General features: G+C 66.9%; 126 protein-coding genes and 1 other RNA gene (2 of these 127 only partly in view). 66 read left to right on the top strand and 61 right to left on the bottom strand.

Translation table 11 applies throughout. The features are described from left to right. Positions 1-804, bottom strand: partial view of an adenylosuccinate lyase gene (gene purB, locus DM818_RS10735; protein ID WP_075936736.1) — the 5' portion only. It extends 576 nt beyond the left edge of the window; only the first 804 of its 1380 coding nucleotides appear in the window; its start codon is at positions 802-804; the stop codon falls past the left edge of the window. A 168-nt stretch (positions 805-972) separates the two neighbouring features. Here purB and purH point away from each other — a divergent pair, with 168 nt between their 5' ends. The 3 genes from purH to folP all read left to right on the top strand — a co-directional run bounded on the left by purH (position 973) and on the right by folP (position 5675). Continuing rightward, entirely contained in the window at positions 973-2550 is a 1578-nt protein-coding gene (gene purH, locus DM818_RS10740) for a bifunctional phosphoribosylaminoimidazolecarboxamide formyltransferase/IMP cyclohydrolase (protein ID WP_075936735.1), read from the top strand. A gap of 32 nt (positions 2551-2582) precedes the next feature. Continuing rightward, positions 2583-2903, top strand: coding sequence for a hypothetical protein (locus DM818_RS10745; RefSeq protein WP_075936734.1), 321 nt, complete (start codon positions 2583-2585; stop codon positions 2901-2903). 375 nt (positions 2904-3278) lie between these two features. Continuing rightward, positions 3279-5675 (top strand): dihydropteroate synthase, encoded by a 2397-nt coding sequence (gene folP, locus DM818_RS10750; RefSeq protein WP_075936733.1) that lies wholly within the window; start codon positions 3279-3281, stop codon positions 5673-5675. Here folP and DM818_RS10755 read toward each other — a convergent pair. Together DM818_RS10755 and DM818_RS10760 are read right to left on the bottom strand one after the other, a co-directional pair. Beyond that, the gene (locus DM818_RS10755) at positions 5663-5962 is read right to left on the bottom strand and encodes a hypothetical protein (protein WP_075936732.1); all 300 of its coding nucleotides are present in this window, start codon (positions 5960-5962) and stop codon (positions 5663-5665) included. The two genes, folP and DM818_RS10755, sit on opposite strands and share 13 nt — an antisense overlap. Positions 5963-5992: 30 nt before the next feature. Then, positions 5993-7240, bottom strand: a complete 1248-nt coding sequence (locus DM818_RS10760) for an NAD(P)/FAD-dependent oxidoreductase (RefSeq protein WP_075936731.1) — start codon at positions 7238-7240, stop codon at positions 5993-5995. Positions 7241-7325: 85 nt separating this feature from the next. On the opposite strand from DM818_RS10760, the gene cynS reads away from it, so the two are divergent. Continuing rightward, positions 7326-7775 (top strand): cyanase, encoded by a 450-nt coding sequence (gene cynS / locus DM818_RS10765; RefSeq protein ID WP_123124217.1) that lies wholly within the window; start codon positions 7326-7328, stop codon positions 7773-7775. On the opposite strand, the gene DM818_RS10770 is transcribed toward cynS, so the two are convergent. Beyond that, positions 7776-8828: a glycosyltransferase gene (locus tag DM818_RS10770; protein ID WP_123124216.1), complete on the bottom strand. Its 1053-nt coding sequence runs from the start codon at positions 8826-8828 to the stop codon at positions 7776-7778. It lies immediately after the preceding gene. Between the two features lie 84 nt (positions 8829-8912). On the opposite strand from DM818_RS10770, the gene DM818_RS10775 reads away from it, so the two are divergent. After that, a complete protein-coding gene (locus DM818_RS10775; protein ID WP_123124215.1) occupies positions 8913-10250 on the top strand; it encodes a DEAD/DEAH box helicase family protein in 1338 nt (445 codons plus the stop codon). Continuing rightward, positions 10250-11755 (top strand): DUF790 family protein, encoded by a 1506-nt coding sequence (locus DM818_RS10780; protein ID WP_123124214.1) that lies wholly within the window; start codon positions 10250-10252, stop codon positions 11753-11755. The genes DM818_RS10775 and DM818_RS10780 overlap by 1 nt, the downstream gene beginning before the upstream one ends. On the opposite strand, the gene DM818_RS10785 is transcribed toward DM818_RS10780, so the two are convergent. The 5 genes from DM818_RS10785 to DM818_RS10805 are packed head-to-tail and all read right to left on the bottom strand — an operon-like array spanning position 11752 to position 14802. Next, positions 11752-12246: a hypothetical protein gene (locus DM818_RS10785; RefSeq protein WP_075936726.1), complete on the bottom strand. Its 495-nt coding sequence runs from the start codon at positions 12244-12246 to the stop codon at positions 11752-11754. The two genes, DM818_RS10780 and DM818_RS10785, sit on opposite strands and share 4 nt — an antisense overlap. Before the next feature lie 37 nt (positions 12247-12283). Further along, positions 12284-12790, bottom strand: a complete 507-nt coding sequence (locus DM818_RS10790) for a DUF7122 family protein (RefSeq protein ID WP_123124213.1) — start codon at positions 12788-12790, stop codon at positions 12284-12286. Beyond that, positions 12787-13698: an RsmB/NOP family class I SAM-dependent RNA methyltransferase gene (locus DM818_RS10795; protein ID WP_075936724.1), complete on the bottom strand. Its 912-nt coding sequence runs from the start codon at positions 13696-13698 to the stop codon at positions 12787-12789. Before DM818_RS10795 ends, DM818_RS10790 begins: the two co-directional genes overlap by 4 nt. A gap of 45 nt (positions 13699-13743) precedes the next feature. Continuing rightward, positions 13744-14505: an MBL fold metallo-hydrolase gene (locus DM818_RS10800; RefSeq protein WP_075936723.1), complete on the bottom strand. Its 762-nt coding sequence runs from the start codon at positions 14503-14505 to the stop codon at positions 13744-13746. A 24-nt stretch (positions 14506-14529) separates the two neighbouring features. Continuing rightward, positions 14530-14802: a MarR family transcriptional regulator gene (locus DM818_RS10805; protein ID WP_075936722.1), complete on the bottom strand. Its 273-nt coding sequence runs from the start codon at positions 14800-14802 to the stop codon at positions 14530-14532. A gap of 165 nt (positions 14803-14967) precedes the next feature. On the opposite strand from DM818_RS10805, the gene DM818_RS10810 reads away from it, so the two are divergent. The 4 genes from DM818_RS10810 (at position 14968) to DM818_RS10825 (ending at position 16907) form a co-directional block, all read left to right on the top strand. Next, positions 14968-15369 carry a pyridoxamine 5'-phosphate oxidase family protein gene (locus tag DM818_RS10810; RefSeq protein ID WP_123124212.1) on the top strand — a complete coding sequence of 134 codons (402 nt, stop codon included), beginning with the start codon at positions 14968-14970 and terminating at the stop codon, positions 15367-15369. A gap of 38 nt (positions 15370-15407) precedes the next feature. Continuing rightward, a complete protein-coding gene (locus tag DM818_RS10815) occupies positions 15408-16052 on the top strand; it encodes a YkgJ family cysteine cluster protein (RefSeq protein ID WP_123124211.1) in 645 nt (214 codons plus the stop codon). A gap of 38 nt (positions 16053-16090) precedes the next feature. Further along, positions 16091-16498, top strand: a complete 408-nt coding sequence (locus DM818_RS10820) for a TRAM domain-containing protein (RefSeq protein ID WP_075936719.1) — start codon at positions 16091-16093, stop codon at positions 16496-16498. A 163-nt stretch (positions 16499-16661) separates the two neighbouring features. After that, on the top strand, positions 16662-16907 hold the full coding sequence (locus DM818_RS10825) for a DUF7123 family protein (RefSeq protein WP_123124210.1): 246 nt from the start codon (positions 16662-16664) through the stop codon (positions 16905-16907). On the opposite strand, the gene DM818_RS10830 is transcribed toward DM818_RS10825, so the two are convergent. The 7 genes from DM818_RS10830 to mfnA form a co-directional block, all read right to left on the bottom strand. After that, entirely contained in the window at positions 16897-17514 is a 618-nt protein-coding gene (locus DM818_RS10830; protein WP_123124209.1) for a winged helix-turn-helix transcriptional regulator, read from the bottom strand. The genes DM818_RS10825 and DM818_RS10830 overlap by 11 nt on opposite strands. A 37-nt stretch (positions 17515-17551) precedes the next feature. Then, positions 17552-18715: an SPFH domain-containing protein gene (locus tag DM818_RS10835; protein ID WP_075936716.1), complete on the bottom strand. Its 1164-nt coding sequence runs from the start codon at positions 18713-18715 to the stop codon at positions 17552-17554. 50 nt (positions 18716-18765) lie between these two features. Beyond that, positions 18766-19395, bottom strand: coding sequence for an NfeD family protein (locus DM818_RS10840; protein ID WP_075936715.1), 630 nt, complete (start codon positions 19393-19395; stop codon positions 18766-18768). A 37-nt stretch (positions 19396-19432) separates the two neighbouring features. Then, on the bottom strand, positions 19433-19666 hold the full coding sequence (locus DM818_RS10845) for a DUF7312 domain-containing protein (RefSeq protein ID WP_075936714.1): 234 nt from the start codon (positions 19664-19666) through the stop codon (positions 19433-19435). Positions 19667-19703: 37 nt separating this feature from the next. Beyond that, positions 19704-21821, bottom strand: a complete 2118-nt coding sequence (metG, locus tag DM818_RS10850; RefSeq protein WP_153952618.1) for a methionine--tRNA ligase — start codon at positions 21819-21821, stop codon at positions 19704-19706. 89 nt (positions 21822-21910) lie between these two features. Next, positions 21911-22453 (bottom strand): YqaA family protein, encoded by a 543-nt coding sequence (locus DM818_RS10855; RefSeq protein ID WP_123124208.1) that lies wholly within the window; start codon positions 22451-22453, stop codon positions 21911-21913. A gap of 41 nt (positions 22454-22494) precedes the next feature. Beyond that, complete coding sequence (mfnA, locus tag DM818_RS10860) at positions 22495-23553, bottom strand: tyrosine decarboxylase MfnA (protein WP_123124207.1); 1059 nt, start codon at positions 23551-23553, stop codon at positions 22495-22497. A gap of 90 nt (positions 23554-23643) precedes the next feature. Here mfnA and DM818_RS10865 point away from each other — a divergent pair, with 90 nt between their 5' ends. Further along, on the top strand, positions 23644-24411 hold the full coding sequence (locus DM818_RS10865; protein WP_075936710.1) for an enoyl-CoA hydratase/isomerase family protein: 768 nt from the start codon (positions 23644-23646) through the stop codon (positions 24409-24411). Here the strand turns inward: DM818_RS10865 and DM818_RS10870 are convergent, their stop codons facing one another. Together DM818_RS10870 and DM818_RS10875 are read right to left on the bottom strand one after the other, a co-directional pair. Next, on the bottom strand, positions 24412-25707 hold the full coding sequence (locus DM818_RS10870) for an MFS transporter (protein WP_075936709.1): 1296 nt from the start codon (positions 25705-25707) through the stop codon (positions 24412-24414). Positions 25708-25733: 26 nt separating this feature from the next. Continuing rightward, positions 25734-26780 carry a hypothetical protein gene (locus tag DM818_RS10875; RefSeq protein WP_123124206.1) on the bottom strand — a complete coding sequence of 349 codons (1047 nt, stop codon included), beginning with the start codon at positions 26778-26780 and terminating at the stop codon, positions 25734-25736. A gap of 97 nt (positions 26781-26877) precedes the next feature. Here DM818_RS10875 and DM818_RS10880 point away from each other — a divergent pair, with 97 nt between their 5' ends. Together DM818_RS10880 and DM818_RS10885 are read left to right on the top strand one after the other, a co-directional pair. Further along, positions 26878-27207, top strand: coding sequence for a transcription factor S (locus DM818_RS10880; protein WP_075936707.1), 330 nt, complete (start codon positions 26878-26880; stop codon positions 27205-27207). A gap of 40 nt (positions 27208-27247) precedes the next feature. Continuing rightward, the gene (locus tag DM818_RS10885) at positions 27248-27784 is read left to right on the top strand and encodes a hypothetical protein (RefSeq protein WP_075936706.1); all 537 of its coding nucleotides are present in this window, start codon (positions 27248-27250) and stop codon (positions 27782-27784) included. Here the strand turns inward: DM818_RS10885 and DM818_RS10890 are convergent. The 8 genes from DM818_RS10890 to dapA all read right to left on the bottom strand — a co-directional run bounded on the left by DM818_RS10890 (position 27777) and on the right by dapA (position 34402). Further along, positions 27777-28502: a methyltransferase domain-containing protein gene (locus tag DM818_RS10890; RefSeq protein ID WP_075936705.1), complete on the bottom strand. Its 726-nt coding sequence runs from the start codon at positions 28500-28502 to the stop codon at positions 27777-27779. The two genes, DM818_RS10885 and DM818_RS10890, sit on opposite strands and share 8 nt — an antisense overlap. Beyond that, entirely contained in the window at positions 28499-28912 is a 414-nt protein-coding gene (locus DM818_RS10895; protein ID WP_123124205.1) for a nascent polypeptide-associated complex protein, read from the bottom strand. The genes DM818_RS10890 and DM818_RS10895 overlap by 4 nt, the downstream gene beginning before the upstream one ends. 151 nt (positions 28913-29063) lie before the next feature. Further along, the gene (locus tag DM818_RS10900; protein WP_123124204.1) at positions 29064-29570 is read right to left on the bottom strand and encodes a PUA domain-containing protein; all 507 of its coding nucleotides are present in this window, start codon (positions 29568-29570) and stop codon (positions 29064-29066) included. A gap of 39 nt (positions 29571-29609) precedes the next feature. Then, positions 29610-30692, bottom strand: coding sequence for an endonuclease/exonuclease/phosphatase family protein (locus DM818_RS10905; RefSeq protein WP_123124203.1), 1083 nt, complete (start codon positions 30690-30692; stop codon positions 29610-29612). Positions 30693-30733: 41 nt separating this feature from the next. Continuing rightward, on the bottom strand, positions 30734-31954 hold the full coding sequence (gene lysA / locus DM818_RS10910; protein ID WP_075936701.1) for a diaminopimelate decarboxylase: 1221 nt from the start codon (positions 31952-31954) through the stop codon (positions 30734-30736). After that, positions 31951-32784, bottom strand: a complete 834-nt coding sequence (locus DM818_RS10915; RefSeq protein WP_075936700.1) for a 2,3,4,5-tetrahydropyridine-2,6-dicarboxylate N-succinyltransferase — start codon at positions 32782-32784, stop codon at positions 31951-31953. Before DM818_RS10915 ends, lysA begins: the two co-directional genes overlap by 4 nt. Next, positions 32781-33515 (bottom strand): 4-hydroxy-tetrahydrodipicolinate reductase, encoded by a 735-nt coding sequence (gene dapB, locus DM818_RS10920; protein WP_075936699.1) that lies wholly within the window; start codon positions 33513-33515, stop codon positions 32781-32783. Before dapB ends, DM818_RS10915 begins: the two co-directional genes overlap by 4 nt. After that, entirely contained in the window at positions 33512-34402 is an 891-nt protein-coding gene (gene dapA / locus DM818_RS10925; RefSeq protein ID WP_075936698.1) for a 4-hydroxy-tetrahydrodipicolinate synthase, read from the bottom strand. The genes dapB and dapA overlap by 4 nt, the downstream gene beginning before the upstream one ends. A gap of 250 nt (positions 34403-34652) precedes the next feature. On the opposite strand from dapA, the gene DM818_RS10930 reads away from it, so the two are divergent. After that, positions 34653-36491, top strand: a complete 1839-nt coding sequence (locus DM818_RS10930) for a flippase-like domain-containing protein (RefSeq protein ID WP_075936697.1) — start codon at positions 34653-34655, stop codon at positions 36489-36491. Here the strand turns inward: DM818_RS10930 and DM818_RS10935 are convergent. Then, on the bottom strand, positions 36475-36981 hold the full coding sequence (locus DM818_RS10935; RefSeq protein ID WP_075936696.1) for a DUF84 family protein: 507 nt from the start codon (positions 36979-36981) through the stop codon (positions 36475-36477). The genes DM818_RS10930 and DM818_RS10935 overlap by 17 nt on opposite strands. Positions 36982-37200: 219 nt before the next feature. Here DM818_RS10935 and DM818_RS10940 point away from each other — a divergent pair, with 219 nt between their 5' ends. Next, a complete protein-coding gene (locus tag DM818_RS10940; RefSeq protein ID WP_123124202.1) occupies positions 37201-38163 on the top strand; it encodes a transcription initiation factor IIB in 963 nt (320 codons plus the stop codon). A 76-nt stretch (positions 38164-38239) separates the two neighbouring features. Here DM818_RS10940 and DM818_RS10945 read toward each other — a convergent pair whose 3' ends face one another. Continuing rightward, on the bottom strand, positions 38240-39430 hold the full coding sequence (locus tag DM818_RS10945) for a threonine synthase (RefSeq protein ID WP_123124201.1): 1191 nt from the start codon (positions 39428-39430) through the stop codon (positions 38240-38242). An 81-nt stretch (positions 39431-39511) separates the two neighbouring features. On the opposite strand from DM818_RS10945, the gene DM818_RS10950 reads away from it, so the two are divergent. From DM818_RS10950 to carB, 6 genes are all read left to right on the top strand, one after another. After that, on the top strand, positions 39512-40768 hold the full coding sequence (locus DM818_RS10950; protein ID WP_123124200.1) for an NAD(P)/FAD-dependent oxidoreductase: 1257 nt from the start codon (positions 39512-39514) through the stop codon (positions 40766-40768). Positions 40769-40820: 52 nt separating this feature from the next. Then, positions 40821-41240 (top strand): DUF7124 domain-containing protein, encoded by a 420-nt coding sequence (locus DM818_RS10955; RefSeq protein WP_075936692.1) that lies wholly within the window; start codon positions 40821-40823, stop codon positions 41238-41240. Continuing rightward, a complete protein-coding gene (locus DM818_RS10960; protein WP_123124199.1) occupies positions 41241-42071 on the top strand; it encodes a hypothetical protein in 831 nt (276 codons plus the stop codon). A 37-nt stretch (positions 42072-42108) separates the two neighbouring features. Then, entirely contained in the window at positions 42109-42639 is a 531-nt protein-coding gene (locus DM818_RS10965) for a DUF5815 family protein (RefSeq protein ID WP_123124198.1), read from the top strand. Between the two features lie 110 nt (positions 42640-42749). Beyond that, a complete protein-coding gene (locus tag DM818_RS10970; protein ID WP_075936689.1) occupies positions 42750-42977 on the top strand; it encodes a hypothetical protein in 228 nt (75 codons plus the stop codon). 130 nt (positions 42978-43107) lie between these two features. Continuing rightward, the gene (carB, locus tag DM818_RS10975; RefSeq protein ID WP_153952620.1) at positions 43108-46398 is read left to right on the top strand and encodes a carbamoyl-phosphate synthase large subunit; all 3291 of its coding nucleotides are present in this window, start codon (positions 43108-43110) and stop codon (positions 46396-46398) included. 20 nt (positions 46399-46418) lie between these two features. On the opposite strand, the gene DM818_RS10980 is transcribed toward carB, so the two are convergent. Together DM818_RS10980 and DM818_RS10985 are read right to left on the bottom strand one after the other, a co-directional pair. Then, the gene (locus DM818_RS10980; RefSeq protein ID WP_075936687.1) at positions 46419-47117 is read right to left on the bottom strand and encodes a DUF7345 domain-containing protein; all 699 of its coding nucleotides are present in this window, start codon (positions 47115-47117) and stop codon (positions 46419-46421) included. After that, positions 47114-48958 carry a hypothetical protein gene (locus tag DM818_RS10985; protein WP_075936686.1) on the bottom strand — a complete coding sequence of 615 codons (1845 nt, stop codon included), beginning with the start codon at positions 48956-48958 and terminating at the stop codon, positions 47114-47116. The genes DM818_RS10980 and DM818_RS10985 overlap by 4 nt, the downstream gene beginning before the upstream one ends. Before the next feature lie 194 nt (positions 48959-49152). Here DM818_RS10985 and DM818_RS10990 point away from each other — a divergent pair, with 194 nt between their 5' ends. After that, a complete protein-coding gene (locus DM818_RS10990; RefSeq protein WP_123124197.1) occupies positions 49153-50178 on the top strand; it encodes a helix-turn-helix transcriptional regulator in 1026 nt (341 codons plus the stop codon). Position 50179: 1 nt separating this feature from the next. Here DM818_RS10990 and carA read toward each other — a convergent pair whose 3' ends face one another. Beyond that, a complete protein-coding gene (gene carA, locus DM818_RS10995) occupies positions 50180-51238 on the bottom strand; it encodes a glutamine-hydrolyzing carbamoyl-phosphate synthase small subunit (RefSeq protein WP_123124196.1) in 1059 nt (352 codons plus the stop codon). Positions 51239-51339: 101 nt separating this feature from the next. Between carA and DM818_RS11000 the strand changes: the two genes are divergently transcribed. The 4 genes from DM818_RS11000 to DM818_RS11015 are packed head-to-tail and all read left to right on the top strand — an operon-like array spanning position 51340 to position 54143. Further along, positions 51340-51753, top strand: coding sequence for an Lrp/AsnC family transcriptional regulator (locus DM818_RS11000; protein ID WP_075936683.1), 414 nt, complete (start codon positions 51340-51342; stop codon positions 51751-51753). Positions 51754-51791: 38 nt separating this feature from the next. Continuing rightward, the gene (locus DM818_RS11005; protein ID WP_123124195.1) at positions 51792-52745 is read left to right on the top strand and encodes an ATP-binding cassette domain-containing protein; all 954 of its coding nucleotides are present in this window, start codon (positions 51792-51794) and stop codon (positions 52743-52745) included. After that, positions 52742-53512, top strand: a complete 771-nt coding sequence (locus DM818_RS11010) for an ABC transporter permease (RefSeq protein WP_075936681.1) — start codon at positions 52742-52744, stop codon at positions 53510-53512. Before DM818_RS11005 ends, DM818_RS11010 begins: the two co-directional genes overlap by 4 nt. A gap of 52 nt (positions 53513-53564) precedes the next feature. Continuing rightward, positions 53565-54143, top strand: coding sequence for an NUDIX hydrolase (locus tag DM818_RS11015; protein ID WP_123124194.1), 579 nt, complete (start codon positions 53565-53567; stop codon positions 54141-54143). Here the strand turns inward: DM818_RS11015 and DM818_RS11020 are convergent. Continuing rightward, positions 54140-55051, bottom strand: a complete 912-nt coding sequence (locus DM818_RS11020; protein WP_075936679.1) for an alpha/beta fold hydrolase — start codon at positions 55049-55051, stop codon at positions 54140-54142. The two genes, DM818_RS11015 and DM818_RS11020, sit on opposite strands and share 4 nt — an antisense overlap. A gap of 42 nt (positions 55052-55093) precedes the next feature. Further along, entirely contained in the window at positions 55094-55435 is a 342-nt protein-coding gene (locus DM818_RS11025; RefSeq protein ID WP_075936678.1) for a DUF5798 family protein, read from the bottom strand. Between the two features lie 82 nt (positions 55436-55517). Here DM818_RS11025 and DM818_RS11030 point away from each other — a divergent pair, with 82 nt between their 5' ends. Beyond that, positions 55518-55952: a DUF7548 family protein gene (locus DM818_RS11030; RefSeq protein ID WP_075936677.1), complete on the top strand. Its 435-nt coding sequence runs from the start codon at positions 55518-55520 to the stop codon at positions 55950-55952. 25 nt (positions 55953-55977) lie between these two features. Here DM818_RS11030 and ffs read toward each other — a convergent pair. The 4 genes from ffs to DM818_RS11050 all read right to left on the bottom strand — a co-directional run bounded on the left by ffs (position 55978) and on the right by DM818_RS11050 (position 57823). Then, positions 55978-56291: signal recognition particle sRNA (ffs, locus tag DM818_RS11035), an RNA gene on the bottom strand. Between the two features lie 40 nt (positions 56292-56331). Then, positions 56332-57258 (bottom strand): mechanosensitive ion channel family protein, encoded by a 927-nt coding sequence (locus DM818_RS11040; protein WP_075936676.1) that lies wholly within the window; start codon positions 57256-57258, stop codon positions 56332-56334. Beyond that, the gene (locus tag DM818_RS11045; protein ID WP_123124193.1) at positions 57258-57500 is read right to left on the bottom strand and encodes a YhbY family RNA-binding protein; all 243 of its coding nucleotides are present in this window, start codon (positions 57498-57500) and stop codon (positions 57258-57260) included. The genes DM818_RS11040 and DM818_RS11045 overlap by 1 nt, the downstream gene beginning before the upstream one ends. 44 nt (positions 57501-57544) lie before the next feature. Next, positions 57545-57823, bottom strand: coding sequence for a ribonuclease P protein component 4 (locus DM818_RS11050; protein WP_123124614.1), 279 nt, complete (start codon positions 57821-57823; stop codon positions 57545-57547). Positions 57824-57909: 86 nt separating this feature from the next. On the opposite strand from DM818_RS11050, the gene DM818_RS11055 reads away from it, so the two are divergent. Then, positions 57910-58923 (top strand): glycosyltransferase family 4 protein, encoded by a 1014-nt coding sequence (locus DM818_RS11055; RefSeq protein ID WP_123124613.1) that lies wholly within the window; start codon positions 57910-57912, stop codon positions 58921-58923. Then, positions 58920-60032, top strand: coding sequence for a glycosyltransferase (locus DM818_RS11060; RefSeq protein ID WP_123124192.1), 1113 nt, complete (start codon positions 58920-58922; stop codon positions 60030-60032). The genes DM818_RS11055 and DM818_RS11060 overlap by 4 nt, the downstream gene beginning before the upstream one ends. Here DM818_RS11060 and DM818_RS11065 read toward each other — a convergent pair whose 3' ends face one another. Genes DM818_RS11065 through DM818_RS11075 form a run of 3 tightly spaced genes read right to left on the bottom strand, consistent with a single transcriptional unit; the run spans position 60033 to position 62194 of the window. Beyond that, positions 60033-60461 carry a hypothetical protein gene (locus tag DM818_RS11065; RefSeq protein ID WP_075936673.1) on the bottom strand — a complete coding sequence of 143 codons (429 nt, stop codon included), beginning with the start codon at positions 60459-60461 and terminating at the stop codon, positions 60033-60035. A 46-nt stretch (positions 60462-60507) separates the two neighbouring features. Beyond that, positions 60508-61230: a DUF2797 domain-containing protein gene (locus DM818_RS11070; RefSeq protein WP_123124191.1), complete on the bottom strand. Its 723-nt coding sequence runs from the start codon at positions 61228-61230 to the stop codon at positions 60508-60510. 40 nt (positions 61231-61270) lie between these two features. Then, the gene (locus DM818_RS11075) at positions 61271-62194 is read right to left on the bottom strand and encodes an NAD-dependent epimerase/dehydratase family protein (protein ID WP_123124190.1); all 924 of its coding nucleotides are present in this window, start codon (positions 62192-62194) and stop codon (positions 61271-61273) included. Positions 62195-62264: 70 nt separating this feature from the next. On the opposite strand from DM818_RS11075, the gene DM818_RS11080 reads away from it, so the two are divergent. The 8 genes from DM818_RS11080 to DM818_RS11115 all read left to right on the top strand — a co-directional run bounded on the left by DM818_RS11080 (position 62265) and on the right by DM818_RS11115 (position 68325). Then, a complete protein-coding gene (locus tag DM818_RS11080; RefSeq protein WP_075936670.1) occupies positions 62265-62801 on the top strand; it encodes a tRNA (cytidine(56)-2'-O)-methyltransferase in 537 nt (178 codons plus the stop codon). A 160-nt stretch (positions 62802-62961) separates the two neighbouring features. Further along, a complete protein-coding gene (locus tag DM818_RS11085; protein WP_075936669.1) occupies positions 62962-63498 on the top strand; it encodes a transcription factor in 537 nt (178 codons plus the stop codon). Next, positions 63498-64175 (top strand): DUF2110 family protein, encoded by a 678-nt coding sequence (locus tag DM818_RS11090; protein ID WP_075936668.1) that lies wholly within the window; start codon positions 63498-63500, stop codon positions 64173-64175. The genes DM818_RS11085 and DM818_RS11090 overlap by 1 nt, the downstream gene beginning before the upstream one ends. Further along, positions 64172-65023 (top strand): DUF5803 family protein, encoded by an 852-nt coding sequence (locus tag DM818_RS11095; protein ID WP_075936667.1) that lies wholly within the window; start codon positions 64172-64174, stop codon positions 65021-65023. Before DM818_RS11090 ends, DM818_RS11095 begins: the two co-directional genes overlap by 4 nt. A 38-nt stretch (positions 65024-65061) precedes the next feature. Continuing rightward, on the top strand, positions 65062-65745 hold the full coding sequence (locus DM818_RS11100; RefSeq protein ID WP_075936666.1) for a competence/damage-inducible protein A: 684 nt from the start codon (positions 65062-65064) through the stop codon (positions 65743-65745). 238 nt (positions 65746-65983) lie between these two features. Then, complete coding sequence (locus DM818_RS11105) at positions 65984-67126, top strand: acyl-CoA dehydrogenase family protein (protein WP_075938399.1); 1143 nt, start codon at positions 65984-65986, stop codon at positions 67124-67126. A 39-nt stretch (positions 67127-67165) separates the two neighbouring features. Then, positions 67166-67849 carry an endonuclease III gene (nth, locus tag DM818_RS11110; protein ID WP_075936665.1) on the top strand — a complete coding sequence of 228 codons (684 nt, stop codon included), beginning with the start codon at positions 67166-67168 and terminating at the stop codon, positions 67847-67849. Continuing rightward, positions 67846-68325 carry an NUDIX domain-containing protein gene (locus DM818_RS11115; protein WP_158601434.1) on the top strand — a complete coding sequence of 160 codons (480 nt, stop codon included), beginning with the start codon at positions 67846-67848 and terminating at the stop codon, positions 68323-68325. Before nth ends, DM818_RS11115 begins: the two co-directional genes overlap by 4 nt. On the opposite strand, the gene DM818_RS11120 is transcribed toward DM818_RS11115, so the two are convergent. Then, the gene (locus DM818_RS11120; RefSeq protein ID WP_075936663.1) at positions 68297-68794 is read right to left on the bottom strand and encodes a DUF7321 family protein; all 498 of its coding nucleotides are present in this window, start codon (positions 68792-68794) and stop codon (positions 68297-68299) included. The genes DM818_RS11115 and DM818_RS11120 overlap by 29 nt on opposite strands. An 85-nt stretch (positions 68795-68879) precedes the next feature. Between DM818_RS11120 and DM818_RS11125 the strand changes: the two genes are divergently transcribed. From DM818_RS11125 to DM818_RS11170, 10 genes are all read left to right on the top strand, one after another. Further along, on the top strand, positions 68880-69761 hold the full coding sequence (locus tag DM818_RS11125) for a DUF7319 domain-containing protein (protein WP_153952621.1): 882 nt from the start codon (positions 68880-68882) through the stop codon (positions 69759-69761). 80 nt (positions 69762-69841) lie between these two features. Further along, positions 69842-70462 (top strand): halocyanin domain-containing protein, encoded by a 621-nt coding sequence (locus tag DM818_RS11130; RefSeq protein WP_123124188.1) that lies wholly within the window; start codon positions 69842-69844, stop codon positions 70460-70462. 2 nt (positions 70463-70464) lie between these two features. Continuing rightward, complete coding sequence (locus tag DM818_RS11135; protein WP_075936660.1) at positions 70465-70854, top strand: DUF7318 family protein; 390 nt, start codon at positions 70465-70467, stop codon at positions 70852-70854. Position 70855: 1 nt separating this feature from the next. Continuing rightward, positions 70856-71692: a cytochrome B gene (locus DM818_RS11140; protein WP_075936659.1), complete on the top strand. Its 837-nt coding sequence runs from the start codon at positions 70856-70858 to the stop codon at positions 71690-71692. 44 nt (positions 71693-71736) lie between these two features. Next, entirely contained in the window at positions 71737-72540 is an 804-nt protein-coding gene (locus DM818_RS11145; RefSeq protein WP_075936658.1) for a cytochrome b, read from the top strand. Between the two features lies 1 nt (position 72541). Beyond that, on the top strand, positions 72542-73303 hold the full coding sequence (locus tag DM818_RS11150; RefSeq protein ID WP_075936657.1) for a cytochrome bc complex cytochrome b subunit: 762 nt from the start codon (positions 72542-72544) through the stop codon (positions 73301-73303). 36 nt (positions 73304-73339) lie between these two features. Continuing rightward, positions 73340-73690 (top strand): DUF7315 family membrane protein, encoded by a 351-nt coding sequence (locus DM818_RS11155; protein WP_075936656.1) that lies wholly within the window; start codon positions 73340-73342, stop codon positions 73688-73690. Positions 73691-73693: 3 nt separating this feature from the next. Continuing rightward, on the top strand, positions 73694-73972 hold the full coding sequence (locus DM818_RS11160; RefSeq protein WP_075936655.1) for a DUF7314 family protein: 279 nt from the start codon (positions 73694-73696) through the stop codon (positions 73970-73972). Between the two features lie 46 nt (positions 73973-74018). After that, positions 74019-74747: an NAD(+)/NADH kinase gene (locus DM818_RS11165; RefSeq protein ID WP_075936654.1), complete on the top strand. Its 729-nt coding sequence runs from the start codon at positions 74019-74021 to the stop codon at positions 74745-74747. 50 nt (positions 74748-74797) lie between these two features. Then, positions 74798-75256, top strand: coding sequence for a DUF7313 family protein (locus tag DM818_RS11170; protein ID WP_075936653.1), 459 nt, complete (start codon positions 74798-74800; stop codon positions 75254-75256). Positions 75257-75299: 43 nt separating this feature from the next. On the opposite strand, the gene DM818_RS11175 is transcribed toward DM818_RS11170, so the two are convergent. Continuing rightward, positions 75300-76610, bottom strand: a complete 1311-nt coding sequence (locus DM818_RS11175; protein WP_123124186.1) for a M28 family peptidase — start codon at positions 76608-76610, stop codon at positions 75300-75302. 85 nt (positions 76611-76695) lie between these two features. Between DM818_RS11175 and DM818_RS11180 the strand changes: the two genes are divergently transcribed. Then, positions 76696-77757, top strand: coding sequence for a M42 family metallopeptidase (locus tag DM818_RS11180; RefSeq protein WP_075936651.1), 1062 nt, complete (start codon positions 76696-76698; stop codon positions 77755-77757). 52 nt (positions 77758-77809) lie between these two features. Then, a complete protein-coding gene (locus tag DM818_RS11185; protein ID WP_075936650.1) occupies positions 77810-78406 on the top strand; it encodes a plastocyanin/azurin family copper-binding protein in 597 nt (198 codons plus the stop codon). Here the strand turns inward: DM818_RS11185 and DM818_RS11190 are convergent, their stop codons facing one another. Then, positions 78407-78931 carry an SRPBCC family protein gene (locus tag DM818_RS11190; RefSeq protein ID WP_075936649.1) on the bottom strand — a complete coding sequence of 175 codons (525 nt, stop codon included), beginning with the start codon at positions 78929-78931 and terminating at the stop codon, positions 78407-78409. An 84-nt stretch (positions 78932-79015) separates the two neighbouring features. Between DM818_RS11190 and DM818_RS11195 the strand changes: the two genes are divergently transcribed. Both DM818_RS11195 and coaBC read left to right on the top strand, forming a co-directional pair. Further along, a complete protein-coding gene (locus tag DM818_RS11195; protein ID WP_075936648.1) occupies positions 79016-79765 on the top strand; it encodes an NAD(P)/FAD-dependent oxidoreductase in 750 nt (249 codons plus the stop codon). Between the two features lie 25 nt (positions 79766-79790). Beyond that, positions 79791-80951, top strand: coding sequence for a bifunctional phosphopantothenoylcysteine decarboxylase/phosphopantothenate--cysteine ligase CoaBC (gene coaBC, locus DM818_RS11200; protein ID WP_075936647.1), 1161 nt, complete (start codon positions 79791-79793; stop codon positions 80949-80951). On the opposite strand, the gene DM818_RS11205 is transcribed toward coaBC, so the two are convergent. From DM818_RS11205 to DM818_RS11245, 9 genes are read right to left on the bottom strand one after another with little or no spacing between them, the layout of a single operon-like run. Continuing rightward, positions 80952-82730: a Na(+)/H(+) antiporter subunit D gene (locus tag DM818_RS11205; protein WP_075936646.1), complete on the bottom strand. Its 1779-nt coding sequence runs from the start codon at positions 82728-82730 to the stop codon at positions 80952-80954. Continuing rightward, positions 82730-84397 (bottom strand): proton-conducting transporter transmembrane domain-containing protein, encoded by a 1668-nt coding sequence (locus tag DM818_RS11210; RefSeq protein ID WP_075936645.1) that lies wholly within the window; start codon positions 84395-84397, stop codon positions 82730-82732. Before DM818_RS11210 ends, DM818_RS11205 begins: the two co-directional genes overlap by 1 nt. Then, positions 84394-85890 (bottom strand): monovalent cation/H+ antiporter subunit D family protein, encoded by a 1497-nt coding sequence (locus DM818_RS11215; RefSeq protein ID WP_123124184.1) that lies wholly within the window; start codon positions 85888-85890, stop codon positions 84394-84396. The genes DM818_RS11210 and DM818_RS11215 overlap by 4 nt, the downstream gene beginning before the upstream one ends. Then, the gene (locus DM818_RS11220) at positions 85883-86245 is read right to left on the bottom strand and encodes a cation:proton antiporter subunit C (protein WP_075936643.1); all 363 of its coding nucleotides are present in this window, start codon (positions 86243-86245) and stop codon (positions 85883-85885) included. The genes DM818_RS11215 and DM818_RS11220 overlap by 8 nt, the downstream gene beginning before the upstream one ends. Then, complete coding sequence (locus DM818_RS11225; RefSeq protein ID WP_075936642.1) at positions 86242-86709, bottom strand: MnhB domain-containing protein; 468 nt, start codon at positions 86707-86709, stop codon at positions 86242-86244. Before DM818_RS11225 ends, DM818_RS11220 begins: the two co-directional genes overlap by 4 nt. Further along, positions 86706-87242, bottom strand: a complete 537-nt coding sequence (locus DM818_RS11230; RefSeq protein ID WP_075936641.1) for a DUF4040 domain-containing protein — start codon at positions 87240-87242, stop codon at positions 86706-86708. The genes DM818_RS11225 and DM818_RS11230 overlap by 4 nt, the downstream gene beginning before the upstream one ends. Continuing rightward, positions 87239-87559 carry a monovalent cation/H(+) antiporter subunit G gene (mnhG, locus tag DM818_RS11235; protein WP_075936640.1) on the bottom strand — a complete coding sequence of 107 codons (321 nt, stop codon included), beginning with the start codon at positions 87557-87559 and terminating at the stop codon, positions 87239-87241. Before mnhG ends, DM818_RS11230 begins: the two co-directional genes overlap by 4 nt. Beyond that, on the bottom strand, positions 87556-87831 hold the full coding sequence (locus DM818_RS11240) for a cation:proton antiporter (RefSeq protein WP_075936639.1): 276 nt from the start codon (positions 87829-87831) through the stop codon (positions 87556-87558). Before DM818_RS11240 ends, mnhG begins: the two co-directional genes overlap by 4 nt. Next, positions 87828-88913, bottom strand: a complete 1086-nt coding sequence (locus tag DM818_RS11245) for a monovalent cation/H+ antiporter subunit E (RefSeq protein ID WP_235907926.1) — start codon at positions 88911-88913, stop codon at positions 87828-87830. The genes DM818_RS11240 and DM818_RS11245 overlap by 4 nt, the downstream gene beginning before the upstream one ends. A gap of 245 nt (positions 88914-89158) precedes the next feature. Between DM818_RS11245 and hpt the strand changes: the two genes are divergently transcribed. Continuing rightward, complete coding sequence (hpt, locus tag DM818_RS11250; RefSeq protein ID WP_123124183.1) at positions 89159-89728, top strand: hypoxanthine/guanine phosphoribosyltransferase; 570 nt, start codon at positions 89159-89161, stop codon at positions 89726-89728. 78 nt (positions 89729-89806) lie between these two features. On the opposite strand, the gene DM818_RS11255 is transcribed toward hpt, so the two are convergent. Further along, the gene (locus DM818_RS11255) at positions 89807-91051 is read right to left on the bottom strand and encodes an NAD(P)/FAD-dependent oxidoreductase (RefSeq protein ID WP_123124182.1); all 1245 of its coding nucleotides are present in this window, start codon (positions 91049-91051) and stop codon (positions 89807-89809) included. A 107-nt stretch (positions 91052-91158) separates the two neighbouring features. On the opposite strand from DM818_RS11255, the gene DM818_RS11260 reads away from it, so the two are divergent. Beyond that, positions 91159-91758, top strand: coding sequence for a DUF6149 family protein (locus DM818_RS11260; protein WP_123124181.1), 600 nt, complete (start codon positions 91159-91161; stop codon positions 91756-91758). 6 nt (positions 91759-91764) lie between these two features. Here the strand turns inward: DM818_RS11260 and DM818_RS11265 are convergent, their stop codons facing one another. Further along, complete coding sequence (locus DM818_RS11265; protein WP_123124612.1) at positions 91765-93072, bottom strand: NAD(P)/FAD-dependent oxidoreductase; 1308 nt, start codon at positions 93070-93072, stop codon at positions 91765-91767. Between the two features lie 94 nt (positions 93073-93166). Between DM818_RS11265 and DM818_RS11270 the strand changes: the two genes are divergently transcribed. The 5 genes from DM818_RS11270 (at position 93167) to DM818_RS11290 (ending at position 98491) form a co-directional block, all read left to right on the top strand. Next, a complete protein-coding gene (locus DM818_RS11270) occupies positions 93167-93772 on the top strand; it encodes a DUF2150 family protein (protein WP_075936633.1) in 606 nt (201 codons plus the stop codon). A gap of 72 nt (positions 93773-93844) precedes the next feature. Further along, on the top strand, positions 93845-95680 hold the full coding sequence (locus DM818_RS11275; RefSeq protein WP_143823785.1) for a hypothetical protein: 1836 nt from the start codon (positions 93845-93847) through the stop codon (positions 95678-95680). Between the two features lie 198 nt (positions 95681-95878). Further along, a complete protein-coding gene (locus DM818_RS11280) occupies positions 95879-96811 on the top strand; it encodes a type IV pilin (RefSeq protein WP_148040774.1) in 933 nt (310 codons plus the stop codon). A 67-nt stretch (positions 96812-96878) separates the two neighbouring features. Beyond that, a complete protein-coding gene (gene hmgB, locus DM818_RS11285; protein WP_075936631.1) occupies positions 96879-98216 on the top strand; it encodes a hydroxymethylglutaryl-CoA synthase in 1338 nt (445 codons plus the stop codon). Between the two features lie 41 nt (positions 98217-98257). Beyond that, entirely contained in the window at positions 98258-98491 is a 234-nt protein-coding gene (locus tag DM818_RS11290) for a DUF7385 family protein (protein WP_075936630.1), read from the top strand. On the opposite strand, the gene DM818_RS11295 is transcribed toward DM818_RS11290, so the two are convergent. Then, complete coding sequence (locus DM818_RS11295) at positions 98488-99195, bottom strand: helix-turn-helix domain-containing protein (protein ID WP_075936629.1); 708 nt, start codon at positions 99193-99195, stop codon at positions 98488-98490. The genes DM818_RS11290 and DM818_RS11295 overlap by 4 nt on opposite strands. Before the next feature lie 51 nt (positions 99196-99246). On the opposite strand from DM818_RS11295, the gene DM818_RS11300 reads away from it, so the two are divergent. From DM818_RS11300 to DM818_RS11310, 3 genes are read left to right on the top strand one after another with little or no spacing between them, the layout of a single operon-like run. Further along, entirely contained in the window at positions 99247-99870 is a 624-nt protein-coding gene (locus tag DM818_RS11300) for a hypothetical protein (protein WP_153952623.1), read from the top strand. After that, a complete protein-coding gene (locus tag DM818_RS11305; RefSeq protein WP_075936627.1) occupies positions 99870-100517 on the top strand; it encodes a metal-dependent hydrolase in 648 nt (215 codons plus the stop codon). The genes DM818_RS11300 and DM818_RS11305 overlap by 1 nt, the downstream gene beginning before the upstream one ends. A 12-nt stretch (positions 100518-100529) precedes the next feature. Next, complete coding sequence (locus DM818_RS11310) at positions 100530-101006, top strand: GNAT family N-acetyltransferase (protein WP_123124177.1); 477 nt, start codon at positions 100530-100532, stop codon at positions 101004-101006. Here the strand turns inward: DM818_RS11310 and DM818_RS11315 are convergent. The 5 genes from DM818_RS11315 to DM818_RS11335 form a co-directional block, all read right to left on the bottom strand. Next, positions 101003-101326 carry a transcription factor S gene (locus tag DM818_RS11315; protein WP_123124176.1) on the bottom strand — a complete coding sequence of 108 codons (324 nt, stop codon included), beginning with the start codon at positions 101324-101326 and terminating at the stop codon, positions 101003-101005. The two genes, DM818_RS11310 and DM818_RS11315, sit on opposite strands and share 4 nt — an antisense overlap. A gap of 42 nt (positions 101327-101368) precedes the next feature. Continuing rightward, positions 101369-101890 (bottom strand): hypothetical protein, encoded by a 522-nt coding sequence (locus tag DM818_RS11320; protein WP_123124175.1) that lies wholly within the window; start codon positions 101888-101890, stop codon positions 101369-101371. Beyond that, positions 101887-102576 carry a hypothetical protein gene (locus DM818_RS11325; RefSeq protein WP_123124174.1) on the bottom strand — a complete coding sequence of 230 codons (690 nt, stop codon included), beginning with the start codon at positions 102574-102576 and terminating at the stop codon, positions 101887-101889. Before DM818_RS11325 ends, DM818_RS11320 begins: the two co-directional genes overlap by 4 nt. A gap of 63 nt (positions 102577-102639) precedes the next feature. Then, positions 102640-103476, bottom strand: coding sequence for an RAD55 family ATPase (locus tag DM818_RS11330; protein WP_123124173.1), 837 nt, complete (start codon positions 103474-103476; stop codon positions 102640-102642). 40 nt (positions 103477-103516) lie between these two features. Next, entirely contained in the window at positions 103517-104479 is a 963-nt protein-coding gene (locus DM818_RS11335; RefSeq protein WP_123124172.1) for a beta-ribofuranosylaminobenzene 5'-phosphate synthase family protein, read from the bottom strand. Positions 104480-104576: 97 nt separating this feature from the next. Between DM818_RS11335 and DM818_RS11340 the strand changes: the two genes are divergently transcribed. Genes DM818_RS11340 through DM818_RS11355 form a run of 4 tightly spaced genes read left to right on the top strand, consistent with a single transcriptional unit; the run spans position 104577 to position 106817 of the window. Then, positions 104577-105056 carry an Rpp14/Pop5 family protein gene (locus tag DM818_RS11340; RefSeq protein WP_123124171.1) on the top strand — a complete coding sequence of 160 codons (480 nt, stop codon included), beginning with the start codon at positions 104577-104579 and terminating at the stop codon, positions 105054-105056. A 2-nt stretch (positions 105057-105058) separates the two neighbouring features. Beyond that, complete coding sequence (gene psmA, locus DM818_RS11345; RefSeq protein ID WP_075936619.1) at positions 105059-105808, top strand: archaeal proteasome endopeptidase complex subunit alpha; 750 nt, start codon at positions 105059-105061, stop codon at positions 105806-105808. Between the two features lie 42 nt (positions 105809-105850). Further along, positions 105851-106018: a hypothetical protein gene (locus DM818_RS11350; protein ID WP_153952624.1), complete on the top strand. Its 168-nt coding sequence runs from the start codon at positions 105851-105853 to the stop codon at positions 106016-106018. A 58-nt stretch (positions 106019-106076) separates the two neighbouring features. Next, positions 106077-106817, top strand: coding sequence for a ribosome assembly factor SBDS (locus DM818_RS11355; protein ID WP_075936618.1), 741 nt, complete (start codon positions 106077-106079; stop codon positions 106815-106817). On the opposite strand, the gene DM818_RS11360 is transcribed toward DM818_RS11355, so the two are convergent. After that, positions 106818-107135, bottom strand: a complete 318-nt coding sequence (locus DM818_RS11360; protein ID WP_123124170.1) for an FUN14 domain-containing protein — start codon at positions 107133-107135, stop codon at positions 106818-106820. A gap of 86 nt (positions 107136-107221) precedes the next feature. On the opposite strand from DM818_RS11360, the gene hflX reads away from it, so the two are divergent. Next, positions 107222-108291, top strand: partial view of a GTPase HflX gene (gene hflX / locus DM818_RS11365; RefSeq protein ID WP_075936616.1) — the 5' portion only. 238 nt of this gene lie beyond the right edge of the window; only the first 1070 of its 1308 coding nucleotides appear in the window; its start codon is at positions 107222-107224; its stop codon lies beyond the right edge, outside the window.

The raw sequence follows: 108291 nt of genomic DNA on the forward strand, positions 1-108291 counted from the left end.
GTTGTTCGCGTTCCGAAGCGCGTCGAAGACGGACTGGAGGTCATCACAGGGGTTCACCTGCGTGGAGAGCGCCCGGTGGGAGAGCCCGAGCGAGGCGACGAACGACTCGGAAAACGCCGGCCAGTCGATATCGGGGTAGGCGACCTGGTGGGCGGCGTACGTCCCCGACGCGCCGGCGAGCTTTCCCGTGAGGTTCGCGGCGGCGCGGTCGAGTTCGGCAATCGAGCGCCCGAGTCTGGCGGCGTAGACGGCGAGTTCCTTCCCGAACGTCGTCGGCGTCGCGGGCTGGCCGTGGGTGTGAGCCAACATCGCCACGTCGCGATTCGCCCGTGCCATCTCGGTCAGCGTGTCGCGAAGCTCCCGGAGCTTCGGGGCGAGCACGTCCTCGACTGCCGGCTTCACGAGCAGTCGCTGAGCGAGGTTGTTCACGTCCTCGCTGGTCAGTCCGAAGTGGATGAACGGGTGGGCGGACTCCGGGGCGTGCTCGCGGACGAAGTACTCGACTGCCTTCACGTCGTGGTTGGTCGCCGAGTACCCCTTCCATCCCTCCGTCTCCAACTGCTTGACGACCGCGGCGTCGTCCTCGTCGAACGACTCGTAGCAGTCGCGGAGGCGGTCGCGCTCCTCGTCCGTGAGGTCGAACTCCTCGACGGTGTCGGCGAGCGCCGCGAGATACTCGACCTCGACGCGGACGCGGGCGCGGATGAGCGCCTGCTCGCTCGCGTAGGGGACCAACGGCTCCGTGTAGCGGGCGTACCGACCATCGAGCGGCGAGACGGCGGCGAGCGACGAACGACCTGTCATGGTTCGCGCTCCAGACGGCGCGGGCAAAGGCGTGTCGGTTGCGTGATGCACGGCCGTGTTGACTCGTCTGTCGATTGGCGGCTCAACGCCGCGGTACTGTGCACGAACGCGGATAGCGACCGGCTCGGGACCGCAACGTCTTTGCGTCGTCCGTCACCGACTCCGGGTATGAACGTCGCAGGCATGCTGTCGAACCGCGGGCGGAACCTCCTCCACATCGCCGACACCGTCACCGAGGTCGACTTCTCCGTCGTCGTGAGCAACGACGCCGACGCGCCGGGACTCGACGGCGCGAGCGAGCGCTCGATTCCGACCGAGGTCGTCGAACGCGGCGCGGACGAATCACGCGAGGCGCACGAACGCCGGGTGCTCGACGCGCTCGACGGCTACGAGTTCGACTTGCTGCTCCTCGACGGCTACATGCGCGTGCTCACCGAGTCGTTCCTCGATTCGGTCCCGACGACGCTGAACGTCCACCCGAGTCTGCTCCCCGCCTTCGACGGCTTCGACGCCCACGAGCAGGTGCTCGATTCGGGCGTCCGGATGACCGGCTGTACGGTCCACGTCGTCGACGAGACGGTCGACGGCGGGCCGATCGTCACCCAGGAGCCGATACCGGTCTTCGAGGACGACGACGAGGACAGTCTGAAAACGCGCGTCCTCTACGAGGGCGAGTTCAAGGCGTATCCCCGCGTCGTCCGGTGGTTCGCGAACGACCGCGTCACCGTTGAAGACGGCGATGTGACGGTTGAGGGCGACGACGGCGGGGAGTTTCCCGAACGCCGGGTCGTCGCCGAGGAGTTCGCCGCCGACCTCCGCTACGGCGAGAACCCACATCAGGACGCCGCGCTGTACGCCGACCGCGCTGTCGAGGAGGCGAACGTCGTCACCGCGCCACAGCTGAACGAGGGTGCGAAGGCGCTGTCGTACAACAACTACAACGACGCCGACGCCGCCCTCGGACTAATCAAGGAGTTCGACGAACCGGCGGCCGCGGTCATCAAACACACCAATCCGGCCGGGTGTGCGACGGCCGACACGCTCGCGGAGGCGTACGCCGACGCGCTCGCGACCGACCCGATGAGCGCCTTCGGCGGTATCGTCGCCCTGAATCGTGAGTGTGACGCCGCGACCGCAGAGCAGGTCGTCGACTCGTTCAAGGAGGTCGTCGTCGCGCCCCGCTACACCGACGCCGCCCTCGACGTGCTCTTCGAGAAGGACAATCTCCGCGTGCTCGCCGTCGGCGACCTCGACCGCGAGGGAACCGGCCCCTCGCTCACCGAGAAGCCGCTCGTCGGTGGCCGACTCGTACAGGAGCGCGACACGTGGGCTCCCGAGCGCGAGGACTTGGAGTTCGTCACCGAACGCGAGCCGACCGACGAGGAGGTCGAGACGATGCTGTTCGCGTGGCGCGTGCTCAAACACGTCAAGTCGAACGGTATCCTGTTTGCCGACGGCACCGAGACGGTCGGCGTCGGGATGGGACAGGTGTCGCGCGTCGACGCGGTCCGACTCGCCGGCATGAAGGCCGACGAACACGCCGAAGGGAAAGGCTCCGAGGGTGCGGTGATGGCGTCTGACGCGTTCTTCCCGTTCCCGGACGGCATCGAGGAGGCTGCCGATGCAGGCATTGAGGCGGTCATCCAGCCCGGCGGCTCAGTCAACGATGAAGACGTTATCGAGGCCGCCAACGAACACGGGATGGCGATGGCGTTCACCGGCAACCGAACCTTCCGTCACCAGTAGCACTTTTTGTCGGCTCGCGCCTTCCGTCGGGTATGGCAGTACTCGACGACCGACGGCTGTGGTGGCTCTCGGGCGCACTCCTGTTCGTGTTACTCTCCGGCCTGAGCGTGATTGCCGTCGGTCTGCTCCGACTCGTGGGGACGTTCACCGGCGACCCGACGCCCGGAACGCTGTTTGCCGTCGTCGTGCCGTATCTCGTCGGATTGTTCGTGCTCGCCGTCGTCGGGACAGCGATGCTCGCGTGGTTGGTGCTTCTGCTCGCTCGCCACGCCAGCGACGAGTTCGAGTCCCGGCGACTCCGGGAGGTGTCAGAGCGTGCAGCGGAGAATGCAGTCGTGAAGCTGCTCCGGTGAGGCTGGGTTTGGCTTTGGATACTGTCTCTGGTCTCTTCTTCTGGGTTGCTCGGACCACGCTACTGCACGACCCTGATTTACCAAGCAACTGAGGCGGTGGCCTGACGCACCGCGCCCGTGGCGCGTGTGCGTCGTGGGGAACGGTTGGTGCGGTCCGTCCTCCCCTCGTGGCGCGACTCGACCGCTGCGGTCGCGGTGCGGTTTCCCCGAGGCCAAGCCATCGGAGTGGTCGCGGTGCTGTCGGAGTCGAACTCATCAGCGCGGTGCTGTCGAAACCGAAGCCAAACGCGCACAGCCTCACTGCCACACGAAAACAATCTAGACACAGATGCCCGTCTCCGACACGCCTAAACACGCGCCCGAACGACCACAGGTATGCAGTATCACGAGGCGGCGACGTGGCTGTTCGACCTCCGGCGACACTCCCCGCGCACGGGCGTCGAACACACGCGTCACCTCCTCGATTCGCTCGACTCGCCCGACGAGAGCTACGCAGTCGTCCAAATCGCCGGCTCGAACGGCAAAGGCTCGACGGCCGCTCTCTTGGACCGCGTGCTCAGAGAGGCCGGTCTCGACGTGGGACTGTACACCTCGCCACACCTCTCGGACGTGCGCGAACGCGTGCAGGTGAACGGCCGAAAGATGCCGAAACGCGCGCTCGCCGAGTACGTCGAGACGGTCGAACCGTACGTGAGGAATCGCGGCGCTGCCGGCGAGTCGCCGACCTTCTTCGAGACCGTCACCGGCATGGCGCTGTGGGAGTTCGACAGACAGGACGTTGACGTGGCGATCCTCGAAGTCGGTATCGGCGGGAAACACGACGCCACCTCCGCGACGAGTTCCGTCGCCAGCGCGGTCACGAGCGTCACGCTCGAACACGCCGACCTGCTCGGGGGGACGGAGGCGGAAATCGCCCGCGACAAGGCCCACGTCGCGACGGACCGCCCGCTCGTCACCGCAACCACGGGCGAGGCGTTCGACGCGGTCCGCGACCACACCGACGGGAACGTGCTCACGGTCGGCGGGGACGGACGCGACGTAACTACGCGCTACGAGGGTCGCGTCGGCATCGAGAGCGACATCTCACTCGCCGGTCCGGACTGGGCGGTCGAGACGCGACTCGCGATGCTCGGGGCACACCAGGCCGAGAACGCGGGCGTCGCGGCCGCACTCGCCAGACAGGTCGGCGACGAACTCGACACGGACGTGTCGACCGACGACCTCGCGCGGGGACTCCGGAGCGCCCACTGGCCCGGTCGCTTCGAGGTGATGAGCCGCGAGCCGCTGGTCGTGCTCGACGGCGCACACAACCCCGGCAGCTGCGAGACGCTCACCGACACGCTCGGTGAGTTCGACTACGACGACTGCCATCTCGTCGTCGGCGCGATGAGCGACAAGGACCACGCCGGGATGGCCGCCGCGCTCCCCGAGACCGACGCGGTGTACACCTGCCGGCCCGACTTCGCGCGCGCCGAACGGCCGGAGGTGTTGGCCGAATCGTTCCACGACGCGACGGCGTTCGACACCGTCGGCGCGGCCGTCGAGGCGGCGCTCGGTGCCGCCGGCCCGTCGGATGCGGTCGTGGTCTGCGGCTCGCTGTTCGTCGTCTCCGAGGCGCGAGACCGCTGGACTGCGACGGCGACGCCGAAGCGCATCCGTGACGCCGACGACGCCCGCGCGGCCCTCGATGGGGCGGACGTGCCAGCGTCCGAACAGCAGCCGGCCGAGCTGGTCCACGAGACCCGGACCCTGACCGTCCGGCCCGCGCAGGCGCGGCGACTCGACACCGCGATGGCGGCCGTGGGCGGGAGCTGTTCCGTCTCGGGACTCGACGCGCAGGCCCGCGAGCCGGTTTCGGTCGTCCTGTCGGGGACGACCGCGGAGTTCGACGCGCTCGATGCGCGACTGCGAGAGACCGACCCCGTGCTCGCCGACCGCGTGGCCGACGACGCCGCGACCGATGTCGACTACCCCTGGACCGACCGCACCGCAGTCATGGGCATTCTGAACGTGACGCCCGACTCATTCCACGACGGCGGCGAGTACAACGCCGTCGACGCCGCGGTCGAGCGCGCCGAGGAAATCGTCGCCGAGGGCGCGGACATCATCGACGTGGGCGGCGAATCCACGCGCCCGGGCGCAGAGCCGGTTCCCGTCGACGAGGAAATCGACCGCCTCGTTCCGGTCATCGAAGAAATTCGCGACCTCGATGCGCTCATCTCCGTGGACACGCGGCGGGCCGAGACCGCACGCGCGACCCTCGATGCCGGCGCGGACATCATCAACGACGTGTCCGGACTGGCGGACCCGGGGATGCGCTTCGTCGCCGCCGAGTACGACGTCCCCGTCGTCGTGATGCACTCCATCAACGCCCCCGTCGACCCCGACGTGACCGTCGAGTACGACGACGTGGTGAGTGACACGATCGCCCAGCTCCGCGAGCGCATCCTGCTCGCCGAGCGCGCCGGTCTTGCTCGCGAGCAGATTATCGTCGACCCCGGCATCGGGTTCGGCAAGTCGGCGACAGAGAGCTTCGAACTGTTAGACCGCACGGGTGAGTTCGCCGCGCTCGGCTGTCCGGTCCTCGTGGGCCACTCCCACAAGTCGCTGTTCGAGCGCGTCGACCACGCGGCCGAGGACCGCTACGAGGCGACCGTCGCCGGCAGCGCCATCGCGGCCGACCGCGGGGCCGATATCGTCCGCGTGCACGACGTGGCGGGAAACGTCGCCGCCGTCCGCGTCGCGGAAGAGACCCGCACTCAGGGCTCCTGAATCGTCCACTCGTCGGTCGCGACCGCTGATTCGAGCGGACTGCCGTCTTCCTCCGCCATGTTCGTGAGCGCAATCTGGACCGCGCGCCGCGGGGCGAACACGCGATTCGTGAGCTCCGCGGTCGTGACGTGGACCGTGCCGCCGCCTTCCTCCTGCAGGACGCGCGCGAGTTCCTGCTGGAGTGCGCTACAGGTGTCGAGATAGCTGTCGCGTGCCGTCGCTGGGTCGTCGGTGTCGAACGCGTCCATCAGCGTCTCGGGGTCGATTTCGGGCGGAATAGCTCCCATACGCGTCCGTCGGCCCCCGCGGAGAAAAGCTTAGACGCCCAGCAGATACCCCCGGAGCCACACCTGCCAGTAGAGGCGCGGAATCGCCTCCACGTCTGCCAGCCACCCCACGCGCGACTCCACGGCCGGGAACATCGCGCCGTCGTAGTCGTACCCTGCGAGAATCGCCTTTCCTTCCTGTGTGAGCAGGGGACAGGCCGCGAACCCGTCGTAGTGCGACTCGTACGCGCGCCCCGCCGCGTCGGCGGTGAGGTTGTCCGCGAGCGCGGCGGCCTGCTTGCGCGCGGCGGCGGCCGTCTTCGAGGTCGGTGCGTCGGTGCAGTCGCCGAGCGCGTACACCCGGTCGTGCGTGCGGTGGCGCATCGTCTCGCGGTCGACGGCGACGTACCCCTCCTCGCTCGCTGCGGTCAGGGGCGACTCGTCGGTCAGGACGGTCGGACACCGCTGTGGCGAGACGGGGAGATAGAGGTCGTACGCGAGCGTTCGGCCGTCCTCGCTCTCGATTCGCCGGTCGGCCACCTCGTCGACGACGAAGCCACCCTCGTACCGTACGCCCCGCGCAGCGAACACGTCGGCGAGTTCGGCGTCGTAGCGTGCCTTCTTCCCGGTCCCGAAGACGTGGTCGTCCGGACCGGCGAGGGTCACGTCACACGGGACACCGTGGTCGGCGAGATAATCCTCGGCGAGCAGGGCGGCCTTCGCCGGCGCGCCGCCACAGGAGACGCTCCCCTCGGGTTCGGTGACGACGACCCGGAGCGGACGCGTTGTCGTCGGTGTCGGGAGCGTCGGCTCGGTTCCCGTCGTCGCGACCCCGCCGTCGGCCGCGACCGGCGGCTCCGCGTCGGCTCCGTTCGCCCTCTCGACCAACGCGTCGAGCGTCTCGCCGAGTGCGCGTGCCCCCTCGGGCCGGTAGAACGGGTAGACGTGTGGCTCGCCCGCCCACGGGCCGGCGACGGTCTCGTGGCCGAGCGCGACGACGAGCCGGTCGTACTCGATGTACCCGCCCTCCGTCGCGACCGTCCGTTCGTCTGGGTCGATACCCGTCACGGTCGCCTCGCAAAACCGCACGTCGGCACGCAGGTACTCGCGCACGTCGCGGGTGTGGGCGTCGATGTCGGCGTGGCCGAACGGGTGGAGATAGAAGGCCGGCTGGTAGCGGTGGGTCGGCGTCCGGTCGAGGACGACCACCTCGGCCAGCCCGCCGAGTTCGCGGTCCAGTCGGTTCGCGACCATCGTCCCGCCGGCTCCGCCGCCGAGGACGATGACACGCTCAGTCATGTAAAGAGATACGTGTCTTTCGCCGGAAAAGGTGGTGGCGAACATCTCCACCGGCTTTCATGCCCGTACCGGCCGAACGACGCGTATGCTCTCGCGAGCCGACGCCACGGCACGACTGACGGAGGCAAAACACGAACAGGGGCTCGATTTCGTCGACCTCGCGGACGCAATCGACCGCGACGAGGTGTGGACGGCCTCGCTCGTCTTCGGCGACGTGAGCGCGAGCGAGACGGAGGCCCGCGAGCTGTGTGCGCGACTCGGTATCGAGGACGAGGCGGTCGTCGATGCGCTCCAGCGGGAACCGTACAAGGGCGACGAGGAGGCGACGATTCCCTCGGACCCGATGTTGTACCGGCTCTACGAGATTCCACAGGTGTACGGCGACGCCATCAAGGCCTGCGTCCACGAGGAGTTCGGCGACGGCATCATGTCGGCCATCGACTTCGAGTGTCACGTCGACAGAATCGACCACGACGACGGCGACCGCGTCCGAATCACGTACGAAGGGAAGTTCCTCCCGTACAAGAAGTGGTGACTACCGGCCAGCGCCGAGGTCGCGATACAGCGCGAGCAGTGATTCGAGCACCGCCTCGCGGTCGAACTCGCGGAAGTCGTCGTCGATGGTCCGGTGGTCGAGTTCGCGCGACGCCTGAATCGCGTCGGCGATCTCCTCGGAGGTGGTGACTCGGAAGCCGCGGGGTCGCCGCTCTACGAGTTCGTGGGCGGCCGAGTCGCTCTGATACTCCACGACACCGGTACAGCCACAGGCGAGTGCCCACATGAGTTCGGTGGCGAATGATTCTCGGCGAGCTGTGTGGACGAAGGTGTGGGCGTTCCGGTAGTGGGCGATGCGCTCCTCGCGCGGGACGTCGCCGACGAACTCGACGCGGTCGCCGATTCGGAGGTCGGCGGCCGTCTGCTCGAACTCCTCGCGGGCCGGACCGTCGCCGATAATCGTCGCGGACCAGTCCTCGCGTCTGAGTTCGGCCAAGCCGAGAAACAGCGACTCCAGATTCGCGTCCGAATCGAGCCGGCGGCCCGCGACGATGTGCTCTTCGCCGGCCGGCTCGACGGCCTCGATGGCATCGAACTCCAGGAACTCGGGCAGGATCGTAAGGAAATCGCCCCCGATGCCGTCCTCGCGCAGGCCGGATTCGACGTACTCGGAGGGGACGACCGTGTGACTCGGGGCGCGCCGGGCCGGGCCGAGAAGCCGGGAGTCGAACTGCTCGTCGCCGTACCAGTCACAGACGAGCGGGGCACGCGAGAGCGTCGCTCCGACCTTGGCCGCGAGCAGCACCTCGGGCGGTGCGGGCGTGGCGTGAATCACGTCCGGACGGAACCGCGCCAACTGGAACGGGAGGCGGGCGACCGAGGAGAGCACGTCGGGGGCGATGTCGATGCGGCGGTGTCTGAGGTCGTCGTCGATTCGCCACGGGCCGGCGTCGGGCCCGTACCACCACTGCGTACAGAAGACGGTCACGTCGTGGCCACGCCGGGAGAGCGCCCGCGCCAGCGACTCCGTGCGCTCGACGCCGGCCCTGGCTGTCCGGTGTGTGGTCTCGAAGGCGACGACGGCAATCCGCATTACCTCTGGTTCCCGCCGGCGGGGATAAAAAACCTCTCAGCCCGACGCGGCGGATTTTTACCTGCAAGCGTCGACCTTCCGACGATGGTGTCGCTCACGTACGACGAGGGGACGATACGCGTCGACGGCGAGGTGTCCGTCCCGCTGCCGGGCGTCGAGCGCGACCCCCGCTCGGAGTCGGGTCGTGCGCCCGCCTACCGGTACGCCCAGCTCCGGGACGCGCTCCGCCCGCTCGCGACGGACGTGCGCGACGACGTACTCGACCTCGCCGACGTGTCCGACCTCCACTCGTCGTACGACCTCCGCGACTACCAGCGGGACGCGCTGGAGGCGTGGGAAGACCACGACCGCCGCGGCGTGCTCGAACTCCCGACCGGGAGCGGGAAGACGGTCATCGCCATCGGCGCAATCGAGCGGCTCGCGACGCCGACGCTGGTCGTCGTGCCGACTATCGACCTGCTGAATCAGTGGCGCGGCGAACTCGAAGCCGAGTTCGACGTACCGGTCGGGCAACTGGGCGGCGGTGAACAGCGCGTCGAACCGCTCACCGTGGCGACCTACGACTCGGCGTATCTCCGCGCCGACGAACTCGGCGACCAGTTCGGCCTGCTCGTCTTCGACGAGGTCCACCACCTCGGCGGGGAGGGCTACCGCGACATCGCGCGACTGATGGCCGCCCCCGCCCGCCTCGGCTTGACCGCCACCTTCGAGCGCCCCGACGGCGCACACGAGGCCATCGAGGAACTGGTCGGCCCGAAGGTGTACGACCTCGACGTGGACGACCTCGCGGGCGACCACCTCGCTCCATACGACATCAAGCGCATCGAGGTGTCGCTCGACCCGGCGGAACGCGAACGCTACGACGAGGCACAGGGCACCTTCACCGACTACCTCCGCGAGTCCGACATCCAGCTTCGGTCGGGGAGCGATTACCAGGAACTCGTCAAGCGGTCGGGCACCGACCCGAAGGCGCGGGAAGCCCTTCTAGCAAAACAGCGCGCGCGCGAAATCGTCGCCAACGCCGACCGCAAAGTCGAGACGCTTTCGGACATCTTCGAGCGCCACGCCGATGATAGAATCATCGTCTTCACCGCGTACACGGACCTCGTCTACCGGCTCTCCGAGCGGTTTCTCCTGCCGGCGATTACGAACGAAACTGGTACGCCAGAGCGCAGACAGATTCTCGACCGCTTTCGCGAAGGCGACTACTCTCGCGTCGTGACGGCGAACGTGCTCGATGAGGGCGTCGACGTACCTGACGCGAACGTCGCAGTGGTGCTCTCGGGGTCGGGGAGCCAACGGGAGTTCACCCAACGGTTGGGTCGCGTGCTCCGGCCGAAGGAGGACGGCGGCCGCGCCTTGCTGTATGAGGTTGTGAGCGAAGAGACGAGCGAGGAACGCGTGGCGGCACGGAGGCGCTAATGCTGACGAAGGACCTGCTTCGCGTCTCGCGGCGGGGTGGCGGCTACTACCCGCAGTTCGTCGGTGAGGACGCCGCGGCGCGTGACCTCGCGGCCTGCGTGCTCGGGGTGTATCAGGGCCACGTCGGGGAGACGCGCGGCGACCTCGATTCGGCGCTCGCCGACCTCGAAGCGGAGTTCGAGTTCAAACTCGTGCGCGGGTTCGCCAAGCTACTCGACCGGGAGGCCACTTTCGAGACGCGCGCGCCACTCGATCCCGAGCGCACCCGGCGTATCGTCTTCGAGTGCGCCGAGTCGGTGGGCGTCGCTACCGACGCCGACCGACGGGAGGCGCTCTCACGCGCGGCCGAACGGATGCGCGTCTCGACCGACGACATCGAGCAGTCGCTGTACGCCGACCGCGAGGTGGCACAGGTGCTCTGTGCGTTCGATTCGCGGTGGACGCCCGAGACGCTGTGTGAACAGTACGACCTCTCGCTCGCCCAGACCGCGCTGTTCGACGCGACCGAGGTGCGCGTTCGGTCGTCGGACCCGGCGACGCTCGTCTCGACGGTGAAGCGGCTTCGCCTGCTGTACGAGATTCGCCGCACGGACGAGGGTCGAGAGGTCGTCGTCACCGGACCGGACGCGCTGTTCACGCGGTCGCGCCGCTACGGGACCCGGTTCGCGCGCCTGCTCCGAACGGTCGCGGGCGCGAGCGAGTGGACGCTGGAGGCGACTATCGACGACCGCAACGCCGAGCGCACGCTCCGGCTGGACGAGTCGGACGTGTCTGTCCCCGGCGTCGAGCCGGTGACCGAGATGACCTTCGACTCGGGCGTCGAGGCCGACTTCGCGGCCCGGTTCCAGTCGCTCGACTTGGACTGGTCGCTGGTGCGTGAACCCGAGCCGCTCGCCGCCGGCGAACACGTCGTCATTCCGGATTTCGCCTTCGACTGGAACCACGGCGAGTTCCGCGTCTTCTTGGAGGTGATGGGCTTCTGGACGCCCGAGTACGTGGAGAAGAAGCTCTCCCGCTTTGGCGACCTCGAAGACGTGGCCTTCCTCGTCGCCGTCGACGAATCGCTCGGCGTCGGCGAGGCGGTCGAGGCGCTGACCGACGGCGCGATACCCTACTCGGGGACGGTCCGGGTGAAGGACGCGGTCGACGCGCTGCGCGAGTACGAGACCGACCTGCTCGCCGAGGCGCGCGACGCGCTCCCCGACGAACTGCGGCCCGACGACGACGTGATTTCGCTCGCCGACCTCGCCGACGCGCACGGCGTGAGCGAGCAGGCGCTCGACTCGGTGGCGTTCCCCGACCACGATGTCGTGGGACGCACCCTCGTCCGGCCGACCGTGCTCGAGACCGTCGCGGAGACCATCGAGGCCGGGCAGTCGCTCGACGCCGCGGAGTCGACGCTGGCCGAGCACGGTCTCTCGGACACGAGCGCCGTCCTCTCGCGGCTCGGCTACCGCGTCGAGTGGGAGGGGCTGGGCGGCGGCGTCCTCAGAGCAAAATCCTAGATCTCCTCGACGCTCGGGTCGCCGCCGGTCTTGCGGATGCGGTACTCCGTGCCGTCTGGGTACAGGAGTTCGACGCCGAACAGCTCCGGCCCCGGATGCGGGACCTGCACCGCGGTCTGTGCGTCGACGGCCGGCGCGCGCCCCTCGGGACAGTCGAGGGTTCGCGGCGTGGTCGTGTACGTGAGTTCGTAGGTGGTCCGGTCGAGCTGTTCGAGCGTCGCGTCCGTGACGCGGGCGCGGTTCTCGCTCACGGGTATCGCCCCATCGATGGAGACGTAACTGCCTTCGGTGTCGTTGTTGATCGTCACCATCGGCGCGTCCGTATCCGCGGGCAGACAGGTGGCGTTGCCACCCTCGAAGTAGGTGACTGCGGGTGTCGCTTCCGCCCGCTGGTCGAAGGTGCCGGTCGAGTCGAGATAGACGCCCGCGCCGATGCCGCCGACGAGCAACAGCACGGAGGCCGCCGTCACTGCGAGGAACTGCCGGTCCATACGCCCACGTCGTGGGCCACCCGTATCAGTATGCGGACTACAGGTCGCGCTGGCGACCCTTCGGTATCTGCGAGCGCAGTTCGCCGTACAGATACAGTCCCGTGCCGATCGGCTCCGGCTCGACGCCGATGTCGTGGGTGACGACCAGATACCCCCAGTCCCCCTCCCAGCGGTCGATGTCCTGGTCGTGGCCCGCGAGGAAGGCCGTCGCCTCCGGGTCGTCGAGGTGGATGACGCAGTCGGTCGCCAGTCCGCCGAAGCGCTGGGCCGCGTTCGTCGTCGGCTTCCAGTGTTCGTGGTCGGTCCGGAGCACCGACATGCCGAGTCCCTGAATCCGGGCGGGGGAGGGCACCTCGCCGTGGAACGCCCAAATCTTCCCGGAGCCGCGCTCCCAGAAGGAGTAGTCGTCCCACGTCGCGGTCGGGATGCCGTAGCGGTCTTGCCAGAAGTCGACGACTGCCTCGCGGGTCGGGCGACCCTCGACCTCGCGGTCGGACTCGGTCGCGGGGAGCCGGCCGAACTGGTGGCCGTCGTTGTCTCTCATGCGTGCACCTCCAGCTTCGCACAGAAGAATCCGCCCGTGTCGTTCAGGTGCGGGTAGACGCGCTTGGCCTGCTGCACTGAGGGGTCGAACTCCTCTCCGTCCCACTCGGTCACGCCGGGGCGCGTCTCCAGCGGGAGGTCGTAGTCGACGAGGGACACGTCGTGCTCGCCGAGCACGTGGTCGAGGACGGCCTCGTTCTCCTCGGGCGCGAAGGTACACGTCGAGTAGACGACCGTGCCGCCGGGTTCGGTCACCTCGATGGACCGGGAGAGCACGCCCTTCTGGATGCCCGCGATGCCGTGGACGTGGTCCAAGGTCCATTCGTCGAAGGTGTCGGGGTTCTTCCGAACGGTGCCCTCACACGAGCAGGGAACGTCCGCGAGCACGCGGTCGAACCGCTCGCCGCCGAAGGGCTTGAGCGAGAAGTTCCGGGCGTCGGATTTCGTGACGGCGACGTTCGTCAGCCCGCAGCGCTCGGTGTTCGACCGGAGCGCCGACAGCCGCCCGAGATTCGAGTCGTTGGCGACGAGCAGGCCGGTGTCGTTCATCAGCGCGGAGAGGTGTGTGGTCTTCGAGCCAGGTGCAGCACACGGGTCGAGCACGCGCTCGCCGGGCTGTGGGTCACAGACGAGCCCGGGAATCGCGGACACCTCCTCCTGTCCATAGAGCCAGCCGTGGACGTACGGCCACGTGTTGCCGGGCTTTTCGAGGTCCAGTCGCAGGAGGTCCTCGTACCAGTCGGCCTGTTCGTAGGCGATGTCGGCGTCGTCGAGCGCCGCCGTCGCCCGGTCGGTCGTCGTCTTGACGGTGTTCACCCGGACGACCTGCGGGAGCGGCTCCGCGCAGGTGGCCCGGAACTGCTCGTAGTCGTCGATGAGCGGCTCGTAGCGGGCGAGCGGGTCGTCCATGTCTCACGGAGCGACCCCGGAGGCTTGGGGATTTCGAGTCCCGACTCAGACCGGCCGGACCTGCTCGCCGTCCCACCGGAGCCGCCCCTCGACGGCCAGCTTCTCGACGTGGGCCTCGACGGTCGCCACCGCGAGCTCGCGAACCGCGGAGATATCCTTCGTGTACGCGCCGTCGGTCACGGCATCGAGGGTGTCGGCTCCGTCGGCGACCACGTCGAGAATCCGGCGCTCGCGCTTGCGCCGGTGTGCGATGAGTCGCTCGCAGGCGTCTCTCGCGTCCTCGATAATCGGTCCGTGACCCGGGTAGATACGGTCGGGTGCGCGCGCCCAGACCCGGCGTAGGGAGGTGACGTACGCGCGCATGTCCCCCTCGGGTGCGGCGACGGCGACGGACCCTTCGCCGATGGCGAGGTCGCCGGCAATCAGCCCCTCGGGCGTCGCGAACGCGACGTGTTCGGGGGCGTGGCCGGGCGTGTCGACGACGCGCACGCCGGCGATAGTCGTTCCTTCACGGTAGGTTCGGTCGGGGTCGACGCCGGTCGCCGCCCGGAACTCGGCGACGCGGCCGGCGCGACAGGCGACGGTCGCGTCGTGCTCGCGGGCGTAGTGGGCGATACCGCCCGCGTGGTCCGAGTGGTGGTGCGTCGCGAGGACGTAGTCGAGCCCGCGGTCGGCGACGAGACTGTCGAGTTCGGGGTGGCGCTCGGGCGGGTCGACGAGGACCGTCGACTCGCCGGCGAGCAGATAGGCGTTGACGGAGCCGGTCGGGACGTTCGGGAACGTCACCGGGACGCGGTGGACGTGCACGGTTCCCGAACGCGGCGCGTCGACTTAGTTGGCGAGGAAGTAGACCTGTTTGCGGGCGTCGTGGAAGCTGTAGCGCGAGCCGACGAGGCCCTCCTCCTCCAGGCGGTTCAGGGCGTAGCGGACGGTGCGGTCGGGCAGCAGCGATTCCTCGGCGAGCTGGCCCTGCGAGAGCGGGCTCTCGTCGTCCAGCACCTTCGCGACGAGCTTTGCGCTCGGCGGGAGTTCACGCAGGGTCTCGCGGAACTCGGGGTCGGACAGTGGGTTCTCTTCGACGGACTTCTCGGTTAGTGCGCTCATACCATCCGCTGCCTGTGGACGGTGGTAAGTGTTCCCTATATTCAGGTCATAACACTCGAAACACCACCAAGTGTATAATTACCCCTTATACATAGCGCGCTGTCATATCTTGCCAGCACCGAAACTGTGTGCAATATTTACGTACGACGGCGTCGTCGGGCGTGCATGGCGACGATTCCACCCGCGTTCCACGACTTATTCGAGAAACAGACCTTCGCGCACATCTCGACGCTGCTGCCCGACGGTGCGCCACAGACCACGCCCGTCTGGGTGGACTACGACGCCGACGCGAACGAGGTGCTCGTCAACACGGCCCGCGGCCGTCGCAAGGAGAAGAACATCCGGAAAGACTCACGTGTCGCCGTCAGTATGACCGACCCCGAGGACGGCTACCGGTATCTCGCCGTGCGCGGGACGGCGGAACTCACGACCGACGGCGCGGTCGCACACATCGATAAGCTCGCGGCCCGCTACATGGGCGTCGACGAGTATCCACACCACGGCGAGGAGGACGGCGAGCGCGTGCTCGTCCGCATCTCGCCCGACTCGGTCACCCACACCGGCTGAGCGGAATCTTTCTCCCCGCGCGGGCCAAACGGCCGGCTATGGACTCACTCGAAACCGAACTCGCCCGCGCCCGCGAACTTGACACCGCGAGTCTCGCCGACGCAATCGAATCAATCGGCTTCGAGTGTACCCACTGTGGAGCCTGCTGTACGGCCGAACCCGACGACGACCACACCGCCACCGTGTTCCCCGACGAGGTGCGCGAGCTCACCGACGACGAGTGGCGCGACGTGGCCCGCCCGATGCCGTACGGGCTCGAAGACGGGCCGGACGGCCCGGAGGGGGAGACGTTCGAGTGGGCGCTCCAGACGGACGCCTGCGGCGACTGTGTCTTCTACGACGGCGACGACTCCGGCGGCTGTACCGTCCACGACGACCGGCCGCTCATCTGTCACACGTACCCCTTCTCCGTCGCGTTGGGTGGAACCTCACAGCCGATGGGCGAGGCCGTCGACTCGGAAGGGATGGTCCGCGCCCACGAGTGTGAGGGGCTCGGGCGCGACATCTCCCGATCCGAGGCCGAGGAGCTGGCCGCCGCGCTCAAGGAGCGTGCCGTGCGCGAACTGGAGGAGGCAATCGGCGTGCGCGACAACTACGAGCCGGTCGTGACCGCGACCGGTGAGGTGGTCGTTCACGACTCCGAGGGACCGAAGCGGCCCGACGGCACTCCCGTGGGACAGTGAAAGACCTTTAAACTCCCCGGGAGATGTATCGCGCGTCTATGGAGATCTCCGAGAAACTCCTCTGTCTGTTCAGCGCCGATGTCGAGAGCGACGACGACCGGTACGTGGTCGAGGTGCCGCGCCGCGAACTCGACACCGGTGAAATCGAGGAGGGTGAGACGTACCGCGTCGCCCTCATCGCTGCCGGCGAGGACGACGCCGCAAGCGTCGAGAGCGACCGCGCCGAGACCGCCGGCGAGACCGCGAGCGGCGAGCCGCGCCCGCCCGTCGAGCCGGGCGAGATTCGCTACGTCGAAGTCGAGGATATCGGCAAACAGGGAGACGGCATCGCCCGCGTCGAGCGCGGCTACGTCATCATCGTCCCGGACACCGACATCGGCGAGCGCGTCAAGATAGAGGTGACGGAAGTGAAGTCCAACTTCGCGGTCGGCGAGGTCATCGAGTAACCACACGCGTTCGGTCACCGATTTCTCTCCTCTACCAGCGACGCGGCTCACTCCCCTGTCATCCACCCTCGTGGTCGTCTCCCGGCACGCGAAACCGACAGACAGCGCCGGATTTAACACGGTGTACCAAACGGCATTTTATACGGTAGCGGTATACTGAGGTATGAGCGCGACAGCCGCCCCGGCGACCACGACCGACCTGAGCGAGAAACAACAGCGAATCCTCGCGTATCTGCGTGAGGCGGCCGCCACGGAGACCTACTTCAAATCGCGCGCCATCGGCGAGGAACTCGGCCTGTCGGCGAAGGAGGTCGGCACCAACATGGGTGCCATCTGCGAGGGCGACTTCGACATCGACGTGGAGAAGTGGGGGTACTCGTCGGGAACGACCTGGATGGTCACGACGTAGGGTCGTACGAGAGGAGGTCGCTCGCGTCGGCCGCGAAGGCGACCGCCTCCGGTCCGAAGGAGTCCGCGTACCGGACCACGAGCACGAGCAGTCGCTCGGGGGCGACGAGCGCGTAGCCGTCCTCGCGCGAGAGCAGGCCCGCCGATTCGAGTTCGCCGACGTACCGGCTCACGGTCGGGCGCGAGACGCCCAACTCCGCCGCGAGGTCTCCGCCCGTCGCGTCGGGATTCGACAACAGCGCGAGCACGAGCTTTCTGGCCGTCTCGCGCCGCAGGTAGCCGAGGGCGCGCTTTTCGAACGCCGAGAAGCGGCCGCTCGGGAAGTAGCGCCGGTAGTCGCCGTCCTTCTCCGACTCGACGCTCCCGTCGGATTCGAGCCGGCGGAGGTGGTGTTGTGCCTCGCCGGTGCCGAGCTTGAGGTCGTCGCGCAGCTTCGAGAAGTGTGCGCCTGGGGTGGTGGCGAGATAGCCGACGATGGCCTCACGACGGTCCGAGCGGTCCTGCCCGTCGTCGTCGTTGTCGCCGGCAAAGCGGGCGAACGGCGACACAGCGCCGATTGCGCCGAACCGCTTCAGCGTCGCCCGCTTGCTCTCGTCCACCTCGTCCATACTCCGCGTGAGTCAGTGACGGATAAAACGGCTTCGGCTACTCCTGTTCCGTCTCCGCGTCGCCCATCGCTTCGCGCATCTCTTCTTTGGTCTCGGCGTCCATATCCGAGTCCATCTCCGCAATCACGTCGTTGGCGTTCTTGATATCTGCCTCGTCGGCGCCGGCCTTGATAGCCTCCGCCTCGGCTTCCATCTGTTGGACATCCATCTCGGCGTCCTCGTCGATGCGACCGAGGATCTCCTCGATGTCGTCGAGTCCGAGCATCTCGCGGGTCTCCTCGTCGAAGTCCATCGAGTCGAGCACGCTCTCGGACTGTTGGACGTCCGAGCCGGTCATGTGCTTGCCGTAGCGACCGACGAGCGACGTGAGCTCCTGTGGGAGCACGAACGTCGTGGACTCGCTGGTCCCCATCTCGGCGAGCGTCTCCATTCCCTTGTCGATGACGGCACGCTCGCCCATCGACTCGGCGGATTTCGCGCGCAGCACGGTCGAAATCGCGTCACCCTGTGCTTCCAGAATCTGGCTCTGCTTTTCACCCTGTGCGCGGATGATGTTCGACTGCTTTTCACCCTCTGCCTCCTCGACGGCCGAGCGTCGCTCACCCTGTGCCTCCAGAATCATGGCACGGCGGCGGCGCTCCGCGGAGGTCTGTTGCTCCATCGCCTGCTGCACGTCTTTGCTCGGGTTCACCTCACGCACCTCGACGGACTCGACGCGGACGCCCCACTCGTCGGTCGGCTCGTCGAGGTCCTTCCGGATGCGCGCGTTGATCTCCTGGCGCTTGTTGAGCGTGTCGTCGAGTTCCATGTCGCCGATGACGGCACGCAGCGTCGTCTGTGCGAGATTCGAGACGGCCCGCTCGTAGTCGTCGACCTCGAGGAACGCCTTCTTCGCGTCCATCACCTTGATGTAGACGACGGCGTCGGCCGTCACCGGAGAGTTGTCCCGGGTGATGGCCTCCTGTCGAGGCACGTCGAGCGTCTGTGTTCGCATGTCGAACGCGTACGTCGCGGAGACGAACGGCACGACGAGATTGAAGCCGGGTTCGAGCAGCTTCTGGAACTCACCGAACCGGGTGAGGGCTTTCTTCTCGTACGCCTGTACGATGACGACCGAGGACGCTACCGTGATGATGGCGAGCGAGAGGAGGACCAGCGCGACGATCGGCCCGGCAAATCCCGCTTGGAGTGCTGTCAGCATGACTTAGTCTTAGGCCAAACAGCGCATAAGGATTCCCCCGCCAGCGGCGTTCAGGCCGACTCCGGTTCCCGGTCGGATTCCGACCCACCGTCGGCGTCCGCGTCACCGTCGGACTCTGAGACGCGGTTCGTCTCGGCGTCGCCGGTCGCGCCCGCCGCTCGATCCTGCTCGCGTGCCTCTCGGAGCGCGCGGTCGATGTCGTCCTCGTTGGCCGGCGCGACGGTGACGACGTTTCCGCCGCCGGGGTCCATCACGACGACTTCGGTGCCGACCTCGATATCCCGGTCCATCGCCCGCGCCCGGTAGTAGGGGTTGAAGCCGCCGTCGTCGAGCTTGACCTCGCCGCCGTCGCTCGTCACCCGTTCCGTCACCGTTCCGGTGTTTCCACGCAGCGAGGAGGAGTCGGTTGTCTTGCTCCCGGACCCGCCGGTGCCGATGCCCAGCCGTCGGTAGCCGGCGAGCGTCGCGCCGCTCGCCAGCAGAAAGACGAGCGTCATCAGGAGGATAATCGCCACCCCGCCGATGAGCGGACTCAACAGGACGCCGACGAGTCCGGCCACCGTCAGCCCCGAGCCCAGCACGATGAAGTTGGCACCCGGCGCGAGCGCCTCCGCCAACATCAGCCCCGCCCCCGCCAACAGCAACACCATCGACAGGGGAAGCCCGAAGATATCGACCATGGGGCCGATAGGCTCCCCGGTCGCGTAAGCGTTCGCCTCAGAGCACGCCGCTCGCGAGCCGCACCAACACCAGTGTCGCGAACAGCGCACCGAGCAGGACGAAGGCCGCGTGCTCGGGAGAGATGTCGCCGGGCGTTATCGGGTCACGCTCGTCGCCTCCGACGAACGACTCGCCCTCCGTGGCGACGTTCAACGCCCCGGCGTCGTCTTCCTCCTCCTCTTCGTCCCACACGCCGGGCGGGTCGTCCCACTCGCGCTCGTCGTCGGTCATACCCGGAGTACTGCCCTCGATAAGAAAAGTGCGCGGGCTATCGGACGCGCGTGCCGACGACGCTGTCGCCGTGCGTCGTCAGCAGGTCGGCCTGCTCGCCGGCCGCGAGCACCATCCCGTTCGACTCGACGCCGAACAGCTCCGCCGGCTCCATGTTCGCGACGACGACGACCTTCGTTCCGGGCAGTGTATCGAGGTCGTGGAGCTGTTTGATACCCGCGACAATCTGTCGGACCTCGTGGCCGATGTCCACCTCCAGCTTCGCGAGGTCGTCGGCCCCCTCGATGCCGTCCGCGGTCTGAATCTCGCCGACCCGGAGGTCGAGGTCCTGGAACTCCTCGAAGCCGATGGTGTCCTCGACGATCGGTTCGAGGTCGACGGACTCGGCCTCGCTCGCCTCGTCGTCCGTCTCCTCGCTCTCTTCGCTCTCCTCGCCCGCGTCCTCGACGCGCGATTCGAGGTCGGCGTTGAGTTCCGCGACGGTGTCGTCTTCGATTTGCTCGAACAGCTCCGTCGGCTCACCGAACTCTGCCGGCGGGGCTTCGAGCGCGTCCGAGAGCACGGCGTCGTGGACGCTGCCGTCCTCGCCCAGCTGTGCCCACAGCTCCTCTGCCTTCCCCGGGAGGACCGGCTCCATGAGCACGGCCGTCGCCTTCACGAGCTGGACGCAGTCGCGGATGACCTGCGCCGCGCGCTCGGGGTCCTCGTCGGTGAGCTTCCACGGCTCGTTGCGCTGGATGTACTCGTTGCCGAAGCGCGCGAGGTCGATGGGAGCCTCCCCGAGCCCGCGCACGGAGTAGTCGTTGACGGCCTCGTGGACGGCACCGATTGCCCCGTCGATGTGTTCGCGCACGTCCTCGCTCACGTCGGCGTCGGGCGTACCGTCGAAGTTGCGCTCGGCGAACAGCAGCGACCGGTAGGCGAAGTTGCCGAGCACGCCCACGAGGTCGTTGTTCGTCCGCTCTTGCAGCGCGTCCCACGAGAAGTTCACGTCGGCGGTGAACTCCGAGCCGGTGATAATCTGATACCGGAACAGGTCGGGGTCGAGTCCCGTCTCGAGGTAGTCGTCGGCCCACACCGCGCGGTTCCGGCTCGTCGAGAAGGCCTTCCCCGCGAGGTTGACGAACCCGCAGGCCATCACGGCGCGGGGTTCGTTGTAGCCCGCTCCCCGGAGCATCGCCGGCCAGAACACGGTGTGGTGTTGGATGATGTCCTGCCCGATGATGTGGATGAGGTCACCGCCGTCGTCGCTCCATTCGTCCTCCCACTGCGCGCCGGGGCGCGTCTCGCCGTCGAACTGCCACGCCGCCTCCCAGTCGAAGTCGGATTTCTCGCTGTACTGCTTCGTCGCAGAGACGTACTCGATGGGCGCGTCGACCCACACGTAGAGCACGAGGTCGTCTTCCCCCTCCCCGGGGTAGTCGATTCCCCAGTCCATGTCGCGGGTGATACAGAGGTCTTCGAGTTCGCCCTCGACCCACTCGCGGGGCTGATTCTGGGCGTTGTCGGTCCCTTCGAGCCGGTCGAGGAACCCCGACAGATACTCCTGGAAGTCGCCGAGTCGGAGGAACTTGTGCTCGCGGGTGCGGTACTCCGCGGGGTTTCCGGTCAGCGTGGAGACGGGGTCCTCGATTTCGCCGGGTTCGAGGTGGCGCTGGCAGCCGTCGTCACACTCGTCGCCGCGGGCCGTCTCCCCGCAGTAGGGGCAGGTCCCTTCGACGTAGCGGTCGGGGAGGGGTTGGTCCTCGTCGGCGTCCCACGCCACCTGAATCTCCCGCTCGAAGATGTGGTCGTTGTCCAGCCACGACTCGACGAACGACTGGGTGAGCTCGGTGTTGGTCGCGTCGTGGGTGTCGCCGTAGTGGTCGAACTCGACGTTGAACTGCGGGAACGTCGCCTCGTACTGGTCGTGGTACTCGTAGGCGTACGACTCGGGGTCGACGCCGGCCTCGGCGGCGTTGACGGCAATCGGCGTCCCGTGCATGTCGGAGCCGGAGACGAACGCCGTCTCCTGGCCGAGACTGTCGAGCGCACGGGCGAGGGCGTCACCGCTCACGTACGTGCGCAGGTGGCCGACGTGGAGGTCACCGTTGGCGTACGGCAGCCCGCAGGTGACCACCGCCGGCTCGTCGGTGGGATACTCGTCGCGTGTCATACTTTTGCTAACCTCGTGAGCGACCTAAACCCCGCCGATTCGGGACTGAGCCGCGGCTGCCGCCGGGGGAGTCCCGCGAGCGAGTCGCCTCACAACACCGAGGTGAGAGTATCGAAGAAGGCAATCCAGACGAGCAGTCGGCCGACGCTGCCGACGAAGGTGGCGGCGGCGAACTTCGCGTAGTTCTCCTCCAAGACCGTAAACGCGTAGATGGAGATGGTGTCGGGGAAGAACGGAATCGAGAGGGCGAAGGCGAGCCCGATGTAGCCGTACTCCTGTGCGACTTCGACGGTCTTGCGTTCAGACCACGCGACCACGTCGATCGGAGAGCGCCGGAGCGCGCGAATCACGGGACCGGACTCCTTGACGCCGTGGCCGACCCGGAAGGCGAACACCGAGCCGGCGGCCTTCCCCAGCCCCGAGACGAGGATGAGAATCGTCAACTCGACGGCCGGCGGCAGCCCGAGGTTCGGCGTCGCGAAGAGGACGATTTCGCTCGGCAGCGGGAGGACGACGGCGATGAGAAACGAGTAGACGGCCACGGCGAGCAGCGAGAGGAGCCCGCTCGACGACTCGACGAACTCGACGAGCGGCGAGAAGTCGAAACCGAGAACCAGTGGGACCAGTGACACATCGAATCCCTCGTCGGGGACCCGCCTAAGCGTATCGCTCTCTATCGGAGGTTGTCGAGGTCGGCGAGGAACGCACGCAGCGTCTCGCGCGTGACGTGCGGCTGCATGACGAACCGGGCTTCACCCTGTTCGGTGCGCGAGAGCCGCCAGCCCGCCTCGCGAACCGCGTCGATCGTCTCGGTGCCGATGTCGGCCGCGACCAGCGGGAGCGTCGGCGAGACGACATCGGCCCCTCGCGAACGCAGTTCGGCCGCGAGCCACTCGGCGTTCGCCTGTGATGTCTCGTACTGCTCGCGGTAGCCTTCGGGCCACAGCGCGTCGAGCGCCGCGGCCGCGCTCGCCACGCCCGCCCCCGAGCGTGTCCCCGTCAGGGTAATCTGGCTCGTGGACTCGAGATACGGCGTGTCGACGGCGAGTTCGGCAAGCAGCGACTCCTCGCGCGCCAGTAGTCCACCGGCCGGCACGACCGCCTGACCCATCTTGTGCGGGTCGATGGTGAGCGTGTCGACGGCGGCGTCGGCGAACCCCCACGCGTGGTCGGTGAACGGCAGGACGAAGCCACCCCACGCGGCGTCGACGTGGAGGAGTGGGTCGCCGGGCGCGTCGGCGACGAGGTCGGCGAGCGCGGGAATCGGGTCGACGCGGCCGTACTCCGTCGAGCCGGCGACGCCGACGACTGCGACCGTGTCCTCGTCGATGAGTTCGGTGACCGCCTCCAGCGAGACGGTGTAGCCGTCGAGCGGGGCGACCCGGAGTTCGACGCCGAGCACGTCCGCGGCCTTCGTGAACGAGAAGTGGCCCGACGCCGGGACGACGACGTTCGGGTCGGGGGTGTCGGCCCGGTTTCGGGCCAGCCGGAGCGCCTGAATGTTCGCCTCGGTGCCGCCGGAGGCGACGTAGCCGGCCGGGTCGGCGAGGCCGGTGATATCTCCGAGGCGGTCCACGACCGTCGATTCGAGGTCGGCGACGGTCTCGTAGGTGCCGGGGTCGCCCGGGTTGGTGGCGATGAACCGCTCTGCGGCCTCGCGGGCGGCCGGGTGCGGCTCCGTACACATCGACGAGAGCACGCGCGAGAACGACTGCGGAATCCCCAACTCCATCTACCGACACGAGGCGGACGAGCGACTTTAATCACTCTACTTCGGCGGTCGCGTGGGTGGACTTATCTGCCGGGCCGGAGACGCTCGGATATGAGCGAGCGAGTCCGACTGGCATTCGACGGCGACGTTGCGACGCTGACCATCGACCGGCCCGAGCAGTACAACGCGCTCGACACCGCCACGCTGGAGGCGCTCGATGCGGCGCTGGACGAGGCTCGCGGCGAGGCGCAGGCCCTCGTCGTTACGGGCGCTGGCGACGACGCGTTCGTCGCCGGCGCGGACATCCCGGAGATGGCCGAGATGGACACGACGGAGGCCGAGGCGTACTCCCGGCTCGGCCACGACGTGATGTCGGCAGTCGAATCGTTCCCCGCGCCGGTCATCGCGGCCATCAACGGCTACGCCATCGGCGGCGGCTGTGAACTCGCCTTGGCGTGTGACTTCCGGGTCGCGAGCGAGCGGGCCGTCGTCGGCCACACCGAAATCGACCTCGGCATCACGCCGGGGTGGGGCGGCACACAGCGGCTCCCCAGACTCGTCGGCGACGAGACGGCGCGGCGGCTCATCATGTTCGGCGAACGAATCGACGCGAGCGACGCCTACAACCTCGGACTCGTCGGCGAGGTCGTCGCCCACGGCGAACTGGACGACCACGCCGCCGGGATGGCGCGCGACCTCGCGGCGAAGCCGACGACCGCGATGGCCGCCGCCAAGGAGTCACTCAATCAGGCGCGCGCGACCGACCTCGATGCGGGACTCGCCTTCGAGCGCCGGACGTGGGCGTCGCTGTTCGACACCGACGACCAGCGGGAGGGGATGGCGGCGTTCATCGAGAACCGCGACCCCGAGTTCGAGTAGTCAGGTCACGGCCGGCGCGGTCTCTTCGACCTCGGCGTAGGTCAACACGAGCGCGACGGCCGCCAGCGCCGCGACCGTCAGGAAGGGCCACGCGAAGCCGAACCGGACGAGCACGCCGGACACGAGCGGACCGGCGGCAATCCCGAAGCCGAACGCCGTCGTGAGCACCGACAGCGTGGTGCCGGACTCACCCTCGCGGGCGAGGTCACCGGCCACGGCGAGTCCGGGCGCGAACACCATCGCCACCGAGATTCCCTGCAGGAGTCGGAAGGCGAGCATCAACAGCGAGCCGGTGCCGACCCCGGCGACGGTCGCCGGAAGCACGTCCACGAACGCCGGAATCAGCCCCTGGAACGCGAGTGACGGAATCAGGAGGACGAACCCCCACACGAGGAAGGGCCGGCGGCCGTAGCGGTCCGACGCCCGGCCGATTGGCACCTGAAACAGCACGTTCGCGATGACGACCGCCGCGAACTGTATGGAAAAGAGAAACGGCGTCTGTCCGAGTTCGGCGTTGATGACCTCCTGTAGCGTCGCGAAGATGCCGATGCCGGTCGCCATCAAGAAGGTGCCGAGCCCGACGACGAAGACGGGGTCGAACCCGTCTTCGGTGCGGATGCGAATCGAGAGGTCCTCGCTCGCGGAGCCTTCGAGGTCCTCGGGGTCGTCGACGAGAATCGAGACGAGGACGAACGCGACGAGCGCACCGACGACCGCCACGGCGAAGGCGGCGTCGAAGCCCGACACCGTCGTCCCGAGCAGGTCGTAGCTGACGACCGTCTCGGAGGCGACGCCACCAGTGATGAGCAGCCCGGCGATAATCGGGCCGAAGCCGAAGCCGATGAGTCTGAAGGTGTTGAAAATCCCGAAGTCGTTGCCGCGGCCGGCGTCGTCGCTGTAGTCGTTGACCAGCGCGAGCACGATGGGGACCGTCAGCGCCGCGCCGATACCCTGCATCGCCCGCGCGGCCAGGACGGCCCAGTAGGAGGTGACGAACGGGTAGATTGCGCTCCCGACCGCGAGCACGACCAGTCCGGCGAGGATGTAGCGCTTCCGCGCGCCGGTCCGGTCGGAGAGCCGGCCGGTGAACGGCTGGAGCGAGCTGTTGAGCAGGCCGAACAGAGAAAGCACTACGCCGATGAGCAGTTCCGTCGAGACGCCGTCGAGTCCGGCGAGCGATACCTCGCCCGAGGCGATGTACAGCGGGAGGACGATGATGAGAAAGGAGTTGCCGAGCGAGTCGGCCATCCGGGCGAAGGCGAGCGCGAGCACACGATTGTCGGTCCCCAGAACCATTCACCCGACGTAGCGGCGAGACCGGCTTAAATCCAGACGCCTGCCGTCGGCGTCGGGGTCACCGTCCCGCTGTTGAGTCGCTCGATGGCCTCCGGGCCGACGGCGATGTCAGCGTAGATGACCCGGCCGTCGCGCGCGACGCCGATGCGCTCGATATCGAGGTCCGGCCCCTCCTCGTCCTCGTCGGCAAACAGCTCATCGAGGAGCGAGCGGAGGCGGTCCCGAGAGAGGAGGTCCGAGGGGTCGAAGACGACCGCCACCCGCAGTCTGTCGGGGTCGAACCGGTAGCCGAAGACGAGTCCCTTCGCCAGCGCGAGCGCGCGCTCGCCGTCTCCGGTCGTCTCCTGCTGGAGCGTCGCCAACCCCGTCTCGGAGACGCCGGCGACGAGCGCGTGGCCGTTCGTCACCGACAGACAGTGCCGGACCGGAGCGCGCTCGGTGAGCCGTGGGCCGGTGCCCGTCCGGGCGTCGATAGCCGCGTGGACGCCGTCGAGCGCGTTCAACTCGATCCCGAGCGTGACGCTCGCGACGAGCGCGCTCGAATCGTAGCCGACGCCGAAGGTGAAATCCGGCGGCTCGGGCTGGTCCGGCCCCTGAAACTGCGGCCAGTTGCGGCCGAGCGCGGGGGCGGAAGCGTAACACTGGTAGCCGCGATACGTCCCTTCGGGCGTGACGAGCCCGTCCTTGACGGGCCGGAAGGTGTCTGCTATCTCGGCGTCGATGGCGTCGGCGTCGAAGTCTCCCGTCGCGACGAGGGTGAGCCCCGCCTGCCCGCGCTGTGGCCGGCCGTACCCCGTCGCGAGGAGTCGGTTCACGTCGTCGAGTGCAATCGCCTCCGAGAAGTCGCGCGCGCGGTCGAGTCCGGACTGGAGTTCCTCGGGGAGCCGGTCGCTGTTCGCCCGCAGCGTCGGGACGTGGAGATTGGCGTAGACGTAGCTGTCGGTGTCGAACACCGCGCTCGCGCCGTGGTGCCAGCGAGCAGAGCGGGGTGGACCGTCGTCGAGGGCCGTACAGCCGGCGAGGGCGGCGACGCCGAGTGCACCGGCGGCGAGTACGTCACGACGGGATGGCATACGTGTCTCTCCGTAGCCACGAGGGAAGGTGTTTCGTCCGACCGTGGCGGCTCCACAACCCCGGGTTTAAGTTCCGCGCCGAGTCAACCAGGATACGATGCAGTTTTGCGACGAGTGTGGCTCGATGATGCACGCTGACGGCGACACGTGGGTGTGTCGCTCCTGCGGGTACGAAGAGCTGCGCGATTCAGCAAGCGAAGGTGCAATGACCACGACCGAAGGACAGGAGGACGACGACGTCGTCGACATGTCCGAGGTCGAAGACACCGAAATCGGGCCGACGACGGACGCGCGGTGTCCGAATCCCGACTGCGACGGCGAGCGCGCCCGCTACGAGATGAAACAGATTCGGGCGGCCGACGAGTCCGAGACGCGGTTTTTCACCTGTGTCGAGTGTGGCAAGAAGTGGCGCGAGGACGACAACTGACCGGACGTAGCTTTTCGTAGCTGTGGCCCCTCGCTCCGGTATGAGCGACCAGTGGCCCACGGTGTCCGACGGGGAACTCGAACGGGGTGGGTGGCGGCTGGCCGACCGGACGCGCGAGCGGCTGTTCGAGTTGCCACGGGTCACCGTCGACGGCCACACCTGCATGTACGAGGAGCCGAGCGTCGCCGCGCAGTTCGACACCGAGGAGCCGCTGTGTTTCTTCTTCGCCACGCGACTCGCCTTCCAGCCGGAGCTTCCGGGTGGGGCGAGCCGGCTCGTGGAGCCGATGATTCGGACCCGTGCCCGCTCGCAGTTTCTGGACGACCTTCGCGACCGCGGCTTCGTCGACCTGCAGTACCGGACCGACGACGACTTCCGGACCGCCGACGGCCACGGCGGCCAGTTGACGACCGTCCGCGGTCGGTGTCAGATCGACGACCGGACGCTGGACGCGACCGGCTGGCTGGCCGTCTGGCGGGCGGACGGGTTCTTCGTCGCCGGCGGTGGCTACCCGACCATCGACACCGAGCGAAACTACCGCGAGGAACTGTTGACGCTGCTCAGAAACGTCAGATAGGCGTCCGCGCGAAGGTGAGGTAGCCGGTGTGGCCGACGCCCCGGGTCGACGGCCGCGACCCGCGGTCGTCGAACGTCATCTCCCGCTGGATGGTCTCGACCGTCTCCACGCCGACGAGTCCGACCTCGCGGGCCGTCTCCACGCAGTCGCGCGAGGATTCGATGAACGGCGAGTACACCGCGACCGGGCCGCCGGGGACGAGCAGGTCGGGAGCCTGCGCGACGACCGACGCCGCGTCACCGGTGTCGAGCGTCAGCCCGTCGAACCCGGAGAGGGAATCGAGGTCGTCGGTCACGTCGCCGGTCCGCACGTCGACGCGGTCGGCGACCCCGGCCGTCGCCATGTTCTCGCGGGCCACGTCTGCGAAGTCGGGGTCTCGTTCGTAGGTGACGACCTCGATACCGTGGCGGGCGAGATAGACGGAAAGAATCCCGGTGCCGGTCCCGGCATCGAGCACGCGGTCGCCGTCGCCGAGTCCGAACTCGCCGAGGATGAGCCCTATGTCGCGGGGCATCATCGGCGCGCCGGTGCGGTCGAGGTGGTCGAACAGGTCCGGCCCGCGCGGTTCGCGAACCTCGAACGCCTCGCCGATGTGGGTCTCGACGGTGTCGCCCGGCTGTACGTCTGCGGGCACCTCCAGCACGCCGAGGTCGGACTCGTGGCGGTCGCCCGGCGCGAGCAGGAGCTCGCGGTTCTCGCGGACGAACAGGTAGCTCACTCCAGCCGTTCGACGGCCGCCGCGAGGTCGCCGTCGGTCGCCTCCAGCGCTTCGCGGGCCTCCTCGGCCGTGACGCCCGTGCGCCCGGCGACGATTTCGATGTCGGACTCGGGGATTGCGGCTTCTTCGTCCGCTTCGTCCGCTTCGTCGCTCTCTTCCCCAGCGGACGCGTCGCCGGCCTCGATGGCATCGGCGTCCAGCGGGCGCACGTCCGGTTCGCCGACGACCTGGTAGGTCGCCTGTCCCTGGGCGTCCATCTTCTGGACCTCCGCGTCGTCGAAGACGTACTCCTCGTCGTCCGTGCGGATGATGACCTCGTTGGCGTCGATTTCGGTGAGGTCGATACCCATCTGGTTCATCATCTGTTTCATCTTGCGCGGGTTCATGCCGCCGCCGCCTCCTCCAAACATACACGACCGGTGGCTCGCGTCGCTGAAAAGTGCTCCCTTTGTCCGGCTCCCGAGGTTCAAGTCGGATAGCGAACCACGCCCGACGTGACATAACAGTCACTCGCGGGGGTTCGCGGTAGTGCCGGCAGTCCCGCGAGGCGAGGCCGGCCTGTTAGCCCCGATTTCCGGACTTCACCTTTACCGCCATCCCGGTGTCGAACGTCTCGATAGCCGACGCCGGAAGCTCCGCGCGCCCGACGGCGAGCAGCCGCCCCGCCTCGTGGACGACGGCCACCTCGTCGCCCGGTCGAACCTCGCTGCCGACGGCCTGCACGAACTTCGCGAACACGTTCTTCCCCTCGCGGACGAACGGCTCGGACTCGTCCCCGACGACCACCCTCGCGGCCGGCGACGGGAGCGCGTCCATCAGCCGGCGACCGCCGGCGAGCCCGAGTCGGAAGCGCCCGTCGTCGCCGTAGGAGACGAGCCGCTCGCCGGCCGGCCGGCCGAGGTCGTCGTGGCCGCCGGCGTCCGGCCCGACGTGAATCTGCGACGGTCGCCCCGAGGTGGTGCGTCGCACCGCCGGCTCCTCGTCGTCGGGAAACAGCGCCGCGCCAGCGCCGCGGCCGAACTGGTAGTCGGCCACGGTCGCGAGCTGTCGGCGTTCGGTAGCGTCCATACCACGAGATGCGCGGTCCGGGTGATACGGCTTTCGCGTTCACGCGAACGGGTCCGTCCCGAGCGCCTGCGCCACCAGCGCCCGCGCCACGTCACCCAGCCGCCCCGGCTCCACGCCGACGCGCAGGTCCGCGACGACGCCGGCGTGGTCGGATGGCCACAGTCGCTGGTCACCGGCCTGCACGCGCGCGGCGTCGTCCACTGCCGTGAGCCGGGTCCCCAGCGGCCGCGCCGGCCCACCCGTCAGGACGAAATCCAACCGGAAGCCGAGTCCGCCACCGTCGAGTGTCGGGTCGCGACAGCAGGTGAACCCCGGCTCGCCGGTCGCGGCCGCGGCGTCGGTGAGTTGGCCGGCGAGCAGACTGTACGCCGACGGGTCCTCCGCGAGCGGACGGCTGTTCAGGTCGGCGAGCAAGACGAGCGCTCGCTCCTCGGGCAGTTGGTTGGCGAGCGCCTGTGCCTGCACGTAGCGGATGCGCCGGTCGGCAGCCGAGAGGTGCGTCGAGATTCCGACGACCGGCACGCCGTCGACGAAACAGTCCGCCCGACAGAAGCCGCGCGTCGCGACCAGCCGCCGGCCGTCGAGTCGCCGGCTCGCGTTGACGGTGAACTGCTGGGCGTCGGTCGCCTCGACCGCTACGTCCTCACGGACGAACAGCGCGTCCCGGTCGTGAAACCGCACGTCGAACTCCTCGCCGTCGTGTGCCGCGGGAAGTGTGATATCCGCGTTCGGCGAGACGGCGACCCGACGGTACTCCCCGCCCGCCTCCGCGACCCCTCGTTCGAACAGCGAGAGGAAATCAAACACCGGCTCGCCGTCGCGTTCGACGAGCGCCCCCTCCTGTACCCCGATGATGGCCGGCGACTCGGCCGTCAGTTCGGCGGCGAGAACGGCCATCCGCTCGGAGACGGGACTCGCTGCCAGCCGCGCGAATCGCTCTCCGACGAGTGCGGGGTCGAGTCGCTCCTGCGTGAGCAAATCGAGCAACGGAACGCCGAGCCCGAGGTTCTGCGTCGCGACCGTGGCCGAGGTCGCGAGCAACGGCCCGGTCGTCGCCGCGTAGCCCGCGCCGGCCACGAGTCCCCCACCGGCCCGGAGCGTGTCGCGTCTGGAGAGCTGCACGAGTACCACTCTCTCCCCCCGAGATGAAAAAATCGCCCGAGCTACTGCTCGACGCGCGTTACGTCGTCCAGCGTCTCGCGGCGGCGGACGACGCGCGTTTCGCCGTCCTCGATGGCGACCTCTGCGGGCCGCGGCTGTGAGTGGAACTGGCTCGCGAGCTCGTAGCCGTACGCGCCGGCGTTGCCGATGGCGAGGAGGTCCTCGCGGCGCGGCTCTGCGATAGGACGGTCCGTGCAGAACACGTCTGCGCTCGTGCAACACGGGCCACCGACGGAGACCGGCTTCGGCTCGCGGCCCGGTGTCGTGACGTTGCGAATCGGGTGGTACGAGTCGAACATCGCCGGCCGGATGAGCGTCGCGAGGGACGCGTCCACGCCGACCACTGTCGACCCGGGGGCCTCCTTCACCGTGTTGACCTCCGTGAGGATGAGCTCGGCGTCGGCGACGACGTACCGCCCGGGTTCGAGCTTGAGCTGTGCACCGAGGTCGCCGACCGCGTCGCGAATCTTGTCGGCGACGGACTCGATGTCGAGGGGTGGTTCGTCCTCGTGGTACGGGACGCCGTAGCCGCCCCCCACGTCGACGAACTCGAGGTCGTCGTCGCCCACGGCGCGGGCGATGTCCGCGACCTTGCCGACCGCGCGGGCGTGTTCGTCCACGTCGTCGGTGAGCACGCCGCTCCCGATGTGGGCGTGGATACCGACGAGGTCGAACCGCTCGCGCACGTCGGCAGCCACGTCCTCGACGGACGCCTCGGGGATGCCGAACTTCGCGTCCTTGCCGGTGGCGACCTTCTCGTGGTGGCCGGTCCCGATACCCGGATTGATGCGGATTGCGACGCGGCCGTCGTAGCCGCGTGCTTCGAGCCGGTCGAAGGTGTCGCGCGCACCGCCGGTGATGGTGAGCCCCGGATGCTCCTCGGCGAGTTCGACTGCCCTATCGAGGTCGCGGTCCGGCGGATTGACGGCGGTGTACTGGAGCGTGTTCGGGTCCGCGCCGGCGTCGATAGCGCGCTGGAGTTCCCCCCACGCCGCACACTCGATGTCGGCTCCCGCATCGAGCAGCGCCGAGAGGACGGCCTGTCCGGTGTGTGCCTTCGCCGCGTACATGACGTGTGCATCGGGGAAGGCGGCGTCGAACCGCTCGTAGTTGGCCTGCACGCGGTCGACATCGAGCACGTACAGCGGGGTGTCGTGCTCGGCGGCCAGCCGGTCGAGGCGGTCGTGGTCCCAATCGCTGAGCCGCTTGACGAGGTCGCTCATTCGCGGAGGGCGTCCTCGCGCTGGGTGGCTTCGAGCGTCTGTTCCTCGACGTGGGTGGCGACGACCGCCGGCTTGTACGCGCCCCCTTCGAAGAGGTCGTGGTCGCCGACGCTGGACTCGACGTAGCGGATGAACGCGCGCCGCTCCGGCGGGAGTTCGCCGTAGAGAATCTCCTCCTCGACGAGGTCGTAAACCGGGATGCGGGGCGTGAGCAGCGTGTTCTCGCCGACGACGGAGTTCTCTCCGACGACGAAGCCGGAGGTGACTCGACAGCCCGCGCCGAGCGAGACGCCGTCCTCGACGATGACCGGCGCGCTCTCGACGGGTTCGAGGACGCCGCCGATGAGCGTGTTCGCGCCGAGCTTCACGTCGTCGCCGATTTGGGCACACGAGCCGACCGTGTCACACGAGTCGACGAGCGTCCCGTCGCCGACGTGTGCGCCGATGTTGACGAAGCTCGGAGACATCATGATTGCGTCCGCGCCGATGTGTGCGCCACGGCGGATGACGGTCCCGCTTGGGGTGTTGCGCGTTCCCCGCGTCGGGAGGTCGTCCGTGTCGCGCAGCGGGAGCACGTCGTGGTAGCCCACGCCGCCGTGCTCGAAGGTCTGGATGGCGCGCAGTCCGAAGTTGAGGAGAATCCCCTGTTTGACCCACGCGTTCGCCTCCCACTCGCCGTCGCGCTTCTCGGCGGCCCGCACCTCGCCGGCTTCGAGCGCGTCGAGGAACGCGTCGAGGGTGTCGTACGCGTCCGCGTCGGCGGAGTCGGCGTCCACGGCGTCGGTCTGATAGCGGTCCCACAGGGTCGTGATCTCGGATTCGAGTGTCATAGTACGTCTGGAAAGTCGTACTCGCCGGCCGGTCGGCCCGCGAGCGCTTCGGCCGCATCGACCGCGCCCGCCGCGAAGACGCGGCGCGACTCGGCGCGATGGGTGAGCGTCACCACCTCGTCGTTGCCGGCGAGCAGCACCTCGTGTTCGCCCCGGACGTTGCCCGCCCGGCGAACGTGGACGCCGACCTCCTCGGGCGCGCGCTCGTGCTCGCCCTCGCGGCCGTGCGTCCGGTCGAGTTCGGTCTCCCGTGCGTCCTCGATATCGTCCAGCAGGGTGAGCGCGGTCCCGGACGGGGCATCGCGCTTCCCGTTGTGGTGGGTCTCCGTCAGTTCGACATCGTACTCGGGAAGGGCTTCGACGCCGGCCTGCACGATGTCGCGCAGCGCGTGCACGCCCCTCGCGAAGTTCGACGCTCGGAGCACGGGAATCTCGCGGGCGGCGTCGGCAAGCGCGGCGAACCCGTCGTCGTCGAAGCCCGTCGTCCCGACGACGAGCGGAACCCCTGTCTCGGCCGCGACGGCGGCGTGTTCGACGGTCGCCTCGGGCACGGTGAAGTCGATGAGTGCATCGGGGTCGGTCTCAGTCAGGACGGCCGCGAGGTCATCGAGGTCGCGCTGGTCGTCCGTCGGGTCGCGGGAGAGCGCGAGCACGTCGTGGTCGCGCTCCCGGAGTTCGGCGACGATTTCGCTGCCGGTGCGGCCGGTCGCGCCGGCGACGGCGACCTTCATACGTCCAGCCCGAGGTCGGTCAGGACGGCGCGCAGTTCCTCGCGACTCTCCTCTCGCAGCCGCGACAGCGGCGGGCGCATTGTCACTGGCTGCTGGTCGCACATCGCCTGTGCCTCCTTAATCGGAATCGGGTTCGTCTCGACGAACAGCGTTCGGAACAGCGGCCCGAGTTCGAACTGGAGTTCGCGGGCGGCCGCGTACTCGTCTGCGAGCGCGTGCTCGACCAGCCGGCTCGTCCGCTCGGGGACGAGGTTCGCGGCGACGGAGATGGCTCCCTTTCCGCCGAGTGACATGACGGGGAGCGTCAGCGCGTCGTCGCCGGAGAGCACGGCGAAGTTCTCCCCCCGGGTGCGCTCGATGACCTCGCCGACGCGGCCGAGGTCGCCGGATGCGGCCTTGTAGCCGACGATGTTCTCGTGGCTCGCGAGCGATTCGGCCGTCTCGACGGCGATGTTGCGTCCCGTCCGGCCGGGGACGTTGTAGACGATTTGGGGTAGATCCACCTCGTCGGCAACGGTGCGGAAGTGCTCCTCCATCCCCGCCGGCTCGGGAGTGTTGTAGTACGGCGAGATGAGCAGCAGGCCGTCCGCACCGGCCTCGGCTGCGCGCCGCGAGAGGTCAAGCGCCTCCTCGGTGTTGTTCGAGCCGGAGCCGGCGACGACGGGGACCGAGTCGACCGCCTCGACGGCCGCCTCGATGACGGCGACGTGTTCGTCGTGGGTCATGGTCGCGGACTCGCCGGTGGTGCCGACGGGAACGACGCCGTGGACGCCCTCGCGCTCGACGCGGCGAACGTTCTGTTTGAAAGTCTCGAAGTCGATGCTGCCGTCCTCGTGGAACGGGGTCGTGAGTGCCGGCATCGCGCCGGTGAATGTATCGTGTGTCATGGGTTTCGGTAGGTACTCGAAGTCTGTGCTCGGCCCGACCAACGACGGGTCGCCATCCCGCCGAGAGTCACAACTGCGCTCACTTCGACTTCGAGCAGTCACCGTCGCGGGCGGGGGCAACGGTAACAGCGCCAGAACCCGGAGACGGATGCATACACCAGACGCGAGCGCGCGACCAGTTAGCGTTTGCGCCCTCGGCACGTCTCTCGCTCCCAGAAGGTTCATACCCGCCTGTTTACAACCGACGGTAATGAGCGAGGTCGCGGTGAGCGTCGTCCTCCCGGCGTACAACGAGGAGGAGACCATCGAACACACCGTCCGGACGACTCTCGACACCCTCGGGGCGTTTCTCCCAGCGGGGAGCTTCGAGGTCATCATCGCCGAGGACGGCTGTGACGACGCCACCCCCGACATCGCAGACCGACTCGCCGCCGAGGACTCCCGCATTCGACACTTCCACTCCGACGAGCGACTGGGCCGCGGTGGCGCACTCGAACGTGCCTTCCGGGCGAGCGAGGGCGAGACGCTCGTCTACTTCGATACGGACCTCGCGACCGACATGTCCCACCTCGAAGAGCTGGTCGAGTCCGTCCGGACCGAGGGGTACGACGTGGCGACCGGCTCCCGCCGGATCCCCGGCGAGAAACAGGACCGCGAGCCACAGCGTGGCTTCGCGTCGACCGGGTACAACACGCTTGTCAAGCTGTTCTTGCGCTCTGACCTCCACGACCACCAGTGTGGATTCAAGGCGTTCGACCGCGCCGTGTTGTTCGACTTACTCGAGAACACGGAAGACGACCACTGGTTTTGGGACACGGAGGTGCTCGTGCGCGCACAGCGGGCGGGCTACGATATCAAGGAGTTTCCCGTCCGGTGGACGCCGAAAGGCGACACGAAGGTCGACCTCGTCCGAGACGTGTTCGGGATGGGGAGCCAGATTCTCCGCGTCTGGTGGGAGTTTTCGATTAGGCCGCGGGCGACCCGCCGGGCCGGACTCGTCGCCGGGACGCTGCTCACTCTCGCCGCGCTCGCGTTGATGACGGTGTATCTCGACCCCGACGCGATTCTCGACGCCATTCGCGGGGCCGACTACCGGCTGGTCGCGCTCGCCGCCGGCGTCTACGCCCTCTCGTGGCCGCTGCGGGGACAGCGCTACCGCGACATCCTGCGCGAACTCGGCTACGACGGCGACCTGCTGTTCATGACGGGCGCGGTGTTCATCTCACAGACCGGCAACCTCGTCTTCCCCGCCCGCGCGGGCGATGCCGTGCGCGCGTACGTCGTGAAAGCCCGCCGGAAGATTCCGTACCCGAGCGGCTTCGCCTCCCTCGCCGTCGAGCGCGTCTTCGATTTGCTTGCGATTACGGTGCTCGCCGGCGCGGTCCTCGTCGGCTTGCTCGCCACGGGTGGAGCCGACGGGCTGGCGGAGGCGATCGCGGCCGACATCGGCACCGTCGAGATTGGCGGGCAATCAATCGCGCCGGGTGCAGCGGCCAGAACCGCGCTCCGGGTGGCCGCGGTGGTCGGCGTGCTCGCCATCGCCGGCGTCGCCGTCATCGTCGCGAGCGCGCGCCGCGACACCGACCTCGTCCACCGGTTCGTCAGCGCCATCAGCGACGACTCCTACGCCGAGTACGTCTCGACGGCCATCGGCCAGTTCGTCGGCGACGTGCAGGCGGTCGCCGGCGACGGCGGTGCCTTCGCCCGCATCGGACTGTCGAGTCTCCTCGTGTGGGGTATCGACGTGGTGACGGCCATCGTCGTGCTCGCCGCGTTTCAGGTGCCGGTGACGCCGTATCTGATTGCGGTGTCCTTCTTCGCCGTCAGCGTCGGCAACCTCGCGAAAATCGTCCCGCTCTCGCCGGGCGGTATCGGTCTGTACGAGGGAGCCTTCACCCTCATCGTCGTCGGCTTCACCGCCAACATCACCGCGCCGGTCGCCATCGCGGTCGCCGTCCTCGACCACGCGGTCAAGAACATCGTCACGATGATCGGTGGAATCGCCGCCACGCTCGTGTTCAACGTCTCGCTCGTCGAGGCCGTCGAGGGAGCCGCCGAGGTGGACGAGCCGGTCAGTAGTGAGCAGTGAGGAAGGGACCGAGTGACCCCGCCACCGCTGTCCGGAGCGCTTCCGTTCGGTTCGTCACGCCGCCCGTGAGTGCGCCGGCAGCGCCTTGACTCTCCGCCACGCCGTCCTCGTTTAGCACGTCGTCCATCACCGGGCCGAGTTCCTCGCCGGCGTCGACGCGCGCGGTGATGGCGTCGGGGAGCCGGAGGGACGGCCCGCTGCCGCGACCCCACCGTTCACCGTCGGTCGCTGCGGCCCACATGATGAGCCAGAGACCGTCCGTGTCGGGGAGTCGTGCGACCCCGCCCTCCAGTCCGACACCGAGGTCCGCGTCGGTCGCGGCGAGTGCGTTCGCCGCGCGGGTCTCCGCACCCTCGACGGTCTCGGCGATGCCGACCGGCTGTTCGCTCACGCCCGACTCGACGCCGACCGCCTCGACCGTCGCCGAGTCGTGTGCCCTCGCGACTGCGTCGCGCTTCACCGGATTACCGCTGCCGACTGCGATGTGCATACCCCCTCTGTTCGCCGGGCGCGGTTGTGTGTTTGCACACAACTATCCTGATAAATAGGCACTGTCTCTCCGAGCGACGGCGTTGTTTTCGCCAGATACGCGGCGTCTACAACGCGCGACCAGAACACTCTTATACTGGGTTCGTGAATGTCAGGTCAAGCGTTCGCTATCGGGCCGTCTGGAGTATCCACGTCCGGTAGCCCCCGCCAGCTACCATCCATGAGCGACCACCTTCGCATTCACACGTCCGAGGATGAGACCGAGACCGAGGAAACGAGCGAGAGCCAGACCGGCTGTCCCGAGTGTGGCGGCAACGTCACCACGACCAGCGACCACGAGACCGTCTGTGAGGACTGCGGGCTCGTCGTCGACGAGGACAACATCGACCGCGGGCCGGAGTGGCGCGCGTTCGACTCCGCCGAGAAGGACAAGAAGTCCCGCGTCGGTGCGCCGACGACGAACATGATGCACGACAAGGGCCTCTCGACGAACATCGACTGGCGCGACCAGGACGCGTACGGCAACTCGCTGTCCTCGAATCAGCGCCAGAAGATGCAGCGGCTCCGGAAGTGGAACGAGCGGTTCCGCACCCGCGACTCCAAGGAGCGCAACCTCAAGCAGGCGCTCGGCGAAATCGACCGCATGGCTTCTGCTCTCGGTCTCCCCGAAAACGTCCGCGAAACAGCGTCGGTCATCTACCGGCGCGCGCTCGACGAGAACCTCCTGCCCGGCCGCTCCATCGAGGGCGTCTCGACCTCGGCCGTCTACGCCGCCGCGCGACAGGCCGGTGTCCCACGCAGCCTCGACGAGATTGCTGACGTGTCCCGGGTCGAGAAGGACGAAATCGCGCGCACCTACCGCTACGTCGTGCGCGAACTCGGCCTGGAGGTCGCCCCCGCCGACCCCGAGAGCTACGTCCCCCGGTTCGCCTCCTCGCTCGGACTCTCCGACGAGGCGGAAAACCGCGCGCGCCAGCTCCTGAAGAACGCCAAGGAACAGGGCGTCCACTCCGGCAAGTCGCCGGTCGGACTCGCCGCCGCCGCGGTGTACGCGGCCGCGCTACTCACGAACGAGAAGACGACGCAGGCTGCCGTCTCGGAGGTCGCCGACATCTCCGAGGTCACCATCCGCAACCGCTACCACGAGCTGCTGGAGGCCGAGCAGGGTCTCCCGATGGCGTAGAGCCGATCTCCGTTTCTTCTACGGATACGTCTCGTTCCGCTGTGTTCTGTCGGGAGTACGAACGACGACTGCAGGCTCAGATACCCTTACTCATCAGGTGTGAGCGAATCACGTCGGCGTCTTTGCTCCCCGCGCCGGTGTTGAGTAAGACGACGATGTCGTCCTCGCCGAACGCACCCTCCTCCGCGAGCTTCTGTGCGCCCGACGTTGCCGCCGAGCAGGTGACGCCCATCTCGACGCCCTCCTTCTGCGCGACGGTGAGTGCCGCCTCCAGAATCTCCTTGTCCGGGGTGGCGACCGCGCCGCCGCCCGATTCTTCGAGCGCGTCGAGGATGAGCGGGCTCGCACCGGGGTCCGGAATCTCGATGCCCCCGCAGATGGTGTCGGGCTGTTCCCACGGCTCGTGTTCCGCTGCCCCGGACTCGAACGCCTTCACGATGGGCGCACACCCGTCCGACTGTGCGGCCCACATCGCCGGGAGGTCGTCGGTGAGACCTAGCTCTTGCAGTTCGGTCGCGGCCTTGTGCATCCCGACGAGCCCGACGCCGCCGCCCGTCGGGTAGACGACGTGGTCGGGCACTTCCCAGTCCAGCTGTTCGACCGTCTCGTACAGCATCGTCTTCTTCCCCTCGTGGCGGTACGGCGTCACGAACGTCTTGACCGAGTGCCACTCCGGGTGGTCGGCGATAGCGTTCTCGTAGGCCGCGCCGGCGTCGCCGATGCGCCCCTCGACGACCGTCATCTCCCCGCCGTGGACGTTGATCATCGCCTTGTTGACGAAGGACGCGCGCGTCGGGATGAACGTCTCCGAGTCCATGCCGGCGTTGGCGGCGTAGGCGCTCGCCGCCTGCCCGGCGTTGCCCGCCGTCGCGAGGGCGACGGTCTCCGCGTCGTGTTGGGCGGCCGCGGTCACGGCCATCGCCTGGCCGCGGTCCTTGAACGTCCCCGTCGGATTGCGCCCCTCGTCCTTGATGTACACTTGCCCGACGCCGAGCTCCTCGGCCAGGTTCGGCGCTTCCACGAGCGGGGTGTTCCCCTCGTCGAGCGTGACGGCGGCCGACTCGGGGAACGGCAGCAGCGACTCGTAGCGCCACAGCCCGCGTCCGTTCCCGGAGACGGTCGCTCGGGTCACGTCCAGCGCGTCGTAATCGTACTCGGGGTCGAGGATGCCGCCGCAGTCGGGACACCGACCGGGGGCCTCGGCCGCGTCGAACAGCGTCTCGCAGTCCGTACACCGCAGTCCCGTGAACGCGTCCGTCGTCTCCATACCGCTCATAGTCGCGGCGCGAACTAACCTCTATCCCTCTCGATACTGGTGGTTTTTCCTCGGGGCACCCGTACGCATGGTATGCACATCACCGTCGCCGGCGCGGGGCTGGCTGGACTCACGGCCGCTGCCCGACTCGCCGAGGCCGGCCACGAGGTCACGGTCTTCGAGGAGCGCGAGACGGTCGGCGGGCGCGTCCGCTCGACCCGCGCGGACGGCTACACCTTCGACCGCGGCTATCAGGTCCTGTTCACGGGATACCCCGCCGTCCAGCGGGAACTCGACGTGGACGCGCTCGACATCGGCTCGTTCGTGCCGGGCGCGACGCTCGCGCGCGACAACCACCGGTCGACGCTCGCCGACCCGCTGCGCGCCCCATCGACCCTCGTCGACTCCGCGCTCAACCGCGACGTGCGTTTTCAGGACAAACTGAACACGCTTCGACTCCAGCGCTCGCTCGCCCGCGACGACTACGCCGACCTGCTCGACCGCGACGACCAGACCATCGCCGAGTATCTCCGCGAGTTCGGCTTCTCGGACGCCTACATCGAGCGGTTCGTCGCCCCCTTCTACGGCGGTATCACGCTCGACCGCTCGCTCCAGACCGCGGCGAACGTCTTCCAGTACACGTACAAGGCGCTCTCCGACGGGAAGGTCGGGCTTCCCGCCGACGGGATGGGCGCCATCCCCGAGCAGTTGGCAGCCCGCGCCCGCGAGGCCGGCGCGCGCATCGAACTCGGTCGCGGGGTCGAGGAGGTACAGGCCGACGACTCGGGCGCGACCGTCGCGGTCGGCTCGGAGACGGTCGAGGCCGACGGCGTGGTCGTCGCGACCGACCCGCACGCGGCGGGGGAGCTGACCGGCGTCTCGACGCCCGACGGCGCGAAGGCGTGTGTGACCCAACACTTCACCTTTCCCGCCCACCGGAAGCTCCGGACCGGGCGGCGCATCATCCTGAACATGGCCGACGGTCGACCGAACACCGTCTCCCCGACGACGGACGCACAGCCCGCCTACACGCCCGACGACACGCAACTGTTCGTCGCGAACTTCATCGGGGAACGCGAGGAGTCCGAGACGGAACTCGCAGAACAGGTCCGGGAGGCGATGGCGTCATGGTATCCGGAGACGCGCTTCGACGAGTTCGAGCTTCGCCACACCGACCGCGTCGAGTTCGCGCAGTTCCCACAGCCGCCGGGCTACCGAGGAAATCTGCCCGCGCCGGACGCGCCCGACGGGAACGCGGTGCTCGCGGGCGATTACACGCGCTGGTGTTCGATTCAGGGGTCGCTGGAATCCGGGCGCGTGGCCGCTGACCTCGCCGCGAACTTCGCGTAACCCGCCAGCCACAGACCGAAGCGTTTTCTCTCGCGGGGGCCGGCGTCCGAGTATGCAAGGTGGAGGCTCTACGGACATGACGCTCGCGTTCGAGCTGTCGGCACTCAAACAGCTCGCGGACCCGGAATCGGTGTTCGCGGACGCTCGGACGTGGAGCGAGTACGTCGGCGTCGTCAGTGACAAACCCACCTACGTGGTGACCAACTTCACGCGGAAAAACCGCATCCGGCAGGACTTCTTCTCCGGACCGCGGGGGAAAGCGGAGTCGCTGGAGAACGTCAAGCGCCAGTTCGACACCGACCGTCACGTCTTCATCGCCCCGCCGGGCGAGGACGAGGACGTGGCCGCCGAGGTCGGCTGGGAGTTCGTCCCCATCGAGCAGGCCGCCGAGGCCGCCGAGTGGGAGCTCGGCGACCCGGAGGCGACGCGCAAAGCCCGCGAAGGCGACGACGAACGCGACGACTGGCCGTAGATGGACGGACCGACCGCACTCACCGAAGCCGTCCGCGAACTCCGCGACCGCGGTGGAGCCCCGCTCGCGGCCTTCCTCGCGGCGGTCGGCGTCACGACGCTCGTGGCGCGCGACTCGATACTGCAGGCCATCACGCGCCGACAGGAGCTGCTCGACTCGATATACGCCTTCTACGCCGACGCCGGCATCGACCAGAGCCAGCTGCCGGACCTGACCAACCTCGCGACGCCGCTCGCCGTCGATATCTCCTACGGAGCCGGCGTCGCACTGCTGTTCGTCGCCGCGCTGCTCGCCGAGTTCGGCACCATCGTCGTGCTCCGCGTCGTCGCGGGTGAATCGCCCCGGCAGGCCGCGACGCGACGCATCGGCCGGACGCTCGTCTTCGGCTTCCTCGCCGGGACAGTCGTCCGGCTCCTGACGGTGTTCGGACTCGTCTTGTTCATCCTCCCCGGCATCTTCATCGGCGTGTCGCTGCTCTTCGTCCACGCGAGCATCGTCATCGACGACACCGGGCCGCTGGCGGCGTTCGGGCGGTCGTGGGAGCTCACGTCCGGTCGCCGGTTCGAGGTGGTCAGCGTCGGGCTGATGCTCGTCGCGCTGTACGCGACCCCGCGTGCCTTCGCCCCGCTCATCCCCGGGACGCCCGGCGTCGTCGTCATGGGCGCGGCCAGCGGGCTGGCCCTCCTCCTCTCGGCGGGCGTCGTCGGGCGGACGTACCTGGCTCTGCGCGACGGCGAGCCGGACGCCGAGTCCACCGACGACGAGCCGGACGACGAGGACGACCCGTACGACGCGGCGCTGGGGGCGGACGACCTCCCGGAGCCGGAGTAAGAGAGAGCTTTTACGTCGGGCGGTCGGAACGCGGACAATGGCTGAGCCACGCGTCCCCGGCGGTCGCGGCGAGGTGTTAGAGCTACCGTGTGGCGAGGACAAGCCCGTCTACGACCTCGACATGGGACTGCGTGAGTTCGAGTGCGACTGCGGGGAGATCCACGCCGTCGTGGTCGACGTGCACCCCCTCTCGCGGTTCGTCCCGGAGTCGCTCGCCGACGTGCTACGGGGCGCAATCGAGACGAGTTCGGGCGCGGCATTTTCGATGACACACCTGATGGGGGTCGTTCTGGAGGAGTTTCCCGAGCAGGTGGTCGCCGCCGACGTGAGCGACGACGGCGAGGTGGGGTACGCGATGGTGTGGGTGACGGACTTCGACTCCCGGCGGCTCCACGCCGTCGTCGTCGAGCTCGTCGTGGAGCTGATGGAACACGCTATCAGCCACGCCGACGACGAGAGCGCGATTTCGAACTTCGAAGAGCAGATGCACGAGTTCGACGTGGACGAGTTCGTGGCGGCGTACCGGCGGGACCGCGAGTTCGCCAGCGAACACGACTCGCCCGCGTAGCGTCCGACGCTGACAGACACTCCGCGCCCGCTTCGTCCCCGGATTCCACGCAGGGGCCGTCAGACGCCTGTCTGACAGGGGTATAAGCCGTTGGCGTGGTATCTACACACATGCGCATACACCGGGGTGAGTTCGACCAGATCCGCCGCATCGTCGCGAAGAGCGACGCCGACCAGCCGCTGACGGCGAACGAAATCCTCGCACTGCTGGAGGCGCACGGCGAGGAGTTCGACAGCGCCCACCGCGTCGCGACGGTGCTCGGCCGGGAGGCGCAACGCGACTCCGGGGTCGAGGTCGTCCGCGACCAGCCGTACCGCTACCGGTTCACCAACTGCTGATTGTCCGTTTCCGCCTCGCAGTGACGGAGAGCCGAGGGTCTCGCGCTTTTGAGTACGAAACGCGGAATACAGTTGCGAAATTCGTAGTGATTCGCCGGGCTTATTACGATGTGCGAACTTCGTCGTCGTAATGAGCGACGAGACCGAGGACAGAACCATCCTCCTCATCGGCAGTGGACCGATACAGATTGGACAGGCCGCCGAGTTCGACTACTCCGGTGCGCAGGCGTGTCGCGCACTCCAGGAGGAGGGCGCGCGGGTCGTCCTCGTCAACTCGAATCCGGCCACCATCATGACGGACTCCGAGATGGCCGACAAGGTGTACGTCGAACCCATCACCGTCGAGGCGATTTCGGAGATTATCGCGACCGAACAGCCCGACGGCGTCATCGCCGGGCTCGGCGGCCAGACCGGGCTGAACGTCACCGCTGAACTCGCCGAAGAGGGCGTCCTCGACGAGTACGACGTGGAGATTATGGGCACGCCGCTGGACACCATCTACGCGACCGAGGACCGCGACCTCTTCCGCCAGCGCATGGAGGCCATCGGCCAGCCGGTCCCGCAGTCGACGACCATCGAGCTGGACGAGGGCGAATCCGTGACCGACCTCACGACCGGGGGGCTGCAGGACCGCGTCGACGCGGCGGTCGAGGCGGTCGGCGGGCTGCCGGTCATCTCGCGTACCACCTACACGCTCGGCGGCTCCGGCTCCGGCGTCGTGGACGACATCAACGAGCTGTACGAGCGCGTCCGCAAGGGGCTGCGCCTCTCGCGCAACTCCGAGGTGCTCATCACCGAGTCCATCTCCGGGTGGGTCGAGTTGGAGTACGAGGTGATGCGCGACGCCGACGACTCCTGTATCATCATCTGCAACATGGAGAACATCGACCCGATGGGTATCCACACCGGGGAGTCGACGGTGGTCACGCCCTCGCAGGTCATCCCGGACGAGGGCCACCAGGAGATGCGCGACGCCGCGCTCGGCGTCATCCGCGAACTCGGGATTCAGGGCGGCTGTAACATCCAGTTCGCGTGGCACGACGACGGCACCCCCGGCGGCGAGTACCGCGTCGTCGAGGTGAACCCTCGCGTCTCCCGCTCCTCTGCGCTCGCCTCGAAGGCGACCGGCTACCCGATTGCCCGCGTCACCGCGAAGGTCGCCCTCGGGAAGCGGCTCCACGAAATCGACAACGAGATCACCGGCGAGACGACCGCCGCCTTCGAGCCGGCAATCGACTACGTCGTCACGAAGGTGCCGCGCTGGCCCATCGACAAGTTCGGCGACGTGGAGTTCGAGCTGTCGACGGCGATGAAATCCACCGGCGAGGCGATGTCCATCGGGCGCACCTTCGAGGAGTCGCTGTTGAAGGCGCTGCGCTCCTCGGAGTACGACCCGGCGGTCGACTTCGCGACGGTGGACGACGAAACCCTCGAAACGGAGTATCTGACCAAGCCGACGCCGGACCGCCCGTACGCGCTGTTCGAGGCGTTCTATCGCGGCTACGACACCGACGAACTCGTCGCGCTGACCGACATCCACGAGTGGTACGTCGAGCGCTTCGGCAACGTCGCGACGGCGGCGAAGAAGGCGATGGAGGGCGACACCGACGCCGCCACCGCCATCGGCTTCACGAACCAGGAGGCGACGGCGCTCGCCGGCGGGGAGTTCAACGACACCCACGCCTCGTGGCTGCCGGCCGCGCTCCACGTCGAGACCGGCGACGAACCCGACGAGGTTGCCGCCGACGGTGCGGGTGCCGGCGCGAAGGTCGAGACCGTCGAGGAGACGGCCATCGACCGCCGTTTCAAGCAGGTGGACACTTGTGCTGGGGAGTTTGCCGCATCGACCCCGTACTACTACTCGGCGCGTGAACCCCTCTCGGAGATCTCCCGCGAGGAGGTGAAGGTCGACACCGACGCCGAGAGCGTCGTCGTGGTCGGCGGCGGCCCCATCCGAATCGGACAGGGCGTCGAGTTCGACTACTGTGCCGTCCACGCCGTGCGCGCCCTCCGCGAGCAGGGGCTCGACGCGCACGTCGTCAACAACAACCCCGAGACGGTGTCGACGGATTACGACACCTCCGACGGGCTGTTCTTCGAGCCGGTCACGGCAGAGGAGGTCGCCGACGCCGTAGAGGCGACGAACGCCGACGGCGTGATGGTGCAGTTCGGCGGGCAAACGTCGGTGAACGTCGGCGAGCCGCTCGAACGCGAACTCGACCGTCGCGGCCTCGACTGTGAGATTCTCGGCACGAGCATCGAGGCGATGGACCTCGCGGAGGACCGCGACCGGTTCAACGTCCTGATGGACGAGATGGGCATCGCACAGCCGGAAGGCGGCACGGCGACCTCCGAGGACGAAGCCTTGGACCTCGCCGACGACCTCGGCTACCCGGTGCTCGTGCGCCCGTCGTACGTGCTCGGCGGCCGCGCGATGGACGTGGTCTACTCCGACGCGGAGCTGAAGGAGTACATCGAGGAGGCGGTGCGCGTCTCACCCGACAAGCCGATTCTCGTCGACGAGTTCCTCGCCGACGCCGTGGAACTCGACGTGGACGCCGTCGCCGACGGCGAGGACGTGCTCATCGGCGGCGTGATGGAACACGTCGAGTCCGCGGGTGTCCACTCGGGCGACTCGGCGTGCATGATTCCGCCCCGCTCCCTGTCGGCCGAAACCCTCGAACGCGTACGCGAGGTGACCGAGGATATCGCCACCGCGCTCGACACCGTCGGTCTGCTGAACGTTCAGCTCGCGGTTCGCGACGGCGAGGTGTACGTGCTGGAGGCGAATCCGCGCTCCTCGCGGACGGTTCCGTTCGTCTCGAAGGCGACCGGCGTCCCGATTGCGAAGCTCGCGGCGAAGGTGATGGCCGGCGCGTCGCTCGCCGACCTCGGCGTCCACGAGCAGGTGCCGGAACACGTCTCCGTGAAGGAGGTCGTCCTGCCGTTCGACCGCCTGCCCGGTTCGGATCCGCGTCTCGGCCCCGAGATGAAGTCCACGGGCGAGGTCATGGGAACCGCTCGCTCGTTCGGGAAGGCGTATCTGAAGGCGCAAGACGCCACCGGCAAGCCGATTCCGACGGAGGGCACCGCACTGCTCGACATCGAGACGCTGCGCGGGCTCTCACAGAAGAACGAGGACCTCTCGGACATCGAGGAGAGTCTCGCGCGCAACTTCGAGGTGACCACGCCCGACGACTACGACGACCTCGCGAGCGCGGTCCAGCGCGGCGAACTCGACTTGATCTGTTCGCGCGACCGCGACCTGCTCGAAACCGCGGTCGAAGAAGAGATTACGTACTTCTCCACGGTGCCGAGTGCCCGCGCCGCGATGGAAGCCATCGAGACAAAAGACGAACCGCTCGACGTGCTCGCCCTGTCGGAGCGTCCGACAGAGCGCCGCGATTGGGGGACGTTGTAACCGTAGCCTGGGGGCCGATGTTAGCTCGCGCGCCGCGCGAGCAGGCCGACGCCGAGTAGCCCGGCAACCGCGCCGACGGCGGTGAAGCCGGGTTGGCCGGCTGCGGTCGTTCCGTCCGGACCGCCCGGACTCGCCGTCACTTCGAGCCCGTCGAGCGACGTGTTCGCGCTCCAGCGGAGCGTCCCGGCCACGTCAGCGTCGGGCGTCGGCATCGCCGAGAGCCGGTAGCCGTCGGGTGCTGTCACGACGAACTCCCGGTCCGGACTGTAGTCGCTGGCGAACGGCTCCGCGAGCGTCAACTGCTCGCCGTCGACCGCCGCGAGATTCGTCCACGTCGCGGAGAGTTCGACCACGCCGGTGTCAGACTCCGTCCGCACGGTCGCGGCCGCGTCCGTTATCTCCATCTGCCGTCCCGTCTCCTCGCTGGCCGACGACGCGACGCCGGCGAGTCGACTCGCGAACGAGTCGCGCATCTCGTTGACCTCCGTCTGGTTCGCCTGCAGCGTCTCGAACGCCTCGCGCTCGCTGTTCGTCGTCAAATCGAACGTTACTCGCAGCGTCACCTCGGCGTCGCCGTCGGCCGCGAGGTCGACGACGAACGCCTCACCGGGATGGGAGTCGGCCGCCGCGGTGCCTGCGCCGCTCGCGACGACCGCGACGACCAACACGGCGAGACCGGCTCGCCGCAGCGCGGTTCCGACTGTGGTGTCACGGCTCACTGTTCCGTCTGGGTCGCTGTTTCGGTTTCCTCGTCGGCTTCCGTCTCGTCGTCCTCCTCGTCCTCGTCGTCGTCCTCTTCATCCTCTTCGTCATCTTCGTCCTCGTCTTCGGTCTCTTCTTCGTCCTCGTCGTCATCGCCCGCGTTCGCGTGGTCCGGCGGTCCGTTTTCGCCGTCCTCGTCACGCTCGGGGGCGCGGTCGCTTCGATTATTCTCGCCCTCGCCGCGGTCGTCCTCCTCGTCCTCGTCGTCTGCATCATCGTCGCTGTGACCGGGCGCCTCGTCGCTGCGGCCGCGGTCGCCGTTGTCACCAGCGTGTGGCCCCTCCGTCATCGAGAGGGTCCCGTCGGTGAGTTCGTACTCGAACTCCGCCTCGAACTCGCCTTTCACGATTTCGACTTCGAGCGACTCCGTGCCGTTCGGCACGGCAAAGGAGACGGTGCCGTTCGCGTCGGTCGTGCCGACCTGTTCGTCGTTCGCGTAGACGGACGCGCCGGCCACGCCGCTGCCCTCGTACTGGACCGTCGCGGTGACCGTGTCGCCGTCGAGCGTCGCGTCCGCGGTCAGGTTCCGGTACACCTCGTCGTCGTCCTCGCCGAGCTCGAACTCGAGTTCACCCTCGCCGGCTTCGAGTTCGACCTCGCCGCGCTCGGGGAGCGTCACCGACACGGTGCCGTCCGCGTCGGTCGTACCGACCGATTCGCCGTTGAGCGTCACCGTCACGTTCGACGCCGGCTCGCCGTCTGCCAGCGCGCGGACGGTGATGGTGCTGTTCGGTGCGATGTCGCCCTCGGTGACGACGAGCGCGAGCTCGCGTTCCTCCTCCTCGTCGTCCTCGCTCTCGTCGTCGTCACCGCGCTCGCCGGCTTCCTCGGGCGGGCCGCGTCCGGGGTTCTCCTCGCTCGCCTCGTTGGCGTTGCCCGGACCTTTCTGCCGCGTGTTGGATTCCAGCTCAACGACCGTGCCCGCGGAGCCGTCGACGGTCACGCTGGCCTGTCCGACGGTCGTGTTCGTGTTCACGTGGAAGCGGAACTCGTAGGTGCCGTCCTCGCTGTCGATGCGGCTGTTCACGAGCCGCCACTGCTGGTCGACCGGCGGCAGCGCGTCGCGTGCGGTGTCGAGTGCCGCGCTCTGATTGACGGTCAGGTTCGCGGACTCGTCGCCCGGCCGATTCAGCTCGCGCGACTGCTCGCCGTCCTCGCTTTCCACCTCGATGGAGAGTCCGTTCGCCGATTCGATTTCGACCTCGCCCTCGCTCTCGCCGGTGAACTGCTGGAGCAGCGCCGACGCGCCCGCGCCGCTGACGCCGTCGAGGTCATCGACCGCGCCGTTGAGCGCGGACTGATTGAATCCCGCCGCGCGGAGTTCGAGCCCCGAGAAGGCGTTCGAACGCTCCGACAGCGCCTCGTAGGAGGCGAGCACGTTCGACGCCCGAGAGTTCAGCGTCGCGATGCGCTGTGCGTACTCGGATTTCGTCAGCTCGCCCTCCTCGTAGGCCTCGGTGGCTGTCTCGTACGCCTCAGCGATGCGGTTTGCACGCTCTTCGAGCGCGGCTGCTCGGTTCGCGAGTGCCTGTGCACGCGCTTCCTCGCTCGCGTTATCGTACTCTACCTCGAACTCGGTCTCTTCGACCTCGCTCTGTACGTCGTCGCTCGTCACCGCCAGCACCGTCGAGAGCTGCTGGCCGGTCGTGACGTTGACGCTGCTGTTGTCGTCCTGTTGCAGTTCGGTCAGTTGGTCTGTGGTCGATGCCTCCGACGGGGTCACTGCCCCAACGCCGCCCACGGCACCCGCGGTGAGTGCGAGTGTCGCGAGCAGTATCGCGGTCAGTTTGCGAACCATATCTCCCCCGAGTAGCGCTACCCATATCAACCGGGTCGACGCTGGCGGCGATTTGCGGTCGATTTCGGACCTTTGCAGACGCTTGCAGACGGTTGTACCCCGTCGCCTGCTGTCGATTTTGCTAACCTATCAACGAGGCGTTGTTTCCCTGCGTGCGTCTCAAGATATTTATCCCGGACGTTAGTATCTCGCCCATGAGACGGCTGGTCGTCGTGGCGACGCTCCTGCTCGTGGCCAGCACCATTGTCGTCGGGGGCGTCCAGCAGACGCCCGATGCCGACAACACCGTCACGCGCATCGCGGTCCAAGCGGACGGCGACGCCGAGTGGACGGTCACCGTCCGGACGCGGCTCGAAACCGACGAAGAGCGCCGGGCGTACGAGGAGTTCCAGTCGCGGTTCAGGGAGAACACCTCCGAGTACGTCTCGCCGTTCCGCACCCGCATCGAGGGCGTCGTCGCGTCGGGTGCGAACGCGACAGGCCGGGAGATGCGCGCGCAAAACGTCACGGCCGCGACCGACATCCGCCAACTGCCCCGCCGGTGGGGCGTCGTCACCTACTCGTTCACGTGGACGCAGTTTGCAGCGACTGACGGGGAGAGCCTCGCCGCCGGTGACGTGTTCGCGGGCGGCTTCTTCATCGGCGAGAACGACACGCTCGTCGTCACGACGCCGCCGGAGTACACGCTCGCGAGCGTCGAGCCGACCCCCGACAGCCGCGACGACGGGACGGTCCGGTGGCGCGGGCAACGCGACTTTGCCGACAGCCGCCCGGCACTCCGATTCGACCCCGTCCCCGGAGGGACGACAGCACCGGCCGACACCGGTGACGGACTGCCACTTACGGCGCTTGCAGGACTATTCGCCTTCGCTGTCGCAGCACTCGGCGTCGGCGCGTATCTGTACTACGGGAGAGACGAGACGGCTGGGGGCGAGCCGTCGGGAGCCGAGCAACAGAACTCGGAGCCGGCACTGAATGGCGGGCCGGACCAAGCGTCAGGAGCAGCGGCGGCCGCGTCGGACCCGACGCTCACGGACGGTGAGCGCGTCGAGCAGTTGCTCGCAGACAACGACGGCCGGCTGAAACAGGGCGACATCGCGGAGGCGTTCGGGTGGTCGGCCTCGAAGACCTCTCGCGTGGTCTCACAGCTATCCGACGAAGACCGGGTAGAGAAGTTGCGTATCGGGCGCGAGAACGTCGTCTCGCTGCCCGAAGAGTAGATTACGCCGTCAGCTCGGCGTCCTCGGCGAGCGCGAGCACGTCGTCGAAGAAGTCGAGCGAGTCGTTCGGCCCGGGGTTCGCCTCGGGGTGGTACTGGCGCGTAATCACGTCGAGGTCGTCGCTCTCCAGCCCCTCGGGGGTGTCGTCGTTGACGTTCACCTGCGTGACTTCGAGCCGGCCGGGTTCGGAGACGGTGTAGCCGTGGTTCTGCGTCGTCATGACGACGCGGCCCGAACGGAGGTCGCGCACCGGCTGATTGACGCCGCGGTGACCGAAGTCCATCTTCTCGGTCTCGCCGTCGAGCGCGCCGGCGATGACCTGCTGGCCCAGACAGATGCCCGCGAGCGGCACCTCGCCGACGAACTCCTCGACGAGCGCGTGGGCGGCGGTGAAGTTCTCCGGGTCGCCCGGTCCGTTCGAGATGAACAGGATGTCAGGATCGAGATGTTCCACGTCGGCGGCCGTCGCATCGTACGGGAGGATGTCGACGACGGCGCCGCGCTCGACGAGCGACGAGGTGATGGAGCCTTTCGCGCCACAGTCCACGAGCGCGACGTGTGGACCGTCGCCGTTCGGGTTGTGCGTGTGTCGCTCCGCGACGGAGACCTGCTGGCCGATGTCGGTGTGTTCGCTCATCCCTTTACACTCCGAGAGCTCCGCGCGGGCGGCTTCCTCGGTGGCGTCGGGACCAGCGGCGATACCGCACTTCATCGCGCCCTCCTCGCGGATGCCGGTGACGAGGTCGCGGGTGTCGAGGTGGTCGATAGCCGGGACGTCCTCCTCGGTGAGCCACTCGGCCACGTCGTCGGTGAGTTCGCGCGCGACCACCGCACGCGGGTGGACGCGGTCGGACTCGAACCGCTCCTCGCGGACGCCGTAGTTCCCGATGAGCGGGTACGAGAAGGTGAGCACCTGCTCCTCGTAGGAGGGGTCGGTCAGCGACTCCTCGTAGCCGGTGTATGCGGTCGTGAAGACGAGTTCTCCGCGGGTGGTCCCCGGTGCGCGACTGCGGGCCTCCACCACACGGCCACCCTCCAGCGCGACGTATGCCGTTTCCATTACGAGACTCGTACTCTCGCGCCGTTGTTAATCGTTCGGTTCGAAGCCAAGCTACGAAATTCGCAACCGTCAAGTGTTGCCGGTCGAACTCTCACATCTCAATGGATGACCTCGACCGGTCGATACTGAACATCCTGCGGCGAGACGCACGCACCCCCTACACCGAGATTGCAGAGCGGGTCGGCACCTCCGAGGGGACCGTCCGCAACCGCGTGGAACGAATGTTGGAGGAGGGCGCTATCGAGCGGTTCACCGTCGCCACCCGCACGGGGAACGTGAAGGCGATGGTCGAGGTCGGGGTCGCCGTCGACGTGGACACCCGCGCCGTCTCGGAGTCGATGGCCGACTGGGACGCCGTCGACTACGTCTGGCAGGTGTCCGGCGACGAAGACATCGTTCTCGTGGTCGACGCGACCGACACCAGCGCCCTGAACCAACTCATCACCAAGGCGCGGGAACTCGACGACGTGGTCTCGACCAAGACGCGGCTCATCCTCAACGAACGGCTCGGCTGACCGACACCGTTAATCGCGTCCTGAACGTTCAGTCAGCCATGAGCGCGATACGGACGGCGGGGTTGACGAAACGGTACGGCGAGACCGTGGCCGTCGACGACCTCTCCGTCACCGTGGAGTCGGGGGAGGTGTTCGGCATGCTGGGGCCGAACGGGGCCGGCAAGTCGACACTCATCGGGATGTTGTGCACCCTCGCGACGCCGACCGACGGCGACGCGACGGTCAACGGCTTCGATATTCGCAGCGAGCGCGACGCCGTCCGTGACAGCATCGGCGTCGTGTTCCAGGAGCCGGCGCTGGACGAGGAGCTCACCGCCGCCGAGAACCTCGCCTTCCACGCCCGGATGTACGGGCTGTCGCGCAGCGAGCGCAGCGAGCGAATCACCGACCTGCTCGAGCTCGTCGAACTCGCGGACGTGGCCGACGACCCCGTCGGCGAGTACTCCGGCGGGATGAAACGCCGCCTCGAAATCGCCCGCGGGCTGATTCACGAACCGGAGGTGCTCTTTCTCGATGAGCCGACGCTCGGGCTCGATGCACAGACCAGACGCGCGACGTGGCGCTACATCGAGCGCATGAACGAGGAGCGCGGCGTCACCGTCGTGTTGACGACCCACTACATGGAAGAGGCCGACCACCTCTGTGACCGGGTCGCCATCGTCGACGACGGCAACATCATCGCGCTCGACACCCCTGCGACGCTGAAGACACAGCAGGGTGGCGACATGCTCGAACTCGGGCTGGAGGGCGACGTGGCGGCGCTCACAGCGCGACTGGAAGAGACGTCGTGGGTCGAGTCCGTCACCGCCACCGACGCCGGAGTACAGGTCGCGCTCGCGGACGACCGGACGCGCGTCCCCGACGCGGTGCGGCTGGCGGACGAGACGGGCGTCGCCATCACGGCGATAGAGGTCCACCGGCCGAGTTTGGAGACGGTGTTCCTCGCGTTGACCGGGAGCACGATTGCCGAGGCCGCCGAGGGGGACCAGTGAGCCTCCTCGACCCACAGGCCGTGTACGCGCTCTGGCTGCGCGACGTGAAGCGGTTCGTCCGGACGCCCTCGCAGGTGGCTGGGACCCTCGTCTTCCCGCTGATGTTTCTCGTCTTTCTCGGGACGGGATTCAGCGACGCGACTCTCCCCGGAATACCGGCGGGCGTCGAGTATCTCCAGTATCTCGTTCCCGGCATCGTCGGCTTCACCATGCTGTTCGGTGCCTCCTTCGCCGGACTCGCCATCCTCGGCGCACAGGACACGGGCTTCCTGAAGGAGATTCTGGTCGCGCCGGTGAGCCGCACCTCCATCGTCCTCGGCTGGATTGCCGGCGGCGCGACGACCGCGCTGATTCAGGGGTCGCTCGTCTTCCTCATCGCCATCCCACTCGGCTTTCGGGTGGCGAACCCGCTTCTCTTGCCCGTCGTCGCTCTCGTCCTGCTGCTGCTCGCGGTGACGTTCGTCGGCTTCGGCGTCGCGCTCGCCTCGCAGTTCTCGGACACGCAGGGGTTTGGCCTGCTCATCCAGTTCATCGTCTTCCCCATTTTCTTCCTCTCGGGAGCGCTGTTCCCGCTGAGTGAACTGCCCGCGGTGGCCCAGTATCTCGGCCGCGTGAATCCCCTCACCTACGGCGTCGACGCGCTCCGGGGTGCACTGGTCGGGACCTCGACGTATCCGCTCGCGCTCGATGTACTCGCGCTCGGCGTGTCGGCCGCCGTGATGGTCGCCGTCGGCGCGTGGCTGTTCGGTCGCGTCGAGTCCGTCTGAACGCCGACGGCCAGTCGAAGGGTAATTAACCGCTGTTGCCGTCCCCACGCGTATGAGTACGGACTCCGACCCGACCGGCGCGGTCAACGAAGACGCCGCCCACGAGAACGCCGGCCAGGACGTCATCGCGGTCGACGCCGACGACAACGAGGAGCGACTCGTCAACCGACTCGACGCCCACACCGGCGACGGAATTCGCCACCGCGCGTTCACCTGTCTCGTCTTCGACAGCGACGGCCACGTCCTGCTGGGCCAGCGCGCGCCGGACAAGCGGCTCTGGGACACACACTGGGACGGCACCGTCGCCTCCCACCCGGTCCAGGGCCAGACGCAGAAGGAGGCCACCCGCCAGCGGCTCGAAGAGGAACTCGGCGTCACCCCCGACCAGTACGACGACCTCCGCGTGACGGACAAGTTCGAGTACAAGCGCTACTACCTCGAAGAGGGGCTCGAATGGGAGGTGTGTGCCGTCCTCAAATGTACGCTCGACGACCGGACGCTCGACCCCGACCCCGAAGAGATCGCCGGCACGATGTGGGTCCCGTACGAGCGACTCCACGAGCACCCGCGCTGGTACCGCCAGCTCCGGCTGTGTCCGTGGTTCGAGATTGCGATGCGGCGCGACTTCTAACGCCGTTCGAACGCGTCGAGAAACGCGGTCGGCTGTTCTGCGTGCGGGAGGAGGTCCGTCCCGTCGATGCTCGTGAACGACGCCCCGGCAGTGTCGGCCATCGCCCGCCCGACCTCCGGTTCGGGCATCTCTGCCTCGCTTCCCCAGATGATGGTGACGGGTACGTCAAGCTCGCCCAACTCCACTCCGAGGTCCGCATCGATATCGAGGAAGCCGGCGATGAACGACGCCGGCGCGAACCGGGCGTTCGGCTGGTGGGCAGTCTGCCAGTCGTACTCGACCCAGTCGTCGGTGACGGCGTCGGTCTCGGAGAAGCCGTGGTCGGCGAGGAACCACCGGATGGACGGCTTCGAGGTGAGCAGATTGTACAGCCCCTCCCCGAGCACGGGCGAGCGAAACAGCGACCGGACGAACGGGTGTTCCCCGGGAATCGTCGTCGGCGTCGGACAGACTAACACCAGCTCCGCGACCGGAACCTCACTCGCGGCGCGGGTCGCGTAGGCGGCCGTGAGCGAGGAGCCGACCACGACCGGCTCGTCGCTCTGCTCGCGCAGGAAGTCGGTGACGAAGGCGGTGTACAGCGACCCCGAGTAGAGCAGCGGCGGCCGCTCGGAGCCGCCGAACCCGGGGAGGTCCGGCGCGATGACGTGGTACTCCTCGGCGAGCGTCTCGACGACGTGGACGAACTCGTGGGAGGAGCCGGCGGCGTTCAGCCCGTGCAACAGGACGAGGTCCTGGTCGTCGGGGTCGCCGAGTTCGGTGTAGGCGATATCGAAGCCGCGCCAGCGGAACGTGGCCTGTTCGTGGCCCAGCGGCGGCTCGAACTCGTCGGCACGCAGCGTTCGGTTTCCGAGCAGGAGTCCGCCGACAGCGCCGGCTGCGCCAAGCGCAAGCGTTCTGGGTCGCATACCCGCAGTTGGGGCGCGATGCCGAAAAGTACCGCTGTCGCCCTACTCGCTGTTTGCCGTGTCGTCCGTCGACCCGTCGCTCGCCGCGTCACTCGCCGACTCGCCGTCCGTCGGCTCGTTGTCGTCGTCGCTTTCCGCCTCCTCGATTGCTGCCGTCGCCGCGACCTGTTCCACGTCGATGTCGTGCTCGGCGGCGACTGCCTCGATGAGTGCGCGCTGTTCGTCCACCTTGCGTTCGAGTCGGACGACACGCTGGTGGGTGTCGTCCACCTGCTCCTGTGTCGCGTCGACCTTCTCGCGCACCTCGTTCATCCGGACGTAGAGCTTCTCGGCGAGGTCAGAGAGCTGTTGTATCTTCTTTGCCGCGTTTCCGAGTCCAACCATACTCTCCCGTGTGTGGCGAGGGTGGTGACTGTTTCCCTTCGACTCTCGGCACGGTTAACTGTCGGCCGGTCCGAGTTCGCCCATGGTCTCTCTTCGCACGCCACCCACGGTGGGTATCGGTGCCGCGCTGGTCGTGCTCGGACTGCTCGCCGCGCCGTATCTCCTCATCCCCGAGGCCTCCGCGGTCGGCACGTACTACAACGCCGGGGCGGTGACGCCGCTCGTCGCCGGGCTGTTCGCGTTGGTCTCCGTCGTCGTCTTCGCCGCCGGCCGTGAGGGGCGCACCGACCCCGCGACCGCGGCCGGCGTCGCGATCGTCTTCGGCGGCTTCGCCACGCTCGTCGCCCTCGTGTGGACGCTCACCATCCCGAATCCCGCCTCGCTCGTCGGCTCGCTCGGCAGCGTGCGCGGGGCCGGCGCGACATTCTTAGAGTACCACCGCTATCTGGTGTTCCTGGCGACGACGGGCGTCGCTGTGTGTGGCGGCTGGTTCGCGCGAGAACTCGGGCTGTTGTGACTCGGCAGTCGATGACGGAATGAATGGGTGGACCCCGGCATTGCCTGGCCGTTCCAGCATGGGGAATCCCGGTTGCCTCCTCCACCCCGCGACCCCACGGGCGACAGCTGTCCGCAGGCCCGCTGCTCACTTCCGTGCCTGACGGATTACCTGCGGTCAATCGCGCCACATGCCTCCCTGCAGAGGCTGGAACGCGAACCGCTGCCCTCGTGGGACGAGGTTTCTACGTTGGCTCCCGGGGCCCACACTGGGCGGGCCAGACGCGACCGGGCTTCGGTCCCTGCTGAAGACCATACTGCAGGTGACGAGCGGGGCCTAACCGCCCGACCTAGTCCACTCGAAAGAAGCACAGTGGCCCATAAGGGCCTTTCGTTCAGCGTCAGTCGTCGCTCTCGACCAGCTGCCGGGTCGCCAGCGCGTCGGCGGCCTTGCCGCGGCCCGACACCACGCGCTGTGGGTACGGGATGGAGATGCCGGCGTCGTCGAACGCCTGTTTCACCTTCGTCACGTACTCGCCGCGCGTCCGAACGAAGTCGGCGCGCGACGGCTGGGAAATCCAGATGCGCGACTGGAGTCCGACGTACGAGTCGGCCAGTTCGGTGAGCCGGACGGACGGCTCGGGGTCGTCCAGAATCTCCGGATGTTTCTCCGCCTCGTCGATGATGATTTCGGTCGCCTTGTCGATGTCGTCCTCGTAGTCGATTCCGAAGACGAACTTGAGCCGGAGCTTGTCCTTCGCGACGGGGTTCTTGATCACCCCGTCGGTGAGCTGGCTGTTGGGAACCGTCAGCAGTTCGTTGTCGAACGTGCGGACGCGCGTGACGCGCAGGGAGATGTCCTCGACGATGCCGCGGTTGCCGTCCCACTCGATCCAGTCGCCGATGCGGAACGGCTTGTCCGTGTAGATGAACAGCCCGGCGACGAAGTTCGCGAGCACGTCCTGCATCGCGAACCCGATAGCGAGTGTCGCGGCCGCCGCGATGGTGGCGAGCGACTGGAGGAAGTTGCCGAAGCCGGCCAGCCCGAACGCGACCGCGATGGCGATGAAGACGACCACGCCGCCCACGAGCTTCTTGATGGGTCGCTTCGCGTGGGCGTCGAGGTCACGCCGGTTGAGCAGGCGGTCGGTAAACGGCCGAACCAGGAGCCGACCGAGCAGATACACCGCGATGAAGACGACGAAGAAGATGACCACCGCGCCCAGCGGATTCGCGATGGAGGCGGGGACGCCGAGTTCGGTGAGGAAGTTCGCCACCGCGGCGGGAGCCTCGGTGGGGTCCGGCGTCGTCTGCTGGAGCAGGAACATCAGTGGAACACCCCGGTGTGTCCACGCGTCTCGACGAGTTCGGCGTCGACGGCGTCGGCCAACTCCTCGGCCAACTCCTCCGTGGTCGTTCCGCCTCGGGCAGACCGGAGGAACTTCACCTTCACTAGGTCACGCTCCTGTAGCTGGGAGGCGAGTTCGTCGGCGACGGACTCGATGCCGCCTTTGCCGACGCGGACTGTCGTCTCCACGTCGTGTGCGCGCGCTTGCAGGTCCTTCGACATACCACGACTTCAACGCGGGATGCTTTGAAAGTTGCCGCCCACGGCTACCGATAGGGGTAGCGGGCGTGTGAGCCACAGTCACACGTAATCGTAATGTGGCCGTTACGGGTCCGAACCCGTGCGTTGCGCCCGGGAATCAGATACCGGTCGCAGTCGTCACAGGAGAACCGTTTCAGCCGCGTCGGCAAATCGAGCCGGTGGCGCTCGGCGACGCGGCGGGCGCGGCGGACGTACGATCGAGCACGCTCCGTCTCACCCTCGCGAGCGGCCGCGCGGGCGAGGTCGCCGAGCCGGTCGATACGGTCGGCCGCGAGCGTCGACATACCGGGCGAACGGACGCCCGCGGCTTGTCGGTTCCGGTGTTCCGGCAGTTTCAAGCCGACGCCCGGGACAGTTTCGACAAATGGCGATGCGCGTCAGCCACTACTTCGAGTGGGAGCGGGCCATCACCGGCGGACAGGCCCAGTCGGTGGCGAACCAGCGACGGATCCTCGACGACCACGGCATCGCCTACACCACGTCTCCGGACGTGTCGGCCGACATCCTCCATCTCAACAACATGGGACCGCGGTCGGTGTACCACGCGCGCCGGGCGCGACAGGCGGGGACGCCGGTCGTCGTCCACACCCACCAGACGGCCGCCGACTTCGAGAACAGCTTCGCTTTCTCGAACCTGTTGGCGAAGCCGATGGGGCCGTATCTGGAGTACGCCTACGGGCTGGCGGACGTGCTCGTCTGCCCCTCCGAGCACAACCGTGCGGTCGTCGACCGCTACACCGGCGTCCCGAAACGCGTCATCTCCAACGGCTTCGATCCGAACAAACTCGACGGCTACGACGACCCCGACCTCCGCGCCGCGTACCTCGACCGCTACGACCTCGACCCGCCGGTCGTGTTCAACGTCGCGCACGTCCTCGAACGCAAGGGGCTGGAGACGTTCGTCGAGACGGCCCGCGCCATGCCCGACATCGACTTCGTCTGGTTCGGCTATCTGAATCCGACCGGTGGCTTCTTCGGGCAGTTCCTCCAGTCGAGCGAGTCCAAGCGGCTCGTCGAGAGCGCCCCGGACAACTGCACGTTCACCGGCTACGTGGAGGACATCGCCGGCGCGTTCGCCGCGGGCGATATATTCTACTTCCCGACCCACAACGAGAACGAGGGGATGGCGCTGCTGGAGGCGATGTCCACCGGCGTCCCACCCGTCATCCGTGACATCGACACCTACGACTGGCTCGACGACGGACAGACGTGTCTCAAGGCAGATTCTGTCGACGGCTTCGGGACCGCGCTTCGAGCGCTCGTCGACGACCCCGACGAACGCGACCGCATCGGACAGAAGGCTCGGACGGAAACGGAGCGGTTCACCCTCGACACCGTCGGTGACCAGCTCGTCGCACTGTACCGCGACCTCGTTGACGGATGACTGGCGACCTCCCGGCCGTCGCGGCGTTCACCGACACCTACCTGCCGACGGTCAACGGCGCGACGTACACTATCGAGTCGTGGCGCGACCGCTGGGAGCGCCGAGGGGGCCGGATGCACGTCGTCTACCCCGCCAGCGACTACGAGCCGACGGCTCGCGAACACCCAGTCGAGAGCCTCTCGTTTCCGTTCTACGATGGACTCTACGTCAGCACCCCCCGCACGCCCCGCGGACTCTACGATATCGACATCGTCCACACGCACACGCCGTTCTCGCTCGGCATCGCGGGCTACCGGTACGCCCGCAAACACGACGTTCCACTCGTCGCCTCCTACCACACGCCGACGAGCGAGTACGTCGAGTATCTGCCCGCAGGCGTGCTTTCGGAGTCGCTCGCCTCCATTGCGTCGGGTTACGAGCGCCGATACCTCGACCGGGCCGACGCCGTCACGGTCCCGTCGGAACCCACCCGCGACCACCTCCGTGACCTCGGGGTCGACACCCCCATTACGGTCGTCCCGAACGGCATCGACACCGAGCGGTTCCGCCCGGTCGGGGCCGACGAGCGAGCCGCGTTTCGCACTCGCCACGGACTTCCCGACGGGCCGCTGGTCGGCTACACAGGTCGCCACGGCTACGAGAAGGAACTCGACGCAATCTTGGATATCGCGCCCGACATCGACGCGACGGTCGTCTTCGGCGGCGACGGACCCGCCCGCGAATCGCTCCAGCGCCGGGCGGAGGATATCGACGCCGACGTGCGATTTCTCGGCTTCCTCGACCGCGATGAACTGCCCGCGTTTTACGCCTCACTCGACGTGTTCGTCTTCCCGAGTCCGGTCGAGACGCAGGGACTCGTCGCGCTGGAGGCGAACGCCTGTGGCACGCCGGTCGTCGGCGTCGATGCCGGCGCGCTCGCCGAGACGATTGTCGGCGGCGAGACGGGGTATCACTTCGAACGCGGCGACACCGACGGGTTCCGGCAGGCGACGGAGCGTGCACTCGCCGCGAGCGAGACGCTACGGGAGGCGTGTCTCGCGCGGCGTGAAAACGTCGGCGTCGGTGCGGCCGTCGATGCGCTCGCTGACGTGTACGACTCGGTTCGGTAGCTACTCCAGCGCCTCGCCGATGCGCTCCAGTTCGCGCCGGATGTCGTGGAGTTCGTCGCGGACCTTCCGGACCTCGCGGACGAGTTCCTCGTCTGCCTTCGAGGAGCCGCCGCTCTCTCCGCCAGCGCCGGGTGCGCCGCCGGGGCCGCCACCCATGCCGCCCATGCCGCCGGGACCGCCGCCACCGCCCATCGCACCGCCCGGGCCGCCGCCCATCATGCCGCCCATCATCTGAGCGAACGGATTACCCCCCATACCGCCGGGTCCGTCACCGCCCATCATCTCCTCGAGCCGCTCCTCTCGCGAGCGGTCGTCGTCGCCTTCCTCGCGCTCGTCGGCGCGCTGTTGGCGTATCTCCTCGACGCGCTCGCGGAACGATTTCTCCTCGTCTCCCTCGCCGGACTCCTCGGGCTGTTCGTCGTCGGACATACCACCGCCTTGCTTCGCGCCCCGGATAAGGATGCTGGATGCGCGGCTACTCGAACGAGCCGAGCGACGACTGGCGCGGTCGCTCGTCGCCGTCGGTGAGTTCGTGGCCGACGAGGTCGCGCATGTCGACAGCGTACGTCGTGCCGTCGCGGTCGAGCACGAGAATCCGGCCCTGCACGCCGCGGACCGTCCCGGACGCCAGCGTCTCGTGGACCGGCTGAGCTGCGAGGTCGAGCCCGTAGTCGAATCGGAACGTCGCGAGCGGGTCGTACTCGTCGAGCAGTCCGTCCCACGCCGCCGTGTCGACCGACCGGCCGAGACTCGCGAGCTTCCGGCGAGTGCGAACCCGCTGTGTCAGGTCGCGACCGAGGCGTTCCTCCACGTCGCGGGCCGTGTCGCCGTCGGGCACCGTCTGGAGGTGCGCGCCGCGGTCTGCACCTTGCTCGCGAAGGCGCGTCTCCAGCCGGTCGTGACGGGTAATCCCGACTTTGAACACGTCGGGCGCGAAGGCGGCGAGATAGACGGCGTGGTCGCCGGTGCGGTCGCGCAGCGTCGACTCGTCGAACTGCGATTCGTGTCGTCGACAGTAGGGGGTTCGGGACTCCCGACACGGGATGTGGTGGTCGTTCTGTATCATCCCGGCGCAGTGGCGCTCGCCGAGACCGTACGCGAGTTTCCGCCCGGTCGTGAGCGCCAGCCGTTCGACCGGCCCGCCGTCTGCGAGCAAGAGGGCCGGCTCCGGGACGGGGCGGTATCCGACGACCTGCATGCGTCTCCGTTCGGCGAGACGCGCAAGTGTCTGCCGGTCGCTACTCGGCGAGCAGTTCCTGCACGCACCGCCGGACGGCGTCGTCGCTCGACTCGTCGGGCTCCCAGCCGAGCGCCGAGAGCTTCTCGATGGAGAGACGCATCCGCGGCACGTCGCCGGTCCAGCCGCGCTCCCCGCCGGTGAACGTGTACTCGGGGTCGAGTCCCATCTCGTCGGCGACGATGTCGGCGATGGTCGTCACGCTCGTCGTCGTGCGCGTGCCGAGGTTGTAGGTGTTGACCGGCGCGTCGGCGTGTTCGACGACGTGACACATCGCGTCGACGCAGTCGTCGATGTGGAGATACGACTTCTCCTGTCGCCCGTCGCCGAGGATTTCGAGTTCGTCGGGCGACTCCTCCAGCTTCTGGATGAAGTCGGGGATGACAGAGCCGAGTTGGAGCCGCGGCCCGACGATGTTGGCGAACCGGAAGTTCCACACCGTGAAGCCGTGGCTGTGTGCGAACACCGAGAGCAGTCCCTCCTCGCCGAGCTTCGAGGCACCGTAAATCGAGATGGGTTCCAGCGGCGCGAAATCCTCCGGCGTCGGGCGCGGGGCTTCGCCGTAGACGACCGACGAGGAGGTAAAGGCGATGTTCTCGACGCCGACCGCGTGCATCCGCTCGACGACCGTCTCGGTGAGTTCGTTGTTGACGCGGTACTGCTCGATGTCGTCGCGCGCCGCGTTCTTGTCGGCCGCGAAGTGAAAGACGATGTCCGTCTCGGGCGTAATCGCCTCGGTGACGGTCTCGCCGTCCGTGAGGTCACCCTCAACGACGGTGGCGTCCCCGTGCACCCAGTCGCGCTGGCTGTTGCGGAAGTCGTCGGCGACGACGACTTCGTTGTCAGCGACGAGTCGGTCAGTGAGATGGGAGCCGACGAAGCCCGCGCCGCCCGTGATGACGATTCGCTTGTCGTGGAGGTCCATATCCCACGTCGCGAGCGCGCTCCCGTAGACGTTCCGAAAGCAGGAAGCCCCGCCGCTCGCGAGTACGGGTATGAACGACTCCGAGGTCGTCGTCTGCCGGCTCAGCCACCGGCCGGGACGGGACGACCGCATGACGACACACGTGGGGCTGACGGCGCGGGCACTCGGTGCTGACCGCGTCGTCTTTCCCGACAACGCCACCGGGTCGGCCGAGACGGTCCGAGACATCACCGACCGCTTCGGCGGCCCCTTCGAGGTCGAACTCAGCGGCGAGACGAAGGCGCTCGTCCGCAACTGGGAGGGGACGGTCGCCCACCTGACGATGTACGGACTCCCGGTGCAGGACGTGGAGACGGAGCTACGCGAGGCGGTCGCGGCCGAGCCGCTGTTGGTCGTCGTCGGGGGCGAAAAGGTCCCCTTCGAGGTGTACGATCGCGCCGACTACAACGTGGCCGTGACGAACCAGCCCCACTCCGAGATTGCGGGGCTGGCCGTGTTCCTCGACAGGGTGTTCGACGGCGCGGAGCTGGCACAGTCGTGGGAGGATGCAGACCGGGTCGTCGTGCCGAAGGAGACCGGCAAGAAGGTCGTCGAACCGGACGAGTAGGGCAAACAGGTGACACCCGCAGACCCCCGACCGGTGTGTCACGCGGTCACCTGAGTCGGCCGGGGCCGGCCACAGCGCACGGGGTCGGTGTGCCGCTATCGGTGATAAACGCGGGGGGCTCCCGGAGGCTTTAAACAACTTCCTCACCCTGTTTTAGGTAATGGCGTACGATGACCTTCTGGAGAATCCAGTCATCCAAAAGTATCTCCACGAGCTCGTCGGTCCGACGGGTATGCCGGTCGCGGCGGCACCGCCCGAGGGGGAAGTGACCGACGAGGAGTTGGCCGAGGAGTTGAACCTGGAGCTGAACGCGGTGCGGCGCGCGCTGTTCATCCTCTATGAGAACGACCTCGCGAGCTACCGACGGCTCCGCGACGAGGATTCGGGGTGGCTCACCTATCTGTGGACCTTCGAGTACGAGAACATCCCCGAACAGCTCGAAGAGGAGATGCACCGACTGCTCGACGCGCTCGTCGAGCGACGCGAGTACGAACTCGAAAACGAGTTTTACCTCTGTGAGCAGGACTCGATTCGCTTCGAGTTCGGCGAGGCGATGGAGTACGGCTTCGAGTGTCCCAACTGCGGCGAACAGCTGGTCGACATGAGCAACGCGCGGCTCGTGGACGCCATGGACGAACGCATCGACTCGCTGCGCGATGAACTCCACCGCCACCCGGAGCAAGAGGCGGACGCCTGATGGTCGTTCTCGCGACGAAGCTCTACGTGGGCGGCGACGCCGGCGACCGCGCGCTCGACTCGCTCGACTCGCTGGTGGCCAACGACCTCGGCGACCTCGACGTGGAGTGGACCACCGGCCTGCGCGACGACGACTTCCCGTCGGTGACGCTCACCGGCGACGACGCTCCCGTCGCGCGCAACGTCCTCACCGAGGGGTGGGGAGCGATTACACCACACCGCGACGCCGGCGAGACGTACGTCGGGACGCTCGACTCGTGGGACGAGGACGGGTTCGTTCTCGACGCCGGCGAGCCGGTTCGTATCCCGACGGACGAACTCGGTCTCGGGGCCGGCACGCCCTCGCAGATTCGGACCCGTTACGGGCTCGTCCAGCACGTGCCGCTGCGATTCGTCGAGGGCGAGGAGGGTGAGCCGGCGCGGCTCGCCGACGCGGAACGCGACCGACTCTACGACTGGACGCGCGCCGACAACGGCCGCGTCAACGTGAACTCCGCGACGCGCGCGGAGGTGCGTGCGACCGTTAATCGGTCCGGGCACGCCGAGGACATCATCACGGTCGAGCGGCTCGGCCTGCTCGAACAGAGTATCGTTTGCCGACCGGCGACGGACCCGCCGGGACTGTTGTCGGACATCGGTCCGCATCTCCCCGCGGAGATGCTCTGTATCATTCCATGAACCGACGGCTCGCACTCGGACTCCTCGGTCTCGGCCTCCTCGCGCTCACCGCCGGGTGTACGAGCTTCCTCGGTCCCGGCGAACCGGACCCCGGCGACCTGACCGCGAACGAGACCTACGACTGGGACGCTGACGTCGATGCGAATCTCGACGTGAACAAGCGGAACGTGACCGCCGTCTTCGACATCGAGAACCGCACGGACGGGCTCGACGACTCGGACCCGACGTTCCGGTTCTACGGTCGCGGAACGCTCGCGACCGAGCAGCCACAGCGGCTCACGGCCGTCCAGTTCCAGTACGCGAACGGGACGCAGGTCGCCTTCGAGAGCGTCGACGGCGAGGCCCGTTCGGTCGTCACCTACACGAACGGAACGACGGCACAGCTTCCCGTCTTGTCCGTCGAGCGCACGAACGACCGAACCATCGTCCACCTGCCGACCAACGAGAGCGGACAGTTGGGCGTCACTCTCCCCAAGGATGGTAAGCAGGTCTCGCTGCCCGGCTACGTCGAGGGAAGCTATCAGATGCGGCTCCCCGAGAGCGCCCGCGTCGGCGTGCCGCTGCTCTCGCAGGTTCGGCCCGGAACCAGCGACCGAACGATGGCGAACGACCGACTCCTGCTCGCGTGGGAAGACGTTGACGCGCCGACGCTCGTCGTGCGCTACTACCTCCAGCGTGACCTGCTCCTGTTCGGTGGGCTCGCGGTCGGTGCGACGGTCATCGGACTCGGCGGCGCGCTCTACTACTACCGCCAACTGCGTGCGACCCAGAAGAAGCGCGAGGAGGTCGGCCTCGACATCGACATCGAGGACGACGACCGGAACCGACCCCCGCCGGGGATGGGATAGCGGCGAAGACTGAAGCCGTCGGCTGTCGAAACGCGGCCATGCGCGCTGGGATTCTAACGGTCGGCGACGAACTGCTCGCCGGCGACACCGTCGACACGAACGCGACGTGGCTCGCCGAGCAACTGACGAGTCGGGGTGTCACCGTCGAGCGAATCACCACCGTCCCCGACCGCACGGAGACGATTGCTGAACTCGTCGCCGAGTACAGCGACCGCTACGACGCGGTCGTCGTCACCGGCGGACTCGGGCCGACACACGACGACGTGACGATGGACGGTGTCGCCGCCGCCTTCGGCCGTGAACTCCAGACGAACGAGCAGGCGCTGGAGTGGCTCGAAGCAGACGGCTACAGCCGCGGCGACCTCGCGACTGGCACCGCCGACCTCCCTGCGGGGAGTGATCCGCTTCACAACGAAGCGGGCGTCGCGCCGGGATGTGTCGTAGAGAACGTCTACGTCTTCCCCGGCGTTCCCGGTGAGATGAAGGCGATGTTCGCGTCCGTGGCAGACCGGTTCGCCGGTACGATACGCCACGTCGAACACGTCACGATAGACGAACCCGAAAGCGCACTCATCGAGCGGTTCACACAGCTACGCGAGCAGTTCGGGGTGAAGGTGGGCTCGTACCCCGGCGAGATGGTCCGGGTGAAAATCGAACACGAAGACGAGTCGGTCGTTCGGGAGGCCGCCGCGTGGTTAGAAGCGAACGCGGTCGTCAGTTAACGAGCTTGTAGTACCAGCCGCCGACGAGCGCGAGTCCGCCGAGTGCGACAATCCAGCCAGCCACGTCGATGATACCGGTGTTGACCGACTCCTGAAGCAGTGTGAACATATCGGGGGCAACGACTCCGCCCGTCTTAATCAGTTCGGAGTCGCCTTTCGGTTGCGGCGAATATCTCGAACTGTTTATCCCGTCGCGGGCAAACGTACGGGTATGTCTGGCACAATCGAGCGACCGAGCATGGAGTTCGACCTGCCGAGCGAACACCGGATGATTCGCGACACCGTCCGGGACTTCTGCGAGGCCGAAATCGAACCGATTGCACAGGAAATCGAAGACGAACACCGGTTCCCACAGGAGATTTTCGACCAGCTCGCCGACCTGGATTTGATGGGCGTTCCCGTCCCCGAGGAGTACGGCGGCGCTGGCGGCGATTACCTGATGTACGCGGCCGTCGCCGAGGAGCTCGGCCGGGTCTCGGGCGCAATCGGACTCTCCTACGTCGCCCACACCTCGCTCGGACTGATGCCCATCGTGAAGTTCGGAACGGAGGCCCAGAAGGAGAAGTGGGCCAAGCCGCTCGCACGCGGGGAAGGGATGGGTGCGTGGGCGCTCACTGAGCCGTCGTCCGGCTCCGACGCCAGCGACATGGACACGATGGCAGAGAAGGACGGCGACGAGTACGTCATCAACGGGACGAAGCAGTTCATCACGAACGCGAACGTCGCCAACTCCGTGCTCGTGAAGGCGGTCACCGACCCCGATGCCGGCTACGGCGGCATCTCCACGTTCATCGTCGACCCCGAGGAGGACGACGGGTTCGAAGTCGTCGAGGTGTGGGACAAGATGGGGCTGAACGCCTCGCCCACCTGTGAACTGAAGTTCGACGACCTCCGCGTGCCCGAGGACCGCCTGCTCGGCGAGGAGGGCGACGGCTGGGAGCAGACGAAGGCGACCCTCGACGGCGGCCGCATCTCCATCGCCGCCCTGTCGACGGGCTTAGCACAAGGGGCGTTCGAGGCGGCTCGCGACTACTCCACCGACCGCGAGCAGTTCGGCTCGCCGATCTCGAAGTTCGACGCCGTCCGCGACATGGTGGTCGACATGGACCGGAAAATCGAGCGCTCGCGGCTGCTCACTCAGAAGGCGGCGACGATGTACGACGCCGGCGAGGACGTGACCCGGATGTCCGCGCTCGCGAAGCTCGACGCCTCCGAGGCCGCCCGCGAGGTCGCAGAAGACGCCGTGCAGGTCCACGGCGGCTACGGCTACACGACGGACTTCGCGCCCCAGCGGTTCTACCGCGACGCGAAGCTGATGGAAATCGGCGAGGGGACGAGCGAGATTCAGCATCTCGTCATCGGTCGCGAACTCGGTCTGTAGGACCGACGGGACTTACTTTTCGACCGCCGACGGTCGGGTATGGGAACACCGCTCGACACGCGAACCGAACAGGCCGAGGAGGTCGTGGACCGACTCTACGCCGAGTATCCAGAGCCCACGATTTCGCTCAACTTCGACTCTCGGCTCGAACTGCTCGTCGCGGTCGTGCTCTCGGCGCAGTGTACCGACGAGCGCGTGAATCAGGTGACCGACGACCTCTTCGAGAAGTACGAGTCGGCCGAGGAGTTCGCCGCGGCGAGCGAAGAGCAGTTGGCCGATGACATCTACGGCATCACCTTCCACAACAGCAAGGGCGGCTACCTGAAGGGCATCGGTGAGCAGCTAATAGAAGACCACGGCGGCGAGGTGCCGGACACGATGTCGGCGCTGACTGACCTGCCCGGCGTCGGACGCAAGACCGCGAACGTCGTCCTCCAGCACGGCCACGACCTGACTGAAGGAATCGTCGTCGACACCCACGTCCAGCGCATCTCTCGGCGACTCGGTCTCACCGAGGAGGCGACGCCGGCGAAAATCGAACAGGAGCTGATGGAGCTGATTCCCGAGTCCGACTGGAAGGAGTGTACGCATCTGTTCATCGAGTTCGGCCGCGACACCTGCACGGCCCGCAGTCCGGACTGTGACGGCTGTCTGCTCGCGGATATCTGTCCCTCCGAACGGGGCGACTCGGACATCGACCTCGCGAGCGGCGAGCCGTGGTGAAGAACTGGCGCGACGTGCGCCCGCAGGTGCTCGGCGTCCCCCGCCGGGGCGAGGAGCTACTCGTCGAGTTCTACGAGGGGCCGGACGAACAGTTCTACCGGCCACTGGGCGGCGGTATCGAGTTCGGCGAATCGAGCGACGAGGCCGTCGCCCGGGAGTTCGAGGAAGAACTCGGGGAAGCTGTCGAACCGGGTCCGGTGCTCGGCACGATAGAAAATCAGTTCCGGTGGGCCGGCGAGTCGTTTCACGAGATGACTGTCGTCCGTGCGGTGTCGTTTCGCGACGAGACGGTCTACGAGCGCGACCGGCTCACCGTCACGGAGACGGATGGCTCGCGCCGACCGGCGACGTGGGAACGACTCGATTCGTTTGACGACGAGAAACCCCTTCTACCGGCCGGTATCGAGCGGCTACTGCAGGGCGAGGAGACGCACATCGTCTCGCCGGCTACAGGTATCGAATCGCGTAGCGAGTGAGCCCGGTGAGCCAGGCGAGAATCCAGAAGAAGGTGTAGCCGAAGACGCCGATACGGAGGCGAGTGCGCCAGTGGTCCATCCGATCGCCGCCGATCTCACCGAGGAGCACGTCCTCGTCGTAGTCGTGATAGAGGTCGTGTTCCCACTTGGCCCGGAAGATGCGGACGATACCGGTGAACCCGAACGCGAGGAAGGCGTAGGCGGTGAGCCCGACGAACGCGTGGACGACGGCGTAGCCGCTGAACTGCGTGCTGTTGTTACCGAGGCCGAACAGGCGGGGAGCCATCCAGAGGAGCAGTGGAACCGTCGTGAGGGTGAGCCCGGTGACGATGTACTTCAGGTGCCACGTCAACACACCCCACGTGACCGGGTCGTTGTCGATCATGATCCACGCGCCGTAGAGGAAACACGGGAGACTCACAGTCACGGCGAGCGCGACGACAGTGGCGATAGTCCCGGTCGCGACCATACCGACACGAGGGGCGGGCCGCGCTTAAGCGGTCGCGTTCGAAATCCCGACAAGAGTTTACCAACCAAGGCCGAACGATGGGGCAATGAGTGACGCCCGTACCGACTCGGGCGAAGACACGGTCGAGTCGGCTATCCGGCGGGTCGACGAGGCGGAGTCGAACGACTCGCTTTCGACCGAGGAGCTGCGCGCGCAGGTCGAAGCCGAGTACGACTTCGACGACTTTACGCCGAGCGACATGGCGCGGATGTCCCCCGAGGAGTGGGACGCCGTCTTCGACCCCGACTCGTGGATTACGGGCGACGAACTGCTCGAGCGACTGGAGGCCGACCTCAAGAGCCGGGTCGCCTCTCGGGACGTGTTCGCGCGCATCGAACGGCTCGACACCCCCGACCGGCTGGTCGCCTACTCCGATGAGGGGTACGCGGTCGTCTACGCCGACGGGAGCATCGAGGGCGAGGGCACAGTGCTCCGGGACGTGAAGCCGTCGGTCGCGCTGTGTTCGATGGACGACTACACCGTCACGGAGCCCCCCGAGGACGCCGAGCTCCCGGAGCCGACGACGGTTCCGGAGGGGTCCGGCGAGTTCGGCAATCTGATGATGCAGCTCATCGCCGGCGCGATGTTCCTCTCGGGGCTCATCCTCGCGGGTGGGGCGGCCCTCTCCGGTGGCCTCGGTATCATCAGCGGCACCATCGGGCTGTTGTTCCTCGCCGGTGGCTTCCTCCTCTTTTTCACCGTGGCGAACGCGCGGCTCTCCGACCGGTTTCGCGCCGAGGAGTACCGAAATCGGCTGCGCGCGGTCGGCGTCGGCGAGGACGAACGCCCCGAGTTTCTCCCCGAGAGCGCGCGGGAGACGACCTCGCTGGAAGCGGACTCCGAGACGGACGACGACGCGACGGGCGACGCGGCCCACACCGGCGAGCAGCCGGCCTCAGAGACGGCAGAAACGGAGTCCAGTGAGTAAGGGCTGAACGCAGGAAAGCCGCCGGATGAGCCGGACCTTCGGAGAATTTATACGCGGACAGGCCCGATACTTCGACGTTCATGAATAGACGGCAGTTTCTGCGAACTGCGGGGGGTGCGACGGCCGCAGCGGGAGCGGTCGCCGCGTCCGGCACCGCAGCGGCGCAGTCACAACAACCGGACTTCGGCGGGTGGCTGGGCGGCGTCGACGGCGGGTACACGGACGCCCGCGGCGAAAGCGAGGTGACCGTTGAGGTCGGTGCATCCGGCAACGGCGGAAGCCTCGCCTTCTCGCCGGCCGGGCTGTGGGTCGACCCCGGCACCACGGTCATCTTCGAGTGGACCGGCGAGGGTGGCAACCACAACGTGGTCGCACAGGAAGGCCCGGCGGCGCTCGACAGCGGCGGAGCCGTCGGTGAAGCCGGCTACACGTACGAGTACACCTTCGAAGAAGGCGGTATCACGAAGTACGCGTGTGCCCCCCACCAGTCGCTCGGGATGGTCGGTGCTGTCGCCGTGGGCGGCGACGTGCCGACGGTCTCGACCGGCGGGGGCGGCGAGGCCGACCCCAAACACATGGGCGTGGCGATTCAGGCCCACTACGTCGGTATCGCAACGATTCTCGCCATCCTCGTGTCCATCATGTTCACGTTCTTCCAGCTGAAGTACGGTGAATCACCGAACGCGAGCGGAGGGACCTGACTATGAGCTCAGGCAACAACACCTACGGCGATATCCACCGATACGAGCCGGCACGCGAGTCCACCGCAGCAGCGATTGCGATCGTCCTGTTGACGGTGCTTGAAGTGCTGTTCATCGGGCTGTTCACCTACGGGCTTACGGCCGGTGGGTGGGGTCGGTCCGAGTTCGGAAACATGTTCCTCGGTGGCTTGCTGACGCTCACGCTCATCGATCTGGCGTTCATCCTCCTCCTCTACCGGAAGGAGTTCCTCCCGGACGTGATGATCGTCAAGAAGCGCCGTCGCAAGTGGGAGGACCTCTACATCCGCGAGGAGGATATGGACGGCGAGCAGCTCGGCGGTGACGCATGGGACAGCATCAAACGCGCAGTGTACCCCTACTACAAGAAATAACATGCCACTTGACGAAGACAAATATCCGATGGAATCCGGACGACGACGGTTCGTGAAAGGCGTCGTCGGCTCGGCCGCGCTCGCTGGCGTCGGGACCGGCTCGGCGATGGCGATTGGCGCGACGACAAGCTCCGGCGGTGTCGGGGGCGGGACGACGATGGCGATGGCCATCGAGAACACCGACGGACCGGCCCCGCGGGGGATGCCGATTATCCCGCTCACCATCGAGGACGGTGAGCTGCAGGGCATCTGGCCGGAGGTCAGCGAGGTGACCAAGGGCGGACAGACGGTGAACGTCGCGGAGACCGAACTGGGCGGCGTCACGTACTCCTCGGAGTGGTTCCAGTACTGTGGGGTCCAGACGTATCCGGGCACACAGCCGACGGCAGACCAGGACAACACGTTCCGCGTCGGTGCCAGTGCCGGCTACGAGTGGATGAGCGACCTCGAACCCGGCGAGCCGCTCACCGTCGACATGTTCGACGACTACGAGGAGTGGGGCAACGGCATCGGGCAAAGCGGCGTCGGGAAGCCGGCGACCGGCCGCTGGCGCTCCGAGGACGTCGACCAGACGATGCCGATTCAGGTGCTCCGCTCCACCCGCATCGAGGAGATGGCACAGGACAACGAGTTCCTGAGCGCCGCGACCGAACAGGGGTTCATCGCGTGGCTCAACAAGTGCACCCACTTCTGCTGTGTGCCGGGGTTCAAGCAGCTCGAAGGCGCGGCGAACTTCGGCGCGGAAAACCAGGTGTACTGTCAGTGCCACCAGTCGGTGTACGACCCGTTCAGTCCGGTCCAGACGACGTTCGTGGCACTTCCACGACCGGAGGAGTAACGTAGCTGGGATGAGTTTATGAACACACAGCCAAAGGGGCGACAATGAGTTTAGAACGAAAAGACGAACACGACCACAAAGGGTGGATGCAAGAGCGGGACCTGACCCCGGTCGAGTCCATCTACCTGACGGTTCTGATGTGGCTGGACAAGCGGCTCCGCATCGTTGATTACCTGGAGATTCTGGAGAATCTCTACTACAAGGTCAACATGCAGATGCCGAAGAGCCACACGGAACAGTACAACCTCGACAACAAGTTCTGGTACTGGTATCCGCTGTACGCGCTGGGGAGCTTCAGTACCATCGCGTACGTTGTCGCAGCAGTCTCCGGCGCGCTGCTCGGCTTCTACTACAGCCCGGCGGCCGCAGGTGCGTCCGGCTCACCGACCGTCGCGTACGAGCAGATCACCTTCATCATGACCGACCTGAACCTCGGATTCTTCCTCCGAAGTCTCCACCGCTGGTCGGCACAGGTGATGGTGGCGGCGGTGTTCCTCCACATGCTCCGCGTCTACTTCACGGGCGCGTACAAGGAGCCGCGGGAGCTGAACTGGATCATCGGCATCGTGCTCATCTCGCTGACGATGGTCTTCGGGTACACCGGATATCTGCTCCCGTGGGACCAGCTCGCCTTCTGGGCGGGACAGATCGGCGTCGAGATGGCGCTGTCGGTTCCGGTCGCCGGCGAGTGGGCAGCACAGTTGGTGTTCGGGGGATTCACGCTCACGCAGTCCACGCTGCAGCGGATGTACATCCTGCACGTGTTCTTCCTCCCGTTCATCGCGACCACCGTGATTGCGATTCACATCGGCATCGTCTGGATGCAGGGAATCGCGGAGCCACACTGATATGAGCGACACAAACGACGACAAGGACGTAGCCGCAGACGGCACCGGTATCGTCGCTCCCGACGACGAGACGCCAACGTGGCGCGAGCGGAAGGAGCGAACCGAGGGGCTCTCACGGCTCACGTACGAGTACTTCGAGCGTGCACGCCGCGAGGACCAAGACCTGCGCATCGAGTCCGACTACGTCGAGCGCGACGTGCTCGCGTTCCCGACGTGGCCCCACGAGATGGTCCGAAACCTCGCCTTGACGAGCTTCTTCGTCGGGATGATAATCTTCCTGTCGTCGGCGCTGCCGCCTCACATCGGCGCGCCGGCGAACTCGACGCAGACGCCGGCCGTGATTCTGCCAGACTGGTATCTCTACTGGTCGTTCGGCCTGCTCAAGCTGGGTCCGCTCAACCCCGAGCTGTCGCTGCTTGGCGGCTCGAAGCTGATGGCCGACCGCGCGTACGGCGTCGTCGCGAACATCGTCGTGGTCGGATTCATCTCCATCGTGCCGTTCCTCAACAAGGGGGCGGCACGTCGACCCGTCGAGCAGCCGTTCTGGGCGGCGCTGGGCGTCGGTGGCGTCGTGTTCGCGTTCACCATCTCGGCGCTGGCCGTCAAGAACCTCATCTCGATGAACAGCAATCTGCTGTTCGACCTGGCGTTCCTGCTCCCCATCGCGGCGACGTGTCTCTCGTACGCCGTGTTGAAGTCGATGCGGGAAGGGTACATGTTCGAGCTGAATCGTCGCTACTACCGGCTGCGACCCCCGAAGTAGACAAGACTCAAATCGCTTCGCCCCTTCTTTCTGCACATGAGTGAGGAACCCGACAGCGACGCCGCCGAGGGCGGCGGGCGCGACATCGCCGTCCCGATGGAGATGTACAAATCCATCACGGTGTTCTCGACGCTGTTTGCCGTCGCCTTCGTCCTGCTCGCGTTCGTGATGTTCGACGCGGCGACGCTCGACCGGAGCTTCGTGCGCGGGCTGGTGCAGGACGCCTTCGGCGCGGTCGGCGTCGGCGTCGGCGGCCAGCCGCTGACCATCGCGTTCGCGCTCGTCGGGTTCGCGTTCCTCACCACCGGATCGGGAATCTACATCCTCGGCTCGCGGTTTCGCGCCGAGGAGATGGGAAACGCTAAAAACGAGGCTGACGAAACATAGATAATGGCCGACGAATTTGCAAAAGGGTTCACGATATTCATCAGCGCCGGGCTGGCGTGGATGACGCTCGCCGGCTGGTACAACACGCCGAGCTTCGAGGGAACACAGCTGCTTGCGCCCAATCCGACCTCCGGACTGACGGTGTACACGCAGGTCGGACTGGTGGTCAAGGAGGCGATGTTGTGGTTCGCCATCCTGGGCTTCCTCACGTTCGTCGTCGTGATTCCGATCGCGCGGAAGGCACGCGACGCGTACGTCGGGGCACCGGAGATTCCGGAGTAATCCGGCAACCGGACGGCTTTTTCTCGTCGCCGTGAGACCAGGGCGTATGCAGCGACCGACGGTCGGCATCCTCGGCGATCAGACGGTAGCGACGGCCGTAACTGCCGCCGGCGGTGAGCCGCTCGCCGTCGACCCGACCGAGGTCGCCGTAACCGAGCCCGACGTCGTCGTCGCCGTCGGCGAGTCGGGCATGTTGACGGCTGCCGACATCGGTATCGAGTCGCCCGTCGTTCCCGTCGACGCTGGCTACCCGTACCGGTCGGTCGAACGCGGTTCGCTAGAGAGTGCACTCGCCGCGGTGTTTGAAGACCAACACGAGATAGCCGAGCTACCGGTCGCGACCGCGCGAACCCCACTCGGGGAGACACGGGCGCTCGCGGAGTTCATGCTGGTGACCGGCGAACCGGCACGCATCTCGGAGTACACGGTCGTGAGCCGCACAGAGCGGGTGGCGACGTTCCGTGCCGACGGAGTCGTTGTTGCGACGCCGGTCGGTTCCAACGGCTACACGCGCCGGGCGGACGGGCCGATTGTGGCCAACGGCGTCGACGCGTTCGCCGTCGTTCCGATCGCTCCGTTCTCGACGGACGAGGACATGTGGGTGGTGCCGACGGACGGACTGGAACTTCGCGTGGAGCGCGACGAGACGCCGGTGGAGCTGCTGGCCGACGACCGGACCACCGGCTCGGTCGTGCCCGGCGAGTCGGTCCGCGTGGGCGTCGAGTCGTCGCTTTCCGTCGCCGTCGTTCCGGAGTCGAGCGGTCGGTTTCGCTGACCGCTCCCCGATTGGAAAGGGCTTAATGTAGCCCGTACCGACCCTCGCGTATGGAGAATTTCGTGGCGTGGTTCGGGCCGGTGGACCAAATTCTGGCACAGAACGTGCTTTCTGCACCGCTGATTGCCTATCTGCTGCTCGGGCTGGTCGTGCTCAACATGCTGGGTCGCGCACTGGAGTACAGACAACACCAGTCACAGGCAGCGTCGGGCGACTGGCAGGACGTGACGCGACATCCGCTGCGCGTCGGGACGAACTTCCTGCTCGTGGTCGGTGCGTTCTACTACATGACCATCGCACACCACGGCGGGCTCGTGTTCTCGATGCTCGTCGCGACGGTGTTCGTGACCGACCTCTTCGAGTTCGAGTCCCGCCAGGTGGAGGTCCGCAACGACCGCGACCTCACGCCGCCGAAGGGTTCCGTGACGGCGTCCATCCTCATGCTCGCGTACATCCTCTTCCAGACGTTCTTCTTCGCTGTTGCGCCGTTCTGGAGTCAGGTCGTCTGAGCTCGCGCAATTTTTTGCCGACCGTCGCCCTCTCACGCTTTCTTCAGTCGTCGTCGAACGGCCAGTCGCCGGTGCGTTTCATCCCGGTCGCGAGGTCCTGGGCTTCGAGTTCCGCGGCGATGTCGGCCGTGTCACGCCGTTCGGTCGTCGTCGCGTCGCTCGCCAGTTCGACGGCCAACTCCGCGAGGACGATAGCCTGTTCCCGGAAATCCCGCGGAGCGAGCTTGTCGAGCGTGTCGGCGCGAGTGTGTCCCCAGCCGCGTCCCTCGTCGCCCGTCTCGGCGTAGACGTGGAGTCCCGGGACTCCTCGCTCCACGAACGGCCAGTGATCGCTGTGCGGGCCGTGGTGTGGGTTCGCGGTGAACGGCTGGTCGAGTCGGTCGCTCACCCGGTCGATGGCAGCATCGAGCGCGTCGAAGCCGTGGGTGTAGGCGGCGAGATTCCGCCCCTGGGCGACGCCGTCGAGATTAAACACCGCCTTCACCGTCTCGGGGTCGCGCTCGCCGGCGAGACAGCTGGAGCCGACGAGTCCAACCTCCTCCGCGCCGAAGCAGACGAACTCGACGCGCGTGTCAAGGTCGGCTTCGCGGTCGGCGAGCGCCCGCGCGAGTTCGACCACCATCGCCGTCCCCGCGCCGTTGTCCATCGCTCCCTCGGCGATATCGTGGGCGTCGACGTGACTGGTCACGAGTAGAGTTTCGTCCGTGTCCGGCCCGAGCGTCGCGTGGACGTTCTGACTCGTCGCGTCGCCCGTCTCGGCGCGCGTGGCGACGGTGACCTGCTCGCCCTCGTGTTCGCGGACGAGACGGCTCCCGGCCTCCTTCGAGATGCCGACGGCCGGTATCTCGCCCAGCGGCGCGTCGGCCGTTCCGACGCTTCCGGTCGGTGCGAGACACCCCTCGACGTGGTTCCGGAACAGGAACGCAGCCGCTCCGTGTTCGACGGCGTCGTAGTACTTCTCCCGGCGGTGGATGAGCCGGTCGTACCACGAGGGAACGTTGCTCGCACAAACGACGACCTTCCCATCGACGTCCGTCTGCTCGAAGTCCTCCGGCAGTCCGTAGCCCACATCGACGAGTTCGCCCGTCGTCTCCCCGGTCGGCGACCGAGGGAGCGCGAGACAGTCGAAATCGGTCTCGCCGGCCTGCACGCGGGAGTCGCTGCGTATCCACCCTTGGATGTCGAACTCATCTGTCCACGCGTCGTCGGCGAACTCCGCGAGCGCGTCGCGCGTCTCGCGGGCGGCCGTCGCCTCGCCGTCGGACCCGGCCATCCGGTTGCCGACGCCGACGAGCGATTCGAGATGGCTCCAGCCGACCTCGGAGGTGAACGTCTCACCAATCCACTGTGTCATACCACACCACCGTCGCCCGTGGCGTTAGTAGTTCCCATCGCTCGTGAACCAGCATCGCTTAGGGACTGCTTGCCGACCGTCGGATATGGCACACGAGGAGCTACCGTTCGACTTCGAGTTGCTGTGCGAGCTGACAGAGACTAACGGCGTTCCCGGCTACGAGGACCGGATTCGCGACATCGTCCGCAGAGAGCTGACCGACGAGGTCGACACGATAGAAAGCGACGGGATGGGGAACCTCGTCGCCACCGTCGAGGGGACCGGCGACCAGCACGTCGTCGTCGCGGCCCACATGGACGAAATCGGGTTCATGGTGCGACACGTTACCGACGACGGCTACCTCAAGCTCGACGCGCTCGGCGGATGGGACGCACGCGTGTTGAAGGCCCAGCGCGTCACCGTCCACACGGACGACGAGGACCTCACGGGCGTCATCGGTAGTCCACCGCCCCACACCCTCGACGAGAGCGACCGCGACGGCGACGACACGGTGGACGATGTCTACGTCGACCTCGGGCGCGACGGCGACGAGGTCGCGGACCTCGTGAGCATCGGTGACTTCGTGACGACCCAGCAGTCGACGACGCTGATGGGCGACCACGTCACGGGGAAGGCGCTCGACAATCGCGTGTCGGTGTTTGCCCTCATCGAGGCTGCCCGCCGGCTCGACTCGCCGACGGCGACGATTCACCTCGCGGCGACGGTCCAAGAGGAGGTCGGGCTGCGCGGCGCGCAGGCGCTCGGCGTCGACATCGACGCCGACGTGGCCTACGGGCTGGACACGACGGTCGCGAACGACGGGCCGAACTTCTCGAAGGAGGACCGCGTGACGGCCCTCGGTGACGGTGCCGGCATCAAGCTGAAAGACAGCTCCGCGATCACGAACCCGACTGTCCACCGGCGGCTGACGGCGCTCGCAGAAAAGCGAGAGATTCCACACCAGCCGGAGATTCTTCCCGCGGGCGGAACCGACACGGCGGGACTCCAGTTCGCCGGCGGTGCGACGCCGGCCGGGGCGATTTCGTTCCCGACGCGGTATCTCCACACGGTGACCGAGAGCATCCACGTCGAGGATATCGAGGCAGTCATCGACCTGCTGGTCGCCGCGCTGGAAACGGAAGACGGCTCTACCGACTACCGGCTGTAGCCGGGGCGAATCGAAGCGGAACCTTCAGGAGTGAGTGATTCTAACGCCGTGTATGAGCAGCGACGAGCGTTCCGTCAGTCGACGTGGCTTCCTGCGCGCCTCGACCGGCGCGGCGGCCGCGAGCGGGCTTGTCGGTACCGCAGCCGCACAGGAGGATGGCAACGAGACGGACAGCGGCTCCGGCGGCGGCGGTGACCTTCCGGGGGCGGGGACGACAGAAACCGTGGTCGTCGCGCCGGGCGGTGAGTTCGTCTACGAGCCGGCGGAGCTCCAGATTCTCCCGGGAACGACGGTGAACTTCGTGTGGGAAGGCGACGGCCACAACGTCGTTCCCGACTCCACTCCTGAGGGCGCGACGTGGGAAGGAAAAGGCGAGGCCGGCGTGCTCTTCGACTCCGGCACCGAGTACAGCCACACCTTCGAGACGCTCGGCACCTACGAGTACGTCTGTACGCCACACGAGAGCGTCGGCATGGTCGGCTCCATCGAGGTCGTCGAGGAAATTTCGACGCCGGAACCCGCGCAGGGACCACCGGAGATTCCCGACCCAGCGAAGGTGCTCGGACTCGCCGGCACCATCGGCATCGGCGCGACGCTCGGGCTCGCGTACTTCCTGATGCGCTTTGGCGGCGGCTACGACGAGGAGTAGCTACACGGAGTCGGGGCGGGTCGTAATCTCTAACTCGACCGACCGGCTCGTTCCCTCTAAGTCCTTCACCGCGCGGCGGACGACGCGTTCCGCCTCGGACTGTATCTTCGGTTTCGCCTTCTCGATGACCCAGTCCCACGAGACGAGCGACGGCAGCGGGATGACGCTCGTGTCCGCCGACTCGGGCGCGAACGCCGCCCGGAAGGTGACACGCGTCGCGTGCTCGCGGTCTTCCGGCGGGGTCGCGTCTCCCAGCTCCCAGTAGCCGTTGGCGTCGAGGTCCTTCGTCAGCTCCCACGCGATGCGGCTTGGCGAGTCGATGTCGGTGACCCGCGAGCGGGCCGTGTACGAGAGCTTCCACCACGAGAACGTGAGTTCGTACTCCGTCCCCTCGCTGCCGTCGCCGAACCCTTCGACGCTGTCGAGATGTTTGGAGTAGCGGGCGTAGTGCGTGAAGTCGATGAGGAAGTCGAACACCTCTGTTCTGGGCGCGTACACGACGGTCTGGAGTTCGACAGCGTCCACGGGCGAGATAGCAGACACAGCCTCCTAAACACTCCGGGGCGGCGCGACCGTGAGCTTCAGGCCCGTCGGCGCGTACCCTCGCGCATGAGCACCGACGCGGTCATCGTCGGCGGCGGAGTCGCGGGGCTGACAGCGGCCACCTACACCGCCCGCGCCGGCGTCGATACGACGGTCGTCACGGACGGCGAGTCGACGCTCGCTCGGAACGCACACTTGGAGAACGTCCCCGGCTTCCCCCTCGGGGTGAACGCGCGCACCTTCCTCGACCTCTGTGTCGAGGGCGCACAGGAGGCCGGCGCGACGTTCGAGGAAGGCCGAGTCACGCGGGTCGAGTCCACCGACGACGGGTTCACCGTCGAGACCGTCGACGGAGCCTCGTTCGCGGTCGATACCGTCATCGCGGCTTCGTGGTCCGACGCCTCGTACCTCGCCGATGTCGACGGAGTCGGCTTTCTCGACCGCGGGTCGAAGACCTTCGTCGACGCCGACGAGGCGGGACGAACCGGAGTGGACGGACTGTACGCGGCTGGTCGACTCGCCGAACAGCCACACCAGACGGTCGTCTGCGCCGGCCACGGCGCGACGGTCGCGCTCGCGCTCGTCCACGACGCCGACGTCCCCTACTACCACGACTGGGTGACGCCGGAGGGGTACTTCACCGAGCGCGACCGCCAGGTACCCCCTGGTTGCGTGGAAATTCCGGCCGACGAGCGCCGCGAGCGCGAGGCGCGCGCGAACGAGCGGATGCGCGAGGCGTTCACGGAGCCACGAGGGGAGGAACCGACGATGCACCCCTCCGTCGTCGCCGCCCGCGAGGACGACGGCGAACACTGATTAGCCCGCCCCACGGAGCCGAAATATGAGCGTACTCGCCGACACGAACGTCGTCCTCGGCGTCTCGGGGTCGATCGCCGCCGTCAAGACGGTGGAACTGGCCCACGAACTGCGACGCGAGGGCGCGAGCGTCAGAGCAGTCGTGACCGACAGCGCCCGCGGCATCATCCACCCGTGGGCACTGGAGTTCGCGACCGAACGCGAGGTCGTCACCGAGATTACCGGACGGGTCGAACACGTCGACCTGTTCGGCGCGGACGGGTGGGCAGACGTGTTCCTGCTCGCGCCCGCGACCGCGAACACCGTCGGAAAAATCGCCGCCGGTATCGACGACACGACCGTCACGACGTGTGCCACGACCGCCCTCGGCCAAGGGATACCGTTGGTCGTCGCGCCCGCGATGCACGAGCCGATGTACGACCACCCGGGCGTGCTCGACTCGCTCGACACCCTCGAATCGTGGGGCGTCACCTTCGTCGACCCACGTCTCGAAGAGGGGAAAGCCAAAATCGCGACCGAGGAGGCAATCGTGACCACGACGGCCCGCGTCGCCGGCGACTCCTCGCTCGCCGGCAGACACGTCGTCGTCACGAGCGGGCCGACAAGCGAGACAATCGACCCCGTCCGGGTGTTGACGAACCGCGCATCGGGGAAGACGGGGCGCGCACTCGCTCGGGCCTGTTACGTTCGCGGCGCGGACGTGACCCTGCTGCACGACGGTGCAGACGTGCCGTACGCGGATGTCGAGCGCGTCGAATCGGCCGCGGAGATGACCGAGGCGGCGGTCGAGGCGGTCGGTGCCGGTGCCGACGCGCTCGTCTCCGCGGCTGCAATCTCGGATTACACCATCGAGGCGAGCGACGAGAAGATTCGCTCCGGGGGGGAACTCACGCTCGAACTGGAGCCGACGCCGAAACTGCTCGATACGGTCCGTGCGAGCGCCCCCGACCTCACGATGGTCGGCTTCAAACTCGAAACCGAAGGCGACGACGAGCAGCTCGTCGCGACGGCGCGCGAGCAACTGGAGCGGGTCGGGCTCTCATTCGTCGTGGCGAACCGCGCAGACGCGCTCGCCGGCGACGAGACGCGCGTCATCATCGTGCGAGACGAGGCAACCACGACCTACACCGGGTCGAAAACGGCTGTCGCGAACGACATCGCCGGCGAACTCGCGACCGAACTCTGATTACAGCACCGCCGCGAGGACGACGGCCGCCGCCACCAGCACGACGAGCACGATACCCGAGCTGATTCCGGCCGCCAGCGGCACGCGGTCGCGGCCGACGGCTCGGCCCACGGCGCGGTCGGGTGCAGCGACGGCGCGCTGGACGCCGCCGGCGAGTCTGACGACGGCGCGGTCGGTCGCGGCGTACAGTTCGGTGACGCCGACGACGAGCGCGCGCGTCCCGTAGAAGCTGAGCGGGTTGTACAGCGAATCCACGTCGGGCACCTTTCCGAGCTTCGAGAGCGGCTTCTTCACGAGGACGAACCCGACGAGCCCCGCCACGGCGAGCGCGACGCCCTCGACGATGTGGTCGACGGTGTACGTCACGTAGACGTGGTCGACGACGGCTCCGTCAGTCACGTCGAACGGGAGGATGTTGAACAGCGAGCCGTCGGAGATGCCGAAGAACACACACAGTGCGGCGACGGTCACCAGCGCGACGGATTGGCCCCGATTAGCGTCTTTCACCTCGCCGTCGTACTCGCCGTGGAAGAAGGCGTAGTAGCCGAACTTGATGAACGACATGAAGGTGCCGACACCACCGACGAGCAGCAGTATCTCGAGGGTGTAGAAGTCGCCAATCACGAGCGGTCCCTTCTCAAAGGTGTAGTGGCTCCCGGAGATGACGATACCCTTGCTCACGAAGCCGTTGAAGCCGGGGAAGCCGGCGATCGACAGCGCGGCGATGGTGAACGCGCCGGCGGTGAGAGGCATCTGTCGGGCCAGCCCGCCGAGCTTCTTCAGACTCTCCTCGCCGGTGCGGTAGATGACGACGCCGGCGGTCATGAACAACAGCCCCTTGTAGAGGATGTGGTTGAACACGTGCGCGAACGCGCCCGCCTGTGCGAGCGCGGAGCCGATGCCGACACCAGCGACCATGTAGCCGACCTGCGACTGGATGTGATACGAGAGGAGCCGTCGCATGTCGTTTTGGAACAGCGCCATCGTCGCGCCGAAGACGGCCATCAGTCCGCCCATGTACGCGACGGCGACGTTCCCGTCGTCCGGGAAGACGCGGTACATCCCGTAGACGCCGGTCTTGGTCGTGTAAACGCACAGGAAGACGCTGGCCGCGATATGCGGGCGCGGGTAGGTGTCCGGCAGCCACGCGTGTAGGCCGATGAAGCCGACGTTGACACCGACACCGAGCGCGGCGAGCACGGGCGCGACGGAGCCGGCGAGTCCGGCCGTCTCGGGGCCACCGGGCACGCTCGCGAACAGGAAGGTACCCGTCTCGGCGAAGTGCCAGATGACGGCCCCGAGGAACAGGGTCCCGCCGATACCGTGGAGAATCGCGTACCGGAAGCCCGCACGGACGGCCTTGCCGCCGTAGTGCCAGACCAACAGCGTGCTGGTGACGGCCATCAGCTCCCAGAAGAAGATGAGCGTGAGCCAGTCGCCGCCGAAGACGGCTCCCAGACTGCTCGCCACGTAGCTGAGTGCGAACGCCGTCTGAATCGCCTCGGCGTCGCTGTAGTACGAGTAGAGCACGCCGGTCGCGCCGATGAACGCGAAGATGAGCCCCATCAGCGTCGAGAACGGGTCGACGTTGAAGATGACCGTCTCGAAGCCGAACAGGTCGAAGTTCGTGAAGTGTGCGCCCGAATCCACGAGCCACACGTACGGGACGACGGCGAAGGTCGCGACACCGGCGACCGCGTGGCCCACCTTTCGGCCGAGCAGCGGCAACAGCAGCGCAGCGAGGATGACCGGGACGAACGGCGGAACGATTGGCTCCATCAGAGCGCCACCCCCGTCACACCCTCGACGACGGCACGAACGATTTGGAGGAACACCGCGGCGTCGGGTACGACCCCGAGCGCGATGGAGCCGGCCGCGGCAAAGAGGATGGGCGCGAGCATGAGCCACGTCGACTCGCCGCCGCGCCAGCCGGCCGCGGTCCAGCCGTCGCCGTGACCGTGGCCGTCGTGGCCATCGTGTTCACTGTGTTCGCCGTGCTCGTCGTGTTCCTCTAGTTCGTGCCCGCCGTCGGTCGCCACGTCGCGGTCCCCACCGAACGGTGATTCGAGCACAGGCTTCGAGTTCCCGTCGTCGGGCGACTCGAAGAAGGCTGTGTAGACGACCGGCCAGAAGTACGCGATGTTGAGCACGCCGGAGACGAGCAGCGCGCCGGTAAACAGCAGCTGCCCCGACGAGACCGTCCCGACGAGGATGAAGTACTTGCTGACGAAGCCGGCGATGAGCGGAATCCCGGCCATCCCGAGCGAGGCGATACCGAATGCCGTCATCGTGAGGGGCATCCGCCGGCCGATACCGGCCATGTTGCTGATGTCGTCGGTGTGGGTCTCGACGTGGATGGCACCCGCACAGAAGAACAGGGTGAGCTTCATGAACGCGTGGGCGGGGATGTGGAGCAGTCCCCCGGCGAGCGCGTACGCGGCGGCGCGCTCGGGCGCGACGCTCACCCCGACTGCCAGCCCGAGCACGATGTACGAGAGCTGGCTCACCGTCGAGAAGGCGAGCCGGCGCTTGAGGTTGTCCTGACGGAGCGCGATAACGCTCGAAATCAGGAGGGTCGCCGCGGCGACGAACGCGAGGACAATGCCGAGTCCGAGGTCGGCGACGGCGTCGGGACCGAACACGTCGAGGGTGACGCGAGCGATACCGAAGACGCCGGACTTGACGACCGCGACCGCGTGGAGCAGTCCCGAGACGGGCGTCGGTGCGACCATCGCGTCGGGGAGCCACGAGTGGAGCGGCATCAGCGCGGCCTTCACGCCGAAGCCGACGACGAGCAGGCCGAAGGCGGCGCTCGCGAGCGTCGGGTCGGCCGTCGCGAGGTCGGCAATGCCACCGGGGGTGAACGTGGTCGTGTCGGTGAGCACGTAGACGAGCACCGTCCCCGCCAGGACGGCGACGCCACCCCCGAAGGTGTAGGTGAGGTACTTGCGCCCGGCGGCACGCGCCTCCTTCGTCTGGTCGTGCGTGACGAGCGGATAGGTCGCGACGGTCAACAGCTCGTAGAAGACGAACAGCACGAGCAGATTCCCGGCGAAGGCGATGCCGATTGCCGCCGAAACGCTCCCCGCGAAGGAAGCGAAGTAGCGGGTCTGGTGGCCCTCGTCGAGGCCGCGCATGTAGCCCATGCTGTAGAAGCTGGTCACGACCCACAGCAGGCTCGCGAGCAGGCCAAACAGCAGGCCGAGCGCGTCGGCTTCGAGCACGAAGTTCACGCCCGGCACGAACGTCCCGAGGTCGGTGACGTACACGTCGCCGCCGAGAACGGCGGGCACCATGCTGGCGACGAGTCCGAACTTCGTCACGGCCGCGGTGACGGTCCACGCCTCGCGGAGATTCGGCCGTCCGCGGGAGGCGAGAATCGGCGCGACCGCGACGGCCGAGACGAGCACTGCAAGCAGCGGTCTGAGAGATGTAATTTCGGTCATGAGAGAAGCCCCTCCATCGTTGGTTCGAGCAGGTCACCGTAGCCGGCGGCGACGGCACCGAGCGCGACGGCGACGACGGCCGCAGCGACCACCGTCGCCCGCATCCCGACCGAGACGACCGGGGCGGGTTCGTCGTCCTCGCCACCGTCGGTCGCCGTCGGAGCGAGCCCGCTCGTCTCCGTCGGGTCGCGGAAGTAGATGCGCTCGACCACCCGGGCGAAGTACGCGAGCGTGAGCAGCGTGCTCGCGAAGATGACGACGACGAGCGGCCACGCGCCGGCCTCGACAGCGCCGAGCGCGATGTACCACTTGCCGACGAAGCCGACGGCCGGCGGGACGCCGACCATCGCGACGGCGAGCACGCTGAACGCCGCCGCGCCGACCGGCGACCGCTTCGCGAGGCCGGCGTACTCGTCGACGGTGCGAGCGCCCGTCGCGTCGTTCACGAGCCCGACGGTCAGGAATAGGCCACCCTTCATGATGGCGTGGCCGACGAGATGGATTGCCGCGCCGGTGAGCGCGACGACGTTGCCGACGGCGACGGCCCCGACGATGAGTCCGAACTGCGAGACGGACGAGTACGCGAGCATCCGTTTCAGCTCGCTCTGTGAGACGGCGAGTAAGCTCCCGACGACGATACTGACGACCGCACCCGCCGCGAGGACGGTGCTCGCAAGCGGCGTCTCAGCGAGGAACGCCGTCCCGAAGACGGTGAACACGATGCGAATCAGCGCGTACGCGGCGACCGTCGAGACGAGCGCCGAGATGAACGCGCTCACGGAGTCGGGCGCACCGGCGTAGGCGGCCGGCTGCCACGTGTGCAGCGGGAAGACGGCGATCTTGACGAACAAGCCGACGACGAGCAGACCGAACGCGGCGAGCACGAGCGGCGAGCCGTAGCCCACCTCGGCCAACTGCGTCGCGAGGTCGCCCATGTTGAGCGTCCCGGTCGCGATGTACGCGAAGCCAATCCCGAGCAGGAACAGCGACGCGCCGACGGTGCCGACGAGCAGATACTTCAGCGCGGCAATCGCGGAGCGGCCGCCGTCGCCGCTCGCGACGAGCGCGTACGCCGTCAGCCCCGTAATCTCGAGGAAGACGTACATATTGAAGATGTCGCCGGTGATGGACATCCCCGACAGTCCCGCCACGAGGAGGAGGTAGATGACGTAGAAGGCGTTCGAGCGCGGGCCGGCCCGCCGCGCGTACGCGAGCACGCCGAGTGAGACGACGGCCACGAGCAGCGCTATCGTCGCCGAAAGGCCGTCCACGATGAGTTCGATACCGATGGGGACGGTGAAGCCGCCGACGACGTAGCGAATTGCCTCGCTCCCGAGCACGTCCGCCAGCAGCGTTCCCGCGATGGCGGTCTGGACGGCGAGGGTGAGTACTGCGACGGCCCAGCCGACGCGGTCGCGGGCGAGTCCCGCAAGTAGCGCGATGACGGAACCGAACACCGGGAACGCAACTAAAAGCGGCGCGAGGTCACTCATCGGCCTGCACCTCCCGGAGGGTTTCCTCGTTGAGCGTCCCGTACTCGTCGTAGATGCGCACGATGAGTCCCAACGCGACCGCGGTGAGACTCACCCCGACGACGATGGCCGTCAGGATGAGGACGTGCGGCAGCGGCGAGACGTACGGTGCTGGCGCGGTCAACAGCGGCGGACTCGCGCCGGTGATGAACGCGGCCGCGATGAAAAACAGGAAGATGCCCGTCTGGAAGACGTTCATCCCGATGACCTTCTTGACGAGATTCCGGCTCCCGATGAGCGTGTAAGTCCCGATGCCCAACAGCAGGAACGCCGCCAGGTAGTAGAGCCGGTCGGCGAGCGCCTCGATTCCCGTCATTGGTCCACCTCCGCCTCGTCGGTCGACCCGGAGGCGATGACGAAGAACAGTCCCGTCACGACGCCGGCGACGATGAGTCCGATTGCCAACTCGACGAACTCCATCCCGTACTTCGCGGCCTTGTAGATGGGGTACACGTCGTACTCGAGGAAGGCTCCCCCGAGTAGAATCGAGCCGATGCCCGCGAGGAAGAAGGCTAACACGCCCAATCCGACGAGTCCGACCGGAATCGTCGTCCCAATCCAGTCGCGTGTCGTCTCGATGCCGAACGCGATACCGAGCATGAGGACGACGGTCCCGACGATGACGCCGCCTTGGAACCCACCACCGGAGGAATCTGCTCCGTGGAACATCACGAACAGTCCGAGCGTGAACACGAACGGCGTGATGACCCGGACGGTCGTCATGATGATGGGACTCTCGACGTAGGGGGCCTGTGGCTCCTCGACCGAGTCGGCGCTCATCCTAACACCTCCCGTCTGAGGACGACGATGAGCCCGATGCCGGCCGAGTAGACCACCACGGCCTCACCGAAGGTATCGAAGCCACGATACGAGGCGAGCACTGCGGTCACGGCGTTCTTGACCTGTGACTCCTCGTAGGCGTTCTCCAGATAGTAGTTCGTCACCTCGTCGGTGGCGACGGCGGAGTCGCTGGCACCGACGGCCGGGAGCGCGAACAGCGTCGCCGACAGCGAGACGACGAGCAGCACCGACACCGCGAGCGCGGGGACGTTCACCCGCTCGAAGGTGCGGTCGTCTGGCGGGCGGGTCGTCTTCGCGATAGTGAGCAACAGCAGGACGGTCATGACGCCGGCACCGACAGACGCCTCGGTCAGCCCCACGTCGGGGGCCCGCAGGAACACCCAGATGATGGCGATACCGAGACTGTACGCGCCGAAGGCGATAATCGCGGCGAGCACGTCGCGCAACAGCGCGGTCGCGACCGCACAACAGAGGATGAACACCAGGAGCGCGGCTTCGACGGGCGTAATCACGCCTCATCCCCCTCCTCGTCGGTCGTCCACGGCTCGATACCCTGTTCGGCTGCCGCACGCACGATTGCGTGTGCGGCGGTTGGATTGGTGATGAACATAAACAACAGGAGCAGCACGGTCTTGACCGTCGTCATGGTCCCGTCGAACGCGAGCGCGACCGCCCCGAGCGTCAGCAGTGCCCCGAGCGTCTCGCTCTTCGAGGTACTGTGTGCGCGGGTGTAGAGGTCGGGGAGTCTGATGAGTCCGACGACGGCGACGACGGCGAAGAAGACGCCACCGAGTGCCAATAGGAGGATGGCAATCTCGCGGGGCGTCACAACACACCACCCCGCTCGACGGTGAACTTCGAGATGGAGATGCTCAACAGGAAGTTGAGGAGGGCGTACACGAGCGCGATGTCGAGCGCGCCCGGCTCACCGATGGCCGCAGCCAGCAGCGCGATGACGATGACGACGTTCGAGCCGACGACGTTGACCGCGATGACGCGGTCGGGCATCGTCGGGCCGCGGACGACGCGATAGAGGCCACCCAGCGAGGCGACGGTGAACGCCGCGGCGGTCACGAGCAAAATATCCATGGTGAGTGTCATCGCTCGACCGCCTCGTCGCTCTCTCGGCTCTCTTCGCTCGCCTCGTCGGTGCCGCGACGCTCCAGCGGGCTCGGAATCCGGGACGCGGCTCGGCCGTAGAAGACGAACCGGACGGCGCGTTCGAGCGAGCCGCCCAGCAGCCCGGCCTTCGAGTCCCTCGTGAGCGCGTGGACGGTGAAGTGTCGCCGGGTCACGTCGACGGTGACGGTGCCGGGCGTCAGCGTGATGCTGTTGGCGAGTGTCGTCACCGGGAGCGCGGACCAGACGGCGGCGTCGAACTCAACCACTTCGGGGTCGATCGGCAGGTCCGGGTGGAGCACGACGTACGCAATCTTGAGGTTCGCGACGACGACCTCCCAGAGGAGATACGGGATGTACAACAGCAGCCGACCGACGCGGCCAGCAGTCTGTGTCGGCTGTATCGGCGTCGTCAGCGAGATTCCCCACAGCGCCGTTGCGACGACGAGCCCGGAGATCGTGCCCGTCGCGAGTTCGAACGGCGCGAGCGAGCCGGCGAGCAGCAGATAAAACAGGGTCGAAATCGTCGCGAGGCCGAGAAACTGTGCGATAGTGCCCCGGCGGACGAGCAGGGTTCCGCGCCGCGGGCGCGCGACGGCCGCTTCCTCCACCTCGAAGCCGGCGCGGCGGAGTTCGTTCTCGATAGGCGGCAACAGCGGCGTCGTTCCGAGCGGGTCGAAGTCGGGGTCGAACACCACGACGTCGATGCCGTGTGTCCGGGCGTACTCCGCGAGCACGTCGGCGTAGTCGCTCGGGCTGAACAGATACTCGCGGGTCCCGACGAGCGAGGTGTACACCTCGACTGCCGCCTCGGTGTCGGCACCGAGGTCCTCGTCCGCCCACGCCTCGACGCGGTCGAGCAGCGAGCGGGCGTGTTCCGCCTCACCGGTGCCCTCGTCGAACGAGAGGCGTTTCGAGAGCGGGTAGACGAACCGAAGCGTCACCGACTCGCCGGTCTCGGCGGCGCGGTCGGTCGCCTGTTCGACGGCGTATCTGACCGTGTTCCGGACGCTGCGGGACTCGGAGACCGGGACGAGATACCCCGTCCCGGTCACCGGTACCACCCGGACGACTGCAGGTCGGAACGGCCGGTAGTGCGTGCCATCGTTCTCGTGGAGCGATTGAGTCCCACGTGGTAAAGCGCTTGCTTTCGCCGCGCTACCGGCGTCGATTTTCCGCCGCAAGCTGGACGAACGCCCACGGTTTCGGCCGTTCGCGCTACCGGTGTCCAGTCGGCGCGCGGCGGCCGCCTCGCGGTCGAACTACACCGATTCACAGCCTTTTACCCCACCGCTCTCTCACGCGGACCATGGACCAACTCGCCGAGTCGCTCCACGACGCACCCATCATCGAGAAGGACGGTTACCACTACTTCGTCCACCCGATCTCCGACGGCGTCCCGATGCTGGAGCCGTCGCTCCTGCGTGAAATCGTCATCCGCATCATCCGGAAGGCGAACCTGGAAGACGTGGACAAAATCGTCACGCCCGCGGCGATGGGTATCCACATCTCCACTGCGGTCTCCCTGATGACAGACATCCCGCTCGTCGTCATCCGGAAACGCGAGTACGGACTCGACGGCGAGAAGCCGCTCTTCCAACAGACCGGCTACTCCGAGTCGCAGATGTACATCAACGACGTGGACGCCGGCGACAGCGTGCTCGTGCTCGACGACGTGCTCTCGACGGGCGGCACGCTCGCGGCTATCTGCGGTGCCCTCGACGACATCGACGCCGAGATTCAGGACGTGGTGGCCGTCATCAAAAAGGTGGGCGGCGAGAACAAGGTCGACGAGTCGCCGTACCACGTCAAGACGCTCATCAACGTCGACGTGGTGGACGGCGAGGTCGTCATCGTCGACAAGGACGGCGACGACTGATTCGCGACGCGGCTTCTGGTTCGCGTTCGAGACTGGGGGCCGCGGGAAAATCGACAGCAGAGAAAACAGACGAGCGATTTAGGCTTCGATGCCGTCGAACTTCTCCAGGTCGATAGTCTCCTCCAAGAGGAGGTCCGTCTGGTCGGATACGTCGACCTGTTCGCGCGCGAGCTGTTTGAGCTTCGACTGCGGGGCGAGGTCGCCGATGAGAACGCCGCCGACGACCCTCCCGTCTTTGAGCGCGACGCGCCGCCACTCGCTGTCGGAGTACTTCTTCTCCACGTCGTCGTCGCCGAGCGTCGGGTGGCCGAAGGAGAGGAACGGGAAATCAAAGTGCGTAATCGAGTACGAGGAGACCCACTCGAAGGTCTCGGACGGCTCGCCCCACCCGCTGAGCATGTTCTGGGCGGCGACGGAGCCTTGCTCTTTTGCCGACCCCCACGCGCCGTTCTGTGCGCGCTCGCCGAGCAACACGTCGTGGAACTGCGTGATGTCGCCCGCGGCGTACACGTCCTCGACGTTCGTCTGCATGTGCTCGTCCGTGACGATTCCCCAGTCGAGTTCGATGTCGGTGTCGCGCAGGAACTCCGTGTTGAAATCCAGCCCGATTGCCGCGCCGACGAAGTCGGCGTCGAAGCGCTCGCCGTTCGGGTCGACGGCGGCGGTGACGTGGCCGTCGTCGTCCGTCTCGAAGTGGTCGACGCCGGAGTCGAACACCGGCGTGACGTTCTTCTCCCGCAGAGCGTCGTGGATAATCTCGGCGCCGTCCGGGGAGAGCGCGTAGCGCCACCAGCACTCGCCGCGCATGAGGTAGTTCGCCTCCACGCCCTGTGCGCCACAGATGGCCGCGAGGTCGATGCCGAGCAGCCCGGCACCGACGATGACGCCGTTGTCGGCCGCCTCGGCACCCTCCTTGATTGCCCGGGCGTCCTCGAAGGTCCAGAAGTGTTCGATACCCTCGGCGTCGGAGTTGTCGACCGGAAGCTGGGTCGGCGTCCCGCCCGTCGCGACGAGCAGCTTGTCGTACTCGTAGCTCTCCCCGGAGTGGGTCTCGACGCTGTGGCCCTCGGTGTCGACGGTCGTGACGTGGGTGTTCAACTGGAGGTCGATACCCCGCTCGTCGTACCAGTCGGGGCTGTGAATGGAGATGGGCGCCTCCGGCATCCGGCCTTTTGCGTACTCCTTGATGAGAATACGATTGTACAGCGCCTCTCCCTCGTCGGTGATGACGGTGATGTCCGCGTCGGGCTCTGCGTCGTGCAGTGTCTCCGCCGCGGAACTGCCGGCGATACCGTCGCCGATGATGACGTACGACGAACTCATACACGTTCTTCGACCGCCCCCACTAAAGGGAATTGCTATCTCCCCGTGTCACACGCGCCGGCGTCTGTCGCCGCTGGATTCAAACAGACGCGAGACCAAACGAGGGTATGAAACTCCGACAGAACGTCCGCCACTGGGCCGCCAAGAAGGCACTCACGACACCCATCGTCGGCGAGAAGGCACGCGCGAAGCTCGTCGATTTACACACCAGTATCTTCCTCGATAAGACGGACGAGTCCAACCGCGACGAGCGGGAAGCCCACCTCGATGACTTCTTCGCCGCCACGATGGACACCTACGTCGCTGCCCTCGACGCCGGCTTCACCGAGGCCGAGGCGCGCGAGGTCACCCACATCCAGGCGAACTTCGACTTCTTCAACCACGGCTGGGCGGAGATGATGGAGTTCCCGGGCGACGAACTGGAGGAACACTACCGCCGCTACGAGTCGTTCTTCGTCGCCCACAACATCACCATCGACGACCCGCTCGGCGACTTCCGACCGGTCGGCGGCATCGCCGATGCACCCGCCACGCCCGACGCGATGGAGGAGGGCGCGTTCGAGAACGCGGTCGCCGGCTTCGCCGACGACGTGTATCTGGACGACGGCGAACAGATTCACAAGGGCGGCGACACCGAAGAGCCGGAGGACGTGTCGCTGGAGCAGTCGCCGGGCGTCTCCGACGAGGACGCACCCGCCGACGACTGAGACGGTCTACTCCTCTAACAGCGCGTCAGCCGCCGCGTACCCCGCCTCGATACCCCCGTTGAGCGACCGTTCGGGGTACTGTGCACGCGAGGCCATCCCCGCGTAGTAGATGCCGTCGGCGATGTCGCCACCGAGGTCGTAGGGAACCACCATGTCGAGGTAGCCGCGCTCGTAGATTGGTGCGGTGCGGGGGTTGCGCGCAATCTCCATCCAGTTCACCGAGTCGCGGTCGAATTCCGGGAACATCTCTTCGATGCCACCGAGCCAGCGGTCGCGAACCTCCTCGTCCGAAAGCTGCCACAGCTCCTCGTCCTGACTCTGGATGTAGCTCGCACAGTAGAGCAGGTGTTCGCCGCCGTAGCGCTCGGGCGAGACGAAGTTCGTGTGCTCGATCAGCGCGCCGAAGGGTGCCTCGTCGGCGATGTTGAGCCAGTAGGTGTCGGTCACCGACTCGTCCATTCCGACGACGGCACATACCGACCCCTGGAACTCGATGTCGCACTCGTAGCCGGTCCAGCGTTCGAGCAGGTGGGGCATCGTCGTGACCACCACGTCGTCGACGGCGTGTTCGGTCGTCGTCCCGTCCTGCTCGACACTGAGGGAGCTGACGGACTCATCGAAGTCGATATCCTGAACGCGCGCACCGGTCTCGACGTTCTCGCGGCCGACCGCCTCGACGAGCGCGTCCACGAGCACGGCGAAGCTGCCGTCGAAGTAGCCGAGCTTCTCGCCTTTCAGCAGGTCGCGCTCGCCGCGAAACTGGATGCGACCGAGCAGCCACGCCGCGGACACGTCCTCCTTGCGCGAGCCGAACTTCGCGCGAAGCAGCGGCTCGAAGAAGAAGTCGTAGACGCCCTGCGTCGTGTGTTCGAGCAGGAACTCCTTGATGGGGACGTGCTCGTAGGCCTCCAGTTCGTCGTAGCTGTCGAAGCTGGGGATGCCGCCGCGCACGTCGACCCCGAGGGTGAGCATACCGAGTCGGAACTTATCGTAGAAGCTCAGATGCGGATAGGCGGCGATCTCCCACGCCGTGTTCAGCGGATGGACGACGCCGTCGACGTAGTAGGAGTCGTGGCCCCACAGCCACTCCAGTCGGTCCTCGACGCCCAACTCCTCCGCGAGGTCGACGATGGTCTCCTCCGTAGCGGAGAGGTGGTGGTAGTACGCCTCGATGGGGTCCCCCTCGGTCTCGTAGGTGGCCGCCAGCCCGCCGACGGTGTCGGACGCCTCGAAGACGGTCGGGTCGTGGCCGGCCTGCTGGAGGCGGTACGCCGCGGCGAGTCCGGCGATACCACCGCCGACGACAGCAATCATACCCATACTTCGGAGTCTGTGGTATGGGTCTTTCCATCGGTCTGACGGCCGTGGCTTGAAACTCTTATACCGCTGGCTGTGTGACTGCGGAGATATGAGCACCGACGAGAGCGCCGAGGGCGACAGAGAGCTACCAGAGGAGTTCTACAGCGAGGAGCGCTGGAACAACTGGCTCACCCGCCTCGAAGACGAGGATATCGACCCCGAAAACGAGGACTCCGCTCGGCTCCTGTTGAACCTACAGGACGACGCCGCCATCGCCGTCGCGAAGATCATCACCGCCTACCGCGACGACCTCCTCGACGAAGACGAAGCCCTCGACGAACTCGAAGCGTTCGCCGCCGTCGTCCTCGACGACGTGGCAATCGACGACGAGGACAAGGCGATGCTCGTCGACTCCGTCCAGATGGCGCTCCACTGTGTCGCCGCCTCCGCCGAGGCGTTCGTCGTCAGCGGCACCCCAGAGGAGGGAACCGTCGCGGCCAACATCCAGGCGGCCGTCGACGCCGAGGCCGACGAGGAGTTCGACACCGCGTTCAACTACTGCGCGCAGGCCGGCACGCTCGTCATCGACGGCACCGACACCGACGTGAGCAGCATCGCCGCCGACCTCGAGTACGGCTACGTCGCCGAGTGGGTCAACGGCCTCGACTCCCTGCAGGACGCGCTCTCGGACCCCGAGCTCGTCGAGGAAGCCTGAGCCGGTCGCCGTTCTCCCGACGACTCACCCCACGACGCTTATACGTCCGTGTCGCGAACCAGTACCAACTGTATGTTCCGGGATGATACACGCGGCCAGTCGGTGCAGGTCGGCGTTATCATCCTCTTTTCATTCGCGATTATCGCGTTTACCTCCTATCAGGCCGTCATCGTCCCACAGCAGAACCAACAGGTCGAGTTTGACCACAATCAGGCAGTCCAGCGCGACATCGTCGACACGCGCAACACCATCGTCCGTGCCGCCAACGCGGGCGAGAACGGCGCATCCTCAATCCAACTCGGCGAGAACTTCCCCGCCCGCATCTTCGCACTCAACGCTCCGTCGGCGAACGGTCGGTTCGCGACGACCGACCGCGGCGATATCACGGTGACCAACAGCGACGGCAACGTCTGTCCCGGTCCCGACCAGACGGTTCGCGCGAGCTACACGCCCAACTACAGCTACTACAACAACGCGCCGACGACGAAGTACGAGAACACGTTCGTGTTCAACGAGTTCGACGACGGGACCGAACGCGTCGAAACACGCGCCCGATTGCTGTTCGGGGAAGACGATGCCAGTACCACAGGCGTCGTGAATCTCGTCGCGCTGTTCGGTGACACCCAACAGTCGGGCACCGAGTCGATTTCCGTCGACCTCTACAGCGGAACGACGAGTAGCCAGACCGTCACCGACCCCGTAGTCACGCTCCCGACGAGTGCGGAGGCACCGACGTGGGCCGAAGCCCTCGGCTACGAATCGGTGTCCGACCTCGAGAGCGCGCCCGGCGTTGACGGTCTCTCGGTCGCGAGCGGCGAGGTAACCATCGACCTCGCCGGCGACTACGACATCGTCTGTACGGAAGTCGGGATGGATTCGACGCCGCCGAGCGGGCTCGCCGCTATCGCACCGATTCCGGGTGGTGGCGGTGGTGGAGGCGGCGGTGGTGGCGGTGGTGGCAACAATCCACTTCCTGAGAATGCGGTTGCATTTGATGATGCAAACACGAACGGCCAGTACGATTCCGACGAGACAACGTATGAAGAGTCCGACTTCGACGGAAATGCCAATACTGGACCGAATGGTGACTTTAGTGGTGAGAATATTGTCCTTAGAAAAGATATCTCCGTCAGTAAAATTGATATGTCGGCTGTATCGCTCACCGCAAATGATGTCAGTATTGATGCCACTAATGCTGGTTTAAATATTGGCGTTGATGAAACACTAAATCTCGCTGGCTCCACACTGACATCTGCATCAGGAAAACAAACCACGCTCAGCGGAGGATCAGCCGATATTTCAGGCGCAACGATTGACTCTGGATCTGGGGTGAAAATAGAACCATCTGGAGAGGTGGATGCCACTGGAGCAACAATTACGTCTGCTCAGGGGAAACAGATAACACTCACTGGCGGACCGATTGACACCTCCGGTGCGACGATTGAATCGGGGTCTGGAGTGAAGGTTAAGTCGTCACAGTCTGTTGATGTCTCGGATGCGAGAATTACGTCTGCTCGGGGGAAACAGATATCTCTGACCGGGCAATCTCTAACCGGTCAAAATGCCGAGATAATCTCTGGATCTGACCTAAAACTCTCGACAAGTCGTGGAATGGACCTCCGCAGTGCAACACTGGAAGTGGCAAACGGTAAAAGTATGAACCTCAACGCGAATCAGAATCGCCTGGGATTCAGTATCGATATCGGCGATGCAAAACTCATCTCACAAAAACAGATATCGGCCTCCGCAAAGGGTGGGTCGCTTCAGTTCAACACCGCTTCCAGTACCGGCCCCGGAACGCGAATTGTCAACCCAAATAATAACATGGGGCAGTTCCTGATTCTTCAAGAAGGGGACAAAGAGCCAGAAAATGGAAGCCCAGAAAAGGGAAGCATAATTGTCCAATAATTAAAAATAATTTATGCATATTTAGATATAGAATCTAAACCGTTGACTCCATGTATAGGCATTTTAGCTTACTTCAGAACACATCCGGTAGTTACTCTATAAGATATCTTGTTAGTAGATTCTACGAATATTGCATGCGCGTCTTCCGGAGTCTGTCCCCACCGAAACTTGTTTTATACAAGTAGGATAAATAACCGCGTGTACGACCGCGCTCAGTCGTCTGTCATTGGCCCGGTCCTCCTCGTGGGGGTGTTCGTCACGGTCGGCGTAGTCGCCGGTGGTGCGGTCGTCTCCAACGTCGCCGACCAGACGACGGGCGTCGAAGCAAATCTCGCCGCCGAAATCGAAGACGGTGAACTGCGGCTCACGCACATGGGCGGAGATACCATCGCAGCCGACAGACTTCACCTGCTGATACGCGACGGCTCGACGACGCGCGTTGCGTTCACCGACGGTCGATTATCCGGCGGGGACGATATCTACGGGCCCGGGGATGTGTGGCGTGGAGACCTCAGCGATTACGACATCTCGACGGACGGGCCAGACTCCGGACTCTCAGTCCGATTGCTTACCAACGACGGCGACGTGGTTGATTCCGTTTCGACCATCGAGGAAATCGTCTCGACACGGACGCCCGCGACGTACGCTCCCGGTGGCACATCCACCGCGACGCCAACCGCAACCCCGACACCAGAGTCTACTCCCACGCCAACGCCGACCCCGAGCGTCGCAGAGCGCGTCGAGTTCTCCAGTGTCGGAACCGAAGATGAAGAACTCGAACTCTGTATCCGACTCAGCTCACCTCCATCCGCCGCTGTCGAAACAGCAAGCGTCACCGAGTTGGATGAAGACGATGAAAACGATGAGGAGGACGACGAAGGTGACGACCAGCGAATGGACCTTGACCCCGGTGAGGTGGAGTGTCTCGACTTCGAGGATACGGAAATCGAGGATGAGACAGTCGAGCGGGTCACCGACCGAGACGATGCGACGCACGTCGTGACACTGCAGTACGACGACGATTCCGAATCGACGTACTACCTGCGTATCAGCGAAGACGACGATGACGACGATGACGACGATGACGACGATGACGACGATGACGACGATGACGACGATGACGACGACTAATCTGATTTTCGACTACTGACGAACTCGCCGTCGTCAGACCCTTATAGCTGCTCTCCGAGCGAGTGGTATGACCGATGTCGGAATCGACGCGGCGGAGATATGGACCGGCAAGCTCAAATTGGACTTAGCGGAGACGTTCGCGCCCGAGAAGGGCGACGACCCCGGCAAGTACACGAAGGGACTCGGCCTATACGAGTCCTCGTTCCCGGACACGTACGAGGATATCGTCACGATGGGGGCCAACGCCTGCAAGCGGCTGATGGAGCGCAACGACCTCGAGCCCGATGATATCGGGCGTATCGACGTGGCGACGGAGTCGTCGTTCGATAACTCCAAGCCGATTTCGACGTACATCGCAGGCTGTCTCGAACAGACCTTCGACGGCGACTTCCACCACGCCAACAAGGGCGAACGGAAGTTCGCGTGTGTCGCAGGGACACAGGCCATCGACGACGCGTACAACTGGATTCGCGCGGGTCGGAATCGCGGCCGGGCAGCAATCGTCGTCGCGACGGATACCGCACTCTACGCGCGCGGCGATCCCGGCGAGGCAACGCAGGGTGCGGGTGCGGTCGCGATGCTCATCTCCGAGGACCCGTCGCTGGTGACGCTGTCCGACGAGCAGGGGTACGGGAGCGCCGACGAGACGGACTTCCTGAAGCCGAACCAGCAGTTCCCGAGCGTCGACGGCAAACGCTCCGTGCAGGTGTATCTCGCGCGGATGCGCGAGGCCGTCGAGGACTACGAGTCCGTCGCGGGCGAAATCCACCCCGACGACTTCGTGTACGCGCCGTTCCACACCCCGTTCCCGGGGATGGTGCGGAAGGCCGCCCTGCTCGCGTACCGACACATCACCCGCGACACGGAAATCGAGGAGGCGCTGGCCGAACAGATCGGAATGCAGCCCCGCGAGACCGAGTTCGACGGCGAGGAGGCGTTCCTCGATGCAGTCAGCGACTACACCGACGAACTGAAAGAGACGACGCGGTACCAGGAGTGGTACGAGGCGACAATCGACCCGACGCTCGATATCGCCCGCCACGTCGGCAACTGGTACACCGGCTCGGTCCACGTCGCGCGGCTGGCGGCGCTCAAGCGCGCTCACGAAGCGGGCCGTGAGATGACCGACGAGCGGTTGTTCGTCGCCTCATACGGCTCCGGCGCGCAGGCGGAGGTCCACCACGAGACCGTCCAGCCGGGCTGGAAGGACGAGATTGCACAGCTCAACATCGACGAACAGATCGACGCGCGCTACGACCTGGATTTCGCCGAGTACGAGACGGTCCACGACGCCCACGACCACTCGAAGGACCGCGATTACGAGGAGTTCACGGCACCGGACGCGGAGTTCGTCTTCGACGGCTGGGGGCGCATGGGCGAGCGCAAGTACCGCTACGTCGAGTGAGTAGGGCGTAGAACTATACCCCCTCGGTTGTATCGGCGGATATGGACGACGCAGAGTACGAGGAGTTCATCTCGTCGGTCACGCCGATCGAGTCGGCCGACGGTATCGACAGCTACCGAAACACCGTCGCGATGGCCTGTCCGGCCTGTGGCGAGCCGTTCGACGACGCCGTGGTCTGTACGGACGAGTACAACAGCCTCGAACTCTCACTCGAACTCGACCTGTGTGTCACGACCCACGAGGGCGACGCCGTCATCTTCACGCACAAGCCCTAGGGAAGCCCGCGGAGCGTGTCTAACACGTCATCGAGGGGTTCGTCGGTCACCGCGAGCGAGTAGCCGTCGGTTTGAGCCAGCGCCGGCGCGTGCTCCCACAGCTCCTCTTCCGACAGTCCGTGGAGCACGACCGCCGTCGGCGTCGGCGTGACGACCCGCTGTGCGACCAGCGGCCCCTCGCCGCGCGTCACGTCAGAGAAGACGAGCGCACGATTCGTGGACTGGCCGTAGAGCCGATAGAACTCCTCGCTCGACAGCCGAGAGATGGCCGCGATGGAGTTGATGACGGTGTGGCCGGCGACGGTGTGGTCGCTGCCGCCCACGACCTCTGTTGCGCCGATGGCCGAGTAGAACCGCCGCAGCGGGACGGTCGTCGGATACTCCCGGAGGTCGTGGACGATATCGGAGTCGAAGCCGGCAGAGAGCACGCGGGCGAACTGTCGGAGCCGGTCGCCGCCGCGTGCCGCGTCAATGTCGAGCAGCCCGTCGACGAACCGGCGCACGATGCCGACGCCGGGGGAGTCGCGTCGGCCGGACTCGTAATCCGAGACGACCGACGGCGACACGTCGAGTTCGTCGGCGAGCGTCGAGCCGGTCACGTCGAACTCCTCGCGCCACTTGCGCAGGGTTGCGCCCGGTTCGTCGCTCATCGTCACCTCGCCGGCGATGTGAGTGGCGAGCCGCTGGCGCGTGGTGTCGTCCATGTCTCCCTCTCCGCCCGGATGCTTATTGCGGTTCCGCACCCAGCCGTGGCAATGGTGACCACGCTTGTCGCCGTCGCGACCGGAGTGCTGGTGGCGGCGGCGATGCTCGACCGCCTCTCGGCTCGCGCGGTCGGACTCGTCGCCGTCGCCGCCGCGCTTCCGGACGTCGATGCCGCGCTCGCGATACTCCATCCCGGGCTCCACAACGCCGCCCTCCACAACGTCTGGCTTCCGCTCACCGCGGTGATACTCCTCACCAGCCGCCGCATCGGGCTCCGCGAGCGACTCACGGCCGACGCGATGCGACTCGCGTGGGCGGCGGTGGTGGCGTACACGGTCGCCGTAGCGTTCGACCTGTTCAACGTCGAGAGCGCCGCCGTGTTGTGGCCGCTGCACGACCGCTTTTTGGCCGTCTACGGCCAACTCGCGTACAGCACGACCGAAGGACTCCTCTTCACCTTCTTCGAGCCGCAGTTCGGCGGCGGCGAACTCCTCCCGAAGGCCGGCCAAGGGACTGTCTCGGGCGGCTACACCGTTCCGTCGCCGTTCGTCACCGGCGACGGCGAAACGGTGCGGGCCGTCCTCGTCAACGCCGGATGGGAGCTACTGGTCGCACTCGTCGCCGTCGTCGTGGTCGGACTCCGGTTCGTGGAACAGACGCGGGGTGAGACCTGATGCCCTCGACCGTCGTCCACGTCGCGTTCGGTCTGCTGTGTGGGGCCGCGCTGCTGGGGGCGCGGTTCGACCGCCGGGCCGTCCTCGTCGTCGTCGCGGCCTGCATCATCCCCGACCTCGATACGTTCACCTCCCTCGTCGTGGCGTCGACCCACCGCGCGATGTTACACACCCTGCTCGCGCCGGGGCTGCTCGCGCTCGGCCTGTGGCACGGGACGACCCGTTCGGACTGGCTCCGCGCTCGGCTCAGGCCCGGCGACGTCTCGCGACTCTGGACCGGGCTGTTCGCGTACGTCGCGGCCGGCATCGGACTCGACATGTTCACCGCGCTCGGCGTGAATCCGCTCTACCCGCTCGTCGACCAGTTCGTCGCCGTCGACGGCCGGGTCGGCTACGATTCCGGAACCCTGTTCCAGAGCTTTATCGAGTTTCCGGAGCCGGAGACGGACGGCGGCGTGAACGTCGGTCAGCGCGGGTCGACCGAGACCGTCCACGTCGCCAGCGGTGTCGACCCCTCGCGGGGCGCAGAAGAGCCGGGAACCGAGCGCATCTTCCCCGTCGTCTTCCGCGGCTGGCACGTCACGCTCGTGCTCGTCGGCTGTCTCGCGACGTGGCTCGGACTCCGGGACACTGAAGCGAGCGCGTAGTCCCCATTCGGTGTGATTCGACCCTACGACTCGGACGACGCCGACGCGCTGTGGCGACTCAAGCGCGCCTTCGAGACGGCGATGGGCGACACCGACGACGAGGCGAAGGCCGAAGCCTACGACGCGAAGCTCACCGACGAGTACCGTGAGGGGTGGCTCGCGTGGGTCCGCCGGTGTACCGACGACGAGGAGTGCCTGTTCGTCGCCGAGCGCGACGGCGACCTCGTCGGCTACCTGTTTCTCCTCCCCGAACGGCTCGCATTCGTCTGGGACGCCGCGGTCCTGAACGAGGTGTACGTCACCCCCGACCACCGCGGGACGGGCGTCGCCGACGACCTGATGGAGCGCGGACTGGCCCACGCTCGCGAGCAGTCGCTCCCGCTGGACAGACTCGTCCTCGACGTGGACGGAGAAAACGACCGTGCGAAGGCGTTCTACGACCGATACGGATTCACGCGCTGGGGAGAGATGGTCGTCCGCGAGCTTTAGCTGTACTCGCGCCAGCGGTGGCCACACTCCCTGCACTTGAAAAAGCGCGTCGGCGGCTCGTCGGCGCTGCCGGTCTGTTTGATAGTGTACCACGCGACCCCGTGGCCACACTCGTCACACCGGACGGTGTCGTCGGTCGGTTTCCCCTCGAAGTTGGCGTCCTCGGTGGTCTCGATGACGTCGCTGTCGTCTTGTGCCTCCGTCGAGGTGTAGTCCTCGGACAGCGACGCGTCCTTGACGGTCGCGTGGCCACACGACGAACAGACCATCCGGTCACCATCCGTATGCATCATCGAGCCGCACTCGTCACAAAACTGCATACGGCGGGTTCGGGTACGGACGCCGAAAAGTGCCCGGACACGTCACTCGGCGTCGCGCGACCGCATCTGCGTCCGCTCGGTCACGATCGGGCAGTCGGTCACGCGCACGTGTTCGAGATCTGTCAGCTCGTGAATCGTCGTCCCGGAGTTTTCACACGCCATCTCGGGGGGTGCGCTGAAGTGTTCACACTGCTCGCAGTACTGGCTCTTCGGGACGATGACCCCCTCGTCGACCGCCTCGACCTCCTGTAGTTCGAGGAGGTCGCTGTCGGCGTCCGACTCGGGTTCCTCCTCGATGAGGTCGAACACGTCGGCGTCGTCGAACTCGGAGCCGGTGTCCATCTCGTCGAACACGTCGTCGTCAAGCGGTTCGTCGTCGGGCGTGTCGAACACCTCCAGCGGGTCGTCACCCGGCGCCGTCTCCGGCGTGTGGTCGGCGCTCCGGAACGGCTCCGCCTCGATATCCACGTCGAGGTCCGTCTCGTCGTCGGCGTCGATATCGAACTGCTCGTCGAACTCCTCGTCGTTTTCGAACTCCACGTCGAACTCCTCGTCGTCACTCACTGGTCGCTGCTCCCGGCGACCAGCTTGGGCGTCGAGAAGAAGCCGTTGTTGCCCGTGATGTCGCCGAACTCGGTCGAGCAGTGTGGACAGGCCGGTTCCGACAGCAGGCTGATGTTGACGGAGTTTCCGCAGGCGCGACAGGTCGCCGTCTCGAAGCCGCGTCGGGCGGCTATCTCACGCAGCTTCGTCAGTCGGTCGTCCTCGCCGTCGCCGTTGGTCTGCTGTTGGAGACGGACGACCGCGGCCGCGACGCGACGGAGCCGCTGTTGTGTCGTCTCCATCGCCTCGTCGTGGGTCTCGACGGCGCTCGCCAGCTCCTCGATGTCCGCCTCCAGCGTCGAGACCGTCTGTGCAATCTCCGTGAGCTGGTCTTCGAGCGTGTCGAACCGGTCGAACTCCTCGTGGTCGTGGTCGGCCGGCGCTTTCGCCTCCGTCTGTCGCTTGAGCTGGAGCATCCGCGAACGGATGTCGTCGATTTTCTCGTCGAACTCGGACTCCAGGTCGTCGACGCGGACGGAGAGTTCGTCGCCGTCGCCCTGTTCGAGGGCGCGCTGATTCGCCTCCAGCAGTCGCTCCAGCAGCCGGTCGCGGTCCATCCCGCGTTCGTCGGCCAACCCCTCCAGCCACGACTCGAGGTCCGGAGGGAGCCGGATGGTAAGTTGGCTACTGTCGGACTCTGTGGCCATCTTGACACTGCTTGGAACCGACCGACAAAAAGGATTCGGCTAACTAACACGCCGTGACGACGGTTACCGGATTTTGCGCACGTCGCTGATATCGAAGCCCGCATCGCCGATTTCGGTCTCGAACTGGACGATATCTTCGTCTTCGATGGCCGAGAGGATGCCGCGGAACTGCCGGACGACGAGCGTCCGCGCCCGGGTCGACCCGCCCGACTCCCACTCGAAGAGGAACGAGCCGTCCGCGGCGTCCACCAGCTGGCCGTGGCGTTCGGTCGACAGCGTCTCGTGGTTCAGGAGAACGAGTACCAGTCCGCCCCACTCGTAGGCTGCCCGGGTGATGCCCTTCAGCAGCTTCGGGATGTCGGCCCACGACATATCCTCGCCGGCGGCGCTGATGAGGTCGGTCAGCGAGTCGATGACGACCAGGTTCTCGGTGGCGTGGTCGGACAGGACGTCGCCGAGCGCCTCGGGGACCGTCGAGCGGTCCTCGTCGCCGCCGAGGCTCGTGATGCTCGCGGTCCGGTTCGAGTACCAGTCGCGGGGCACTGGGGAGATACGGAAGTACTCGGTCGAGAGGTCGTGGAAGGTGATGTTCTCGGTCGCCGCGTCGGTGATTTCCTCGTCGAGGACGAACTCCATCTCCCGTCGGAGCCGCGGCCCCTCGGCGGTAAAGGAGATGTAGTGGATGTTCGGGGCCGGCTGTGTCCCCTCCGTCACCTCGCCGTAGTAGAGGTCGAACAGGTCCTCGTCGACGGCCTGGAGCGCGTTCATCGCCGCCGACGTGTAGGCGAACTCCCGCGCGCCCGCCCCCGCCTCGCCGGAGAGCAGTACGAGACTACCGGCCGGCGCTCCCCCGCCGATGGTGGTGTCGAGCCGACGGATGCCGAACGGGATACGTCTCATGGCCTGGCGTACAGTTCGTCCACGGTTAAACCTACGCGACTCACTCAACGCGCGCGCCGGCGTTCGCGACACCGACCGTTTCGACGCTGCCTGCGACGCCGACAGCATCGAGCGCTGCTTCTCCGGCCTCCCGAGCCGCCCGCTCGCGGCTCGCGTCGGTGATGCCGTACACGGCCGGTCCCCACGACGACTGGCCGACGCCGCTGAGTGCCGCGCTGGCTTCGAGTTCGTCGACCAGTGCGCCCGCGGGCGGCCGGTAGACGCCGCCTTGTGCGTCCGTGTACCACGTCCCGTTGCGTCGGTCGAAGGCGGTTACGGCCCGTCCGAACGGCTCGCACTCGCCGGCAGCGACGGCAGGGAGGAGTCGCCGCGTCAGGATGCCGGCGAGCTCGTCGGCGAGGTCGGGGTCGGCCCGTTCGACCGCCGCACGCATCGAGGCGTCTTCGGTCTCGCCCGACCGGCCGGCGTCGGCGTCCGGATAGACGAGCAGGACGCGCCACGACTCGGGCAGGTCGCGGCGCACGACGACCGGCGGGACGGTCCACGAGCCGTCCTCTGGCGTGTCGGTCGTGAACCGCGTCGTCGGGTGGCCGGCGTCGACGACGAAGCCGCCCCGCTCGAAGGTGGCGACACCGACCCCCGACCGACCGCCGCGGCCGAGCGCCGGGGCGCGCTCGCGAACCCGCGGCTCGCGGTCGTACGTCTCTGCGACGGCTGTGAGGGTTGCGAGTGCAATCTGTGTCCCCGAGCCGAGACCGACGTGGCGGGGGAGCCGCTCTGTGACCGTGAGGTCGACGCCGGGCACGTCGAGCAGGTCACAGGCCGCGGTCGCGTACTCGGCGACGAGGGTGTCGGTACACCGGACGCTGTCTGCCCGCGTCGCCTCGATGCTGACGCGGGGGCGGTCGAGCGCGAAGCCGACGCCGCCGTAGAGCCGCTCGTGTGACAGCGAGAGGTTCTGGAAGCCGACGTGGATGCGCGCGCCGGCCGAGACGCGGGTCATACCCTCACTTCGAAATCCACGGTGTTCGGGGTTTCGACGCCGGTAAGGTTCACAGTCGAGACCGGAGATTGAAGCCGCCGCCCGCCGACCCTGAGGTATGAAACACCTCCCGAAGCATCTCCGCCAGCGGTGGCGGTATCTCGCCGTCGCGGTCGAGAGCTGGCCGGACGCCGACCTCTCGCGCGGGGCGTTCCAGCGCGACCTCTGGTATGCCGCTCAGAACCTGCTCGGCGACACCGGGAGCGCCGACGCCGACCTCACGGTGTACGGGTTCGAATTCGAGGACGGCCGGGGCCACGCTGTCGTTCGGGTCCGTCGCGGTGAAGTGGAACGAGCGCGGGCAGCCCTCGCCTGTGTGACAGAAATCGACGGGAACCCCGTCGGGGTGCGGGTCACCGGCGTCTCGGGGACAGTGCGAGCCTGTGAGGAAAGGTATATACAACGTCCGCAGGTACATCGGACAACGAGACAGGTCGCCCTCGACGGTGTGGACCGTCGGGCCGTCGTCCGCCCGCCGCGGGTCGATGCGCGCGTCGGCGACGGCCACGTGGGGGCGACCGACCTCGATTGCGAGTAACTATGCAGGGCCAATCTCAACAGCAGGCGTACGACCGGGGGATAACCATCTTCTCGCCGGACGGTCGCCTCTACCAAGTCGAGTACGCACGTGAGGCAGTCAAACGCGGCTCCGCCAGCATCGGCGTCCGCACCGCAGACGGGGTCGTCCTCGTCGTCGACAAGCGGTCGCGCTCGCCGCTGATGGAGGCGTCTTCCGTCGAGAAGCTCCACAAGGCCGACGACCACGTCGGCGTCGCGAGCGCCGGCCACGTCGCCGACGCGCGCCAGCTCATCGACTTCGCGCGCCGACAGGCGCAGGTGAGCCGGCTCCGCTACGGCGAGCCGGTCGGCGTCGAACAGCTCACGAAGAACATCACCGACCACATCCAGCAGTACACGCAGGTCGGGGGCGCGCGCCCGTTCGGCGTCGCGCTCATCGTCGGCGGCATCGAGGACGGACAGCCGCGACTGTTCGAGACGGACCCCTCGGGCACGCCGTACGAGTGGCAGGCGCTCGCCGTCGGCGAGGACCGCGGTGAACTCAACGACTACCTCGAAGACCACTACGCCGACGACCTCACGCTGGAGGAGGGCGTCGAACTCGGGCTGGCCGCGCTCGCGTCGGTCAACGACGACGGGCTCGACCCCGAAGGCGTCGGCGTCGCGACAATCGACGCCGAGACCGAGCGGTACGTCGACCTGACGGACGACGAAATCGAGCGCCACCTCGCCGACCACGACCTGCTCGCGAGCGACGACGACGAGGAGTAACCTCACCGAGCGATTTTTGTCGAGACGCACGCCACGAGCAGTATGGACTACAAGGACCTCGTTACCATCTCGCTGGCCGTCCTCTGTGCCATCGGCGGCGGGACGGTCGCCGGGGGTCTCGGCGTCTTCCTCGGTGTCGTCGTCGGGGCCGGAGTCGGGGCGACGTGGGCATACCAGACCGACCTGTGGGCGGCGGCGCTCGCGGAGTGAGCCGAGCCGACACCGCGGCGAACACACCTTTTAGAGGGTCACCCGCGTACCGATAGGTATGATTTCACTCGACGACGCGGTGACCGCCCAACTGGAGTCACACGGCGAACGGTTCGAGGTGCTCGTCGACCCGGACGCCGCCCTCGCAATCAAGCGGGGCACCTTCGACGAGGAGTTCGAGGGACAGGAGCTCGAAGACGTCATCGCCGCCGAAGACGTGTTCGAGGACGCCGCCGCGGGCGACCGCCCGCCCGAGTCGGCGCTCGAAGAGGTGTTCGGCACGACCGACCCGATGGAGATTATCCCCGAGGTAATCAAGCGCGGTGAGATTCAGATCACCGCAGAACAGCGCCGCGAGATGCAGGAGCAAAAGCGCAAACGGCTCATCAACATCATCGCGCGAAACGGCATCAACCCACAGCAGAACGACACGCCACACCCGCCCGAGCGTATCGACCGCGCGCTGGAGGAGGCCGGCTACACCGTCGACCCGATGACGCCCGCCCAACAGCAGGTGGACGACGCGCTCGACGCGCTCCGGCCCGTGATTCCGATTCGGTTCGAGGAGATAACCGTCGCCGCCCAGCTGCCGGCCGACTACGCCGGCTCCGGACAGGCGAAGGTGCGCGAGTTCGGCGACCTCGAACGCGAGGAGTGGCAAAACGACGGCTCGTGGGTCGGCGTCGTCACGTTCCCGGCCGGGATGCAAAACGAGTTCTACGAGCTGGTGAACGAGGTGTCGTCGGGCGAAGCAGAGACGCGGGTCGTGAAAGACAAAGACGAGTTGGCGACGCGGTGATTACCCCTTTCGGAAGCCGACGAAGAAGCCGCCGGTAAACCCGGCGGAGATGGACAGCGTCGAGAGGATGGTGTTCACCCACGACGGCGGCGCACCCGATGCGGCGTTTTGACTCGCCTCCACGAAGCCGCCGCTGAGCCGCTCCCAGTCGACGGTGAGGATGCCGCGTGATTCGAGGAACTTGAACAGCGCCAGCTCCAAGCCGACGAGCACGGCGATGAGCTTGGCGACCTTCTTGGCCGCGAAGCCGATGATACCGCCGATGACGGCTCCGGACCCGAGTTCCAACCCGAGCTGTTGTGGATTGATGTCGACCATACGTGCTACGGCGACAGCCACAGGCATGACTCTTGTGGGGGGAGTGGGGCCGGACTTTTGTACTCGTGTGCCCAACTCGGGTGTGAGTGAGCGGCAATCCACACAACGGCCCGGCCGTCGTCGCAAAGCGCGGTGACGCGCCCAGTCCAGACACCGACGAGATTCGCGAACTAGCCGGAGCCGCCGGCTATCACGTCGTCGGCGAACTCACCCAACACCGGAAGGAGGACCCCGCCTTCTGTCTCGGCGAGGGGAAAGTCGAGGAGCTCGCGGCGCTCGTCCGCGAGACCGACGCGAAAACCGTCATCTTCGACAACCGGCTCGGTCCCTACCAGACGTACAACATCGGGAACAAGCTCCCGGAGTCGGTCGAGGTGCTCGACCGCTTCCGACTGATTCTCGAGATCTTCGGCCAGCGCGCCCAGACCAAGAAGGCGCAGCTCCAAGTCGAACTCGCGGAGCTTCGCTACGAGCTGCCGCGCGCCGAGGCGAAAAGTTCCCTCGCCAAGCGGGATGAACGCCCCGGCTTCATGGGGTTGGGCGAGTACGACGAGTCCCGCGAGCAGGATATCAAGGCGCGCATCTCGCGCATCAGCGACGAACTCGAAACCATCGAGGAGACGGAGGAACACCGGCGCGAACAGCGGCGCGAATCCGGCTTCGACCTCGTGGCGCTGGCCGGCTACACCAACGCCGGCAAGTCCACCCTCCTGCGACGGCTCGCCGAGGACCTCGACGTGGACGAAAACGAGGGTATGCACCCGGACCTCGATACGACGGCCGAAAGCGAGAACCGGCTCTTTACCACGCTGGGGACGACCACCCGGCGCGCGAAGATGGGCGACCACGACGCGCTCGTCACGGACACCGTCGGGTTCATCTCCGATCTCCCCCACTGGCTCGTCGAGTCGTTCAAATCCACGCTCTCGGAGGTGTACCGTGCGGACCTCGTCCTGCTGGTCGTGGACATCTCCGACGACGTGGAGGAGATTCGCGAGAAGCTGGTGACGTGTCACGACACGCTGTACGAGCGCAACGAGGCCCCCATCGTCACCGTCCTCAACAAAATCGACAAAGTCGACGAAGCGGAACTGGCCCGCAAGAAGGAGACGCTCTCGCCGCTTGCCCCGAACCCGGTCGCCGTCTCCGGGAAGGA

The sequence above is a fragment of the Halosegnis longus genome (assembly GCF_009663395.1).
GTDB classification, from domain to species: Archaea; Halobacteriota; Halobacteria; order Halobacteriales; family Haloarculaceae; genus Halosegnis; species Halosegnis longus.

Coding starts and splice junctions, on each gene's coding strand:
- DM818_RS10760 (WP_075936731.1), bottom strand. CDS start 7,240: ATGACTGAGCGTGTCATCGTCCTCGGCGGCGGAGCCGGCGGGACGATG.
- DM818_RS10870 (WP_075936709.1), bottom strand. CDS start 25,707: ATGGTTCTGGGGACCGACAATCGTGTGCTCGCGCTCGCCTTCGCCCGG.
- DM818_RS11225 (WP_075936642.1), bottom strand. CDS start 86,709: ATGAGCGCCGACTCGGTCGAGGAGCCACAGGCCCCCTACGTCGAGAGT.
- DM818_RS10815 (WP_123124211.1), top strand. CDS start 15,408: ATGGACTCACTCGAAACCGAACTCGCCCGCGCCCGCGAACTTGACACC.
- DM818_RS10950 (WP_123124200.1), top strand. CDS start 39,512: ATGCACATCACCGTCGCCGGCGCGGGGCTGGCTGGACTCACGGCCGCT.
- DM818_RS10895 (WP_123124205.1), bottom strand. CDS start 28,912: ATGTTTGGAGGAGGCGGCGGCGGCATGAACCCGCGCAAGATGAAACAG.
- DM818_RS11330 (WP_123124173.1), bottom strand. CDS start 103,476: ATGAGACGTATCCCGTTCGGCATCCGTCGGCTCGACACCACCATCGGC.
- DM818_RS11240 (WP_075936639.1), bottom strand. CDS start 87,831: ATGACACTCACCATGGATATTTTGCTCGTGACCGCCGCGGCGTTCACC.
- DM818_RS11000 (WP_075936683.1), top strand. CDS start 51,340: ATGGATGACCTCGACCGGTCGATACTGAACATCCTGCGGCGAGACGCA.
- DM818_RS11140 (WP_075936659.1), top strand. CDS start 70,856: ATGCCACTTGACGAAGACAAATATCCGATGGAATCCGGACGACGACGG.
- DM818_RS10845 (WP_075936714.1), bottom strand. CDS start 19,666: ATGACCGACGACGAGCGCGAGTGGGACGACCCGCCCGGCGTGTGGGAC.
- DM818_RS11335 (WP_123124172.1), bottom strand. CDS start 104,479: ATGACCCGCGTCTCGGCCGGCGCGCGCATCCACGTCGGCTTCCAGAAC.
- DM818_RS11120 (WP_075936663.1), bottom strand. CDS start 68,794: ATGGTCGCGACCGGGACTATCGCCACTGTCGTCGCGCTCGCCGTGACT.
- hmgB (WP_075936631.1), top strand. CDS start 96,879: ATGACCGATGTCGGAATCGACGCGGCGGAGATATGGACCGGCAAGCTC.
- DM818_RS11360 (WP_123124170.1), bottom strand. CDS start 107,135: ATGGTCGACATCAATCCACAACAGCTCGGGTTGGAACTCGGGTCCGGA.
- DM818_RS11045 (WP_123124193.1), bottom strand. CDS start 57,500: ATGTCGAAGGACCTGCAAGCGCGCGCACACGACGTGGAGACGACAGTC.
- DM818_RS10945 (WP_123124201.1), bottom strand. CDS start 39,430: ATGGAGACGACGGACGCGTTCACGGGACTGCGGTGTACGGACTGCGAG.
- DM818_RS11055 (WP_123124613.1), top strand. CDS start 57,910: ATGCGCGTCAGCCACTACTTCGAGTGGGAGCGGGCCATCACCGGCGGA.
- DM818_RS10985 (WP_075936686.1), bottom strand. CDS start 48,958: ATGGTTCGCAAACTGACCGCGATACTGCTCGCGACACTCGCACTCACC.
- DM818_RS11180 (WP_075936651.1), top strand. CDS start 76,696: ATGGCACACGAGGAGCTACCGTTCGACTTCGAGTTGCTGTGCGAGCTG.
- DM818_RS11195 (WP_075936648.1), top strand. CDS start 79,016: ATGAGCACCGACGCGGTCATCGTCGGCGGCGGAGTCGCGGGGCTGACA.
- DM818_RS11305 (WP_075936627.1), top strand. CDS start 99,870: ATGCCCTCGACCGTCGTCCACGTCGCGTTCGGTCTGCTGTGTGGGGCC.
- DM818_RS11325 (WP_123124174.1), bottom strand. CDS start 102,576: ATGGCCACAGAGTCCGACAGTAGCCAACTTACCATCCGGCTCCCTCCG.
- DM818_RS11300 (WP_153952623.1), top strand. CDS start 99,247: ATGGTGACCACGCTTGTCGCCGTCGCGACCGGAGTGCTGGTGGCGGCG.
- cynS (WP_123124217.1), top strand. CDS start 7,326: ATGCTCTCGCGAGCCGACGCCACGGCACGACTGACGGAGGCAAAACAC.
- DM818_RS11270 (WP_075936633.1), top strand. CDS start 93,167: ATGAGCACCGACGAGAGCGCCGAGGGCGACAGAGAGCTACCAGAGGAG.
- DM818_RS10875 (WP_123124206.1), bottom strand. CDS start 26,780: ATGCCATCCCGTCGTGACGTACTCGCCGCCGGTGCACTCGGCGTCGCC.
- DM818_RS10755 (WP_075936732.1), bottom strand. CDS start 5,962: ATGGGAGCTATTCCGCCCGAAATCGACCCCGAGACGCTGATGGACGCG.
- DM818_RS11085 (WP_075936669.1), top strand. CDS start 62,962: ATGGCGTACGATGACCTTCTGGAGAATCCAGTCATCCAAAAGTATCTC.
- DM818_RS11135 (WP_075936660.1), top strand. CDS start 70,465: ATGAGCTCAGGCAACAACACCTACGGCGATATCCACCGATACGAGCCG.
- DM818_RS11130 (WP_123124188.1), top strand. CDS start 69,842: ATGAATAGACGGCAGTTTCTGCGAACTGCGGGGGGTGCGACGGCCGCA.
- DM818_RS11015 (WP_123124194.1), top strand. CDS start 53,565: ATGAGTACGGACTCCGACCCGACCGGCGCGGTCAACGAAGACGCCGCC.
- DM818_RS10940 (WP_123124202.1), top strand. CDS start 37,201: ATGAGCGACCACCTTCGCATTCACACGTCCGAGGATGAGACCGAGACC.
- DM818_RS10965 (WP_123124198.1), top strand. CDS start 42,109: ATGGCTGAGCCACGCGTCCCCGGCGGTCGCGGCGAGGTGTTAGAGCTA.
- DM818_RS11165 (WP_075936654.1), top strand. CDS start 74,019: ATGCAGCGACCGACGGTCGGCATCCTCGGCGATCAGACGGTAGCGACG.
- DM818_RS10880 (WP_075936707.1), top strand. CDS start 26,878: ATGCAGTTTTGCGACGAGTGTGGCTCGATGATGCACGCTGACGGCGAC.
- lysA (WP_075936701.1), bottom strand. CDS start 31,954: ATGAGCGACCTCGTCAAGCGGCTCAGCGATTGGGACCACGACCGCCTC.
- DM818_RS10915 (WP_075936700.1), bottom strand. CDS start 32,784: ATGACACTCGAATCCGAGATCACGACCCTGTGGGACCGCTATCAGACC.
- DM818_RS10970 (WP_075936689.1), top strand. CDS start 42,750: ATGCGCATACACCGGGGTGAGTTCGACCAGATCCGCCGCATCGTCGCG.
- DM818_RS11175 (WP_123124186.1), bottom strand. CDS start 76,610: ATGACACAGTGGATTGGTGAGACGTTCACCTCCGAGGTCGGCTGGAGC.
- DM818_RS11260 (WP_123124181.1), top strand. CDS start 91,159: ATGAAACTCCGACAGAACGTCCGCCACTGGGCCGCCAAGAAGGCACTC.
- DM818_RS11080 (WP_075936670.1), top strand. CDS start 62,265: ATGAACGACTCCGAGGTCGTCGTCTGCCGGCTCAGCCACCGGCCGGGA.
- DM818_RS11125 (WP_153952621.1), top strand. CDS start 68,880: ATGAGTGACGCCCGTACCGACTCGGGCGAAGACACGGTCGAGTCGGCT.
- DM818_RS10835 (WP_075936716.1), bottom strand. CDS start 18,715: ATGCTGACAGCACTCCAAGCGGGATTTGCCGGGCCGATCGTCGCGCTG.
- DM818_RS11350 (WP_153952624.1), top strand. CDS start 105,851: ATGGACTACAAGGACCTCGTTACCATCTCGCTGGCCGTCCTCTGTGCC.
- DM818_RS10795 (WP_075936724.1), bottom strand. CDS start 13,698: ATGGACGACCCGCTCGCCCGCTACGAGCCGCTCATCGACGACTACGAG.
- DM818_RS10885 (WP_075936706.1), top strand. CDS start 27,248: ATGAGCGACCAGTGGCCCACGGTGTCCGACGGGGAACTCGAACGGGGT.
- DM818_RS11060 (WP_123124192.1), top strand. CDS start 58,920: ATGACTGGCGACCTCCCGGCCGTCGCGGCGTTCACCGACACCTACCTG.
- DM818_RS11100 (WP_075936666.1), top strand. CDS start 65,062: ATGCGCGCTGGGATTCTAACGGTCGGCGACGAACTGCTCGCCGGCGAC.
- DM818_RS11170 (WP_075936653.1), top strand. CDS start 74,798: ATGGAGAATTTCGTGGCGTGGTTCGGGCCGGTGGACCAAATTCTGGCA.
- DM818_RS11355 (WP_075936618.1), top strand. CDS start 106,077: ATGATTTCACTCGACGACGCGGTGACCGCCCAACTGGAGTCACACGGC.
- DM818_RS10830 (WP_123124209.1), bottom strand. CDS start 17,514: ATGGACGAGGTGGACGAGAGCAAGCGGGCGACGCTGAAGCGGTTCGGC.
- DM818_RS11005 (WP_123124195.1), top strand. CDS start 51,792: ATGAGCGCGATACGGACGGCGGGGTTGACGAAACGGTACGGCGAGACC.
- carA (WP_123124196.1), bottom strand. CDS start 51,238: ATGGAAACGGCATACGTCGCGCTGGAGGGTGGCCGTGTGGTGGAGGCC.
- nth (WP_075936665.1), top strand. CDS start 67,166: ATGGGAACACCGCTCGACACGCGAACCGAACAGGCCGAGGAGGTCGTG.
- DM818_RS11220 (WP_075936643.1), bottom strand. CDS start 86,245: ATGACGGGAATCGAGGCGCTCGCCGACCGGCTCTACTACCTGGCGGCG.
- DM818_RS11160 (WP_075936655.1), top strand. CDS start 73,694: ATGGCCGACGAATTTGCAAAAGGGTTCACGATATTCATCAGCGCCGGG.
- DM818_RS11275 (WP_143823785.1), top strand. CDS start 93,845: ATGTTCCGGGATGATACACGCGGCCAGTCGGTGCAGGTCGGCGTTATC.
- dapA (WP_075936698.1), bottom strand. CDS start 34,402: ATGACACACGATACATTCACCGGCGCGATGCCGGCACTCACGACCCCG.
- hpt (WP_123124183.1), top strand. CDS start 89,159: ATGGACCAACTCGCCGAGTCGCTCCACGACGCACCCATCATCGAGAAG.
- DM818_RS11025 (WP_075936678.1), bottom strand. CDS start 55,435: ATGGTTGGACTCGGAAACGCGGCAAAGAAGATACAACAGCTCTCTGAC.
- DM818_RS10825 (WP_123124210.1), top strand. CDS start 16,662: ATGAGCGCGACAGCCGCCCCGGCGACCACGACCGACCTGAGCGAGAAA.
- DM818_RS11205 (WP_075936646.1), bottom strand. CDS start 82,730: ATGGAGCCAATCGTTCCGCCGTTCGTCCCGGTCATCCTCGCTGCGCTG.
- DM818_RS11185 (WP_075936650.1), top strand. CDS start 77,810: ATGAGCAGCGACGAGCGTTCCGTCAGTCGACGTGGCTTCCTGCGCGCC.
- DM818_RS11145 (WP_075936658.1), top strand. CDS start 71,737: ATGAGTTTAGAACGAAAAGACGAACACGACCACAAAGGGTGGATGCAA.
- DM818_RS11105 (WP_075938399.1), top strand. CDS start 65,984: ATGGAGTTCGACCTGCCGAGCGAACACCGGATGATTCGCGACACCGTC.
- DM818_RS10745 (WP_075936734.1), top strand. CDS start 2,583: ATGGCAGTACTCGACGACCGACGGCTGTGGTGGCTCTCGGGCGCACTC.
- folP (WP_075936733.1), top strand. CDS start 3,279: ATGCAGTATCACGAGGCGGCGACGTGGCTGTTCGACCTCCGGCGACAC.
- DM818_RS10990 (WP_123124197.1), top strand. CDS start 49,153: ATGAGACGGCTGGTCGTCGTGGCGACGCTCCTGCTCGTGGCCAGCACC.
- DM818_RS10955 (WP_075936692.1), top strand. CDS start 40,821: ATGCAAGGTGGAGGCTCTACGGACATGACGCTCGCGTTCGAGCTGTCG.
- DM818_RS11095 (WP_075936667.1), top strand. CDS start 64,172: ATGAACCGACGGCTCGCACTCGGACTCCTCGGTCTCGGCCTCCTCGCG.
- DM818_RS11340 (WP_123124171.1), top strand. CDS start 104,577: ATGAAACACCTCCCGAAGCATCTCCGCCAGCGGTGGCGGTATCTCGCC.
- DM818_RS10775 (WP_123124215.1), top strand. CDS start 8,913: ATGGTGTCGCTCACGTACGACGAGGGGACGATACGCGTCGACGGCGAG.
- DM818_RS10810 (WP_123124212.1), top strand. CDS start 14,968: ATGGCGACGATTCCACCCGCGTTCCACGACTTATTCGAGAAACAGACC.
- mfnA (WP_123124207.1), bottom strand. CDS start 23,553: ATGGAGTTGGGGATTCCGCAGTCGTTCTCGCGCGTGCTCTCGTCGATG.
- dapB (WP_075936699.1), bottom strand. CDS start 33,515: ATGAAGGTCGCCGTCGCCGGCGCGACCGGCCGCACCGGCAGCGAAATC.
- DM818_RS11315 (WP_123124176.1), bottom strand. CDS start 101,326: ATGCAGTTTTGTGACGAGTGCGGCTCGATGATGCATACGGATGGTGAC.
- DM818_RS11215 (WP_123124184.1), bottom strand. CDS start 85,890: ATGAGTGACCTCGCGCCGCTTTTAGTTGCGTTCCCGGTGTTCGGTTCC.
- DM818_RS11295 (WP_075936629.1), bottom strand. CDS start 99,195: ATGGACGACACCACGCGCCAGCGGCTCGCCACTCACATCGCCGGCGAG.
- carB (WP_153952620.1), top strand. CDS start 43,108: ATGAGCGACGAGACCGAGGACAGAACCATCCTCCTCATCGGCAGTGGA.
- psmA (WP_075936619.1), top strand. CDS start 105,059: ATGCAGGGCCAATCTCAACAGCAGGCGTACGACCGGGGGATAACCATC.
- DM818_RS11020 (WP_075936679.1), bottom strand. CDS start 55,051: ATGCGACCCAGAACGCTTGCGCTTGGCGCAGCCGGCGCTGTCGGCGGA.
- DM818_RS10805 (WP_075936722.1), bottom strand. CDS start 14,802: ATGAGCGCACTAACCGAGAAGTCCGTCGAAGAGAACCCACTGTCCGAC.
- DM818_RS10840 (WP_075936715.1), bottom strand. CDS start 19,395: ATGGTCGATATCTTCGGGCTTCCCCTGTCGATGGTGTTGCTGTTGGCG.
- DM818_RS11090 (WP_075936668.1), top strand. CDS start 63,498: ATGGTCGTTCTCGCGACGAAGCTCTACGTGGGCGGCGACGCCGGCGAC.
- DM818_RS10865 (WP_075936710.1), top strand. CDS start 23,644: ATGAGCGAGCGAGTCCGACTGGCATTCGACGGCGACGTTGCGACGCTG.
- DM818_RS11210 (WP_075936645.1), bottom strand. CDS start 84,397: ATGACCGAAATTACATCTCTCAGACCGCTGCTTGCAGTGCTCGTCTCG.
- coaBC (WP_075936647.1), top strand. CDS start 79,791: ATGAGCGTACTCGCCGACACGAACGTCGTCCTCGGCGTCTCGGGGTCG.
- DM818_RS11075 (WP_123124190.1), bottom strand. CDS start 62,194: ATGGACCTCCACGACAAGCGAATCGTCATCACGGGCGGCGCGGGCTTC.
- metG (WP_153952618.1), bottom strand. CDS start 21,821: ATGACACGCGACGAGTATCCCACCGACGAGCCGGCGGTGGTCACCTGC.
- DM818_RS10770 (WP_123124216.1), bottom strand. CDS start 8,828: ATGCGGATTGCCGTCGTCGCCTTCGAGACCACACACCGGACAGCCAGG.
- DM818_RS11050 (WP_123124614.1), bottom strand. CDS start 57,823: ATGTCGACGCTCGCGGCCGACCGTATCGACCGGCTCGGCGACCTCGCC.
- DM818_RS11030 (WP_075936677.1), top strand. CDS start 55,518: ATGGTCTCTCTTCGCACGCCACCCACGGTGGGTATCGGTGCCGCGCTG.
- DM818_RS11070 (WP_123124191.1), bottom strand. CDS start 61,230: ATGCAGGTCGTCGGATACCGCCCCGTCCCGGAGCCGGCCCTCTTGCTC.
- DM818_RS10930 (WP_075936697.1), top strand. CDS start 34,653: ATGAGCGAGGTCGCGGTGAGCGTCGTCCTCCCGGCGTACAACGAGGAG.
- DM818_RS10935 (WP_075936696.1), bottom strand. CDS start 36,981: ATGCACATCGCAGTCGGCAGCGGTAATCCGGTGAAGCGCGACGCAGTC.
- DM818_RS11265 (WP_123124612.1), bottom strand. CDS start 93,072: ATGATTGCTGTCGTCGGCGGTGGTATCGCCGGACTCGCCGCGGCGTAC.
- purH (WP_075936735.1), top strand. CDS start 973: ATGAACGTCGCAGGCATGCTGTCGAACCGCGGGCGGAACCTCCTCCAC.
- DM818_RS11290 (WP_075936630.1), top strand. CDS start 98,258: ATGGACGACGCAGAGTACGAGGAGTTCATCTCGTCGGTCACGCCGATC.
- DM818_RS11040 (WP_075936676.1), bottom strand. CDS start 57,258: ATGTTCCTGCTCCAGCAGACGACGCCGGACCCCACCGAGGCTCCCGCC.
- DM818_RS10780 (WP_123124214.1), top strand. CDS start 10,250: ATGCTGACGAAGGACCTGCTTCGCGTCTCGCGGCGGGGTGGCGGCTAC.
- DM818_RS10785 (WP_075936726.1), bottom strand. CDS start 12,246: ATGGACCGGCAGTTCCTCGCAGTGACGGCGGCCTCCGTGCTGTTGCTC.
- DM818_RS10790 (WP_123124213.1), bottom strand. CDS start 12,790: ATGAGAGACAACGACGGCCACCAGTTCGGCCGGCTCCCCGCGACCGAG.
- DM818_RS10900 (WP_123124204.1), bottom strand. CDS start 29,570: ATGGACGCTACCGAACGCCGACAGCTCGCGACCGTGGCCGACTACCAG.
- DM818_RS10960 (WP_123124199.1), top strand. CDS start 41,241: ATGGACGGACCGACCGCACTCACCGAAGCCGTCCGCGAACTCCGCGAC.
- DM818_RS11155 (WP_075936656.1), top strand. CDS start 73,340: ATGAGTGAGGAACCCGACAGCGACGCCGCCGAGGGCGGCGGGCGCGAC.
- DM818_RS11255 (WP_123124182.1), bottom strand. CDS start 91,051: ATGAGTTCGTCGTACGTCATCATCGGCGACGGTATCGCCGGCAGTTCC.
- DM818_RS11065 (WP_075936673.1), bottom strand. CDS start 60,461: ATGTCCGACGACGAACAGCCCGAGGAGTCCGGCGAGGGAGACGAGGAG.
- DM818_RS11150 (WP_075936657.1), top strand. CDS start 72,542: ATGAGCGACACAAACGACGACAAGGACGTAGCCGCAGACGGCACCGGT.
- DM818_RS10820 (WP_075936719.1), top strand. CDS start 16,091: ATGGAGATCTCCGAGAAACTCCTCTGTCTGTTCAGCGCCGATGTCGAG.